Genomic DNA, 91,620 nt, shown 5'->3' with positions numbered 1-91,620 from the left:
CCCCGCCCCCGCCCCCGCCCCCGCTCCCGCTCCCGCTCCCGCTCCCGAGGAGAAGTGACCATGCCGTTCGACCGTGACCAGCTCGCCGCCCGCGCCGCCCGGGAGTTGCGCGACGGCGAGTACGTCAACCTCGGCATCGGTCTGCCGACCCTCATCCCCAACCACCTGCCGGACGGGGTGCACGTGGTGCTGCACTCCGAGAACGGCATCCTCGGCGTGGGCCCCTACCCGTACGACGGCGAGGAGCACCCCGATCTGATCAACGCCGGGAAGGAGACGGTGACCACCGTCGCGGGCACCTCGTACTTCGACTCGGCCTTCTCCTTCGGCATGATCCGGGCCGGTCGGATCGACGTCTCCGTGCTCGGCGCCATGCAGGTGTCCGCCCACGGCGACCTGGCCAACTGGATGATCCCCGGCAGGATGGTCAAGGGCATGGGCGGCGCGATGGACCTGGTGCACGGCGCCCGCCGGCTCCTGGTCGTGATGGAACACGTCGCCAAGGACGGCAGCCCGAAGCTCGTCGAGGAACTCAGCCTTCCTGCCACGGGCCGCCGCGTCGTGGACCGCGTCATCACCGACCTGGCCGTCATCGACGTCACGCCCGAGGGGCTGCGTCTGGTGGAGACCGCCCCGGGCGTCACCGTGCGGGAGGTCATGGCGGCGACGGCTGCGCCCCTCGTCGTCGACGCCGCTCTCGCGCGTCGGTGCCCTCGACATGGCTGATCGCGGGCTCGTCCGTGGCCGCCGGAGGGTTCCTGCGGCGGCCACGGACGTGAGTCACGGGCGGGAGGGCCACATCGCCTTGGCGCCGCGGGGCCGGGCGGCCTGCTGAAGCGCTTCGGTGTCGCTCACCCCTCGGATGGAGACGGCGGGGGGCGCTGGTGTGATCTGCCGGAGGGAATCGCAGCAGGGGTGGTGACACGGCAGGAGGACCACGACGCCGACGAGGCCGGGTTCAGTGCGGTGGCGGGTGGCGCGCAGCAGGGTGCGCGGTGGGGCAGTCGGCTGGTTCTTGTCCGGCAGGGGTGGGCGGGGGCTAAGGTGCATGGAAGGCGTCCCTTTCGTATGGCGTCGTGGTGGGGAGTCCGCCCGGCCGGTGGCCTCGGAACCGGTGGCCGGTACGGGACTCCCCGCCTTCTGTCTTTTCCTCGCGTGCCGGGCCGGTTCAGCGGTCGGCGGCGAACTCCTGCAATCGGTCGACCAGTTGACGGTCGGGCCGGGCGACGATCACGGAGCGGCCGGGAGTGCGTGCGGCGAGCCGGTCGACCTCGTGTTCGAGGCGGCAGGTGGGGGCCAGCGCGGTGGAGCCGTTGGTGCGGACGTAGCGGGCGAACAGCTCCAGTCCTTCGAGGAACGCGGCGTCGGGCGGTGCGGTGTCGGCCATGGAGTGGGTGAGCTGGTGGAACCAGTGCCGGGCCCGCTTGGACTCGCCGAGGGCCAGGTGGTGCAGGTGCAGGCAGTACGCGGCGGCGCGGCTGCCGGCGCCGGCGGCGAGCTGCCACCAGAACTGGGCGGACTCGGGATGGCGGGTCAGGTAGAGCAGGCAGGCGAAGGCGAGGGCACCGTCGACGTCCAGGTGTTCCTCTGTCAGCGGGCCGCGCTCGGGGCCTTCGGCGATCTTGGCGACGTGGTCGGCGACGGCCGGTTCGTTGAGAACCCACCGGCACACCACGCCCAGGCGCTGGCCGGCCTGGGCGGCGCGGGCTATCTCCGTGGCCGGGGTGCGCCGGCCCGCGTCGGCGGCGAGCCGGCGCAGGCCGGCGGCGACGTCGAACCGGCGCGGGGCCGTGGCGGGCAGCCGGACCTCGTTCAGCAGGGCATCGAGTGTGGTGATCACGGTCGCTCCCCCTTCGGGTGGCGCTTCTTGTGTTCGTCGGGCAGGCCGAGCTTGATGCGCAGGCGTTCCTTGCCGCGGCGCAGGTGGTGGCCGACGGTGCGTTCGTCGATGCCGACGTACCAGGCGACCTTGGCGGTGGGGTAGCCGAGGATGTAGCGCAGCACGATCACCTCGAACTGGCGGTTGGGCAGTTCCGAGATGGCCTCGTACAGGCCACTGGTCGACTCCATCTTCTGCAGCTTGTCCCGGGCCGTGGCGAGTGCCGGGGCGAGCGCCTGGGCGATGGGTCCGTTGATGACGAACGCCGGTGCGCGGCCCTCCCGGTCGAGGCGGTCGTGCACGGCCCGCCGCATGATCGCCCAGGCGCCCTGCTCCAGGGAGCCCGAGCTCAGCAGTTCCGTCCAGCCCGCGTGGATCTGGAGGAAGACCTCGTGTATGACCTCTTCGGCCACCTCGCGGGTCCCGAAGTGGACTTCCGCGTAGGCGTGGAACGGTTCCTGGTGCCCGAGATAGAAGGCCTCGAAGTCCAGCGGCAGGTCCAGCGGCAGGAACATGGACTGTGAGAGTGCGGAACGCGGCTCGGCGTCTGGGGTGCCCTCTCGGGCGTCTTCGTGACTCACACAGGCCTCCCGGCGGCACAGCACATGGGCAGGCGTTTCCTCTCCATTGAGGGTCGGCTGGGACCGGCGCCAACTCGTGCGCGCCGACGGCCCGTTGGGCCTGAGACCTACCTAAGTGGTTCATGTGGTCGATCACTCATGCACACCCGGGAAAAATCGCCGGGAGCACCGGCCCAGGGTGTGCTGCAATCTTCAACAAGCACTGCTAGTCACCGTCGGTAGCCTTCTGACCAGGCCCGACCCGGCCGGACAGCAAAGCGAACACCTCTGCGCATCTCGAAAGTGTTCTGCATCACACCAGGCCCGCCACCCCGCGCACGACTCGCGCGCGAAGGGAGGCAGATTCCATGCGCACCCCCGAGCTTCACTAGGAGTGACTACTGTCGAACGGGACCAGCGGCCGCCGCGGCTCATGCGGTGACGTGCGTTCACCCATCCACATCGTTGCTGACGCAAAGAACGGACCGATATCGGCACAGGAGGGACGGTGTGCGCACAGCGGGGCCCGACTCTTCGTGACCTCGGGGACGGTGGGAGGCAGGATGCCGGTCATGACCACACCCGCAGCAGAGATCACGGATGCCGCCGCCTACGCACAGGCCGTCCAGGACGCCGTCGGGGCGGCGGCCGCGTACCTCGTCGTCGCCGGCGAGAACGCCGGTTCCAAGCGTGCCAAGGCGGAAGCCCTCGGCACACGTCTCGCCACTCCCGACGAGGACTGGTCTCAGCCCCGCACCGATCGTGCACAGGTCAGTGCCGGCTCGGATGTGGGCCCGAATCCGCACTGGCCGGACGGAACCTTGTCGGGCTGATTTCTGCCCGCGTAGCGTGTGTTGTGGCCGTCTGATCGCCGGGGGTCGTAGTGGTGACGTTCAGACTTCTCGGGCCCGTCGAGTTGGTGGGCCTTGGCCGCGTCGACGTAGGTCCTCCGCAGCGGCGGTGCGTGATGGCGGCGCTCGCGGTGGACGCCGGGCGGGCGGTACCAGTCGAGACGTTGATGAGGCGGGTGTGGGGTGAGGACCCGCCGGAGGGGGCGCGTCAGGCGCTGTACGCGCATGTCGCCCGTATCCGGCGGGCGTTGGCGGACGACGCCGGCGGAGCGGCCCGCCCGCCGCGCCTGCTCCGGCGGGACGGCGGTTACGTGCTGGACACCGACTCCCAGGACGTGGACCTGCACCGGTTCCGTCGCGTGGTGGCCGGCGCCCGCAGAGCCCGCCGCGGCGGCGCCGAGCAGGTGACGATGCTCCGTGAGGCTCTGGACCTGTGGCGCGGGGAACCGCTCAGCGGGCTGTCCGGGGAGTGGGTGTCGCGGATGCGGGACACCTGGCAGCGGCACCGGCTGGACGCGGTCACGGCGTGGGCCGACGCCGAGACGGCGGTGGGCAACCACGCCGTGGTGATCGGCCGGTTGCCCGAACTGATCGGCGAGAACCCGCTCGTGGAACCGCTGGTGGCCGCGCTGATGCGCGCGCTGTACGAGGCGGGGCGCGGTTCCGAGGCCCTGGAGTGCTTCGCCGAGACCCGGAAGCGGCTGGCCGACGAGCTGGGCGCCGACCCGGGGACCGAGCTACGGCGACTCCACCGGTCGATCCTTCAGGGTGCCGCCGAGCCGGCCGAGGCCGCGGATCCGCCGCCCACGGCACGGCCGCCGCGGTCCGCTCCGGTGCCGGCCCGAATGCCCCTGGACGTACGGGCTTTCACCGGCCGGGAGGAGGAACTGGCCCAGCTCGACGCCATTCTCGCGGAGGGCATCGGCGGCTCCGCGATGCCGGTGGTCTCCGTCCTCTCGGGAAGCGCGGGCGTGGGGAAGACGGCGGTGGCCGTCCACTGGGCGCACCGGGTGGCCGACTGGTTCAAGGACGGCCGGCTCTACCTGAACCTCCATGGTTTCGAGCCCTCACGGCCACCCTTGACCCCGGCGGAAGCACTGCCCCGGCTGCTGGAGGCATTGGGCGTGCTCCCCCAGCACATGCCGGTGGGCCTGGAGGCGCAGGCCGGACTGTACCGCGGCCTGCTGGCGGGGCGACGGATGCTGGTGGTGCTCGACAACGCCCGTGACGCCGAACAGGTACGGGTGTTCCTGCCCGGCAGCTCGGGCTGCTTCACGCTGGTGACCAGCCGAAACCGGCTCGCCGGCCTGATCGCCCAGGAAGGCGCCCGGAGCATCGTCCTGGACGTGCTGCCCGCGGCGGAGTGCCGGCGACTGCTCGTCCGCCGGACAGGGGCCGAGCGCGTGATGTCCGAACCGCTGGCCGTGGACGAGATCGTGAGCCGCTGCGCGCGGCTGCCGCTGGCCCTGGTGATCGTGGCGGCCCGCGCGGCGATCGAGCCGCGGCTCGGACTGGCCCGGCTCGCCGCCGAACTCCGGGACGCCCAGCACTCCCCCGACGGGCTGGACTGCTTCGGCGACGAGGACACCCGGACGGACATCCGGGCCGTGTTCTCCTGGTCGTACGGCACTCTGAGTCCTCCGGCCGCCAGGATGTTCCGGCTGCTCGGCGTGCACCCCGGCCCTGACATCAGCGTGGCCGCCGCCGCGAGCCTGGCCGGGCTCCCGGTCGAGTACGCGGACCGGCTGCTGACGGCGCTGACCGACAGCCACTTGGTCACGGAGTACTCTCGCGGCAGATACGTACTCCACAACCTGCTGCGGATGTACGCGGCCGAGCTCGCCGGCACCGTGCACGCGGCCGACGAGACGCGAGCCGCCGAAGACCGCGTGTTCTGCCACTACCTGCACTCCGCCCACGCCGCCGACCGCATGCTGGATCCGTACCGCGACCCGATCGCCCTGCCACCCGTGGTCCACGGCGTCTCCCCCGAGCACGCCGCGGACCACGGGGCGGCCCTCGCCTGGTACACGGCCGAGCACCCGGCGCTCCTCGCGGTGGTGCACTGGTCGGGCGCCGCCACGCGGGCACCCGGCGCCCCGGTCTGGCAGCTGACCCGCGCCCTGAGCACGTTTCTGCAGCGCCGCGGCCACTGGTCCGACTGGGCGACCGCGCAGGAGGCCGCGCTGGCCGCCGCACTGCGCTCGGCGTCCCCGGCCGGCGAGGCCGACGCCCACCGCGGCCTCGGCCGTGCCTGCACCCGTCTGATGCGAACGGACGACGCACTCACCCACCTCGCCCGCGCCCTGGATCTGCACAAAGCCCTCGGCGACCGTACCGAGCAGGCCCACACCCACCTCGACCTGGCCCGCCTGCACGCCCGGCGGGACGCCTACGCCGAGGCGCTGGCCTGCGCCGAGGAGGCCCTCGACCAGTACACCTCCATGGGCCATCGGACGGGACAGGCCCGCGCCCTGAACTCGGTCGGCTGGTATCACGCGCAGCTCGGCGACCACCGCCGGTGTGTGGCGCTGTGCGGGCAGGCCCTGGAACTCTTCACCGAACTCGGCGTCCCCGACGGGCAGGCGGACACCTGGGACAGCCTCGGCTACGCTCACCAGCACATCGGCGACCACCGTCAGGCCGCGACCTGCTACGGCAACGCGGTCGCGCTGTTCCACGGTCTCGGGGACCGCTACTTCGAGGCCGACGTGCTGGCCCACCTCAGCGAGTGCCGCCGCGCCGCCGGCGAGGCCCGGCCGGCCCGGCGGGCCGCCCGGCGCGCGGCGGACATCCTCGACGAACTCGGTGTGCCGGACGCGGACGGCGTCCGCGCGCGGCTCCGCCGCCTCGCCCCGCCGGGCGACGGGTGGGGCCGGGGTACCACGGGTCAGCAGCCGCAGTAGTGGTCCGGGCCCGCGCCGTTGTCGGGCCGTGCCTCGGCCGGCCGGGCCCCGAGGTTGTCGGACCGGGCCCCCGTACACCGCCGAGCAGGGGGCCCGGGAGCGCGCCGCTTCCCGTATCCCTCGCGTCGGCGGGCGCTCGAACGGGCACATCGGCCCGAACCCTCGCCCTTCATTCCTGCCTGAGCCCGGAAGTGGATGCGTCCTCGCGGACACAGGTGTGCGGGTGGCGCACAGGGGTAGACACACCAACCGGAACAAATGCTTCCGGATCGCCGCACGGAGCCAGGAGGAGAAGAGCATGAGGTTGACGCGACGGATCACTGGTGCGGCCGTTTGTGCCGCGCTCGCCGGGGGCGCCGTACTGGCCGGTGGCGGATCGGCGATGGCGGTCCCTTCCGGGCCGGGCGGGCATCACCCGGTTGCCGGCGCCGCGGCCGGCGCCAGGGGCGGCGGCACCGCGCAGCAGGCCAAGGATCCCTGGATCGCTGACCAGCTGGCCGCCTTCTACCCCTCGGCGGCCCACCGACTGGCGGTGTTCGATCCGTGGGTCAAGGACCAGCTGGCCCAGTCCCAGCCTGACCGATGAGTACGGCGGGCCGGGCGCGTCACCTCGGGCCGGTCAGGGAAGGCGGGTCCGGCGCCTGCGCATCGGCCGTGCCCACCGGGGGAACTCGGTCGGCATGATCCAGACCCTTGTACGCGGCGGCGCGGCAGGTGCCGCCGGAACGACCGTACTGAACACGGTGACCTACGCCGACATGGCATGGCGCGGCAGAGCGTCGAGCCAGGCCCCGGCCCAGGTCGTGGACAAGATCGCCCACGATGCCGGGTACGAGGTTCCCGGCTCCGGCGAGACGCGGGACAACCGTCTGTCCGGCCTCGGGGCGCTGTCGGGAATCCTCGTCGGCTGCGGTACCGGGGCGGCCGTCTCGCTGCTGCACCGCGCGGGCATCCGGCCGCCCTGGTGGCTGGGCGGGGCCGTCACCGGCGCGCTGGCGATGGCAGCGACCGACCTTCCCATGGCGCGGCTCGACGTCAGCGACCCGACGAGCTGGTCGGTGACGGACTGGGTCTCCGACGTCGTACCGCATCTGATGTACGGGCTGGTGACGTACGGGCTGGTCGCGGCCACTGACAACAGCGCGTGACACGACGTTTCACTCGTGAGCCGCGGAGCGGAACAGGTCGACCTGAAACAGGGCGGCCCGCTTCCTCATGGGCGTCGCCGTCCTCGCCCTGGTCCTACTGAGCATCGCCGTCCTCGTCCTGGTCCTCGCCCTCCGCCTGTGACGGCGTGGTCCGGGGTACGTCGGGACGGCCGGTCTGCTCCGGCTCGCCGTCCGTACCGTCGCCTGCGTCGCCCTCTGCCTGTGACGGCGTGGTCTCGCTCATGATCGTCTCCATGCTCCGTGCGCTGTCGTCCAGCTGAAGCACCCCGAACTTCGGTGCCATGGTCGCCGGGTACCCCCGCCGAGTCGCCTCTCTCACTCGTCGCCGAGGGCCACCGTCGTCGTGACCTGGGTCAGCGCGGGTTTCCTCGGCACCGAACCGAAGCCGAAGCGCACGGGGGGTTCGACGGGCGCCGTCACTCCCAGATCGACGCCTTCGAAGGACGCCGACACGAGGCGGATCGGCCGCAGGTCCCGGGCGGCGTACCACTCGCGGCGGCCCGTGCGCGCACTTCCCCGGGTCCGCACTCCGCGCAGCAGAATCCGGGCCGGCCAGTCCGTGAGAGCGCTCCACGCCGGACGCCGGGCGAGCGCGCGGGGCACGGCGCGCAGCAGCAGGCCCAGAGGCCCACGCCGTCCAGTGACGAAGCACAGCTCCAGTGAGCCCGCCGTCACCGTCCAGGCGCGGGCCGAGACATCGACTCGTACGGGCACGACACGGACGGTGTCGAAGACGTACGTGGCGCCGATGAACTCCGCCGTCTCCCTGGTGGGGGCCAGCAGCAGCCGCTCACCGTCGGCCCGCTCCAGCATCACGTCATTGAACGCTCCCAACGGTGACTGTTGCCAGTGGCCGAGCACGACGCGGGTCCCGGAGGAAGTGCCGACGCCTGCGATCCAGCCCTCGAAACGCACCCGGCGGCGCCGCACGGCCGATGCTGAGGCCGCGGTGTCACCTCGGTTCATCGGCCCGGGTCCGCCGGGGTGGACTCGCGCAGGATCCCTCCGTCTCCCAGCCGCACATGCCTGACTCCCTCCCCGCCCCTCTCCGCCCGGAAACGCACATACCTGTCGGCCCGCACGACGGCTTGTTCATCTCTGCTCCGCTTTACTCCAATCGTGGATACCGGGCACCCGAACAGCGGTACAGCGGTCCATCCGGCACCTGACCCGCAGACCAAAGCCGCAAGGATGATCCTTGTGACTGTTCTCAACGATCCGGACCATCCGGCCGCCGACTACTACGAGAGTGAAGTGCCACTCCGTGGCCGACAGCCGGGCAATGTCGTGGTCAAGTGGCTCACCACCACCGACCACAAGACCATCGGAACGCTGTATCTGACGACGTCGTTCGCGTTCTTCCTGATCGGCGGCGTCATGGCGCTGCTCATGCGCGCCGAGCTCGCCCGGCCGGGCCTGCAGATCATCTCGCCGGAGCAGTACAACCAGGCGTTCACGATGCACGGCACGGTCATGCTGCTGATGTTCGCGACGCCGCTGTTCGCCGGCTTCACGAACTGGATCATGCCGCTCCAGATCGGCGCGCCGGACGTCGCCTTCCCGCGGCTGAACATGTTCGCCTACTGGCTCTACCTGTTCGGCTCCACCATCGCCGTCGGCGGCTTCCTCACCCCGCAGGGCGCGGCCGACTTCGGCTGGTTCGCCTACTCCCCGCTGTCGGACGCCATCCGCTCGCCGGGTCTCGGCGCCGACATGTGGATCATGGGTCTGGCCTTCTCCGGCTTCGGCACCATCCTCGGTGCGGTCAACTTCATCACCACGATCATCTGCATGCGTGCGCCGGGCATGACCATGTTCCGCATGCCGATCTTCGTGTGGAACGTGCTGCTGACCGCCGTCCTGGTCCTCTTCGCCTTCCCCGTCCTCGCCGCCGCGCTGTTCGCGCTGGAGGCGGATCGGAAGTTCGGGGCACACGTCTTCGACGCGGCGAACGGCGGAGCGCTGCTCTGGCAACACCTCTTCTGGTTCTTCGGCCACCCAGAGGTGTACATCATCGCGCTGCCGTTCTTCGGCATCGTCACCGAGGTCATCCCGGTCTTCTCCCGCAAGCCGGTCTTCGGCTACATGGGTCTGGTCGCGGCCACCATCTCGATCGCCGGTCTGTCCGTGACGGTGTGGGCCCACCACATGTACGTCACCGGCGGTGTGCTGCTGCCGTTCTTCTCCTTCATGACCTTCCTGATCGCGGTACCGACCGGTGTGAAGTTCTTCAACTGGATCGGCACCATGTGGAAGGGCTCGCTGTCCTTCGAGACACCCATGCTGTGGGCGGCGGGCTTCCTCGTGACGTTCCTCTTCGGTGGTCTGACCGGTGTCATCCTGGCCTCCCCGCCGATGGACTTCCACGTCTCCGACTCGTACTTCGTGGTGGCCCACTTCCACTACGTGGTCTTCGGTACGGTCGTCTTCGCGATGTTCTCCGGCTTCCACTACTGGTGGCCGAAGATGACGGGCAAGATGCTCGACGAGCGGCTCGGCAAGATCACCTTCTGGACGCTGTTCGTCGGCTTCCACGGCACCTTCCTGGTGCAGCACTGGCTGGGCGCCGAGGGCATGCCCCGTCGTTACGCCGACTACCTGGCGGCCGACGGCTTCACCACGCTGAACACCATCTCGTCGATCGCCTCGTTCCTGCTCGGCCTGTCGATCCTGCCGTTCCTCTACAACGTGTGGAAGACCGCCCGCTACGGCAAGCCGGTCGGCGTCGACGACCCGTGGGGTTACGGCCGTTCGCTGGAGTGGGCGACCTCCTGCCCGCCCCCGCGGCACAACTTCGTCACGCTGCCCCGCATCCGCTCCGAGTCCCCGGCGTTCGACCTGCACCACCCGGACATCGCCATCGCCGAGGCCGAAGCGCACAGGCTCCACACATGACCGGCGCGGAGCATCGCGTGCGAGACGAACAGACGCCGGGAGCAGGCGGGGACCTCGCCAACCAGGCCGAGGGATACCTGTTGTGGCAGGCCACGATCGCCGAGGCCGAACAGCGGGCGCGGGAGTTCACGGACCGCATGGACTGGCTGACCACGTCCCAGCGCCACGAGGTCGAACGCCACCACATCGAGGACAGCCTGCGCCGGGCACGGCAGGACCTCGAACGGGTCGCCGCCCGGTGCCGGTCCCTGCGCGGAGAGTACGAGCGGCGCTACCGCTCACTGCGCCTGCGCTGTGCGGGATGGACGCTGGCCGTCTGCGCCGCTGCGGTTCTCACGGCGGCGGTGTCCCTGATCCGCTGACGAGAGCAGCCGCTGCCGCCGGCTCACGGGACCGGCGCCGCGCCGGACGTCGCATCGATCCGGGCGTGCTGTCCGTGCCGGCAGTGCACGAGGCGATCGCGGAGGCCGAGGGCGTCGGCCTCCGCGAGGAAGGCGTCCAGGGGTGATCGCATCACGGTGTAGTCGCCGTAGTGGACGGGCAGCACGGCCCGGGGGCCCAGGCGGCGGGCCAGTTCCGCGCCCTGGGCGCCGTCCATGGTGACGACGAAGCCGCCGGGCAGCCGGGTGCCGCCGAGGTGCAGCACCGCCAGGTCGGCGGCCGGGAAACGGCGGGCGATCTCGTCAAGGCCGTCGTAGACCAGCGTGTCGCCCGAGACGTACAGCCGCAGCCGGGGCGCCCCGCCCACGGGGCCGAACTCCAGCATGCTGCCCATCACCGGGGGCAGCAGGCCGCGCAGCACCGGATGGCCGGCGTGCCGGCCCGGCAGCGCGGTCACCCTGACCTGGTCACGGCCGTGCCGGAGGGTGAACCCCTGCCAGGTGCGCAGCCCCGCCGTCCGGGGAAAGCCGTGCACCACCCGCAGCCGACGGGCCGCATGCGGGGTCGACAGCACCGGAACGGCATGGTCCAGATGCCGACGCGCCCGCCGGTCCCAGTGGTCCCCGTGCAGATGCGACAGGACGATCCCGTCCAGACGCGGAAGGTCCTCTACGTCGACGGCGGGTTCGGTCAGCCGCCGGCTGAGCAGTCCGTACCCGAGGTAGGCGTACTGGCCCCGGTGCAGGAAGTTGGGATCGGTGAGGAGGGTGAGTTCGCCGTACCGCAGCAGGACCGTCGCGTTGCCGACGAAGTGGAGATCGACCACGCCGTCCGCGAGGTCGCCGGTGTTCGGAACCATGAGGCACCTCGCTGGTTCTCGCCTGGGTCTCGCCCAGCCGCCTGTGTCGGGAGACGTCCTCGACTGTCGTCCGGCGGACTCTCGCTGGTTGCGGACGTGGATCGCCGGTCGCCGGTCGCCTGTCGCCGGTCGCGGCACGGGACCGGGTACCCAGACATCGCCATCGGGATTCGGCCCGATTGGACATCGTCTCGGCGACCTCGTAGTGGTCGAGCTCCTCGACTCCGCACCGCGGACAGATCCGGCCGGCATGCGGGGAGGGCCACTCGGACAGGGAAAACGCAACTTCGACATGGCTCGCAGAGGCAGCTACCTTCACCGGGGTCCACACCAGGCACCACCGACCAGGGAGAGACGCATGCCCCGTCTTGCTCTGTACACGTTCGGCGTCCTGAAATCACCTCTCGCCGAACCCGCACCTCTCACGCGCGAGTTCTACGACATCGGTGCGGCCGTCTACCGGAAGATCAGCCGGCAGCCCGGGTATCTCGCGCATGCCGAAGCGGCAGACGGTGACCGGGGCACCCTCTTCGAGGCGGACTGGGGCGCATGGGGAGAGTTCGACGTACCGACTTGGTACGACAAGGGCCGGACGGTGGAAACCACGGCCCTGGCCGCGACCCTCTCGCTCTGGACCGGCCTGCGCCCCGCCTTCGACGCCGTCTACACCGGTCTGCACCGTGAGGCGCTGAACAGGCGTTACGACTGGTTCGAGAGGACAGGGCACGCGAATTACGTGTTCTGGTGGGTCCCCGACGGCGTGATACCCACCTGGCGGGACGGGGTTTCCAGGCTGGAGCACCTCCACGACCACGGCTCCGCGCCGCACGCCTTCACCTTCCACGACTCGTTCACCCCGGAGGGGACTCCGGCCAGAATCAGAGCCATCGGGCCGAAGAGCGACTGACGGGATGGCGCACGACCGAGGTCGGGATGTGCCGACGCGCCCCCGCTTGTCTCTCACACCACGCCGCTAGTCCGGCTGGGCGGCGAACAGTTCCAGGTGTGCGCAGGCGGGGCAACGGTAGGCGTCGATCTGCCAGTGCGGTCGGCCCATCCTCCTGGCACCGCCGAGCGGGCCTCGCTTCAGAGGACCCGCGATCCACCGCGCGAACCCGCGAGCGCCTTGTCCGGAGTCCTCGACGAAGCCTGGCTCCAGCCCCACCGCACCGCATTGGGTGCACCGTATGTTGTTCATCGTGGGAGGGAGTGTAGTGAGCGGCTGCGGGCGTTGGTCATCGGGACCAGTTCCCGTCCGGTACGACACCGCGAGATCATTCAAGTCGTCAGTCAGTCGAAGAGGGCGACGAGTCCGTTCACCCAGATCGCGAGGACACCAAGGGTCGCCACCAGGCAGCCGACGCCCGCCAGCACACCGCCGACGGTCCACGGCTCGAAGGGCGCCTCGTACTCCCCTTCCAGGTCGTCCCGGTAGGAGGCGGGGTCGTCCCAGTCGACCGGGTGCCCCAATTCGTCGGCGCAGGCGGTCCGCACCGCGACCAGCTGCTCCTCCGCGAAAGCGGTGGCAGCCATCGCCTCGGGGCCGCGCCAAGCGAGGGCCTTCATCCGCCACCCGGGAGACCCGTACCGCGCCTCGAAGGCAGCGGTCTCGTCGGCGTTCCGGTCCTCCTCGAGGTACATCCAGCGGCCGGCCTCGGCGGCGTCGCCGTAGAGCCGGTACACCTCGGCCAGACGCCGGCGGAGCGTCAGGTCGTACGGGAACGACGAGACGAGACCGCGCAGGCGCTGGCGCGCGACGGGAACCCGGCCGGCGGCCAGGTCTGCGTCGACTCGGGCAAGGGTCTCTCTCAGGGGCACGAACGCATGATCGGGTACCGCCCTGACTCATGTCGACCTGGTTTCGCCGCGCAACACTCACTCGTTTCCGACGGCCAGTTCGACACCGTCGTCTGCGCCGACGACTCGCTGGCATCTCGGCCAGGGCAGCGTGCACGTCCTGCGGTGTCAGCAGATGAGGCGCGACCGTGAGGAGGGGGCCGGCGGAGTCAACGCTGTCGCGCTGTCATCCGTGGCGGTGTCGCGGCCAGGGCCACTCACATCACCGTGGGTCGGAAGGCGGCTCGCGGGACGGGCGCACGCGCAACGGCTGGTATTACTGGGGCATGCAGGAAGAGACGGCACGCTCCGCGATCGACACGTTCATCTCCGCGTTCAACGCCTCGGACGACAACTATGTGACTTCCCTGCTCTCCCAGGCCCTGACCTCAGACGTGGTCTTCTGGGGGCCGTTGGGTCGCAGCGAAGGAATCGCGGCGGTCGAGCGGTTCGTGCTGGACATCCGGCGCCATCCGGCGGGGACCGGCACGATGGTGCGCTGCTCAGCGGTGGACATGCCTGACGAGTGGGCCCGGTACCAGTGGGTCTTCACCACACCGGATGGAGGCCCCCGCCTGGCGGGAACGGACGTCGTCCATCTGCGGCGAAGCCTCATCGACCAGGTCATCGTCTTTGCGGGGGAGATCGAGCCGATCGCCTCCTGAGTCGCCCTTCTGCCCCTTTCGGCAGTGCCCGGGTACTAGCACCGGTCCGGCCCGCCTCGTGGCAGGTCCGACGGGGCTCTGCCCAGCACGGAGGGCTCAGCGGAATGGCAGGCACACCGGTCACAGTCGGCCGGTTCCGGGGGGAGCTGTTCTTGTGGGGGTGCCGGTGGGAAAAGGCGGTCTTCCAGAATGGGCAGCCCGAACAGCAGAAGCAGCGGGACCATCGAGGCGAGCAGAGCTATCACGATCACGACGTCTCCCCGCGAAGCTGGCGATCACGACGGTCACTTGACGGCAAGCCGACACTTTCACCATGCGACCGAACGGGGGACGCCGCACCCGGGAACGACACCCGTGTAGGCCGATCGGGTGACCTGTTGCCGTGAGGACGTGCGCTCCCCGGTCTTCATGGCTGCTCCCGCCCCGTTTGACCTTGACACGGTGACAAGGTCTTCACTGCCTCCCCAGGAGGTGGTCCCGATGACCATGACGAGACAGAGCACGGATGCGCTACGAGCCCTCCAGGGACTGGAAGACAGCCGTTCGTCTGTACGATTGCGGGCTGCTCTGGCAGTCGGTACGGCGCCCGACCCGTCCTTCGTCGGCAAGCTCGTCGAGCGATGCGCGGTCGAGCCCGAGTTCTTCGTCCGCGATATGTTGACCTGGGCGCTCACCCGCCATCCGGTGTCCCTGACGCTCCCCGAGCTGCTCCGCGAAGTCCGCTCGGAGCGCGCCCAGGCACGCAGCCAGGCGCTGCACACGCTGTCCAAGATCGGGGACCGGCAGGCGTGGCCGGCGATCACGCGGGCGCTGTTGTCGGACGCGGACGCCGAGGTGGCGAGGAGCGCCTGGCGGGCCGCGGTCGTGCTCGTGCCGGAAGGCGAGGTGCCCGGGCTGGCCACGGTCCTGGCGACACAGCTCGGGCGCGGCGACCGGGAGACACAGCTGAGTCTCAGTCAGGCGCTGGTCGCCCTGGGAGAACTGATCACGCCGACTCTGCGGGGCGCGGCGACGAGCTCAGACCCACACGTGCGTGCGCACGCGCTCGCCACGCAACGGCTGCTACGGGACCCGGACACCGGATTCGAATCGGCGATCGAGGAGGCCAAACGGCTTGTGGCCCTCACCGGTGCCCCTCAGGACGGATGATGAGACCTGTGCTGATCGGTGAGGTGTCGAGACGGTCCGGGGTCAGTGCCCGCATGCTCCGGCACTACGAATCGCTCGGCCTGGTGCGGCCCTCGGGCCGTACGGGCTCCGGTTATCGGGAGTACTCCGGCGAGGACATCCGGCGGATCTTCCACATCGAGAGCTTGCGGTCGCTGGGCATGTCGTTGCGTGAGATCGGGCGGGCGCTCGACGATCCCGGTTTCATGCCTTCGGCGCTCGTCACCGACCTCATCCGTCAGGCGCGCGACCGCATCGCGGCCGAGACCGAGCTGCTCACGTGCCTACGCCGGATCGATGCCGCGGAGCCCGCGGGCTGGGAGGACGTCCTCCAGATCGTCGCGCTTCTCCAGGGACTCGGGGCGAAGAGCGCCGGGGTGCGCCAGCGCACGGCCCTGTCCGCCGCCGACGAGGTTCCGGTGCCTGTGGAGGCCCTGGTCGAGGCGGCGCTCAGCGAGACGGAGCCCAACGTCGCCGGTGCCCTGCGCTGGGCGCTGGCTCGATCCGGCGACGAGGGCGGTCCCGCACTGCTCGCGAAAGGCCTCGGCTCACCGGTGGCCGCGGTGCGGGAACGCGCGGTTCGGTCTCTCGCCGAGATGCCCGGTGACGAGGCGACGGCGTGGCTGCGCGACGCCCTCGCCGACCCCGACGTGACGATCCGCGGACATGCGGCTCTGGCGCTCGGGACGCGTGGCGTGTTCGACGCGGTACCGACGCTCATCGACATGATCGTGGAGGGCAGGAACGACACGGATGCGGCCGACGCACTGAGCATGCTGGCGATCGACGCGGCGACGGTGGAGCGGATCGCGGCCGGGCTGGTGGACCGTATCGGCCACGGAGCAACTGAGGCGCCTGCGCGCGGACGGCTGACCCAGGCGCTGGCGGACATCCCCGGGAGCACGGCGTCACGTGCTCTGGTGGCGCTGTCGCATGACGAGGACCGTGCCGTCGCCCTGACTGCCGCGTACCTTCTTCAGCTCCGCGACCTACGGTGACGGTTCCCCTCGGTCGCCGAGGAGCCCCGAAATGGCGTGGCCCGCGGCGGACTTGCCGGGCGGGCCACGTGCCGGGCGTGGGTGGGAAGAGGAGTCACTGCACTGTCACGGTGACGGTGGAGGAGCGGGTCTGCCCGGAAGCGACACGGAACTGCTGGCTGCCCTTCATGTGCACTCGGGTGGCGAGGACGTACGTGTCGCCCTTTTTCACCTTGGAGTTGACGTGGACCGGAATCCACTTGCCGTTTTTGTCCATTTGCAGCCTGACCGACGCTCCGGGCCGGATCCCCGAGGTGTGTCCGGTGAACCGGACGGTCTGGCCTGCCATCACGGTCGTGGGGCTTGCCTTGACCGTGATCGAGGCCTGGTGTGAAGGCGGCGTTGTTGCCGCCACAGCCCCGCCGGCGCCCGCGGTCAGCAGCGCGGCGGCTATTCCTGATGCGGCGAATGCGCGTGCGCGCACGTACATGGCGGCCCTCCTTGGAGGAGAAGGACGCCCCGCAGAGAGATGAGACGTTACGGGGTGCTTCGTGCGAAAACCACGTTAGTCCTCGGATGAGGGCCGCCGGTTCGCCGTATGCCGCTTGGCCGGCGGCAACGTAAAAGGTCGGTATGAAAAACGGATCACCTCGCGGCATGAATCACCCTGCATAGCAATATCGTCCACAATGCGGACAAAACTATTGCCTGCCGGTTACCTGGCGGTGCCGGTTCCGGAGCGGGGCCGCGGCGGACGCCGATGAGCGCGACGTCATCGCCGAGACGCCCGCCGGTGTGGGCGATCAGGTCGCGTGTGACGTGCCGGAGCAGCGCGTCGGGTTCGCTGCCGGCCCACTGTGCGGCCCGGTCCGCGAGTGGATAGAAGGTGCCGTCGCGGTCGCGGGCTTCGATGACGCCGTCCGTGTAGAGGAGCAGCGTGTCCTCAGCGGCGAAGGACATCGTGTCGAGGGGGTGGTCCTCGGCATCGGTCAGGGCGATCCCGAGGGGTGGCGCGGGACGCAGGTGCGGGACGGTCACATTGCCGTCCGCGGCGAGCAGGAGGGGTGCCAGGTGGCCGCAACTGGTCAGTCGAACCGCCGGTTCGTCATCGGGAACCTCCAGCAGCAGGACCGTGACGAAGCGCTCCCCGGCCTCGTGCTCCGGCTCGAAGTCGACGAGGTAGCGGGCGACGCTCCGGTCCAGCGCGGCGGCCAATTCGGGCAGACCGGCATGCTGATGGGCTGCTTCCCGGAACGCACCGAGCACGACGGCGGCCTCGCCGATGGCGGGCAGACCCTTGCCGCGCACATCGCCGATCAGCAAACGGACCGCGTTTCCGGTGCGCGCGGCGGCATAGAGGTCCCCGCCGATCTGGGCCTCGTCCTCGGCGGCCAGATAGACGGAGGCGAGGCGCAGACCACCCAGCCGGTTCGGCAGCGGCCACAACAGCACACGCTGGGCAGCCCCGGCGACCGAGCGCACCTGCGCCAACTGGCGGCCACGACGGTCCCGTACCGCACACATGACCACGATCAGGCCGGTGAGCACCGTCAGCGCGACGAGCTGGACGATCACACCCCTTGACGCCAGAAGGCCGGACCGCCAGCCGATGAACATCTGGGCCGCCACTGCCAGGACTCCCACGCCACCCGTCGCCCAGGGGCCCTCGAACCAGGCGGCGAGAGCGGGCGCGATCACCAGTAGAGGGCCGAGAACGATGTCGGCAGGCGTCACGGTGTCCGCGACCGTGATCAGGACGACGAGCACGACCGGAATCAGCAACCCCATGTGACGCGGCTGCTGTATCCGCCCGGGGCCGGAAGAACGTAGCTGCCAGGAACCCACAACTTCCACAGTGGACCGTCAGGCGGCGATCAGCGAGCGAACGCGAGCGCGCCGACGCACACCCGGGCCCACACCCGGGCCCGCCGTTCCTGCGAGCAGTAGTGCTACGGAGCCTCGACAGTGTGGAAGGAAGGCAACGTGCGGGCACACCGGAACGGCGGTCTGAGTCGGTTCCGGTCTCGGGGCTTTGACGTCTGACGAGCCCTTATGCTCCGCCCTTTCGGCGGCGAGGTGCGGCCGAGCGAGGCGGCGTCGAGCGCATGTGGTCGCGCACCGGTGCCAGCAAGCCGGCGAGCGCCTGGACGTCGTCAGGCGAAAGCGGCTCGAACAACAGGCCGCTGACCACCTCGACATGCCCCGGCAGCACCTTGGCGAGCAGCTTCCGTCCGGCATCGGTGATGGTGACGGTGATGCTCCGCTCGTCGGCCGGCGAGGGAGCCCGGACGACCAGGCCCTCCTTTTCCAGCAGGCCCACCTGGTAGGTCAGGCCGCTGCGGCTGTAGACGACGCCGTCGGCCAGGTCGGTCATGCGATGGCTGCCGGTCGGCGAGTCACCGAGCCGGGCCAGCAGCTGGAACTGCACATAGCTGAGATCACCGGTCTCGCGCAGCTGCTGCTCGACCGCATGCCGCAGCAGGCTGGTCACCTCGATGAGGTCGAAGTAGGCGCCGAGCTGCACGGGGTCGAGCGACGGCGATGGATCAGGCATGCCCGGAGTCTACTGCTTCGAATTCGAAGAGTGCGGCCGCCTCACCGCGCCCACCCGAAGCCAGGACTTGCTTCGAATTCGAAGCAGGACTACAGTCCATGCATGTGCTTCGAATTCGAAGCACCTACGACACCGATGAAGGCGAGACCCGACATGAAGGCAGTGCGCTTCCACGAGTACGGCGACCCCGACGTCCTGCGCTACGAGGACGTGGCGCAGCCCGCACCCGGAGCCGGCCAGGTCCGCATCCGCGTCGCCGCGACCTCGTTCAACCCCGTCGACGGCAACATCCGCGGCGGTTTCATGCGCGGCCCCATCCCGGTGACCCTGCCGCACACCCCCGGCATCGACGTCGCCGGCACCGTCGACGCACTCGGCGAGGGCGTCGACGGCCTCACCGTCGGCGACGACGTCATCGGCTTCCTTCCGATGAACGGCACCGGAGCCGCCGCCGAGTACGTCCTCGCACCGGCCGAGGTCCTGACCCCGGCACCCAGGAGCGTTCCCCTGGCCGACGCCGCCGCGCTGCCGCTGGTGGGCCTGACCGCCTATCAGGCACTGTTCGACCACGCCAAACTGACGGCAGGCCAGCGCGTGCTGGTCAACGGCGCGGGCGGCGCGGTCGGCGGCTACGCCGTGCAACTGGCCAAGAACGCCGGCGCCCACGTCATCGCCACCGCCGGCCCCCGCAGCACTGCCGCGGTCGTCTCCGCCGGCGCCGACGACGTCATCGACCACACCACCACCAGCGTCACCACGGCGGTGACCGAACCGGTCGACGCCGTCCTCAACCTCGCACCCGTCGACCCGGCCGAGCTGGACGCGCTGGTCGCCCTCGTCCGCCCGGGCGGGGTCCTGGTCAACACGACCGTGTGGATGCCCGCACCCTCCGACCAGGAACGAGACGTACGGGGCATCGACCTGTTCGTCCGCAGCGACGCCGAACAGCTCGCGCAGCTCGTGACGTCGATCGAGGCGGGCGAACTGGGCATCGCCGTCGCCGAGCGGGTACCGCTGGCCGAACTGCCCGCTCTGCACGCCCGCGCCGCCCAGGGCGCCGTGCACGGCAAGGTCATCGTCCTCCCGGTCACCGGCTGACGCAGCACCACCCCCAAGGTGCAGGGGCGCTCATCCCGCCGCCTGTTCGGGCGGCACCGGCGTGGCATCGTCTGCCCCTGCCCGGGCTAAAAGGTGCTCTCCGCCGGTTCCCAGACCGAGCAGTCGTGAGCGAAGAGCACGCGTCGGGGGTCGAAGTCGGCGAGCCGCTCCAGCCAGTGCCGGTAGGCGGGCAGCGGCTGCTCCGCGCCGTGAAGCGCCGCCCGGCGGGCCAGTTGGTCGGACGCGAAGCCGGAGGCGAAGTCGTGGGCCTGGCCGGCGAGGACCACTGTGCCGTCGGCCCGCCGGAGGACCAGCGACTGATGTCCCTCTGTGTGCCCCGGTGTCGGAACGATCCAGACACCCGGCCAGATCTCGGCCTCGCCGTCGAGTTCCTCGTAGGACGCGCCGGGGAAATCGATCAGTTCGTCGAAGGTGTGGCCGCCGCGGCGGGCAGCGGCCAGCTCGACGTCCTGGACCAGGACGGGTCTGCCGCCCAGCAGAGGGTTCCCGCCGCAGTGGTCGAAGTGGAGGTGACAGTTCGCCACCAGGGAGACGTCGTCCAGGGCGACCCCGGCCGTGGACAGGGCATCGGCCAGGTCCCGGCGGTGCGGCCGGTAGTGGGCCTCGGTGCCGGGGTCCGCGCCGCCGATGCCGGTGTCGAAGAGAATCAGGCCCCGCTCGTGTTCCACAAGGTAGGCGAGAACCGGTTCGACCCGCGGCCGCGGCCCGCCGGTCTCCGACGCCGGCCGGATGAAATACCCCAGATCGAGGCGACGCACCGCCATGTTCCTTCCCATCCGTCCAGCCTGGCAGGAGACGGCGTCGCGGTCAGCCAGTCACCTGACAGCGGAAACACCATCGCCGTAGCCGCCGGGGGTGAGCACGGTCTCCAACGCTCGTGACCTGTCCAGCACTCGATCCGCGCCCGTGACGACACGGCCCTCGAACGTCAGCTCACAGCCACACAACAGAGAACAACACGGCTGCCGTCCGTACTATCGCTACAACCGACATGTGCGTCGTAACGGCTGCCACTCCCCCGGCGGCAGGCACAGCACCCGGAAAGAGTGTGAGCCCTATGTCCGAAATCACCGCTCAGACCAGCGAGTTGACCTCGCAGTACAGTGCCCAGGTCGCCGGCGACCTGGAAAACAACCGCAAGGAACAGCAACGCATCACCGCGGAGATCGAAGCCTTGCAGGAACAACTGGCCGCCGTACGGCACGATCACACCGTCCTGGTGAACCTCCAGGAGGCCCTCGGCGTGCCGGGCGCCCCGTCCGAGCCGGCTGCGGCCGAGCCTGTCACGTCCGTGCCCGCGCCCCGCAAGAAGACCGCGTCGACCAAGGCGGCCAGGGCGGCCAAGCAGACGACGAGCGACAAGCCCGCCGCGGTGAAGAAGAAGCAGACCGGCAGGAAGGCCGCTGCCGCGAAGCCGGAACCGCGGCCGGCCGGGACCAAGTTGGTGGATCTGGTACGCGAACACCTCGCCGCCCAGATCGAACCCCGCTCCGCCGCCGAGATCACCACCGCCCTGGCACAGCAGCACCCCGAACGCGCGGCGAAGACCACCGTCGTACGCAACGCCCTCGAAGGACTCGTGGCCAAGAACCAGGCCCAGCGCACCAAGCAGGGCACCTCCGTCTTCTACACCGCCGCCGAGACGGCCGCTCCCGCAGCCGGAGAGCAGACTCCACAGCAGCCGGCCTGACGGCCGGCGCCTCCCCCGCCGCCTTCGATGGTGGTACGGGTGCCCACTGTCCCTCGCTGACCGGGCCCGGGGCCCGCCCCCTCGCCCGCACCGGTCACCCGCGGCGCAGCAGCTCCGCCAGGACGGCTTCCCAGTCCAGGTACGAGCCTTCCGTGCCCGCGGGCACCGCCCGGAACGTCTCGGTCAGCCATTCCTCGAACGGGCCGGCCGGTACGTACAGCACGGCCGCCTCGCCCATCCCGCGCAGCAGGACGCGCATCGTGGTGGGCCCGTGGCAGGGGCACGGCGGCCAGACCCGTACGCAGCCCTCGCCCACCGGATCGCCCAGGCCCGTCCGGAGCAGGTCGCGGGAGAACAGCCAGGGCGCGGCGGCCTCAGGGCCACCGGGCCAGTCCAGGCGTACGGCGAACGGGTCGGCCGAGTCGTAGCTGAACCGGACCTGGAGCCGGAGGGCTTCCCCGTCGCTGACGACCAGGTCGATGGTCAGGTCCGTGTGCAGACGCTTGGTCCGGTCGGTGGAGTGCATGGCGCTTCCCGGATGGGCTGGGTTCGTGGGCTCCGCCCTGCGCGAAGCCCCGCATTCCCCACTTCGGGGCGGGGGCGGCCGATGGATGCGCCCGGCCGGCCCGGATCGCGGCGCGGAACCCTGCCACCGGGCTTCCGGTTACCGGGCTCCCGGTTACCAGGGTCCCTGCCACCGGGGTCCCTGCCACACACCCGCGGCCGGGCGGCTGAGCCGCGGGCCGGGCCGGCGGGGCGTTCCGGCAGCGGCAGGGCGGCGTCCGGGGGAAGTCACGGCTCCCGTGGCTCCCGGACGCCGCCGTCCGCCAGGGCCGCCGCTCGGCGCAGGACCCCGAGGCGGCCCCGGCCGGGGACGGTCCACAGGTCGTGGCCGCGCAGGCCCCAGCGGCCCAGCAGTTCGTTGGCGGCGAGGAAGCCGCTGGTGGCGGCGCGTTCCATCAGGGCCACCGGCAGACCGGTGCGGACCGTGTCGCCCGCGACGACCAGGCCGGGCGTCGGGGTGGTGACCGTGGGCCGGTCCGCGTGGCCGCCCACCGCGAACAGGGGGCAGTCGGCCCGCCACTCGTGACGGGCGTCGACCACGCGCGCCCGGGCCGTCTCCGGGTAGAGCCGGTGCAACTGGCCGAGCAGTTCCTTCTCCGTGGTCTCCCGGCCGGTGTCCTCCGGCACGGCGTAGGCGTGCAGTTCGACGACCGAGCCGCCTGTACGGGCCGCCCACCGGGCCGCCTCGCCCTCCCAGGCGCTGAGCACGCTGACGTTGTCCAGGGCCCCGTGGCCGCTGGTGCCGAGGAAACCCGGCCGGTCCGCGCGCACGGGCCGGTCCAGCCATAGGCGGGACACCAGGAACGGCGGGGCGGTGCGCAGCCGCGCCACGCGCTCGCGCCACTCGGCGTCCCCGAGGTCACCGCACCGGCCCACCAGGGCGCGCAGCCCCGCCGGGTCCAGGGCGAGCACGACCCCGTCGTACGGTTCCTCGCCGCTCGCGGTGGTCACGCCGTAGCCGCCGGACGGCAGGAGGCTGACGCCCTCCACCGCCGTGTTCGTGCGCACGCGGGCGCCGAGCCGTTCCAGGCGGGCGGCGAGCGGGTCCCACAGCGCCTGCGGGAACGGTTCGCGGGGCACGTCGAACAGCAGGCCCTCGGCCGAGCCGAGGAAGTAGATGTGGAACATCAGCGCCATCTCCGCCGCCGACAGCGTCCGGGGATCGGCGAAGAAGCTGCGGGAGAACACCTCGAAGGCCAGGTGCCGGGCCGCCGGCGGGAAGCGGATGTCCTCCAGGAAGTCGTACGCGCTGACGTGGTCGAGTCGCTCGTACACCTCCGGCACCCGCACGTCGAGCAGCGGCAGCGCCGCACGCGGGCGCATCCGGACCAGGTCGCGCACGGAGAACGACTCGCTCAGCGCCACGAACCCGAGCGCGCTCAGCGGAGGTGTCCGCGGCACGTTGCGGAAGCTGTCCTGGCGGCCGCTGCCGTGCCGCAGCGGGTAGTCGGGCAGCCTGGTGAGGCGGGCCAGGACCGGATCGGTGCGGCGCAGCAGGGCCCGCAGGTTGTAGTACTGCCGGAAGAACGCGTGGAAGCCCCGGCTCATCGTCACCGTCGTGCCGTCGGCCAGCCGCGTGGACCAACCGGCCAGCCTGCCGCCGAGCTGCGCGTCGCGCTCCAGGATGGTGACCCGCACGCCGCGCTCCGCCAGCGCGGTGGCCGCCGTGAGCCCGGCGATGCCACCGCCCACGACCGCCACGCGCGGCGCGGCGGACTCCGGCGCGCGGGCCGCGCCGGGCGGTCCGGGCAACAGCCGGGCCAGCCGGTCCCGACCGGGACGGGGGTCGCGGCCGGGGGGCGTGGAGGGACGGCGCGGTTCGGTCATCGTCCCGACTCCTCGTCGGCGCGCCCGGTTGTCGTCCCGGCTCCCCCGTCGGCGGTGGTCGTCCCGGCTCCCCCGTCGGCGGTGAACGGGCGGCGGGCGACGACCGTGTGGGTGATGCCGGTCTGCCAGCCGGGCAGCGGCAGCACCCGCACCCGTTCGAAGCCCGCCCGCTCCACCCGCCGCGCGAGCTGTCCGACTGTGTCGAAGGCGACGACACTGTGCCGCAGATGCCGGTAGAGCGCGCCGTCGCCGAGCAGCGTGGCCACCGGCAGGACGAACCCGCCGCACACCGTGTTCCACACGGCCCGGTGCGCCGCCCGCCCGCTCAGCGCGTACTCGTGCACCGCCAGCCGCCCGCCCGGCGCCAGCAGCCGGTGGGCCTGGGCGAGCACCGCGTCCGGGTCGGCGGTGTTGCGCAGCAGGTACGCGGCGAACACCGCGTCGAACGGACCGTGCACCCCCGCCGCGGCCAGCCGCTCCACCGGCGACCGCACGAAGCGCACCGGCGTCGGCCAGGGCCGCAGGGCCGCCCGTCGCAGCATGCCTGCCGAGGCGTCGACGGCGGTGATGTCGGCGCCGGGCAGGACGGCGGCCAGGGCCGCCGTCGAGGCACCGGTGCCGCAGCCGAGGTCGAGCACCCTCGGGGCCGGGCCGCCGCCGGACAGTCCGAGACGCCGCGCGGAGCGGCGCAGGTGGGCGTGGTAACCGGGATTCGCCGCCACGAGCGCGTCGTAACTCCGGGCGGCGTGGTCGAAAGCGGTCGCCAGCTCGGCGTCGCGCAGCACGGACATGCCATCTCCGTAAGAGGTCGTCAGGGGAAAGGCGGTCGAGGGAAAGGCGGGGCAGGAGGTAGGGGCGGGAGGTAGGGGCGGGAGGACAAGGCAGGGGAACGGGTGGTGTCGGAGGCCCGGGGGGGGTCAGGCCGTGGAGGGCGGCGGGGCGGCGGGAGGGGTGCGGCGCGGGGCGAACGGCAGGGCCAGCGCCGAGACGAGCATCGCGGGGACGGGCACGTGCAGCCCGATGGACAGGTCCTCCACCAGCCCGGTGCGCCCGTCCAGGAAACGCAGCAGGCGCGGCGCGGGCACGTGGGTGAACAGTCGTGTGAAGAAGGCCGGCCCGTCCACCCGGCCGTGGTCCAGGGCGTGCAGCAGCACCGCGTCCATGTACCGGGAGCGGGCCGAGTGGACGCGCGGCGGGACGGGGCGGCGCCTCGCGTGCAGGGCTGCGGCCACCGCGCGTGTCTGCCGCTGCACGGCGCTGAAGGTGTATCCGGTCGCCGGACGGGTGGCCCCGGCCGCGGCCCCGATCCGGAACACCGACGCGGCGGTCCGCCGCGGGAAGTCCGCGTCCGTCATCGGGATGACCCCCTGTTCGCACTCCAGCACCTCGTGGTCGCCGGCGCCCAGGACACCGTGCAGGTAGTGGCGCAGCGCGCGGTCGTAGGCGTCCCGGCCTAGCGGGCCGCGGGAGAACTCGGTGTACTCCACCAGCGCCTCGCGCGGACCCTTCGGCAGCACGTAACCGAAGGACAGACCGTGCGCGGGCTGCGGGGTGCGGAAGTCCATCAGCTCCACGGCACCGGGATCGAACACCGGGTGGCGGGTGCGTACGAACCAGCCGCGGAAGTGCTGGAGCAGCGTCGTGCGCGCCGGGGGCAGCCGCTCGGGGGGCCGTGAGTCGAACACCCAGCGGGCGCGCACCGTCACCCGGCTCCCGTCGGCCCGGCGGGCGTGCACCACCGCCCCGCCCGCCGCGGACTCCACCCGCTCGGCGACGGCCTCCACGGTCGTCACCCAGGGACTGCCCGCGAGCACCTGCTCGGCCAGATCCTCCAGCGCGTCAGAGCGCAGCATCTTGTAGCGCAGCGGCTCGATCCCGGCGTCCACCGTCCGCCCGTCGCGGGAACGCACCCGCAGCCGCCCCCAGGACGCCGTCAGGGCACTGTCGTACGGTCCCGCGCCCGTCTCCCAGTAGCACCAGGTGCGGCGCGCGGCGCGGAACGGCCCCGGTGGCGCCGCCAGCAGCACCGCCGTCACCCGGCGCCCGCCGGCGGGCGGGCGGGCCAGCCGAAGCGCGAGCGACAGGCCGGCGGCCCCGGCGCCCACGACGGCGACGTCCGACTCCACCTGCACCTCCACCTCCGACTTCACCTCCATCTCCGACTCCACCTCCACGGCGGCCCCACCTCCGCGGCGGCTCCCTGCACGGCGGCTCCCTCTTCCTCTTCCGGACCTTTTCCGGGGCTCCTGGCCCCTTCCGGACCAGGGGCTCGGCCAGTCTTCCCTCGCATCGGCCCCGGCGGATGCACCCGGGAGCGTGTCGTGCGGGTGGGCGCTCATCGCGTCGGCATGTCCACCGAACAGCGCATCCGTCGGAGCCGTCCACGCGGAATGTGTCACGACGGTGCGGGCGGTGGCCCGTACCGACAGACATCGGTCGCGGCCGGCACGCCGCACCGACAGCGCGACCGATCCGGCCTGCCGGCAGGCAGTCCGGATCTCCGACCAGCGAGAGGATCCGCGATGCGTTCCACCCAGGCGATCGGCCGTCTCACGGCAGATCCGCCGCGCAGGCCGCCCGCTGTGCCCGGCCCACCCGCCGTGTCCGGCCCGCCCGTTGAGCCCGACCCCCATGGCACCGGTGAACCGGCGTCCTGCGGCGATGCGCGCTCCGTGGACCAGGACGTGCCGGAAGCCGTGGGCCGGGAGCTGCGCGAACTGCTCGCGGACCGTCTGGCCGGCTGCCGCGGCCTGGACGCGGTGTTCGCGCGGGACGTCGCCGAGCGGACCGCCCGCTTCACCCGGCACGGCGGCCGCCGTATCCGGCCCCGGCTGCTGTGGTGGTCGATGCGGGCCTGCGGCGGCGGGGACCGGGCCCAGGTGCGCGTGGCGCTGCGGACGGCTGCGGCGCTGGAACTGCTCCAGACGTGTGCTCTCGTCCACGACGACCTGATGGACCAGGCGCCCACCCGCCGCGGCGCGCCGGCGCTGCACGCCGACGTCACCGCGCAGTACGCCGGCACCGCCCCGGGGCCCGCCGCGCAACGGCTCGGCGCGTCCACCGCGGTGCTCGCCGGCGACCTCGCCCTGGCCTGGGCGGACGACGCCCTGGCCGGACTGCTGCTGGAGCCCGGGCTGCCCCGCGACATCGCGCACCGGCTGCACGAGGTGTGGCGGGTGATGCGCACCGAGATGGTGGCGGGCCAGTACCTCGACGTACGCGGCCAGGCCGTGTCCTCCGGCACCCCGGCCAGGTCGATCCGGGCCGCCCGCCTCAAGAGCGCCCTGTACACGGTGGAACGGCCGCTGCAACTGGGCGCGGTGCTCGCCGGGGCCGACGTCGTCACCACCGGGACACTGCGTCGCGCGGGACGCTGCGCGGGTCTCGCCTTCCAGCTCAGGGACGACCTCGACGACCTGTTCGCCGATCCCCGGGCCACCGGCAAGCCGTCCGGCGGCGACGTGCGCGAGGGCACCCCGACCTACCCGTTGGCCGTGGCCCGGGCGCTCGCCATCGCCGCAGGCGACCGCCACGCGCTCGGTGTGCTCGACCACGCGATGGGCCGGGCCGATCTCACCGACGGCGAACTGGCCGGGGTACGGGCGGTCGTCACCGGCACCGGAGCCCGTCACCACGTGGAGGCGCGCATCGCCCGGCTCAACCGGCGCTGCCTGCGCCACCTCGGCGAAGCCGCCCTGGAACCGGACGCGGCCGGCCGGCTGCGCCATCTGCTGGCCGAGATCACCGGCGCGGCGGGCCAGGTGCCCGAGCCGGCCGCCGATCCGCGCGCCGCCGCCCTCGCCGCCGCGGGAACGGAGGCGGGCCGGTGACCCGGACCATCGCGGGACCAACCGACCACGTGGTGGTGGTCGGCGCCGGCCTGGCCGGTCTGTCCGCCGCCCTGCACCTGCTCGGCGCGGGCCGTCGCGTCACGGTCGTCGAACGCGACGCCCTGCCCGGCGGGCGCGCCGGCCGCATGGAGCTCGGCGGCTATCGGATCGACACCGGGCCCACCGTGCTCACCATGCCGGAGATCGCCGACGAGGCGTTCGCCGCCGTCGGCACCTCGCTGCGCGACCGCGTCGAGCTGATCGAGCTGCATCCCGCCTACCGGGCGCGCTTCGCCGACGGCAGCACCCTCGACGTGCACACCGACGGCGCGGCCATGGAGGCGGAGATCGAACGGTTCGCCGGGGGCGCCGAAGCGGCCGGCTACCGCAGGCTGCGCCACTGGCTGGGGCAGCTCTACCAGGCCGAGCGCGGCCGTTTCCTCGACGCCGACTTCGACTCGCCGCTGCAACTGCTCGGCCCCGGCCTGGTCCGGCTCGCCGCGCTCGGCGGCTTCGGCCGCTGGGAGGCGCGGGTCGCCCGGCACCTGCGTGACGAGCGGCTGCGCCGCGTCTTCTCCTTCCAGGCCCTGTACGCAGGAGTCCCGCCCGAGCGGGCGATGGCCGCCTACGCGGTGATCGCCTACATGGACACCGTCGCCGGGGTGTACTTCCCGCGCGGCGGCATGCACGCCCTGCCGCGGGCCATGGCCGACGCGGCGGCGGAGGCGGGGGCGGTGTTCCACCACGGGCAGCGGGTGACCCGTCTGGAACGCGCCGGTGAACGCGTCACCGCCGTGGTGACCGACGACCTGCGCATCCCCTGCGACGCGGTCGTCCTGACCCCTGATCTGCCGGTCGCCTACCGGCTGTTGGGCCGCGTCCCGCGCCGCCCGGCACGGCTCAGGCACGCCCCGTCGGCGGTCGTCCTGCACGCCGGCTGCGACCGCACCTGGCCCGAACTGGCCCACCACACACTGTCCTTCGGTGGTGCCTGGCGGCGGACCTTCCACGAACTCACGTACACCGGCGAGCTGATGAGCGACCCCTCTCTGCTGATCACCCGGCCCACCGCGACCGACCCCGGTCTCGCCCCGCCGGGCCGCCACCTGCACTACGTCCTCGCCCCGTGCCCCAACACCGAGATCGGGCCGGGCAGCGCCGACTGGGCCGGGCTCGGCGGCCGTTACCGCGACGGCCTGCTGCGCGAACTCGACCGCCGCGGCCTCGCGGGCATCGCGTCCGCCATCGAGGAGGAGTGCCTGGTGACCCCGGCCGACTGGAGCGCGCAGGGGCATGCCGCGGGTACGCCCTTCTCCGCCGCCCACACCTTCGCCCAGACCGGCCCGTTCCGCCCGCGCAACCTGGTACGCGGCACCGCCAACGCCGTACTCGCCGGCTGCGGCACCACGCCCGGGGTGGGCGTACCGCCCGTCCTGCTGTCGGGGAAGCTGGCCGCGGCCCGCGTCACCGGCGGCACCCGTGCCCGTACCGCTGCCCGCCGGGCCGCCCGGCCGACCGCCGAAGGAGTACGTCCATGACCGCCCGCGAGCTGGACGCCGCTCGCATCACCGACCCGGGTCTGCGCGCCGCCTACACCCACTGCCGTGAACTGAACGCCCGGCACGGCAGGACCTACTTCCTCGCCACCCGCCTGCTGCCACCGGAACGGCGCCCCGCCGTGCACGCCCTGTACGGCTTCGCCCGGTGGGCCGACGACATCGTCGACTCGCTCCAGGACGGCCCCGGCGCCCCCACCGGCGACGAGGCCGCACGGCGCGCTGCCGCCCTCGACCGCCTGACCGACGACCTGACCCGCGGCCTGACGGTCAGCCGGGACGGCGGCGGCCTGCCGTACGACCCTCCGGACACCCGGACCAGCGCCCTCGCGGACGGCCGGACGGGCGGCCGGACGGGCGGCCGGACGGGCGGCCTGGCGCGCGGCCTGCCGAGGGCGCGGACGGGCGCGCCGGTGGTCGCCGCTCTCGCCGACACCAGCAGCCGCTACGCCATCGACCGGCGCCACTTCACCGACTTCCTCGCCTCCATGCGCAGCGACCTGACGGTCACCGAGTACGCCGACTACGCGGCGCTGCGCCGGTACATGCACGGCTCGGCGGCGGTGATCGGCCTGCAGATGCTGCCCGTCCTCGGCACCGTGGTGCCCCGTGAGGAGGCCGCACCGTACGCGGCCGAACTGGGCGTCGCCTTTCAACTCACCAACTTCCTACGGGACGTCGGCGAGGACCTCGACCGCGGCCGCGTCTACCTCCCGCAGGACCTGCTCGCCGCGCACCGCGTCGACACCGGACTGCTGCGCCGCTGCCGGCAGGACGGCCGCACCGACCGCCGGGTCACCGAGGCCCTGCGCGCCTTCGCCGACCTCACCCGCGCCGCCTACCGGCGTGCCGCCCCCGGCGTGCCGATGCTCGACCCGGTCGCCCGGCCCTGCATCCGGACGGCGTTCGTGCTCTACGGCGGCATCCTGGACGCCGTCGCCGCCGACGGCTGGGCGGTACTGACCCGCCGGGCCGCGGTCCCCCGCAGACGCCGCGCTCTGGTCGCCGCCGACGGCCTGCTCCGGGTCGCCGCGGCCCGGCTCGCCGCCCGCCGCGAACCCGCTGCCCCGCCCACCCCCCGCGAGGAGGCCGCGTGACGTCCGACCGTCCGCCCCGGCGAGCCCGACTGCCCCTGCGACTGCGCCGAGACCCGGTCGCCTGGGAACGCCAGCGCCCGACCTGGCGGGAGGCCCGGCCCGCGCTGATCGCCGACGCCCTCAAACGGGCGCAGCAGCGGCCGAGCGGCAACTGGTACGTCGTCGGGGCGACCGGCGACCTCCCCCGGGACCGCCCGCTGGGCCGCACCGTCGCGGGCCAGGAGGTGGTGCTGTGGCGCGACGGCGAGGGCCGTCTCGTCGCCGGCCCCGGCATCTGCCCGCACCTCGGGGCGCCGCTGCGGGACAGCCCGGTGCGGTGCGGCACCCTCGTCTGCCACTGGCACGGACTCGCCCTGGACGGCGGCCCGTTCGGCGGCTGGGAACCCTGGCCCGCGTACGACGACGGGGTGCTGCTGTGGGTGCGGCTGGACGACGCCGGGGGCGAGGAGCCCACCGCCCGGCCGCCGGTGCCCGAACGGCCCGCGAGGGCCGGCGCGTTGACCGCCGTGTACACCGGGCAGGGCGTCTGCGAACCCGCCGACGTGGTCGCCAACCGCCTCGACCCCTGGCACGGGGCCTGGTTCCACCCGTACTCCTTCGTCGACCTCACCGTCGTGGACTCTCCGGGACGGGACGACGGCGAGGACGCGTTCACGGTCGACGTCTCCTTCAAGCTCGCCGGCCGGCTCGTCGTACCGGTCCGTGCGGTGTTCACCGCCCCGGGCCCGCGCACGGTCGTCATGCGGATCACCGGCGGCGAGGGGGAGGGCTCCGTCGTGGAGACCCATGCCACCCCGCTCGGCCCGGACAGCCTGGGCAGGCCGCGCACCGCGGTGGTGGAGGCGGTCATCGCCACTTCCGGGCGTCGGGGCTTCGCCGTCGCCCGCCGGAGCGCTCCCCTGCTCCGCCCCGTCATGCGCGGTGCGGCGGGCCGGCTGTGGCGCGACGACCTGGCCTACGCCGAACGACGCTGGGCGCTGCGTTCGACAGGCCGTTTCCCCGGGTGAGCGTCCGGCACGGCCCGGCAGGACCGGGCGCCGGCCTCGCCTGCGACAATGCGCCCATGACTGACGCCTCTGGTCCGCAGACCTTCGTTTCGCCGCTGAAGCCCGTCGACCTGCGCACCGTCGCGCCCGAACGCGAGGCCCTGGCCGGCTGGCTCGACTACCAGCGCGCCGAATTGCTGGCAAAACTCGACGGGTTGACCGAGGAACAGGCTGCCCAGCGTGTCGTCCCGTCCCTCACCACCCTGCACGGACTGGTGCGCCACCTCACGAAGGTCGAGCTCATCTGGTTCGTCAACGTCATCGAGCAGAGTGAGGAACCCGCGCCCTTCGGTTGGCCGCAGCGCAAGGACGGCGACTTCCTGTTGGACGACGGCGCGACGCTGCACGAGGACGTCACGCGCTACCTGGCCGCGTGCGAGCGCAGCCGCCGGATCTTCGCCGGGGTGTCCCTGGACGACGTGCGCACGCATCACCGCTTCGGGGAGCTCGACGTGCGGTGCATCATGATGCACCTGATCAGGGAGTACGCCCAGCACAACGGCCACGCGGACGTCGTCCGCGAACTCATCGACGGCAGTACGTCCAGCTGAGTGCCCACACACGTCCGGGCGCGGCCCGTCGCGCGTGCCGCCGGTGTCAGTCGGCCCGGGTGACGAAGTCGGTCAGCGCGGCGGCGACGGCATCGGGCTGTTCGTCGGGGATGAAGTGTCCTGCGTCCGGCACGACGATCCCGGTCGCGTGGTCGGCCCACGGCTTGATGGAGGCCGCCATGTCGGGGATGGAGCCGTGGCTGCTGGAGATCCCGAGAACCGGGAGCGTCAGGCGCTGTCGTGCCAGCGCTTCGTGGTTCTTCCGCGCCGACTCGGCGGCGTCCCGGTAGTAGGCCAGGGACGCACGGAGACCGCCGTCGGCGGCCACGGCCGCGGCGTACCGCTCGATTTCGGCGTCGGCGAAGGTGTCGGAGGAGAGGGCCTTCACCTTCAGGAACCAGCCGACGTAGTCCCGTTCGCGGCCGGCGAGCAGTGTCTCGGGCAGGCCCGGCACGAGGTGGAAGGCGAAGTGCCAGGTCTTCCAGGCCTGTTCGGGGTCGGTCGGAACGGCGTCAGGGAGTGTGATGCCCGGGATGCCGGCGTCGAGCAGTGCCAGGCCACGCAACTGGCCCTGGTACTTCAGGGCGAGGGAGAAGGCGACCCACGCGCCGATGTCGTGGGCGACCAGCCAGTACGTCGGGACTCCGAGCGCCTTGACCGCGGCATGGACGTGCGCCGCGACCGTGTGCGTGTCGTAGCTGGTGTCCGGGCGTTCGGAGTGGCCCTGGCCCGGCAGGTCGATCGCGACGACGTGGAACCGGTCGGCCAGCGCCGGCATCACCTTGTGCCATGCCCACCAGGTCTGCGGGAACCCGGCGAGCAGCACGACGGCTGGTCGGTCCGGCTGACCGCCCTCGACGGCGTGCAGCCGGACGCCGTCCGCGTCGACCCAGCGGTGGGTGAAACCGGCCAGGTCGGGCAGCGGCAGGCCGCGGACCGGGTTGCCGGAGACGCGGGCGGCGCTCGCGAGGTCACTCATGGTTCTCCTCCACTGGTGTCAGGTGTGCCGGTTGCTTCGGTGCGCCCGTCGTCGACGCCCGAGGAGGCCGTGATCACGCCTTCACCCTAACCCATCTTGAACTGAGTGGTTCAAGATGGGTTAGGGATGGGAGGATGGTCTTCACCGAGAGGGCAGAGCAAGAGGGAAGTGCGGCGTGGCAGGCAAGAAGCAGTTCGACATCGCCACGGCGCTCGATGCCGCGATGATCCAGTTCTGGCGGGCCGGCTACGCCAACACGTCGGTGGACGACCTGTCCCGGGCGACGGGGCTCAACCGCAGCTCCATCTACTCCTCCCTCGGCGACAAGGACACCCTCTTCCTCCGCTGCCTGGAGCGCTACACCACGCGCTACGGAGACAAGTACGACGCGGCGTTGTCCTGCGCCGCCGACCGGCCGCTGGCAGCCGCGCGGGCGTTCTTCGACGTCACGCTGGAACGCATCGCGGACCCCGGTGTGCCCGACGGATGCCTGGTGGCCCAGACCGTCATGGCGACCCCGGTGCTGAGCGCGAGCGTCGCGGCGCGAGCACGGGAGGCGATCGGCTTCCAGCACACCCGGCTGCGCACAGCCCTGAAGGCCGTCCGACTGCCCGACGAGACAGCCGAGTCCCACGCGACCCACCTTGCGGCCGTGAACCAGTCCCTCGCCGTCATGAGCAGAGCCGGAACGAGTGCGGAGCAGCTGCGCGCCATCGTCGACGTGACCCTCGACGCGCTCGCGCGAACGCTCGACGCCGGAGGCTAGGCGACAAGTGCTCTGACCCTGCCGCACGGTCGGCTTCCGGGCTCGGTCGGAGAAACCCGATGCACCTGCCGACAGCCCTGCCTGCCCGCGCCGGGCGTCGGTTCACCCGCGGCCGGCGGAGGGTCGTAGCCTTGCGGCAGCCCGTGCCCGCCCGGGTCGGCGGGGATTCCTTACCCTGGTCGCATGCGCATGCGCCCCACCCTGAGCTGGACCCCCGCCGCGGACCTGCCGCCGGGCACCACCGACCTGGAGCCGGTCGTCGACGCGCTGAACGCCGGCGGGGTGCTGGTGCTCAGCGGGGCGGGCATCTCCACGGAGTCGGGCATCCCCGACTACCGGGGCGAGGGCGGCAGCCTGAGCCGGCACACGCCGATGACCTACCAGGACTTCACCGGGAGCGCCCACGCGCGCCGCCGGTACTGGGCGCGCAGCCACCTCGGGTGGCGCACCTTCGGGCGGGCCCGTCCCAACGCGGGTCACCTGGCGGTGGCCGCCTTCGCCCGGGACGCCCGGGTCTCGGGTGTGATCACCCAGAACGTCGACGGTCTGCACCAGGCCGCGGGCAGCGACGGGGTCGTGGAACTCCACGGGAGCCTGGACCGGGTCGTCTGCCTCTCCTGTCGCAGCTTCAGCCCGCGCCGCGAGCTGGCCCGGCGCCTGGAGGCGGAGAACCCGGGCTTCGACCCGGTGGCGGCCGGCATCAACCCCGACGGTGACGCCGACCTCACCGACGCGCAGGTCGGCGACTTCCGCGTGGTGCCGTGCGCCGACTGCGGGGGTGTCCTCAAACCGGACGTGGTGTTCTTCGGCGAGGCGGTGCCGCCGCAGCGCGTCGAGCACTGCCGGCGCCTGGTCCGCGAGGCGACCTCGCTGCTGGTCCTCGGCTCGTCGCTGACGGTGATGTCCGGGCTGCGGTTCGTCCGGCAGGCGTCACAGGAGGGCAAGCCGGTGCTGATCGTCAACCGGGACCCGACCCGGGGCGACCCGCACGCCCTCACCCGGGTCGCCCTCCCGCTGGGAGCGGCCCTGACCACCGTCGCCGACCGGCTCGGCGTCCCGGTCGCCGGGCCGGCGGACTGAGCCACCGTCCGGCGGGTATCCGCAACCCTGAGTGAAGGGAGACGTGGTACATGGCAGCCGATGTGAACTCCGCCAGGATCACGGGGAAGGTCCAGGGCCGGGACATCGTCCTGTCCGCGGGCCTGTCGAAGGAGGAGATCCGGGACACGGTGTGGTGGTGGCAGGACGACGGCCACGAGTACGACGACTCCCGCACCGATGTGATCGCCACCCTCGGCGGCTACTACCAGGTCCCCCGGGACTCGCGGACCCCGGAGGCCGACGATCTGGTGGACCTGGTGCACACCGAGCTGAGCCCCGACGACTGAGGGACGCGGGCGCCGCCCCGGCCGGAAGCGCGCGCATCGGAGTGCACGCGCCGGCGTGTGCACCTCGGAGTGCGCGCCTCGGAGTGCGCGCGTCGTCATCGACGGCCTTCGATGCTGCGGTGCCGGGCGGCGCCGTGCGCGAAGTCGGGTACGCCTGACGTGCCCTCGCGGAGGTCGTCCAGGAACTGCCGGTAGGCATGAGCGACCGCGTAGGCCGGCGCGTCTGCTCGGGGGTCCAGTCGCGGGACTCGCACGTATGCGTCCGGCACCGTCAGGGGAGCGACTTCGGTGGACGTGGCTCGCCCGCCTTCGAGGGTGACCGGGCTGAGCTGGGGATGGCCGACCGGGGCGGTGAGGACGAGGTCGCCCTCGGTGCCGTTGATCTCCCAGCGGAAGTTGGTGCCCCGAGTCGTGCCCCCGCGGTAGTGGAAGGTGGCCACCGCGCCGCCCGGCAGCCGCCCCGAGGCCACCACCTGGTCCGCGGCGGTCATCGGCACCGGCTGTCCGCTCTCGGTGTCCACGGCCGACGTGCGCCGCGAGGCCAGTTCGATCCGCAGTTCCTCGGGCTCTCCCAGGACGGACGCCAGCCCGTCGAGGGTGTGGCTGAAGGGAATGGTCAGCAGCGTCGCGCCGTTGGCGGCGTCGAGCACGTAGTGATCGCCGGGGCCGACGGTACCTCCCCACGCACCACCGGAGCCGACGACCGTCGTGGACAGCACTTCCCCCACGTAGCCGTCGGCCACGAGGTCCCGTGCGTAGGCGAGGGCCGGATGCGACCGCGCCTGGAGTCCGACCGCGGTCGGCACGGCGCGGTCGCTCGCTCGCCGCGCCATGTCCTCGGCTTCCGCGAGCCCGTTGCCCAACGGCCACTCGCACAGCACGCTCTTGCCGGCGCTCAGCGCCACCTCCACCAGTTCCCGGTGGTACGGCACCTTGACCGCCACGACCACGAGGTCCACCTCGTCGCAGGCGACCAGTTCGGCCGCGGACCCGAAGGCGCGGGACACACCGTGCTGCTGTCCGGAGCGCTCCGCCGACTGTTTCGAGCTCGTACTCAGGGCCCTGAGCTCGAAACCCGGCACAGCGCGCAGGGCCGGAAGGTGCGAGCGCTCGGCCCAGCTCCCGTGCGCCCCGAGTCCGATGACCCCTACTCCGATCCGCTTCCCGGACCGGGCCAGCTCGACGATCCGTGACTCAGCTGTGTTCATGATGCGCCGCCTGTCCTGTCCAGGGTCAGTTCCATGTACCCGCCGGCCGGCTTCGGGCCGCGTTCGCTGTCCGCGGGGACGAGTGAGGTGGGTGCGCACGACAAGGGCCGCCCAAACCACGGCCACCTGCTAGCGTTGACATTTCAACACTAGGAAGAGGCGCGTTGATATGTCAACAGCGGGAAGTGGTGCCATCGACCCGGACGAGCTCCAGGACGACACCCTGCCCGAGCCCGTCGACCTCTGGTCGGCCTTCAAGCGGGCCCACGAGATCGTCCGAGCCCGCGTGATCGCGGACACCGCCGAGGCGGCGGGCCTGTCCGAGCCGGACCTGACGATCCTCGTCAACCTCGACAAGGCGGGGGGCGCCCTGCGACAGAGCGAACTCGCCGCGTCGCTCGGCTGGGACCGCACACGCATCTCCCACCAGGTCACCCGCATGGGCAAGCGTGGACTCGTCACCCGCGAACGCGCCGACGGTGTCACCGTCACCCTCACCGACGCCGGCCGCCAGGCCGTCACCGCCGTGGGCCCCGGCCTGGACGCCGCGGTACGCCGCCACTTCACCGACAAGCTCTCCGCGCCGGAGATCGAGACGCTCAGCTCCGTGCTCCGCCGGCTGTAGCCTCCGGCACGCCAAGCCCTTCGCGGCCTTTCCCGGCCCGGCACCGAGGTGCCCTAGAGTCGCCGTATGCGGCGAGGAACCGGCGTGGTGATGGCGGGAGTTGCAGCCCTGGCCTGGGGCGAGTGGCTGAACTGGCGTTGGTCTCGGGTACTCGTGGGCAACCGCGAGGGCACCTCCGAGGCCGTGGTCGTGCTGGGCTTCCGGAACCCTCAAGCGACGGCGAACCTCATCAATAGGTGGCGAGTCCGTGTCGGCATTCGCTCCGTCAGCGTTGACGGTACGCACCGGACCGTCGTGGTCTTCAGCGGCGGCGCGATCGGCAGCAGCGTGGCGGAGGCCGAGCTGATGGCCGACTACGCGGTCTCGGTGCGGGAGTTCGACGGCACGGTGCTCCTCGAGGACCGGAGCGCGACGACGTGGGAGAACATCACGAACGTGATCCCGCTGATCGAGGACGTGGACCGCATCAAGATCGCCTCGCAACCGGCTCATGCGCTCAAGGCCCGGGCGTACCTGCGACGACAGCGCCCCGATCTCGCGGAGAAGCTGGTGCGCGCGGACGACTACCGCCCCGGCGAGTGGACGGTCGTCAAGCCGTTGTTGGCGCTGTACGGGCTCTGGACACTCCGCGGCCTCAAGGCCGACGAACGAAGGCCCTTGCGGTAGCCGCCCGCTGCCGTGACGCCCGCTGCCGTGATGCGACCGGCGGCACCGTTCAGGGGCGGTCGCCTCGGGCGGTGAGTTCCGTCTCCACCAGGCGGTTCAGGTGGCGGCGGGCGTCCTCGGTGCTGAGCGGGGGCGACTGGCGCAGCCGCTGGAGAGCGAGACCGTCGGCGAGGGCGGCGAACCGGACGGTGAAACCGTCGAGGTCGTCGCCGCTGAACTCGCCTTCCGCGACGCCCCGTTCTGCCAGCGCGCGGATCTGCCGGTGCCAGGCCGCGTACCGCTCGGCCTGGCCGCGCGCGAAGGCCTCGTCGGTGGCCGGTTCACCCGCGTGCCAGTAGTCGAACCACATCCGCCAGTGCCGGTCGGTGTCCTCGGTGAAGAGGGCCTCGACGAGCAGCCGTAGTGCCTCGGCGCCACTGCCCGCCTGCTCGGCGGCCTCACTGAGCTCCCCGTAATAGCGCTCGATGTGCAGCACCATCGCCTCGGACAGGATCTCCTGCACGCTGCCGAAGTGGTAGGTCACCGTACCGACCGACACCCCGGCCGCGGCGGCGACGTCCCGTACGCCCACCGAGGCGTAGCCGCGCTCCGCGATCAGCGGGACGGCCGCTTCGACGATCAGCCGCCGGCGCACCTCGGTGGGCTGGCGGGTGCGCTCGGCGGCGGCGACGGCCCGGCGCGGTGGCTTCGCGGAGCGCTGCGGCTTGGCGGCGGTCATCCCGACGTCCTCGCGCTGGTGTGGTGCCAGGACCGCTTGACCACTGTCTCTCCGTTCGCCCGTGCCTCGATACGGCTGTCCATGACGAAGTCCGCCGCCGTGGCGCGCAACTCCGTACGCGCCATGATCTCAGCGTCGTGGTCGTCGCCGCGCCGCAGCCGGATCCGCCACTGTGACACGGCGCTCGCGGACAGCGGGTCGCCGGCGCGGATCCGGTACGTCTCCCGTGCGCACTCCTCGTAGCGCAGCCCGTCCGGGTACGTCCGTGATCCCCCGTAGTCGGGGTCGACCTCCAGGGTCCACTCCCCCGCCGCCACGTCGTGCGTGACCAGCCGGGCGGGCCGGACATCGGCGGGCGCGTCGTGGGTGACCGGCAGCGGCGGGGCCTGCTCCGGCTCCTGGAAGGCGATCGGCGGTTCCTCCCCGGCCGCCCGCACCGGCAGCAGCACGGCGCTGTCGGCGGGTACGACCCGCAGTTCGCCGCGCTCGCCGTGCGGCCACACCCAGGGCCAGTAGACGTCGGAGACGGCGACCCGGATGCGGTGTCCGGGCGGGAAGGCGTAGCCGTTTCCGGTGAGTTCGACCTCGACGTCCTCGTAGGTCCCCGGGGTCCACTCCACCACCCTGTCCCGGCCGTGCCGGCTGAGCAGGTTGAGCACTCCGCGGGTGACGAGCGTCGAGGAGCCGTCGGGTGCGACGTCGCAGAGCCGGACGATCACGTGGGCCCGTGCGGTGGCGCTGTCCAGACGGAGCCGGACGCGGGGCCTGCCGAGGATCTCGACGCGCTCGGCGAGGGGCTCGGAGTCGAAGCAGACCGAGCGGCCGTCCTCCTCACGCTGGTCGGGCGGCAGGTCACCGGCGTTGCCGAAGGGGAAGAACCGCCCGGCGTCCACTCCGGTGTGGAGCGGGGAGCGGACGAGGACCGGGGTGCGGCCGCCGGGTGCCAGGGCACGCTCGCTCCAGGTCACCCTCGGGGACGGCCAGTTGTCGTCCCCCACCCAGCGTCCGGGCATCACGTCGTACGAAGTGGCGGGCGGGACGGGGTCGTTGATCCAGGCGCGCAGGAGCGGTTCCCGCATGACGCCCGTGTCCCGGTCCTTGAGGTGCTGGTCCCACCAGCGCAGGGTCTCCTGGAGGAAGCCGATGGCCGGGCCGGGCGGCAGTCCGCGGTCGGGGTACTGGTGGGACCAGGGGCCGAGCAGCCCGCGCACCCGGTCGGCCGGAAGGTGCTCGACGAGGCGGAACACCGTGTCGCGGTACGGGTCGTGCCAGCCGCCGACGGCGAGGACGGCGGCGTCGATGGCCGTGTAGTCCTCGCAGACGCTGCCGTGCTTCCAGTAGGCGTCGCGCTGCTGGTGGTCGAGCCAGGTGTGCAGGAAGGGTTGGAGGGCGTCGAGGCGCTCGCGCCACATGGGGAGCCAGCGGTCGGTGCCGACGTTCGCCGGGTCCGGCGGCCGGGAGGCGAAGGCCAGCATGGTGCCGGCCCAGGCGAGCATGTCGATGCCGAGGACGGCGCCGCCGGTGTAGTGGACGTCGTTGTCGTAGCGGTCGTCGGTGGAGCAGACGGTGACGACCGCCTTGAGCGGTTCGGGCGCGAGTGCGGCTATCTGGAGGGAGTTGAAGCCGCCCCAGGAGATGCCGAACATGCCGACCTTGCCGGTGCACCAAGGTTGGGCGGCGAGCCAGTTGACCACGTCGACGCCGTCGGCGAGTTCCTGGGCGTCGTACTCGTCGCCGGGGGTGCCCTCGCTGTCGCCGTGGCCGCGGATGTCGACGCGGACGGAGGCGTAGCCGTGCCCCGCGTACCAGGGGTGCCGCTGGGCGTCACGGGGCGCGGTCCAGTCACTCTTGCGGTACGGGAGGTATTCGAGCAGTGCCGGTACGGGGTCGGCCTCGGCGTCCGCGGGCCGCCAGATCCGCGCGTGCAGCCGGGTCTCGCCGTCCCGGGTGGGAATCCAGACGTCCTCGCGGACGACCTGGCGCTCGAACTGTTCGCGGTACTTCACGAAACTCCTTCGGCCACGGGGGTGTTGGCGGGCTGCCAGCGGCGGACGCGGTGGCCGTCGCCGAGGTCGGCCCAGATGCCGTCGGTGCCGGCCGCGTCCACCCACTCGGGGGTGTCCTCGGGCAGCGCGGAGGCGTCGGGGTCGGGTTCGAGGGCGGCCGCCATCAGCCGCCGGGTGTACGGGTGGCCGGGCGCGCCGAACACGGCTTCGGTGGGTCCTTCCTCGACCACGACCCCGTGCCGCAGGACGACGACGCGGTCCGCGATGCCGCGCACCACGGCGAGGTCGTGGCTGATGAACAGGCAGGCCAGGTCGCGCTCCCGGCGCAGGTCGTCCAAGAGCCGCAGTACCTCGGCCTGGACGGAGACGTCCAGCGCGGTGGTGATCTCGTCCGCGATCAGGACGTCCGGTTCGCCGGCCAACGCGCGGGCGATGCCGATGCGTTGGCGCTGCCCGCCGGACAGCTGGGCGGGCAGCCGGTCGGCGAGGGCCGGGTCCAGGCGTACGTCGGCGATGAGCCGGCGGGCCTGGTCGGCGGCCTCGGTGCGGCCGGTCGCGGTACCGAAGAACCGGAGCGGGCGGCGGACGGCGTCGCCCACGGAGCGGCGGGGGTTCAGGGAGGTGTCGGCGTTCTGGAAGACGAGCTGGACCCGGCGCCGAAGGGAGAGCGGGCGCTTCGGGGCGGGGCGGGATAGGTCCCCCGCCTCGTGGGTCATGGTGCCGCCGGACGGGCTGCGCAGCCCCGCCAGGGTCCAGGCCAGCGTGGACTTCCCGCTGCCCGACTCGCCGACGAGGGCGAGGACTTCGCCCCGGCGGACGTCGAAGGACACCCCGTGCACGGCACGTGTGCTGCCGTAGTCGATGGTCACGTCGTTCGCGGCGACGGCGACCGGCGAGCCGTCGGGGATGACGGCCCTGGCGCGGACCGTCCGCTCCCCCGCGTCGTTCACGACCGCGAGTCCGGCGTCGTCCAGGCGCGGCACGCTCGCCAACAGCCGTTTGGTGTACGGGTCCTGGGGGGCGGCGAACAGTCGGCGGGTGGCCGCCGCCTCCACCACCCGGCCGGCGTTCAGTACGCACACCTCGTCGGCCATGTGCGCGACCACGCCGAGGTCGTGACTCACCAGCACGGCGGCCAGGCCGAGTTCGTCGCGCAGGGCGGCGATCAGGTCAAGGACGCTGCGCTGGGTGATGACGTCGAGGCCGGTGGTGGGTTCGTCGAGGACCAGGACTTTGGGGCGGGCGGCGATGGCCATGGCGATGGCGACGCGCTGCTGCTGGCCGCCGGACAGTTCGTGCGGGTAGCGGCGGGCGAGTTCGGCGGGGCGCGGCAGGCGGACCTGGTCGAGCAGGTCGACGACCGGCACCTCGCCGCCCGCCTCCTCGATCTGCCGGCCGACGCGCATGGTCGGGGTCAGCGCCTGTCCGGCGTTCTGGCCCACCATGGCGACGGTCCCGCCGCGCAGCCGGCGCAACTCCCGTGCGGGCAGCGCGAACACGTCCGCCCGTCCACGTGCACCCGGCCGCCGGTGATCCGGGAGCCGTGCCGCAGGTGGCCCAGCAGGGTGGCGGCGACGGTCGACTTGCCGCTGCCGGACTCGCCGACGAGGGCTAGGGTCCGGGCCGGCGCCACCTCCAGGGACACCTCGTGGACGACCGGCACCTCGCGGCCTCCCGAACGGTAGGCGACGCGGAGGGAGTCGACGGAAACGACAGAGGTCATCAGGAACCCTCCCTGATCCGGTCCACGCCCCACGCCTTGGCGAGGCCGTCGGCCGCGAGGTTGAGCCCGACCACGAGGGTGGCCAGGGCGATGATCGGGGCCAGGCTCGCCATCGGGACGACGGTGATGGCGGTGCGGTTCTCGGCGACCATCAGCCCCCAGTCGGGGGTCGGCGGGTCGGCGCCGAAGCCGAGGAAGGACAGCGAGGAGATCAGCAGCACCACCCAGGAGGCGCGCATCGCGAACTCGACGCAGACCACGTCGGTGATGTTCGGCAGCACCTCCCGGCGCAGGATCGCCCAGGTGCTCTCGCCGCGGGCGCGGGCGGCGGTCACGTAGTCCATCGGGACGACGGCGAGGGCGGCGCCGCGCACCACGCGGACGACTTGGGGGACGTAGACGACGGCGATGGCGAGGACGATCACCGCGGGTCCGGTGCCGAGGGCGGTGACGACGACCAGCAGGGCCAGGATCGACGGTACGGACAGGATGGCGTCCAGGACCCGGCCGAGCAGGTCGTCGAACCAGCCGCCGCGCAGGGCGGCGGCGCAGCCGACGACCGTGCCGAGAGCGACGGTGACCAGGGTGGCGGCGACGGACACGCCGAGCGCGTACCGGCCGCCGTACAGGACCCGGGCGAGGACGTCACGGCCGTACTGGTCGGTGCCGGCCCAGTGCTGCGGGCTCGGGCCGAGCAGGGCGTGCGAGGCGTCGCCGGTGATCGGGTCGTAGGAGGTGAGCAGCGGGGCCAGCAGCGCGACGAGGACGTGCACGGCGACGACGGCCAGGCCCACCAGGGCGGGGCGGGAGGAGCGCAGGCCACGCCAGGCGCGGGCGACGGCGTGCGGGCCCGCCGGAGTGGCGGCCGTGGTCGCCGGGGTGGTGTCGAGTGCGGTCACCGGGTCCTCCCTCGGGTGCGGAGCCTGGGGTTGAGGGCCATGGCGCCGAGATCGGCAGCGAGGTTGCAGACGACGTAGATCACGGCGCTGACGAGGGCGCTGGCCTGGATGACGGGCAGGTCGCGGTTCTGCACGGAGGAGAGCATCAGCTTTCCGATGCCGGGGTAGTTGAAGACGTTCTCGACGACCGCGACCCCGCCCGCGAGCCAGGCGACGTTGAGAGCGATCACGTGCAGGGTGGGCAGCAGCGCACTGGGCAGCGCGTGCCGGGTGACGATCCGCCAGGTGGACAGGCCCTTGAGGCGGGCGGTGGTGACGAACTCGCCGGCCATCACGTCGATGACGGAGGTACGGGCCATGCGCACGATGTAGGCGGCCATGACCACGGCGAGGGCGAGCGCGGGCAGCCATACGGCGGGGAGGAGTTGGCCGACGCCCGCCTCGGGGCCGTAGAGGACGACGGCGGGGAACCAGGGCAGTGCGACGGAGAAGCACAGCACCAGGACGGTGGCGACGACGAACTCGGGGACGCTCATGCCGACGAGGCCGGCGGTGGAGATGACGTGGTCGGGCCAGCGGTCCCGGTAGAGGCCGGCGAGGACCCCGAGGAACAGGGAACCGGTCACCGCGAACAGGACGGTGACGACGGCGATGAGCGCCGAGTTGCCGAGATACTGGGCGACTTCGCCGCCGACGCCCTTGCCGGAGACGAGGGAGGTGCCGAAGTCCCCGTGCAGGGCGCCCCTGATCCAGTCGAGGTAGCGTTCCCAGGCGGGCCGGTCGAGGCCCAGCTGTGCGCGCAGGGCCGCCACGGCGTCGGGAGTGGCGTCCTTGCCGAGGATCTGGGTGGCCACGTCACCGGGCAGGGCCTGGACGGCGAGGAAGACGAGGACGGAGGAGAGGAACAGGGTGCCGACGGCCGAGGCCAGCCTGCGCAGGGTGAACGACAGCATGCTCAGGCCCCCTTCACGCCGATGTTGAGGTAGTCGAACTCGAAGCCGTGCTCGGCGTAGCCGCGGACGTCGCGGGAGATGCCGACGAGCCGGTCGGCGAACATCGGGGTCATCGCCCCGCCCCGTTCGATCACCAACGTCTGTGCCTCGCCGTAGAGTTCACGGCGTCTCGTGTCGTCGGTCTCGGCGCGGGCCCGGTCCAGGACGGCGTCGAACTCCTTGTCGGACCAGGCGGTCTCGTTGTAGGAGGAGCCGCCGCGGAAGATCTGGGTGAAGAGCTGGTCGACGGGCCGCCCGGTGAACCAGTAGGTGGCCATCAGCGGTTTCTTCATCCAGATCTGCGTGTAGTACGAGTCGGCGGCGGCCGTCTTCACCCGGATCCGGATGCCGGCGCGCTTGGCGGAGTCCTGGTAGGCGAGCGCCATCGGCGTGAACAGCGGGTCGTACGACGAGGTGTAGAGGTCGACGCTCAGGCCGTCGTGCCCGGCCTGCTTGAGGAGGTGGCGGGCCTGGTCGGGGTCGTGCGCGGGGTGGGCGGCGATGTGTGCGGGGTCGGTCGGCGGTACGGGGTTGTCCCAGCCGGCGGTGCCCGCGCCCTGGAGGGCGGCCTTCACGACGTGCTCGGGGTCGTAGGCGAGCTTCATCGCCTGGCGGACGCGGACGTCGGTGAAGGGCTTCTCGGTGGTGAGCATCGGCAGCACGTACCACTGCGCGTCCTTCACCCGGGTGACGGTGGCCCGTTCGGAGGCGGCGACGACGCGGGCGGTGGCGAAGTCGAGGTTGGTCTGGGAGAGCAGGTCCACCTGGCCGGCGAGCAGGGCGTTGGCGCGGGCGGACATGTCGGCGACCGAGTAGAAGGCGATGGCGTCGAGGACCGGGCGGCCGGCCCAGTGGTCCTTGTTCGCGGTGACCCGGCCGGGACCCGCCGGGGCGAAGGACTCCAGCTTGAAGGGGCCGGTGCCGATGCCGGTGCGGCCGATGCCCTTCGCGCTGCCGTCCGGGACGACGTAGCAGTTGTAGTGCGTCAGCAGGCTCGGGAATTCGGCGTTGGGAGTCTTCAGGGGGACGACGAGGGTGTGGGCGTCGGGGGTGCGCAGGGTGGCCGGGTCGACCAGCGGGGCGAGGACGGCGGCCTGGGGTGAGGCGGTCGCCTTGTCGAGGATGTGGCGGAGCGTGTAGGCGGCGTCGGCGGAGGTGAAGGCACGGCCGTCGTGGAAGGTGACGCCCTTGCGCAGCCGGAAGGTCCAGGTGCGGGCCTTGGCGTCGGACTCCCAGGACTCGGCCAGGTCGGGGGCGAGTTCGCCGTCCGCGCCGACGCGAACCAGCCGGTTGTAGAGGGCGCCGAGGTACTCGTACGCCGACAGGGAGCTCGCCGGGTCGAGGGTCTCGGCGTCGGAGGCCGGGGGCCGGGCGATGCGCAGGGTGCCGCCGGGGTCGGGGGTGCCTGTCAGGGCGGCAGCCGTCAGGCCGGGGGCGGCGGCTGCCCCCGTACAGCCGGTGAGCAGCCAGGACGCGCCGAGCGAGGCCGCAGCGGCCGCGCCCGCGGCGAGCACCGAGCGGCGCCCCGGGAGGTGGGTGTCGGGCATGGACCGACCGTCTCTCTCGCTATTCGTTCAGCGGAACGATTGAGTGAAGTCCGTGAACGATAACCAGCGGACGACGTCCGGCCAACCCGTCGGACAGGGAAATTAACCTCGGGACACACACCGGTAACGCACCCCGCCGGACCGTCCCGCAGCCCGGAAGCGAGCGAGACCGGAAGGCACGCCTCCACCAGGGCCGTCGTGCAAGAGTCCGCCCGCTGTTCACGCCGGCTCGCCTTAGGATGCCCGCTGTGAGAACGACTGCCCTGGCGGTGAATCCGTGCCCTCGCGTGTAGCGCTCATCGGCGTCGGCCGTATGGGAACACCTCTGTGCGGACGCTTCGTCGCCGCGGGCCACACGGTGACCGCCTTCGATACGCGTCCCGAACGAGCGGAAGCGGTGCGCTCGTCGGGCGCGGACTGGGCGCCTTCCGGCACGGCGGCCGCGGCCGGAGCGGACGTACTGGTCACCGTGGTGCCGGGGCCCAGCGAGGCCCGGGCGGCACTTCCGGACGCCGTGTTCTCCGCTCTGGCCCCCGGGGCGGTGTGGATCGACATGACGAGCAACGCCCCAGCGGTGGCGGAGGTGTTGCGCGAACGAGCGGAAGCCCATGGCGTCGATGTCCTCGAAGCACCCCTCGGCGGCGGCCCGGCCGACGCCGAACACGGGCGCCTCAAGCTGTTCGTGGGCGGCTCTCCCGAAGTCCTCGACCGGTGCAGGCCGCTGTTGTCGGCCGTGACGACCACGGACCGGATCAGCCACATGGGCGGCCCGGGAACCGGCTACACGACGAAACTCCTCATCAACCTGCTGTGGTTCGGGCAGGCCGCGGCGACCGGCGAGGCCCTGCTGCTGGGACAGCGGGCGGGCGTCGACCTCACGGTCCTGCGTGACACGCTGGCCGGCAGCGCGGCCGGGAGCGACTTCGTCCGCAGGGACCTGTCGGCCCTGTTCGCCGGGGACTACCTCCCTTCCTACGGACTCGACCGCATCCACGACCAGCTCGAGGTCATCACGGGTCAGGCCCGCGACCTCGGCACCCCGCACGAACTGGCCGACGCGGTGCTGCGGCTCCACCGGCGGGCCCTGGAGCGCTTCGGACCTGTGGACGGCGAACTTCTCGCCGTGGCCCTCTTGGAGGAAGTCGCCGGCACACTGCTGCGTCCCTGACCGGGGCATGAGTGAGTGTCAGGTCCATCATGCCTGCTCGGAGGGTGCTTTCGGTAGGACGGAGCACACGTCCGTTCAGGCTTGTCCGGGGTGCCGGCCTGCCCGCAGACTCGTCGTCATCCACTCTCCGACGTCCGTGTCGGCATCCGCTCCCGGGTGTCGGCGCGTTCGTCGTGCTGTCCCGTCGCGGGACGGGTGCGGGCGGGGGTGGGGACCGGAGGGGGATCGATGGATCAGGACATCGTCATGCGGGCGAGGGTCCAGTTGCTGAGTGCCAACCAGCGGGTGGTGCGAGGCACCGAGGGGTTGCGGATCTACCGTCTGCTGACGCGGGTCGAGCCGGAGGTGTACGGGTCGAAGCTGGCGTACGTCCTGGTGGAGGCCAGCTTCTCGGAGCTGGTGCGCAACCTGCCCGAGCAGCGGCTGGCGCTGTTGGAGGAGGCGGTGACGGTGGCATCGGCCCTGGATGCGGGGAACCCCTATCGGGCCAGGGTCCTGGCCAAGGCACTTGCCGCCAGGCGGGAACTCGCAGTGCGGCAGGCACAGGAGATGTGAGACGGACGGTGCGGTTCTGAACGGGCCGCCGCCGCGTCGAAGGGCCGCACGGGTGAGGTGCGGCCCTTCGAGGTCCCCGACGTCAGTTCACGCCAGGTCCGGACAGGGGCTTCCTCCGGCGGTCGTGATCCCCTGTCACGCCAGGGCGAATTTCTGGGCCGCGGCGCTGTTGCAGTCCCAGATCTGGAGGCGTGTGCCGTTCGCGGTGGCACCCGACGGCGAGTCGATGCACCGGCCGGTGGTCGGGTTGGATATCGAACCGTCGGCGTTGGCCACCCAGTTCTGGTAACCGCCGCCGTTGCAGTTGGCCAGCTGGAGCTTGGTGCCGGCCGCGTTCACCCCGCCCGCGATGTCCAGGCACTTGCCCAGGGTGCGCAGGGTCTGGCCGCTCCAGGTCCACTTCTGGTCGAGGGAGGTGGCCTGCTGGCAGTCCCACAGCTGGACCGCGGTGCCGTCGCCGCCGGTGTCGTCACCCGCCACGTCCACGCATTTGCCGCCCGGTCCGTAGATCGGGGTTCCGATGGCGAACTGCTGGGCGCCGGAGCCGTTGCAGTCCCAGATCTGGAGGCGTGTGCCGTTCGCGGTGGCTCCCGACGGCGAGTCGACGCACCGGCCGCTCGTCGGGTTCCGCAGCGTGCCGTCGGACTGCCGCACCCATGACTGGTACCCGCCGCTGTTGCACGTGGCGAGCTGCAACTTGGTACCCGCGGCGCTGTTGCCGCCGGCGATGTCCAGGCATTTGCCGAGGGTCTGCAGGGTCTGGCCGCTCCAGGTCCAGTGCTGGTCCTTGGCCGCCGACTGGCAGTCCCACAGCTGCACCGCGGTCCCGTCGCCGCCGGTGTCGTCACCGGCCACATCGACACACTTGCCGCCCGGTCCGGTGATCGTCTGGCCGGTCACCGAACCGCCGCCGCCTCCGGAGCCGGGTGCCTTGTTGTAGACGGCCACCGAGTCGATGACCAGTTTGCCTCCGGAGACCGTGGACGCGTTCGGGCCGCCGCCGAAGGCGTCCGGGAAGCCGCCGCCGATCGCCAGGTCGTAGATGATGAAGAAGGGGTGGTCGACCGCGTCGGACCAGGTCGTCGCGTCCACCTGGTTGGCGTTGACGGTGAAGAAGTTGTTCCCGTCGAGGTAGAACCGGATCTGCTCCGGCGACACCGAGCGGTCGATCTCCGCCGCGTAGTCGTGGAAGCCGGTCTGGCAACCCGAACAGGCCCGTTCGCCCGAGCCGATGCCGGTCGACTCGTTGCACGGGCCGCCCGGGTTCACGCCGCAGTGCAGGGTGCTGAAGACGGAGCTGCGGCCGTTGATGTCCTCCATGATGTCGACCTCGCCGGACTTCGGCCAGGTCACACCGTCGCGCAGCGGTGCGCCGAGCATCCAGAACGCCGGCCAGTAGCCCGCGCCGTTGGCGGTGGTGACGTTGGGCTGCTGGAGGACGGATTCGATGCGTACGACGCCGCCGGCCGGGGCGCCGAAGCCCGCCGACTGCGTCTCGACGCGTCCGGAGGTCCATCCGCTGCGGGCGTCGGAACCCGAGTGCAGGGCCTGGAGCACCAGATGACCCTGGCCGTCGTAGTAGACGTTCGAGGTGCTGTTGGTCATGGTCTCGATCTCACCGGTGCCGAAGTTGCTGCCCGGTCCGGTGTCGTACTTCCACAGGCTCTGGTCGATGCCGGTCCCGGACGCGCCGTTGAAGTCGTCGCTCCACGTGAGCGTGAAGCCCGACGGCGTCGGGGGCACCGCCGCCTGGGCGTTCGGCGTCAGGGTGAGGGTGGTCGCCACGGTCACGACAGCGACGGGAACCAGAGTCAGCGCTCTCTTCCACTTGCCGCGCCGTGACCTTGCAAAGGGAAGTTGCATTCGTCCGACCTCCGAAGAACAGACAGGCCCAGGGCAAGCGGCCGGCCTCGTCAACACACGTGATGGTTGGTGGTGTTGAGCTGTGTGAGGTTCTGCGCGGGGCAGACGCTATTGGACCAGACCAATACCGTCAAGGGTGGAGCCGAAGAGCTTCGGCCCGAACGTCGGCGTCGACTTGTGCCACCGTCCTGTCGCCGTACGCGAGGACGTCGTACTCGTCGTCCAGGCTGGCGAGTTGTTCGGTCAGGGGCAGTTCGTGACCGAAGCGCTGATGGATTCGGAAAGCCAGCTCGCGCGGCGTCATCTCGCCTGCCAGCATCCGGGCGGCAAGCGCCCGTGCGACTGCCTCCTGTCCGGCAAGACTGCCCACCGGGTGGAAGGTGAGGCCCAGTTCGTCGAGTACCTGGGGCAGGAGATCAGGGACGTCGTAGTCCGCTTCTGCGCGTGTGCACGCGGCCAGCATCCGCAGGGCGGGACTGTCGAGACCGGCGACGAGCGCATCGCAGGCACAGGTGACGACATCGGCTGCACGGACCTCGCCCATGCTCCAGAGCGCGGCATGGTCCTGCAGGGCCAGTGCCGCTGCTTGGGTCGTCATCACCCGTCCATGATCTTGCATGTGCCTCGCCATGGCGAACGGGGCACCCACACGCGGGGCCGACCGGCCCGGGTTCCTGCGCGCCTGCGGCCCGCCCCTGTGCATCCGGGGCGGGCCGCTGACGTGTGCGTGGTCGTGGAGGGGTGGTCGCCTTCGCGGCGAAAGGCTCCATGAGGCTTCAGCCGAACGATCGTCCTCATGGGCAATAGGTGAGGCCCGGGGACACTGTCCCCTCCACGACCACACCCTCCACAACACGGGCAGGCGGTCGGGCATTCCCGGTAGGCGACAACAGCCCCGCCTACCGCAGGGGGCGTCCGTCAAACAGTGCGGGTCCGCCCGCATCATGCGGACGGACCCGTGATCGAGCGCCGGGCAGGCCTTGCACCTGCATTTCCCCGCAGGAAGCGGGGCGTCTTTCCTTGGACCACCAACGCGTGGCCGGCACACCGGAGTTCGGTGACCAGCTCAAGATCCATCATAGCCCATCGCCCGAGTGACGTCCGCTGCGCCTACCGCGCGGGGCGGTTCAGGCGGAAGCGGGGGTGGGGTGCGGTACGGCCGGTGGCCAGGTCCGCCGCCAGTGCGCCGATGAGCGGGGTGAACTTGGCGCCGTGACCGGAGCACGGGGAGACGACGACGAACGGCCCGTGCCGGTCCAGGACGAAGTCCTCGTCGGGCGTGCTGGTGTAGAGACAGGTGGCCTCGGCCACCGGGTCCGGGTCGAGGCCGGGCAGCCAATCGCCGACGAAGCCGCTCACCCTGCTCCGGGACGACGCGTCGACGATCCCGCTGCGGGTACGGGCGGTGGTGGGCGTGCCCCGGTCGTGCTCGGCGACCTTCACCGCGGGAAACAGACCTCCGTCGATCCCGGACGGCAGCCCGTAGAGCTGTAGCTCCCCGTCCCAGACCAGGGTGGGCCACTGGACCTCGGGATCGCGCTGGCGGAAGTGGAAGACCTGCTGCTGGGTCACCCGCAACGAGGGCAGGGGGACGGGTAGTCGGAGCTCGGGCAGCCAGGCTCCGGCGGCGATCACCACCGTGTCGGCGACGATCTCCCGGTCCTCGCCCACCCGTAGCAGCACCCGCCCGTCGGCCTGGGTGTCGATGCCGGTGACCCGGGCGCCGAGAACCACCTCAGCGCCGTGCTCCGCCACCCTCCGCACGCACGCCCGGACGGTGGCGTCCGCGTCGACCACACCGGCGTCCGGGTGGTACAGCACCGGTCCCGTGACACGGATGTGCGGCCAGCGTTCCGCCGCGGCTTGCGCGCCGAGGAGTTCATGGGGGACCCCGGCCGCGTCGAGCAGCGCGGCCATCGCCTGCGGGTCCCGGCGCTCGCCCATGTCCAGGCCCCCGGTCTTGCGCAGCAGGCCGGTGGAACTGTCGTCCTCCAGTACCCGCCACTCCTCCTCGGCCTGCCCGGTCAGCTGGATGTAGAAGGGGTCGCCGTACGCCCGTCGGAAGATCCGTGAGCTGCCGTGCGAGCTGCCGTGCCGGTGCCCGATGTCGTACGCCTCGACCAGGGTGACCTCATGGCCACGGCGCGCCAACTGCCAGGCGGTGGCCGCACCCATGAGGCCGGCGCCGACGACGGTGATCACAGTCCCTCCCCAGGAACCCGGTTGGTACCCGCTAGCGGGACGCGGACCATGGCCGCGGACTCGATGGTAGATGCAACCGGATCTTCCGGTTGCAGGGGCGTCGGCAGCCGACAACCACCCCGCCGTCGAGTTCGGCGTCCCCGTCGTGAGGGCTCCAAGCCACCCCTCCTCGTTGAGGCTTCACATTTCGTTACGGTTTCATCACCTCGACTTCATGAGTCTTACATCTTTCTCACCTTCCCCGTTACGGTCATGCCTCCACGAACGTCTCAGGGGGACGCATGTCGTACAACCAACCGCCGCCGCCGGACTCTTCGGGCTGGGGCCAGGTGCCGCCACCGCCTCCGTTCCCGCCCCAGCCGGCCGGCGGCCCGAAGTGGGCGCGCAAGAGGGTCGTCATTCCCGCGGCCGTGCTCATCCTCTTCCTGGGTGTGGGGATCGGTTCCTCCGGCAGTGACCAGAAGACGGCCGCTGACGCCAAGCCGGCACCGCGCGTCACCGTCACCGAAACCGCCAAGGGCGAGGCCGAGCCGGCTCCGACAGTGACCGTCACGAAGACCGCGAAGGCCAAGGTGGCCAAGGCGACACCGAAGAAGACGAAGGACACGACGGCGACGGCGGCCGACCAGGTGGTGTTCAAGGTGTGGGGCAGCGCCCCGGCCGGCACGGACATCACCTACGGCAGTGACACCGACAACCTGCAGGGTTCCGGCCTGCCGATGACGAAGACCCTGAAGCTCACCGACGACGCCATGTACTTCCAGGTGACCGCGCAGCTTCAGGGCGGCGGCGACATCCACTGCTCCGTGACCGTGGAGGGGCAGACGAAGAAGGGGCACGCGGCCGGCGGATACAACATCTGCTCCGCACAGCTCAGCAGCGACTTCCTCGGCGGCTGGAACTAGACGCAGGCAGAACGAGCCCTCACTCGCGCCGCCGGAGCGGCGCGAAGCGGCGCGGTGAGCGCTCGTTCGTGTGACGACCCGGCGGCACGGCCTCACGTTTTTCCACGTGTGCTCTACCGTGTCCGCCTGAACAGGTACTACTCAGGGGGAATCAGTGCAATCCCGCGCAATCAGTGCCACCTTGCTGTGTGTGGCAGCCATCAGTGTCACCGCCTGCGAACCGGCCGACACCAACAGCTCGGGAAAGAACCCCGTCGCGACGACCGCACCGGCCAGGACGACCAGCAGTCCCGCCAACGACCCCAGCGACCCCAGCGACCCCAAGGACGCCGGTGTCGTCAGCAAGGCGGTGCTGAACTTCGTCGGCATGGGGCTCCAGTCGGCGCAGGACACCGCCCAGCAGAACGGCTTCTACGTCCTCAAGTCCCATGACGCGCTCGGCCGGGACCGGATGCAGGCGTTCGACCGCAACTGGAAGGTGTGTTCCCAGAACATCGCCGCGGGCAGGACCGTGCCTACGGACACCACCCTGGATTTCGGGACGGTGAAGCTTGAAGAGACCTGCCCGGCGAAGGACGAGAAGCCCCCGTCCGCGGAGGGCGGAAAGCTTCCCGACTTCAAGGGGAAGTCGGTGAAGGCCGCGCGCGCAGCCCTCGATCCGAGCACGTCCTTCAGCGTGAAGGACGCCTCGCCAGAGGCGCGATGGGTGCTCGTCGAGTCCAACTGGGAGGTCTGCACCCAGTCCCCCCAGGCAGGCACCGCGATCAACGGGCAGCCGGTGTCGGTCACCGCGGTGAAGTTCGGCGAGACCTGCCCTTAGCCGCCCCGAAGCGCCCCGCGCGCCGCGGCGGGCGGGGCGCTGATGGTCAGGCTGCCGGTGCGAAGGCCTTGATGGCGTCGACGAGGTCGGCCGGGACTTCCAGCGGGATCAGGTGACCGGTGTGCGGGATCACCACGAAGTCGGCCTGGGGAAGATACGGCACCAGGTTGCGACGGAGCACATCGGCCGGCTCGACCTGGTCGCTCTCTCCGGCGATCACGAGGGCGGGAACGCTGACCATGCGCGTGTGCTCGGTGATGTCCTGCGCGATGCCGCGCAGCGGCCACTCGGTGCGGGCGGCCTCGGCGACGGTCCGCGAGTCGGCCACGATCTGCGCCTTGACCGACGCGGGCAGCTCGGTCGCGGTGAGGATGTGGTCCCGGGCCCCGGCGACGGACTCGGGAGAGTCGTAGGCGTGGGAAAGAGCTTCCCGGTACTCGTCGGTGATCTGTGCGGCGGGCTTCGCCGGACCGGAGCCGACCAGGACGATGCCGCGCAGGCCGGCGGGCCTGGTGGCCGCGACCAGCTGCGCGACCTTGCCGCCCATCGAGTGCCCCACCAGGACTTATTGGGTGACCCCCGCGTCGGCCAGCACGGCAAGCGTGTCGTCGGCGAGCTGACCGAGCGTGTAGGGGCCGGGCAGACCGCTCGACCGGCTCCACCCACGGAAGTCGACCGTGAGCGTGTCACGGTCCGCGAGGCGGTCGACGACGAGGTCCCAGGTCCGGGCGGAACCACCCCAGTAGTGCAGGAACACCAGGGTCGGGCCGGCCCCGGGCCGGTGGTCGTAAGCGGGCAGCTGCGTCTGCTGCGTCGTGTTCACGGTGAGCTCTTCCGGTCGTGTGCTGGGCGATCGCCCCTTGTCTCCAGTGAACTCGCCGGGCCCGTTCGAGGCATCGGCGCGACTGGTCGCCGGATGGTGAAAAATGGACTCGTGCGTGTGATCCGGCAGATGACCTACCAGCCCCCGGGGCACCGCGCCGCCGCGGTCGAGACGATGACGTTCGAGCGCCTCCGTGAGCTGAACGACGGCGGGACGCAGCGCGCCGACTTCCATGTCCTCGCCGTCGTCGACGCCGGGCGCGGCACGGTCACGGTGGACTTCCTCCGCCACCCGCTCGAGGAGCGGTCCGCGGTGTGGATTCCACCCGGCGCCGTTCACCGGTGGGACGACATCGCCGGTGTGGCCGGCCACCTGGTGCTGTTCGTGCCGACCGCGCCGGTCACGCACGCCACCCGTGAGCTCGTCGCGTCCCCGGACCTCGTCGCGCACTGGAGCGTCCCCGACACCGACTGGCCCTTCGTTCGAACGGCGCGCGACCATCTGGTCCTGGAGGCGTCCGCCCCGCCCGGGAACGCCCCGGCGGAGCTGCCCCGGATCCTGCTCTCCGCGCTCATCGCCCGGCTGCGGCCACCGCACGCCCAGGCAGGGTTCACACACCCGGTGTTCCCGTTGTTCCGCGCCAGTGTCGAGGCGCACTTCCGGGAGCATCATGCGGCCGGCTACTACGCCCGTACCTTGGGATACGCGCCCCGCACCCTGTCACGAGCGGTGCAGCAGGTCACCGGCCGCACCGCGAAGGCGTACATCGTCGACCGGATCGTCCTGGAGGCCAAACGGCTCCTTGCCCACGACGGCCTCACCGCGGCTCGCTGCGCCACCGCGCTCGGCTTCCCCGACGCCTCGAACTTCTCGGTGTTCTTCCGCAAGGCGACAGGCATGCGCCCGGGTGCGTGGCAGGCGGCGGTGACGGTAGCGTGATCGGCGTGACGGCTGACGGGGCGGCGGCGGCGGGTGAGGCCCTGGTCGGTGGCATGGTGAACGTGGGCGCGGTCTTCCGCCACGGTGCCCTGGTGGAACGCCCCGCGCCGCCCACCGCACGCGCCCTCCATGCCCATCTCCTCGCGCTCGCCGAGCACGGGTTCGACGGGGCTCCGAGGCCGGTCCGTCTGACGGCGGACGGCCGGGAGCAGCTGACCTTCGTACCGGGCGACGTCGCTCTCCCGCCGTTTCCGCGCTGGGTGATGTCCGAGAGCGCGCTGCGATCGGTGGGAGGACTGCTGCGGCGCCTGCACGATGCCGGCAGGGCTGTCGGCGTCGACCCGTCGGCCGAGTGGCCCCGAGCCCTCGCCGACCCGGAGGGCGGGACGATGCTGTGCCACAACGACGTGTGCCCGGAGAACGTCGTCTTCCGCGACGGCCGTGCCGTGGCGCTGATCGATTTCGATCTGGCGGCTCCCGGCCGCGCGGTGTGGGACGTCGCCATGACCGCCCGCTACTGGGTTCCCATGCTCGATCCCACGTCCGCGGCGGTTCGCCATCCAGCGGGGCTGGATGCCCGGGCACGGCTGCGGATCCTCGCCGACGGTTACGGCCTTTCCCCGCGGGAGCGCGCTGAACTGCCCGGCGTCGTCGAACAGGCCACCGCGTCCTGCCGGGCCTTCGTAGCCGACCGGGTGGCCGAGGGTGACCCCGGCTACGTCCGGGCGCTGTCCGAGGGCGGTGGCTGGCAGCGCTGGGACCGTATCCAGGAGTGGCTGGCGGTCCATCGCGGGTCGTTCACGGCTGCCCTGTTGAGCTGAGGGGCTACGTCAAAGGCGCCTCGTCGGCCGAGGGGTCGGGCTTCTCCTCGGGGGTGGGCTCGGTGCCGGTGACGATGTGGTGGATCGTGTCCAGCGGGAGCTTCGGCGAACCGTCGGGGTAGAGGAGGCCGTTGGTCTCCTGGGCGGTGTCCATGAACTGCGTGTAGCAGAAACCCGCGACGATCGGGCTGGTGTGCAGGACCTTGAAGATGTCGCCGAGCAGGGCGGCGTACTGGGTGTCGGAGCTGGTGCGGGTGTAGGAGAACTCGTCCTCCTCGGCGCCCACGGACAGCCCGCCGAACTCGGTGACCATGAGCGGGGCTTCACCGGCACGGTAGCGCTCCGTCTGCCGTGCGGTGAGGGCGACGACGCGTCCGGCCGGGCCCGGTGAGGCGAGCAACGCCTCGAACCCGTCGGTGTCTCCGTAGCGGCGGGTGAGCAGTTCGGGGTCGGAGGAGTAGTCGTGCACACCCATGATGTCGCTGTCGGTGTGCTCCCAGCCCTCGTTGGACATGACCGGACGGGTCGGGTCCAGCGCGCGGGTCAGGTTGGCGAGGGCGACCGTGTAGGCCTGCTGCGCGGGGGAGTTGGCGATGTCGGAGCAGCCCCAGCTCTCGTTGACCGGCACCCAGGTGACGATCGAGGGGTGGCTGCGGTCGCGCCGGACCAGGTCCAGCCATTCGCGGGTGAGCAGTTCGACGGCCTCGGTGCCGTACTCGTACGCGGCGCCGGTCTCGCCCCACACCAGCAGGCCCAGCCGGTCGGCCCAGTACAGGAAGCGGGGGTCCTCGGCCTTCTGGTGGATGCGGACCGCGTTGAAGCCCATCGCCTTGATCAGCTCGACCTCGCGGCGCAGTTCGGCGGTGCCGGAGTTCGCGATCAGGGTGTCGGGCCGGTAGCCCTGGTTGAGTACCGAACGTACGTAGTAGGGGCGGTCGTTGAGGAGGAAGGCGCCACGGCCGACGCCGGCGCTGCGCAGGCCGACGTAGCTGTCGACGGTGTCGAGCACCTCGGAGGTGGCCGCGTCGCGGACGGTCACCCGCGCGTCGATCAGGGTGGGCCGCTCGGGGCTCCACAGCAGGTCCTCGCGGTCGATGCCGTTGCGCAGGGCGGGGACGACGAGGTCGACGCGGCTGCGCGGGGTGCGGACCGAGGTGACGGACTCGGCGAGGGTCTTGCCGTCGTGGGTCAGGACGATCTCCACGGTCACCGGGGCGGCCGGCACCGAGGCCAGGGTGATCTCGGCCTCGACGCCCCGCGCCGGGTCGGGGATCCAGGCCAGGTCGGTGAGGTGCTGGGCGGCGACGGTCTCGGTCCACACGGTCTGCCAGATGCCGGTGGTCCGCTCGTACCAGACCGCGTGCGGCCGGTCCTGCCAGTCCTGCTTGCCGCGCGGCTGTGCCAGGTCGGCCGGGTCGTCCTCGGCGCGTACGACGAGCACGTGCTCGTCGGCGCCGGGGCGCAGCGCGTCGGTCACGTCGGCGGTGAACGGCGTCTGGCCGCCGACGTGTTCGGCGACCAGCCGGCCGTCCAGCCAGACCCTGGCCCGGTGGTCGACGGCTCCGAAGTGCACCAGTGCCCGCTCGCCGCCGCTGACGGCGAGGACCTCGTGGGGTATCCGGCGGCGGTACCAGACCACCGCGTGCGCGGCGGTCTCGCCGATGCCGGAGGCGGGGGCCTCGGGTGGGAACGGGACGGTGATCTCCCGGTCGAACGGGCCCGTCGTCCCCTCGGAGAACCACTGCTCGCGCTCGCCCTCGCGGGCGTCGTCGTAGCCGAACTCCCAGACGCCGTCGAGGCTGTGCCACCGTTCCCGGCGCAGGATCGGCCTCGGATACGTCCCGTCCTGCTCGCTCGCCCTCACGGATCCTCCTCCTGCCCTTTTCCGGAATTCCCGGCATGGGCGTTTACGGGTTCGAAGCCCTGCCATCATGAGTGATCTTTTGCATCGATGCAAGACTCGGGTGAGGTACGAGGATGAGGTCGCCGCTCACCGGTGCGGCAGACTCTGAGGGCCGTCGGGCGCCCGACGGAGGTCACCCGGCGGGCGCCGGTGGCGGCAGGACGGGAAGGAGGCCCCCAGTGGCCAGAGTGCGGATGCGGGACGTGGCCGAGCACGCCGGGGTGTCGGTGCGGACGGTGTCGAACGTGGTCAGCGGCTATCCGCACGTCAGCCCGGACACCCGCGCCAGGGTGCAGCGCTCGCTCGACGAGTTGGGCTACCGCATGGACTACCTGGCCCGCGGCCTGCGTTCGGGCCGCACCGGTTTCATCGCGCTGGCGGTGCCGTTCGTCGCCGAGCCCTACTTCGCCGAACTGGCCCAGGCCGTCATCCGGGCCGCGGGACGGCGCGGCATCACGGTGCTCGTCGAGTCGACCGCGGGCGACAGCGAGGTGGAGCGGCGGATCATCGAGGGCGGTCTGACCAACGTCGCCGACGGCGTGCTGCTGAGCGCCCTGACCCTGCCGGCGGCCGACGTCGCCGCCAAGAAGCCGGACTTTCCGCTGGTCATGCTGGGCGAGCACAGTGTCGGTGACCAGTTCCCGCGGGTCGGCATCGACAACGTCGCGGCCGCCCGCACCGCCGTCGAGCACCTGCTGGAGCAGGGCTGCCGCCGGATCGTCGCGCTCGGCCGCAACGGCAGCGAGAACGGCCGCCAGCGCACCGAGGGGTACGAGCAGGCGATGTCGGCGGCCCGGGTGCGGCGGGTGAACTGGCTGGTCGTACCGGTCGAGGACTGGACCAGGGACCAGGGCCACGAGGCCGTGCGGGAGCTCCTGGAGGGCGACGGCCCGCTGCCGGACGCCGTCTTCGCCTTCAACGACGCGCTCGCCGTCGGTGCGCTCCGGGCCCTGGACGCCTCAGGGGTGCGGGTGCCCGAGGACGTGGCCGTCGTCGGCATCGACGCCATCCAGGAGTCCGCCTACACCCATCCGCCGCTCACCTCGGTCGCCCCCGACCTCGACGCGATCGCCGAGCGCTCACTGGCCCTGCTGGAGGAGCAGATGCAGGCTCCGGGAGACACCGGCAGGACCGCGCCCGGAGAGGACACGCAGGCGGGAGTGGTCCTGGCGGCACCCCAGGAGGCCACGCCGTACCGGCTGATCGTCCGGGAGTCCTCGCGCCGCGGGCCCGCCCAGGAGTGACCGGGGGGCCCGGCAGCACCCCGGGGACTTCTTCCGAACGATCTATTGCATCGTTGCAAAACGTGTGCGAGGGTCTGCGCCATCGAGTTCACATCGAATTAACGAGGTGAATAACCCCATGAGCGGAGCGATGGCGCGCCGGCGGTTTCTTGCCCTCAGCGGTGGCCTTGCCCTGACCGGAGGGCTCGCGGCGTGCTCCTCCCCGCTCGCGTCCGGCCTGACGGGCTCACAGCCGGACACGGCGGATGTCATCTTCTGGAACCTCTTCACCGGCGGTGACGGCGCCAACATGGTGCTGATGGAGAAGGCGTTCCAGAAGGCCGACCCGGGAACGACCGTCGAGGCGACCGTCCTCGGCTGGGGCAATCCGTACTACACGAAGCTGGCACTGGCCACGGCGAGCGGCACCCCGCCGGACGTCGGTATCACCCACCTCTCCCGGCTCCCGCTGCTGGCCGCCTCCGGCCTGCTCCAGCCGGTGAAGGGCACTCCCCTCGGGGAACTGGGTGTCACCGAGGACAAGTTCACCCCGGCGGCCTGGAAGAAGGCCACCGTGGACGGCACGGTGTACGCGGTCCCGCTGGACACCCACCCCTTCGTCCTCTATTACAACGTGGACATCGCCCGCAAGGCGGGCCTGCTGAACTCCGCCGGCGACGGACTCGTGCCCCTCAAGGGCAAGGAGGACTTCGTCACCGCGGTGAAGACGATGAAGGACGCGGGCGGCGCCCAGTACGGCGCGGTCATGTCCATCACCGCCGACCCGTCCACCGCCTGGCGCTTCTTCAGCATGGTCTACTCCGGCCTGGCCGGACCGATCGTCACCGACTCCGGCACGAAGATCGTCATCGATGACGAGGCGATGCGGGAGACGGTCGCCTTCATGCAGAGCCTCACCGGTCCGGACCTGATGCCGAAGAACCTCACCGGCGCCGGCGCCAACGCCCTCTTCAGCACGGGCAAGGCCGGCTTCCTCTTCGACGGCGAGTGGCAGATCCCGTCGTACCGCGGGGTCAAGGGCCTGAAGTTCGACGTCGTGCCGTTCCCGGCGCTGCTCGGTCCGAAGCCCGTCGCGTACGCCGACTCGCACGCGCTGATCCTGCCGCGCAACGACCGCGGCGACGAGACCCGTACACGCAACGCCTCGAAGTTCGTCAAGAGCCTCCTCGACAGCAGCGCGGTGTGGGCCGAGGGCGGGCACATCCCGGCCTGGCTGCCGACCCAGAGGAGCAAGGCGTTCCTCGACCTGTCGCCGCAGCGCAACTACGTCGACGCCGCCTTCAACGCCCAGTACGACCCGGTCGCCTGGTACACCGGCGCCGGCTCGGACTTCCAGGGCGTCATCGGCGGCACGGTCATCGAGGCCCTCGCCGGGCGGATCACGCCCAAGGGCATGGCGGGCGCGATGCGCTCCGCGCTGAAGCGGTACACCACGTCCCGACCGCCGGTCACGATGAAGTAGGAGACAGACACCATGACGACCGTCGTCTCGACGCGACCGGCACCCGCCGCATCCCCCACGGCCCACGCCGCCGACCGGCCCGCCCCTTCCGAACGCCGGGCGGGCAGGCTGCTCACCGCCCCCTTCCTCGTCGTCTACCTGCTGTTCCTGGCCGGCCCGCTGCTCGTCGGCGTGGTGCTGAGCTTCTTCAACACCACCACCGTCAAAAGCGGCCTCGGGGACTTCGTCGGCCTGTCGAACTACCAGGAGGTGCTCGGCGACTCGCTCTTCTGGCAGAGCATGTGGCACTCGGTGCTCTTCACCCTGCTGACCACGCCCCCGCTGGTGGTCCTCGCGCTGGGCGTCGCCATCCTCGCCTCGCGCATCCGCCGCGGCCGGCTCTTCTACCGCATCGCCTTCTTCGTACCGTACGTCGTGCCGTCCTCCGTGGTCACCCTGGTGTTCCTGTGGATGTACACCCCTCAGATCGGCCTCCTGCCGAAGGTGTTCGACGCCGTCGGACTGCCGGTCCCCGACTTCATCGGCAGCACCTCCGGGGGCTGGACCGCCGTCGTGCTGATGACCGTGTGGTGGACGTTCGGCTTCAACTTCGTCCTCTACACCGCGGCGATCCAGGACGTGCCCGCGGACGTGTACGAAGCGGCGGCGATCGACGGGGCGAGCCCCTGGCAGCAGATCCGCCACATCACGGTGCCGCTGCTCGGCCGGACCACCAGCCTGGTGCTGATCCTCCAGATCCTCGCCTCCCTGAAGGTGTTCGACCAGATCTACCAGCTGCTCGGCGGCGGACCCAACCAGTCCACCCGCCCGGTCATCGAGTACATCTACGACACCGGCTTCACCGCCTACCGAGGTGGCTACGGCGCTGCCGCCACCATGGTGTATTTCGTCATCATCGTCGCGATCTCGGCGGCCTGGTACGGGCTGCGGCGCCGCCGCGCGACCGGCAGCGCGGCCTGAGCGGAGGACCCATGACCACCATCACCCAGCCGCGGCCCGCCGAAGCGAAGGGCGCGGTCAACGGCGCCACGCTCTTCAACCGGCTCTGCGCCGTGTGCCTGACCCTGTTCGCACTGATCTGGCTGGTGCCCTTCGTCTGGGCACTGATCACCTCGCTGCGCGACGACGCCGCCATCACCCAGAGCCCCACGTCGGTCTTCGACGGCGGCTGGTCGCTGAAGGCGTACTCGACCGCTTGGGACAACCACCCGATCGGCACCTGGTACCTCAACAGCCTGGTGATCTCGGTACTCGCCGTGATCTTCACGGTGGCCTTCTGCTCGATGGCCGGATTCGCGCTGGCCTTCCTGCGCTTCCGCGGCCGGGGCCTGGTCATGGCCGTCGTCACGGCCGGCCTGATGCTGCCTACCGAGGCGCTGGTGCTGCCCCAGTTCATCGAGTACCGGTCCTTCCACCTGCTCGGCACGTTCTGGGCGCTGGTCCTGCCGTCGGTCGCGGCGCCGATCTCGGTGTTCGTCTTCCTCTCCTTCTTCCGCGGCATCCCCACGGCGCTGATCGAGGCGGCCCGTATCGACGGCGCGAGCTGGTGGCGGGTGTACGCCACCGTCTGCATGCCGATCTGCCGGCCGGCCGTGTCCACGGTCGCGATCCTCACCTTCATCAGCTCCTGGAACTCGTTCCTGTGGCCGCTGCTCGTCCTCAGCCAGACCAAGTCCCAGACCATCCCCGTGGGTCTCGCCTCCCTGGTGGACCCCACCAGCCCGCAGTACGCCGAGATCATGGCCTCCTCGGTGCTCGGCTTCATCCCGCTCATCGCGGTCTTCCTGGTCTTCCAGCGTCAGATCGTCCAGGGCATCGCCACCACCGGCATCAAGTAACGGCCCCGCCCCACGGCGGTGTCACGCCCCGAGCGCCGGGAGATCCGGCCGGGACGTGGCACCGCCGTGCCGGCGTTCGGCGGTGAGCCGCACGCCGGCCCGCCGACCGCCGGCCGCGTGAAAAACGTTTGTCGTTGTGCAAGCGGCCGGTAGGTGGGTACCTGCGTGCCACGGCCGCAGGCGGCGGGCGTCCGGCCGGTGCCGGAGCGTGGAAGGGGGCGAACGAGATGACGGTGGGCCAGGTGCAGGGTCCGCGGGCCTGTCGAGGCTTCGCCAGAATACTGGGGGGCCGTTACCGCCTCGACGCGCTGATCGGATCGGGCGGGGCGGCGAACGTCCACCGCGGATTCGACCTCCGGCTGCGCCGGGCCGTGGCGGTGAAGCTCTTCCGCGCCGGTACCGGTCTCGGCACCGAGGAGGACTTCCGCAGCGAGGCGACGATCCTGGCCCGGCTGGCGCATCCCGGACTGGTGACCGCCTACGACGCCGGGACCCATGACGGCGATGCCTACCTCGTCATGGAACTGATCGACGGCCCCACCCTGAGGACCCGGATCGCCGAGGGCCCCATGCCGTGCGAGGCCGTCGCCGCGCTCGGGGCGCACCTGGGCGACGCCCTGGCACACGCCCACGAGGCAGGCATCGTCCACCGGGACGTCAAACCGTCGAACATCATCCTCGACGCCTCCGGGCGGCCCCATCTGACGGACTTCGGGATCTCCCGCCTGCTGGACGCGACCACGCGTACCGCCACCGGCACCCTGACCGGCACGGCGGCCTATCTCTCCCCCGAACAGGTGCTGGGCCAGCCGGTCGGCCGCCCCGCCGACGTCTTCGCCCTCGGCCTGGTGCTCCTCGAAAGCCTCACCGGTCGCCTCGAATACGAGGGCGGCCCCCTCGAGTCCGCGATAGCGCGCCTGCACCGGCCACCGACCCTGCCCGATTTCCTGCCCGCCTCCTTCGCCGCCCTGCTGCGGGACATGACCGCCCAGGACCAGCAGACACGACCCACGGCACGCGACTGCGCCGAGGCCCTGAGGCAGCTCGCCGGTACGAGCACGGAGCCTGCCGCCTTCGTTCCCCGGCCCGTATCCGAGCCCCGGCCCATATTCGTTCCCCAGCCCGCGTCCGTCACCCAGCCCGCGTCCGTCACCCAGCCTGTCTCAGTCCCCCGGCCCGCGCCCAGTGTCCAGCCTGCCCCAGTGGCCCAGCCCGCGTCCGTTTCCCGGCCCGTGTCCGCCCGCGGCCGGCTGCGGGCACGGGGGTCGGCGGCCGTGCTGGTCGCGCTCGCCGCCGCCGGGCTCGTCGTCGGCGACGGCTTTCCGCACCACGAGACCACGACTGAAGCCGCCCCGTCCGTCACCGAGCCCACCACGTCGTCCAAGTCCGATGACACCGCCGCGCGTCACGACGGGGCCACGTCGCCCTCCCACAGCCCTTCCGCCGCCGCACACGCAGCCGGGAACTCCGTCCGGGCGCCCGGAGCGCGCACGCCCGCCGGCTCCGCCGAGCCCGCCCGTGACGACGTCTCTCCTCCCGGCGCCGGCGCGCAGAGCACGGCCGGCGAGGCCGGCAAGGGCAAGTCGGCGGCACACGGCGAACCGCCGGGTCAGGCGCGGAAGAACCGTCACGGCAAGAAGGCGGCGCACGCCAAGTAGGCGGCGCGTACCAAGTAGGCGCTCGTAACACGGGCGTGCGAACCTGTGCCGGTCGGGGCTCACGGTACGTCCGTGTGGTGTGAACAGCGGGGCCACTCCTACCCTCGATTGTCATGGACACCGCATATCATGATGGATCGTCATGAGCACCGCTCTCGACTCCCCCGCCGCCTCCTTACCCGAGCCCCCCTCCCCTTCCCCGGCCGCCGTCCGGCGTGGCTGGGAAGTGTGGAAGTCCCCCGCCGACCAGCCGCGCTGGGCGCGCCCGGCGCTCCTGGCCGTCGCCGCCCTGGCGGCCCTGCTCTACTCCTGGAACATCACCACCAGCGGGTACGCACCGTTCTACGCCGTCGCCGCCCGCAGCATGTCGCAGAGCTGGAAGGCGTTCTTCTACGGCGCGCTCGACCCGGGCGCCACCCTCACCATCGACAAGCTCGCCGGGTTCCTGTGGCCGCAGGCGCTCTCCGCCCGGCTCTTCGGCTTCCACGCCTGGGCGCTGACGCTCCCCCAGGTCGTCGAGGGCGTGGTCACGGTCCTCGTCACCTACCGGGTGGTTCGTCGCTGGTCGGGTCCCGTACCGGGCATCCTCGCGGCCGGCATCATGACGATCACCCCCGTGCTGGCGTCCATGTTCGGGCACTCGATGGAGGACGGCGCCCTCACCATGTGCCTGGTCCTGGCCGCCGACGCCGGTCAGCGGGCCGTGCTCGGCGCCCGGTTGCGGCCGCTGCTGGCCGCGGGCGCCTGGATCGGCCTGGGCTTCCAGGCCAAGATGCTGCAGGCCTGGGTGGTCCTGCCGGCTCTCGCCCTCGCCTACCTGCTCCTGGCCGCGGGCCCCCTGCGCCGCAGGACGGCCCACGTCCTGGCCGCCGGCGCCGTCACCCTCGCGGTCTCGCTCTCCTCGGTGCTGCTCCTGACCGTCACCCCTGCCTCCGACCGGCCGTACGTGGACGGCACCACCGACAACAGCGCCGTCACCATGGTGTTCGGCTACAACGGCTTCAACCGCTTCTCCGACGACCTGGTGGAGGGCTCGGTCGACCAGATGACCGGGATGGTGGGCACCGCGGGCTCCCCGCCGAACGCCGGCGACCCGGCGGTGGGGCAACCGGACGGGACCACACCGGTCGACGGTCCTGTCGGCAACGGCCCCTCCGGTGGCGGGCCCACGCCGGGCAAGCTGCTCGGCAGCCGCTTCGCACCCGAGGTGGGCTGGCTGTACCCGCTCGCGTTGCTGAGCCTGGTGCTCGGCCTGCGGTGGCGGCGCACCACCCCGCGCACCGACCGGATCCGCGGCGGATTCGTGCTGTGGGGGCTGTGGCTGACCTGTAGCGCCCTGGTGCTCAGCGCCATCGAGGTGCCGCACACCGCCTATGTGGCGATGCTGGCGCCGGCGCTGGCCGCCCTGTCCGCCACCGGGCTCGTGATGTTCTGGCGGGCGTACCGGGACGGCCGCAGGACCTGGGCACTGCCCGCCGCGGTGGGGGCGGAACTGGTGTGGAGCGCGTTCCTCTGCTTCCTCTACCCCGACTTCCTGCCCTGGCTGCCCTGGCTGCTCATCGCGCTGGGCGCAGGCGCGATCGCGGCTCTGACCATCGCCCACCGCGGACGCCTCCACCACGGGAGACTCGCCACCGTCGGCCTGGTGGCCGCGCTGGTCACCGTCCTGGCGGCGCCCACGGCCTGGTCGCTGTCGGTGCTCGACCCGCGGTACGCCGGAACCGCGATGGACGCCTCGGCCGGCCCGTTCGCCACGGGCGGCAGCGCGGTGCACAGGGCGGCGAACGTGGTGCACGGCGGCAACGCACCGCAGGGCACGGCCGCGGCCCGCGCCTCCCTCAACGACTCCGACACGCTCACGGCCTCCCAGCACCGTCTGCTCCGCTACACGCAACAGCACGGCGGGAAGGCGACGTTCGCCTTCGCCACCGACTCCGCCGTCATGTCCTGGAACTACATCCTGGCGTCCGGCGCGAAGATCCTGCCGATGGGCGGCTTCAGCGGTGGCGCACCCACTCCCACCGTGGCAGACGTCGAACGGCTCGTCGCCGAGGGGCGGTTGCGCTACGTGGTCCTCGCCGCCGACGGCTGGCAGGGGTTCGCGCAGACCCAGGGGACGGGGAACGCGGCCATCACCGGGGTGCGCTCCTGGGTGCGGACCGCCTGCACCGTCGTACCGGCCTTTGTATACGGCGGGAACAGCACGGACGCACAGGGCACCCTCTACCGGTGCGGCGGCTGACAGCAGGTGCGCGTCAGGCGTGCGGGCCGGATCGGCCGCACGCCTGAGGGCCCTGGGGTCCGGTCACTCGTCGTCCGGCTTGCGGCCTTCGATCTGCACACGTTCGTCCAGCAGCTGTGCGAAATCCGTCCAGATCTCGGCGTAGTGGCGGGCGAGACCCACCACCAGCGCTCCGCAGTGGCTCGGTACGGCGTCCATCAGTTCGTCCCACTCCCCCGCGGCGATCGCGTTCTGCCGCAGCAGCCGCAGCAATTGGCGCCCTCCCTCTTTGTGACGCAAGGAAGGATCTCGAAGTAACTTTTCGAGCACGTTTGCGGGATCCGCCGAAACGATGGGCGGGCGGCGGTCGGCCCGCGGTTTGGCGGTGGGTGCCGTCTCCTCCGAACTCTCGCTCGGGGAAGGGGATTTGACGCGTTCAGTGACCGGCGGCTGGCCGGTTTCCAGTCGTTTGCGGACGTCGCTGACCGTCGCGGGTGAGATACCGGCGAGCCGGGCCACTTCGCGCAGGGAGGCTTCCGGTCGTTCCGCGATGAGTTCGGCGGCCCGGCGTCTGCCGGCCACGCTGTTGAGCGGACGCACCTTGCCGTCCCTGCCGATCCGGGCACTCAGGTGCGGCACGCCCCCGGAACAGCGGCGGCGGATGGCCGCCACCGTCTTGGCTCCCAGCCCGGCCGCCCGGGCGATGGCCCGGTCCGACAGCTGCGGGTGCGAGGCGATGATCCGGGTCGCCGCGGCCCGGCGGTCGGCCAGGGAGAGCGGGAGACCGTGGGAGATGTTTGCTTCCACCGCGTACAGGAACGCATCCTCGGGAGTTCCGTCGAAGAACTCGACCTCGATCGTCTTCTGGCCCTTCACTCGTGCGGCCAGTAGTCGGTGCATTCCGTCGATCACCCGCATGGTGAGCCGGTGAACAAGAATCGGAGGCAGCGCGGTTTCTATTTCCGCGAGCCGGGCCACGTGTTCCTCGTCCTGTCCCAGTGCCCTAAGGGAATCGCCCGGGAGGAGCGAGACGACAGGAACAGCGAAAGCGCTTTTCCTGGGATTTATAGAATGTCTTGCCGGACCGATCAGCCCAGCCCTTTCATCGGACGTTGATTCCAGCGCACGAACCGACTGAACCAAAATAGCCACCCCGTTGGTTTTCTACCTGCACATACCTTTCGATCCGCGCAAGCGGACATGCTCCCGTTCTCACGCCAGAGCCCACCGGCCCCCGTCGCGCCGAAGATCACACGCGGGAACCGGTTGACCGAGGAGCGCGGGCCCCCTACACGCCTCACACCCCTCCTGGCACACCGTACGGTCGCCATCGTCGCTGTTCCACTTCGCACCTGTCGACCGGTAGAACAGGGAAAATCCATCTCGCCCAGGGCTTGACGAGGACCGGACCCTCACTCCACCGGCCGTTCGCCCCGAAATCCCCTGACCATATTCCGAAGCAGAATTTAGTGGAATTTCATATTCCCTTTCCTGATGGCCCGGCACGGCCCTCGACAGGCCAGAAGTCGCTCATACGGTGACGCGATGACTACGATCCGACGCAGGTTCTCCGGGCAAGGAGCCCGGATCTGTTGGGGGTCGGCGTGATCACTCGTCGTGCGGTGCGCTTCGACGGCTCGCGAGATTATGCATTCGTCCCGCCGGACGCGGGCGGTGTCTATCCAGGGGTGAATGGGATCCGGATATCGGACTCTTATGCGCGACCCGGTCTCCCGACGGAGTTCGAGGTCGCGAACGGTGAACGGGAGCCGGGCGCGTGAAGACCGTCGCGGTCGTCGGAACCGGCGCCATCGGCACGTCCGTGGCGCTCGCCCTGAGCCGACGGGGCCTGACCGTCCACCTCGAGGACGTGAGTGCCACGGCCGTCAGGACCGCGGAGGCCATGGGGGCGGGCTCGGTCGGCGCCCCGGCCGAACGCGTCGACCTCGCCGTGGTCGCCGTCCCGCCGGCGCACACCGGTCCGGTACTCGGAGAGCTGCAGCGCCGTGGGGTCGCCCACGCCTACACGGACGTGGCCGGCGTCAAGACGAGGCCGTACGACGACCTGCGGCAGGCGGGCGCCGATCCGTCCAGCTTCATCGGCGGCCACCCGCTCGCGGGCACCGAGCGCCTGGGCCCGCTCGCCGCACGGGCCGACGTGTTCGAGGACCGGCCGTGGATCCTGACCCCCACGGCACGCACCGAACAGTCGGTGCTGAACCGCGCGCTGGAACTCGTCTCCCTGTGCTCCGCGGTGCCCGTGATCATGGATCCGCTGGTGCACGACCGCACCGTGGCCCGCACCTCCCACGCGCCGCAGCTGATCTCCACGCTGATGGCCGCCACGCTGGTGGACGCCACGGAGTCCGACATCCGGGTCGCGGGGCAGGGGCTCAGGAACGTCACCGGCCCGGCGGGCGGCGACCCGGGGCTGTGGCGGGACGTCTTCACCGCCAACGCGGACGCCCTGGCCGACGTCCTCGACACCTACGCCGCCGGCCTCGGCCGGGCCGTCGGGGCGCTGCGGGCCCTCGGTCACACCGACGGCACGGTGCGCGAACGGGCGGAAGCGGAGCTGGACGGCCTGCTCCGGCTCGGCCACCGGGGGCGCGCCCGGGTGGCGGGAGCGGCATCGGGGGCGCCGGCCGAGGTCCGGCTCAGCGTCGCCGTGTCCGGTCGACCGGGCACCCTGGCCCGGCTGTTCGGCGCCGTCGGCGAACTGGGCGGCCGTGTCGAGGAGGTCCGGCTTGAGAGCGTCCAGGGCCCGCCGCACGGGAGCGTGTCGCTGTCCGTGCCACAGACCTCGGTGGCGGATCTCTCCCGGCTGCTGCGCGCCGGCGGCTGGGCCACGGAGGTGGTGACCCGGCCGGACGCGCCGCACCGCGCGACGCGTCCGGCGGGGCCCGGTGACCCCGTTGCCGTCGAGGTCTCCGCCGACGAGGCGGGATGACCCCGTCGGCGGGGTGTTCCAAGGTGTTCAGATGGCGCGCGGCGTCAGTTGAACACCGTTGTGTGCGACGTCAGTTGAACACCGGCCTGCGGGCGGTGAAGCGCCCCGCCTTGGCGATGACGTCGGGGCTGTAGAGCCGTAGCGCCTGGTGCAGCGCGAACTCCGCCATGTAGCCGCGGAAGGCGTCGGGCGACTCCTCCGCGAGGTTGAGCATCCGCCGGTTGGCGGTCACGGCCGGCCCCCGCAGCCGTTCGGCGCTGCGCTCCACCGCCGCGTCCAGGTCCTCGCTCTCGTGGACCTCGTCGAACACCAGCCGCCCCTCGGGCCCGGCCGCCCGGATGCGGCGTCCGTCCAGGATCACCTGGCGGGCCAGGCGCGGGCCCACGGCCCGGGTCAGCCGGAAGTTCGCGGCGCCTGGCACGATCCCTTCCTCCGCGGCGGGCAGGCTGAAGTAGGCGTCCGCGGCGGCGAGCACGTGGTCGAACATCAGCAGGATCTGGGCGCCGCCGCCGATCGCGAACGTGTCGACGGCGGCGATCCAGGGCTTTTCGACCGTACGCGACCAGGGGTTCGGCGGGTCCTCGGCGAGGACGCCCCGGAAGATCTTGTGGATGTAGCCGAGTTCGCGCCGGAGCAGGAAGTCCACCAGGGAGATCCCGCCCCCGTGCAGCGCCTTGAGGTTGATGCCGGCGCTGAAGACCCGCCGGCCCCGGTAGCGGGGGTGGGTCATCTCGCCGCCCCGCAGCACGCAGACCTCGACCCGCTCGTCCAGCAGGGCGAGATCGACGGCGGTCTCCATGTCGTCGATCTGCCGGTCGTCCTCCGCGTTCAGGCAGTCGACGCGGCACATGGTGAGGTGCGCCGCGCCGCCGACGCGTTCCAGGCGCACCGAGCCGAGGTCGGCCGTGCCCGTCCGGGCGTACTCAGGCAGCAGGCCCAGGGCGCGCGGGGTGGGGCGGAGCATGGCGTCGAGGAGGTGGGGTCCGGCGCCGGGAGCACGCAGGAGCGCGCGGAAGAAGACGCCCTGGTCGATCTCGTCGCCCTCCTTCTCCGCCTGGGGCCGGCCGCGCTCGGTCTCCAGACGCGCGGTGGTGGGCACCAGGCCGGGGAACACGGTCGCCGCGCTCGCGGCCAGTTCGGCCACCCTCAGGTGGCGGGTGCGGCCCCCGGTGAGCTCGTCGTGCACGGCGTCGGCGTGCGCGTCGAGGAAGGCGGCGCGCAGGATCCGGGTGGCGTTCTTCTGCCCCGCGGCGGCGTCCCGCTGTTCCGGTGACCGCTGCGACGGCTCAGGAAGGGACGCCAGGAGGTCCTCGGTGCGGGCGGCCGCCCCGGCGAGCGCGGTCCTCGCGGCCCCGAGGCCGGCGCGTACGGCGTCGAGGTCGTGGCCGGCGAGGGCACCGGCGTCGGTGACGGTCATGCCTCGGCACCGACGGCGGAGCGGCGCAGGACCCGGTCGCAGGCCGCGAGATGGACGCCGAGCGCCTCCTCGAAGCTCGTGGTGGACGCATCCAGCAGCAGCTGCCTCCGGATGGCGAGCTCGCTGCCGCCGACGGCGCCGGCCCGCTGCCGTGCGACGGCTTCGGCGGCCTCGGCGTCGTCCACGACCTCGTCGACGAGTTGCAGGGCCAGGGCGTCGGCCGCCTCGATGGGTGTGCCGAAGAGCACCGCCCGGCGGATCGCCGCGGTGCTCGCGCCGTGCCGGGCGAGCCGGAAGAGGGCCATGCCCGGCCAGGTCGCGCCGTCGTCCACGGGTACCACCAGGCGCGCCGACCGCGTCAGGACCCGGTAGTCGGTGGCCAGCAGGGTGTCCAGGGCGGCTCCCCCGCAGGCGCCGTCGGCCACCGCGACCGTGGCCGCGGGAAGCCGCTCCAGGCGGCGCAGCGCCTGCTCCCACTTGTTGACCAGCGCCACCGTCAGTCCCCGTGCCCACGGGCCGTCGGGCAGCCCGGAGACCCGGACGATCACCTTGGCGTGACCGGCCAGGTCCTCGGCCCGGTCGCAGGCCGCTGACACGGCGGCGATCGTCTCGGCCGACAGGGGCCGGCGTCCGTCGATTCCCAGGACGTGGTCCAGGGTCTCCGCGTCGGCGTCGCGCGTGCTCGCGCCCCCACTCATCTGATCCTCCGTCACCACTGCACCAGGGCAGTCTCGATGGTCGAACCGGGCCCCATGGTCATGAGAACGCCGTGGTCGCCGGGCCGGGCCGCCCGTTCCGTCAGCAGCCGCTCGTAGGAGAACAGGAACGAGCCGCTCGACAGGTTGCCGTAGTCCCGCAGCACGCCGATGGTGTGCCGTACGTCGTGGCGGGTCAGGCCCAGGTTGATCCGTACCGCGTCGATGACCTTCTTGCCGCCCGAGTGCACCAGCCAGTGCCGGACGTCGCTGCGGCGCAGGCCGGCGGCCCCGAGCAGGCGGTCGACGACCTGTTCGGCGTTGGCTCCGACGACGTAGGGCACGTTCGGGTCGAGGTAGAAGCTGAACTTGCCCTGGCTGTCGTCCCAGTCGTAGCGCATCGCGTCGATCGCGTCGCTGATGAGGTGACTGGCGAAGCCCAGGATGCGGGGGCTGCCGGGGTCGGGCGTGCCGGCGGGCGGGCCGTAGGCGGCGTCCGGCGGGTCGGCGACCAGCGCGATGGCGGCCGCGCCGTCGCCGAAGAGGCTGTTGACCACGGCGGTGCGCAGGGTGGAGTCGATGACGTACGCGGCCGAGCAGGCTTCGGCGCACAGCATCACGGCGACCTTGCCGGGGTTGGCGACGGCCCAGCTCGCCGTGGCGTTGAGGGCGTTGAGCCCGGCGTTGCAGCCCATGCCGACGACGTCGACGCGGCTGGCGCCGGAGCGGATGCCCATCTCGCGCATGAGGTGGGCGCTCAGGCCCGGGGTGAGGAAGCCGGTGGTGGTGACGCAGCACAGGTAGTCGATGTCCGCCAGCTCCAGGCCCGAGTCGGCCAGGCACGCCCGGACGGCCCTGGCGCCCATGTCGAGGGCGAGCCGCTTGTGCTTGGCGAGCAGTTGGCCCTGGGCCTCGGCCCGCGGTGTGCCGTCGGCGCCCCGGGGCGGCGTGGCGAGGAAGCGGCGCTCGATCGCGCTGTTGAGGAAGACGGAGCGGACCTTGGGGTCGGTGATGGCGAAGAGGTCGAGGAGTTCGGCCTGTGAGTACGACTGCTCACCGGTCGCGGTTCCGACGCCCGCGATCCTGGCGGCGCCGGAGGTGTTCTTCCCCGCCGGCGCGGGCGGTTCCAGGGTCGCTGTACCCGGAGAACTGGCGGCTCGGGTCATCGGAAGGTCCACCCCCACATTCGGGTCTTGCTGCGTCGGAGAAACTTCGGTACGAACACTTTTCGTCCTTCCAGGAGTCGGCCGGAGAGCCGGTCCGACAACAGTGGCGAGGGCCCACTATGACGCGGCGAAGGCAAAGCCATCAACCGGTCGCGGCCCGTGCGGACTTTCCCACGGAACGGCGCCATGGGACCTTGGGTGGATGCAGATGGACACCCCGCGCCTTCGGCTCCGTCATTTCACCCCCGCCGACGTCGAGGCTTTCGTCGCCTATCGTTCGGATCCGGAGGTGGCCCGTTATCAGGACTGGGAATTCCCGTTGTCCCTTGAATCGGCGCGCCGGCTGGTCCGCGCTTACTCCCGCAGCGATCCTGGCGCGCCGGGCTGGTTCCCGTACGCGATCGAGGTGAAGGCGGACGGCTGTGTGGTGGGCGACGTCGCGGTGCACCGCCGCCGGTCGGGCGAGGAGGCCGAGCTGGGCTTCAGCCTGGCCCGTGACCGGCAGGGACAGGGGTACGCGACCGAGGCGGTCCGCGGTGTCCTTGACACCCTGTTCGCCGGGGGGCTGCGCACGGCGGCGGCCGAATGCGACGTACGCAACGAGCGGTCCGTACGTCTGCTGGAGCGACTCGGATTCACGTGCACGGGGCAGCGCACGGTGTTCGCCCGGGCCGGCAGGGAACGCATCGGAATGCTGGTGTTCGCACTGCCCGCCGAACGCTGGAAGGCGCCCGAAGGGCAGTGAGAGAACCGGGGTGGTAAGCCGTGTGGGCAGCAGGCCGGTTAAGCCGTCTGCGCTTTCACGAAGTGGGTCAGCCGCTCGATTCCGTCGGCTATTTCCTGATGGGTGAGATAGCTGACGGAAAGCCGGATCTCGCGATCCCCGCCACCCTGTGGATAGAAGTACGACATGGGCGTCCAGATGACGCCGAACTCCTCCGCCGAGCGGGCGAGCGCCGCATTGTCGGCGCGGAACGGCACCTGGGCCGAGAGGAAGAAACCGCCGGCGGGTTCGTTCCAGCGCACGCCCAGCCGGGCGCGTTCGTCCTCCGGGAAGCCGCGCTCGAGTTCCCGGAGCGTGACCCGCATCGCGTCCCCGTAGTAGGCGGCGGCCCGGGTGTTGAGTTCGGAGGTGCGTCCGTCGGCGGACAGCAGCATGCCCGCCGCGACGGCCTGGCTCACCGGGGAGGTGTTCACGGTCACCATGCTCTTGATCTTGGTGAGTTCGTCGGCGAGCAGCCCGGTGCGTCCCGCGTCGTCGACGACGCTCTGGTCCGCGACGGCGAACCCGACCCGGGCCCCCGGGAACAGCGTCTTGGAGTAGGAGCCCAGGTGCACGACCCTGCGGTCCCGGTCCAGGGACTTGAGGGTCGGGAGCTGCCGGCCGGGGCTGACCATCCGGTACGGGGTGTCCTCCAGGATCAGCAGGTCCTCGCGGCGCGCGAGGTCGAGGAGTTCCCGCCGGACTCTCAGCGGCATGGTCCGGCCGGAGGGGTTGGAGTGGTCGGGGATGACGTAGAAGGCGCGGGGCCGCCGTCCGCGGGCCCGTTCGGTGCGCAGGGCCGCCTCCAGACGCGCAGGGTCGAATCCGTCGTCGTCCTCCTCCACCGCGGTCACCTCGACGTCCAGCAGCCGGGCGGCGCCGGTGATGCCGACGTAGCAGGGGCTGGAGACCAGCAGCGCGTCGTCGGGGCCCGAGATCAGGGCGCGGACCGCCAGGAACATCGCCTCCTGGCAGCCGACGGTGACCACGACCGCCTCCGGCCCCACGTCGATGTTCTCGTCCTTGCGCAGCGAGTCGGCGATCAGCTCGCGGATCTGTCCGCTCGTCGGGCCGTACTGGAAGAGCGCGGAGCGCACCTGCTCCGGTGAGGCGCCGCCCTCCTCGAGGTGGTCGAGGTAGCGGCGCAGGTACGTGAAGATGTCCTCGGTGCGGAAGAAGCCGTCGTAGGGGCGGCCCGGGGCGAAGGAGATCGCGTCGGGGTAGCGGTGGGTGATCTCGTTCAGGAAGTTCATGGTGTCCAGGACCGGGTCCCGCAGACTGCCGTGCAGTTCCGCCTTGCGCAGTCCGGAGCTCTCCGCACCGCTCCGTGCCGTGCGGAGCCGCACCTCGGCCGGGGAGGCCGCCGGGGTGGCCGCCGGAGTGGCGGCGCCCACCAGGCGGGGGCCCGCCTGGGCGACGGAGGCCGTCCCGGTGAGCGTCATCGCCTCGGTGAGTTCCTCGGCGAGGGTGTCCAGCACCCGCCCCACACCTGTCTCCCCGTGGACCGCCAGCCCGTGCAGGACGGGCCGTCCGAGGAGGGCCGCGTCGGCGCCCAGCGCCAGCGCGGCCAGCACGTCGTGGCCCCGGCGGACCCCGCCGTCGACGAGCACCGGGCAGGCGTGGTCCACAGCCGCGGCGACCTCGGGCAGGACGTCCAGGGTGGCGGGCGCTCCGTCCAGTTGGCGGCCGCCGTGGTTGGACACGACGATCCCGTCGACCCCCGCGGCCAGGGCCCGGCGCGCGTCGTCCGCGGTCAGGATGCCCTTGACCAGCACGGGGAGGGAGCTGACGGAACGCAGCCAGTCGACGGACGACCAGTCGAGGCCGTCGTCGAACGCGGTCAGCGCGTGGTCGGCGGGGGACGAGACGCGCTCGCCGGGCAGGTTGGCGGGCACGACGCCGGCCGGGAGTCGGAAGCCGTTGCGCAGGTCGCGCAGCCGCCGGCCGAGGCGAGGCGCGTCCACCGTGAGCACCAGCGCCTCGAAGCCCGCCCGTTCGGCGCGCTCCACCAGGGCCCGGGTCACCGCCCGGTCCCGGAAGCAGTACACCTGGAGCCACAGAGGTGCGGACGCGGTCTCGGCGATGTCCTCGAAGGTGCGCCCGGCGAAGGTGCTCACGACCAGGGGGACGCCGGCCCGGCCTGTCGCCCGGGCGGTGGCCACCTCCCCGGCCTCGTGGACCAGCGTGTGATAGGCGACGGGCGCGACGGCGAACGGCGCCGCCCAGTCGCGGCCCAGGATCCGCGCGCCGAGGTCCGGCCGGCCCGCGCCGGTCAGGACGCGGGGCCGGAGCCGCACCCGGTCGAACGCCTCGACGTTGGCCGCGAGGGTCCGTTCCTGTCCCGCGCCGCCCTCGATGAAGTCCCACGTCCCGGGGCTCAGCACGGCGCGGGCCAGCTCGGCGTACTCGGCCGGCGTGTAGGGACCCCCGCCGGAGCCCACGGCGTCCGGGGCGGCCACGGCGTCCGGGGTGTCGGCGGCTTCGGTGGCCTTAGCGACTCCGGTGGCGTTCGCGGCGTTCACCCGGCGGCCAGCCGATCGCGTTCCACGGCCTCGTACAGGGCACGGATGTTGGCGCTGCCGAATCCGCGCGAGCCCTGACGCTGTATCAACTCGTAGAAGAGGGTGTTGCGTTCGTAGGGGGAACGGCTGAACAGCTGCAGCAGGTATCCCCATTCGTCGCGGTCGGCGAGGATCTGCCCGGCGCGCAGCTCGGAGATCTCCTCCCGCATGTCCGCGAACCGCTCGGCCAGCAGGTCGTAGTACGTGCCGGGGGTGCTGAGGAACTCCACGCCCCGGTCGCGGAACTCGCCGACCGCCGGGATGATCTCGTCGACGAGGAAGGCCAGGTGCTGGACGCCGGGGCCGCCGTTGCGGTCCAGGAAGGCGTCGAGCTGTCCGGGGTCCTTGCCGGGGTCGGACGCGACGAGGGTGAAGGTGACGCGTCCGGTGCCGCTGCGCACGACGACGGAGTCCATCGCCTGTCCGCCGACGGCGACGTACTCCGAGGAGTAGCGCTCCATGCCGAACGCGGCACCGTAGAAGTCGGCGTACCGGCTGAGGCTGCCGCCCTCCACGCACACCGCGACGTGGTCGAGCAGGCGGATCCGCCCCGCGGGGCCGGGCGGCGCCTGCGGTGCGGGGACCCAGCGGCGTCCGGCGGGCCACCGGGCTCCGGCGGCGTCCGGGGCGTGGGCCACCAGGGTGTGGGTGACGTCCCCGAAGCCCGACACGACCGGGCTGCCGTACACCGGGTCCAGCGGTTCGGCCCCGGCGGCGACGGCGTCGGCGTAGGTGGCGTCCACGTCGTCGCAGGCCAGGGCGAGGTCGGCGATGCCGTCCCCGTGCTGGTCGAGGAACTTCCACGTTCCCCGGCCCGACGTGATGACGAGGTGGGTCTCACCCTGGCGCAGCAGGATGGAGCTCCGGTCGGCCTGCACGCAATCCGCGACGCGCGTGAAGTCCATGCCCTCGACGAAGTAGTCGACGGTGGACGGTGCGTCTTTCGTGTACAGCTCGACGTGCGCTATGTCGTGCGCCGTCATGGACGTACCTCCTGAGGGACCGGTGATCCGGGCTGTCGATCGGCTACCAGCGCCATTCCTGCTGGCCGTAGAGGTGGCCGGACTTGATGCCGCGGTCCTTGCACCAGCTCATGAACTCGTCGATCTGCTTGATCTGGTACGTGTCCTCGGTGTACGTCGTCGCCATGACGTGGCCCAGCCAGGGCTCCTCGCCCATGGCGTAGACGTACGCCTCCTTGGCGCCGAGTTCGACCATGATGTCGCCGGCCTGCGCGGCATTGGAACCGGACAGTTTGCGGGAGCTGCTCATCTTCTTGGTCACGGGCTTGGTCAGCAGCGCCTGGTAGAGCCAGGTGAGCGGGGCGCCGTCGCACTCCATGCCGAGGAAGGCGATGTCGGCGGTGCCGAGGTGCGCCTTCACGTGCCGGTACAGCAGCGGGTCGATACCGGAGGAGTCGGCGCCGACGAACACCTTCTTGCCGGCGAACTCGGCCCAGTACGTGGACTTTCCGCGGATGTCGAGGTCGCAGTGCTCGCCGAGGAAGGGGGTGGCGGTGACCTTGCCGCCCGGGAAGGCGACCTCGTCGAAGTCGTCGACCTCGATGACGGGGAAGCCCTGGTACTTCAGCATCAGCGCCATCGAGGGGTCGGCCAGGTTGCCGCGCGAGGCACGCGGCAGGACGACCGCGCCGACCCGGCCGCGCAGCTGGAGCAGCGTCTCCAGGACGATGTGGTCCTGATGGCCGTGGGTGATGAGTACCAGGTCGATGAAGTCGGGCAGGTCGTCGAGGGTGTAGCGGTCGCCGGCCGTGTTGTCGGCGCTGATGAACGGGTCGGTGACGATCGCCGCTTCGGGGGTCTGCAGGACCAGACAGGCGTGTCCGAAGTAGCGGATCCGGCCGCCGCTGTCGATGTGCCGGTCCGGGGAGAGGGCGGGCTGCTCGCTGAGCATCCCGGACAGCTGCTTCGTCTGGTCCTCGTCCAGCTCCAGGGCCTCGCGCAGGTGGGCCAGGGTGGTGGGGCGCACGCGGGTCCTGAACAGCTCCTCGAGGCCGGCGTGCCGGAACGGGATCGGCAGCTCCAGGACGTCCGGGGAGGGCAGCCGCGGGGTGCTGAGGATGAACGGACGCTCGATGCCGGTCTCGAAGGACAGCTGCACCGACTGGCGTGCCTCCTGGTAGACGCTGCTGCGGTAGGCCAGCGGCTCCAGGAACCGGATCTGCGCCTGGTTGTCGGTGTCGTAGGCCAGCTCGACCAGGCCGCCGAGCTCCGGGGGCAGCTTCGGGTAGAGCGGGGTGAGGTCGAAGCCGGTGGCGTTCGCCCGCAGCAGTTCCTGGCCCTCGGCGATCGCCTCGGCGAACCGCAGCATCTCCGCCCGTTCGCGCTTGATGGTGGCGAGCAGGTCGCGTACCTCGTCGGCGCGTTCCTCGGGGATGTTGATGAAGTAGCCGCCGCGCAGTTCGGGGTTGTGGCTGGCCGCGACGTGGACCTTCGGTGACTGCAGGTAGGACTCCAGCAGCGGGACCTGGAGGAAGGCCAGGTTCATCGCGGCCTGTACGGGGGCCAGGGTGTGCGGCCAGACGTAGAACCGGTCCACGAGCGGCTCGACGATGACCTTGGACCGCAGATACAGCTGCTCTTCAGCCATGTGCTTGCCGCCTCCAGGAGAAACCGATCGGACTTCGAGGAAATCAAGGAATCGAGGAATCGAGGAATCGAGGAAAACGTGATGTGGAACGACCACTGCAGAGAATCAGCAGATTCCCCGGAAAGACAACCGGGACTGACTCTGTTCAACTGCGGCGCCGGGCGGTGCGCGTGCGGAGAGCGGTCAGGCGCGATCCGTGCCGGCGATGACTTCTTCGAGGACCGCCATGGCGCTGGTGAGTTTCATACGGGCCTGTTTCCAGGCGATCGAGCGGGGTCCTTCGAGGACGGCTGCCGAGACCTCCTCGCCGCGGTGGGCCGGCAGGTCGTGCATGAACTTCGCGTCGGGCCAGCGGGCCATCAGCCGCTCGTCGACATGGAACGGCTGGAAGACCCGGCGCCAGTCGGGGTCCGGTTTGACCGTGCCGGTGGTCTGCCAGCGGGTGGTGTAGACGATGTGCACCTGGTCGGGGAGTTCGTCGAGGTCGTGGACCTGCCGGACGGTTCCGCCGGCCGTGGCCGCCTGCTTCGCGGCGTCGTCGAGGACCTGCGGGTCGAGTCCGTAGCCGGGTGGCGTGGCGAACGTGACGTCGCAGCCCGGCAGTCGGGAGAGCCCGTACGCGAGTGCGGACGCGGTGTTGTTCCCCTCCCCCACGTACAGCACCGTCAGACTTTCCAGGGTTCCGAATTCCACGAGCATGGTGCCCAGGTCGCAGATGCCCTGTGTCGGGTGTTCCTCGGTGGCCATCGCGTTGATGACGGGAAGGTCGCCGGCGCGGGATATCTCCCGCAGTTCCCGCAGCGGTCCGGCCGTGCGCGCGACGAGTCCGTCGAGCATGGATCCAAAGACACGTCCGGTGTCCTCGAGGGTTTCCCCAGTGGCCGTCTGGAGATCCTGGGGGCCGTACAGCAGGGGAAATCCGCCGAGTTTGACGGTGCCGGCGCTGAAGGCGGTTCTGGTGCGCGTCGACGTCTTGGTGAACAGCACCCCGACGACCTTGTCGCGGAGCGGACGCCCGTGCGCCGTCTCGTCGTGGAACAGTTCCCGGGACCGGGCGGCGAGGCGTTCCAGGTCCTGCCTGGTCAGGTCGGACAGCGTGAGCAGCCCGCGTTCCCTTGCGACCATGATTCTCCGCTCTCGAGGGGCTTCACCCGAACGGTTCGGCCGGGTCTCCCCCGGCGGGGGTGCCGGCGCCGCCGATCCGGGCCGCCGTGATGCCGTGGGCGGCCCGCCAGCCGGGGTGGTAGAGGGTGCTCAGGTACCGGTCCGCGCCGTCGGGGCACAGACAGACCAGTTCGTGCGTCTCCGGTTCCTCGCCGAACAGCCGCAGTGCGGCGGCGACGGTGGCTCCGGAGCTGCCGCCGACGCCGATGCCGGCGTGCTCGGACAGCCAGAGGCAGGCCGCGATCGCGTCGCTGACGTCGACGTACAGGGCCTGCGCCCGGTCGGCGGGCAGGAAGTACGACGGACAGCTCGCCCCGATCCCGGACAGCAGCCGCCTGCCGGGCGGTGCCCCGCCGAGGGCGGCGGAGCCGTGCACGTCGACACCGACCAGCTTCCAGGGGACGTCCGTCTCGTCGACGTACCGGGCCAGGCCCGCCAGGGTGCCGCCTGTCGAGACGGGCACCAGCAGGGTCGCGGGGCCGGGCACCTGCCGTCTGAGTTCGGGCGCCGTGGTCACGAAGTGGGCGCGGGGATTTGCTTCGCTGCGGTACTGGTTGGTCCACACGAGTCCGGGACGGGTGCGCAGTTGTTCCCGGACGTGCCGGATGCGGTTGAGAAGATAACCACCGGAGGAATCCGGTTCGTCGACGACCGTGACGCGCGCGCCCAGTTCACGCATGCGGTCCACGAAGAACGAGCTGGTGCGGGGATCGACGACGGCGTTGAAGGGAATTCCGCGCCCCTGGCATTCGGCCGCCATCGCGACGCCGAGATTCCCCGACGTCGATTCGATGATGCCGATTTCCTTGTCGATTCGGTCGGCCACGTGCTCGATGAGAAAGACGGCGATGCGGTCCTTCAACGAGCCGTGGGGATTGTGCGATTCGAGTTTCAGCCGGAGCCGGCGCTCGAGTCCGTGCACAGTCACGGCGACATCCACGATCGGAGTGGTCCCGACCGGGGGAAGTGCCGGATGCGGAGAGCTCACCGCCCTCATGATGGAAACCTGTCAGCCGGCGGCCTCGGACATTTCCACGATGACGAGGCGACCGGTTCCCTTGAGTGTCGCCAGGTCGATGTCGGCGATGCAGCGCACCGGGTCGTCGTTGAGGATCAGGGTGCCCTCGACGTGGACGGTGCCGGTGCCCTGCCCGAAGTCGGCCGCGCCGAGTTCGGTCGCGGCCTGGTCCAGGCGTATCCCGAGGTCGGTGCCGCCGCGGGTCTCGGTGAACTTCACGAACACGGTGCCGATGTCGGTGAGCCGGGTGTGCAGCTCCTCCAGGGTGGGCTTGGGTCCGCCCACCTCCACCGGCTGTACGTCGCTCAGGCGTTGCGTCAGCTCATCCATGGCAGCCTCTCGTGGGCTCAGTTCTGCTCGGAGTCGGCGTAGGCGAAGGCGAGGTCCTCGGGAATGCGGAACTTCAGCGTGGTCTCGCAGAATTCGCGCCACTCGGGGGTGTCCTCGGTGAAGAGTCTCTTGTCCTTGTCGACGCCGACCGGGCTGATCAGCACGGTCAGTTCGTCGCAGAGGAACACCGTGGTGTCGTCGGTCAGCTCGCGCTCTTCCGGCTGTGCGCCGGCCGCCCAGCCCGGAAATCGACGCAGTTCACCCAGCAGGTAGGACTTGCAGTACTTCCTCACCGGAACCTCCGAAAGCGAGCCGACGGCGAACACGGGCACGCGCAGCACCCGGAAAAGGAATCCGTCGGAATGCCGCGAAACGTGTTGTCGCGTGATTAGGCGCTCTCAGCGTACGGCAATGGTGCCTGCTCATCCATAAGTGCCCGTGCGGGACGGCTCGTTCGCGTGTTCAACCGCTTCCTGTGCGGCGGTTGAACACGCGAACCGGGTGGTGCGGTGCGGAGGTTCCGTCACGCGTCCCGCGAGCGCAGCAGCCAGCCGCCCGCCAGCAGCGCGCCGGTGGCCCACAGCGCCAGCACACCCAGGCCCTTCCAGGGTCCGATGGGCAGCTTGTCCAGGTCGATGGTGCTCTGGACGGCAAGGCCGGCGGTCATCGGGGAGATCTGCTGGAGGTGGCGCTGCCAGTCCGGGTCGGCGACCACCTGGGCGAGGATCGGGAAGACGAACAGCAGCGCGAGCACGATGCCGATGGCGGTCGCCGAGTTCCGTACGACCAGCGCGATCCCGAGGCTGAGGAGACCGATCAGGACGAGGTAGAGCACGGAGCCGACGGCGGCCCGGAGCGTGGACCCGTCGGCCAGCGACAGGGTGCCGTAGCCGTGCGCCTTGGTGAATCCGCGGTCCGGCTGGACGATCCGCCCGGTCAGCAGGGACGCCAGCACCGCTACCGTACCGGCGACCAGCATGACCGCGGTGAGGACGGATGCCTTGGCGCCCAGCACGGTGAGGCGGCGCGGCACCGCCGCGAGGGTCGTCTTCATCATGCCGCTGCTGTACTCGTTGCCCACCATGAGCACCGCCACGATGGCGACGACGACCTGCCCGACCATCACCCCGGTGAGGCTCAGCCGGGCCGGGTCCTGCCCGCAGCCCGCGGTGTCGCAGCGGGAGGTCATGGCCACCGCGGCGCCGACCGCCACGGTCAGGGCGACCACACCCAGCACCAGCCAGCCGTTGCCGGCCTCGGTGCGCAGCTTGGTCCACTCGGCGTGTCCGGCCCTTCTCATACGTCCCTCCGGCGCAGCAGGACCACGGCGGCGGCGAACGCCACGGCCGCGTAGACGCACAGCACGGCGAAGCCGGACCAGGGTGCCAGCGGGAAGTAGCCCGAGCCGGGTGCGTAGACGGTGACGACCTGGTCGTACCGCGCGACGCTCTGCAGGATGGCGAAGCCGGCGGCGGGGGTGACCCGCAGCAGCCACTCGGAGGCGCCGTCCGGCAGTACCGAGGCGGTGGCGAGGAGGTAGGGCAGCACCATGCCGACGACGACCACGGTGATGGCGACGGCGCTGCGCCGCAGGACGGTGCCGACGGCGAGGGCGAGGACACCCGCGACGGCGAGCAGCAGGCCCGTGCCGACGACGACCCGCAGTTCGGTGCCGGTGGGCACGGTGAGCACGGGGAAGCCGTTCGCCTTCGAGCGCTCTCCGCCGAGGGGCACCATGACGGCCGCGGAGACCAGCCCCACGAGGAACCCGACGGTGCCCACCACGAGTGCCTTGGCCACCAGGACGCGGCCGCGGCGCGGGCTCGCCGCCAGGGTGACGCCGATCAGGCCCCGCCGGTACTCGACGGTGATGTAGCCCGCGCCGACGACGACCATGATGATCAGCCCGGCGAACGCGCCGACGAGGAAGTTCTCGATGGTCCGCACGCCGCTGGTGGCGGGCCCGCCCACGACCGGCGCGATGTCTCCGGCGCCGGTGACGGCGAAGCCGCTGCCGGACGGGACGGCCTGGCCCTTAGTGTTCTGGCTGTAGCTACCGGAGGTGCCCGCCCCGTCACCGACCTGAACCTGCTGCCAGCTGCCCGCGGTCCACTGGCCGCCGAGGTCCACCTGGTCGAAGGTGCCGGTGGCCACGGCGGGCGCGAAGCCGGTCCCTGTGCCGGTCTTCTCCTCCACCGAAGGCGAGGTCACGAACAGCCCGACCTGCGCGGTCGCCGACAGCCCTGGCAGCCGTGCGCTGCCGGTCTCGGTCCACTTGGTGCCGTCGGCCGACTGGTAGCCGGTGACGGTGTCGCCGGAGCGCTGCAGGCGCAGCCAGACCGGCTGCTCCCGGCCGGCCCGTCCGGACGGGCCGGCGATGTCGTGCGTGTAGTCGTACTGCATGCGCACGCCGTGCGCGCCGGTCAGCATCATCGCCGCGTACGCCGAGCCCTGGTCCAGGCCGTCCTTGACGATGATCCCGGCCTTCGCCCAGGGCGCGAGTCCTGTGCGGTTGTGTGCCGGGTCGGTGGCGACCACACCGGTGAGCGACGACACGGAGACGGTGATGGTGCCGTCGCCCTGGAGCGGCTGGTGCACGAAGTAGAAGCTGTCGTTGACCGCTTCGCCGCCGGGACCGACGGGCAGCGCGCCGCTGCCGTCCGAGCCCGACTGGTTGCCCGCGGCGGTGGCGAGCAGTCCGACCAGGCAGATGACGAGGACGGCGCCGATACTGCTCGCGGTCCAGCCGCGCACGGTGCGGAACTTGGTCCATTCCGCGTGCAGCAGGCGTCCGAAGCCGCCGCGGTCCGGCCGTGGTTTAGCGCGGGCCGGGGTGAGGGTGGAGGTCATCGGCCGGCCTCCTCGGGCATCGTCCCGCGGTACTGCACGGCGTCCCGGGTGAGTTCCATGTAGGCCTCCTCCAGCGACGCGCGGTGCGAGGAGACCTCGGAGAACGGCACCGCGTGGGCGCCGAGCAGGGAGACGACGTTCTCGGCCGGCATGCCGGTGACGCTGATGGTGTCGGTGCCGCTGGAGCTGACGGTGGCGCCGGCGCGGGCCAGTACCGTCATGGCGTCGTTGCGGGCGGAGGTGCGCAGGGTGACGCGTCCCTCGGACATGGACTCCAGCAGCTGACGCACGCTCATGTCGGCGAGGACCCTGCCCCGTCCGACGACGACCACGTGGTCCGCGGTGTCCTGGAGCTCGCTCATCAGGTGGCTGGAGACGAGCACCGCCCGCCCTTGGGCCGCGAGCGAGGCGAGGAAGCCCCGCATCCACATGAAGCCCTCGGGGTCGAGGCCGTTGAACGGCTCGTCCAGCATGACGACCGGCGGGTCACCGAGGAGGGCCGCCGCGATGCCGAGCCGCTGTCGCATGCCGAGCGAGAAACCGCCCGCCTTGCGCTGTGCCACTTCCTGAAGGCCGGCCTGGCGGAGCACCGCGTCGACCCGGGCGGCGTTCAGTCCCTGTGAGTGGGCCAGCCACAGCAGGTGGTGGCGGGCGGACCGGCTGGGCTGCACGGCGGCGGCGTCCAGCAGCGCCCCGACGTGCTTCAGCGGTGTGCGCAGATCCCGGTAGGGGCGTCCGCCGACCAGGGCGCTGCCCGCGTCCGGTTTGTCGAGGCCGAGGATCACCCGCATCGTGGTGGACTTCCCGGCGCCGTTCGGACCGACGAAGCCGGTGACCTGACCGGGCCTGACGGTGAACGTCATCCCGTCCAGCGCCTGGGTGCTCCCGAAGCGCTTGCGCACGTCCCTGACCTCGATCGTCGCATCCGACTCATCGATCGTCTTCTCCATGGTGAAAACCCTAGGGAGAACGGGGTCCGCGGTCGTCACGGCACAGAGCCAGCTTTCACGGCGCCCCTGTGAGGGAGGAAAAACGCCGCCCGTCCCCCACGTGAGGGACGGGCGGTGTGCGGGGTGTCCTCCCTGAGGAGGACGCCTACAGGTCGAACTCCTCGTACTCTGCCCCGTCCTCGGTCTCGCCGTCCGGGCCCACGATCGCGGCGATCGCCGCGATCGTGGGCTGTTCGAAGACCTCGGCGAGGGTCAGGCCGACGTCGAACACCTCCCGGATGCGCGAGACCAGCTGGGTGGCCAGCAGGGAGTGTCCGCCCAGGTCGAAGAAGTTGTCCTGCACGCCGACCCGTTCGGCCCCCAGGAGCTCCGCCCAGATCCCGGCGAGCACGTCCTCGGTGCCGGTACGGGGCGCCACGTACGCCTGCGCCGAGCCCGTACGGGCCGCACCGGCCGGCTCGGGCAGGGCGGCGCGGTCGACCTTCCCGTTGGTGGTGAGCGGCAGCTCGGTGAGCTCGACGAGGACCGCGGGGACCATGAACGCCGGGAGCCGGCCAGCCGCGAAGGCCCGCAACTCGGCGGTGGGGGGCAGGCCCTCACGCTGGTCGGCGGGGACCAGGTAGGCGACCAGGCGACGGTCGGTGTCGTCGCCGTGGGCGGTGACCACGGCCGTGCGGACCGCCGGGTGGGCGCCGAGGACCGCCTCGATCTCCCCCGGCTCGATCCGGTAGCCGCGCACCTTCACCTGGTCGTCGGCCCGGCCCAGGAACTCCAGCCGTCCGTCCGCCAGCCGGCGCACCCGGTCCCCCGACCGGTACATGCGCTGCCCGTCACCCGTGAACGGGTCGGCGAGGAAGCGCTCGCCCGTCAGCGCCGGCCGCCCGAGGTACCCGCGTGCCACCTGGGCCCCCGCGATGAACAGCTCACCGGCCACTCCGGGGGGTACCGGCCGCAGCGCGGCGTCCAGGACGTACACCCGGGTGCGGGGAACCGCTCCGCCGATCGACGGCGCCCGCGTGCCGGCCGTGTCGCACGCGCCGACCGTGGCACAGACCGTCGTCTCGGTCGGGCCGTAGGCGTTGAAGAGCCGGCGCCCGGCGGCCCAGCGCCGCGCGAGGTGCCCCTCCAGCCGTTCCCCGGCCGTGAACAGGGTGCCCACGGTGCTCCACTCCTGCGGCCGCAGCACGTCGAGCAGCGACGGCGGCACGGTCGCCACCTCCACCCCGCCGCGCGCGACGAGCGTGGCCAGCCGGTCCGGTTCGGCCCGCTCCACGGCACCGGCCATGACCAGGGTGCCGCCGCCGGCCAGGGCCATCAGGACCTCCCAGACGGACGCGTCGAACCCGAACGGCGCGAACTGCAGCACGCGTGTACCCGCGTCCGGGCCGAGCACCGACCGCTGTGCCGCGGCCAGGCTCACGGCGCCCGCGTGGGTGACCTGGACGCCCTTCGGACGCCCGGTCGACCCCGAGGTGTAGATGACGTACGCCGACTGGTCGCCGTGCACGGTCACGTCGAGCGGCCGTGCGGGCCGGCCGGTGAGGGCCGCCGCCACGGCCGGGTCGTCCAGGACGACCGTGCGCAGCCGGCCGACCGGCAGGTCGTCCACCAGGTCCTCGGTGCCCACGAGCACCGACGCTCCGCTGTCGACCAGCACGAACCCGAGCCGTTCCGCCGGGTACTCCGGGTCCAGCGGCAGGTACACACCGCCCGCCAGCCACACCGCCAGCAGTGTCACCACCATTTCCGGCCCCCGGGGCAGGCACACGGCGACGACCGACTCGGCGCCCACCCCGGTGTCCCGCAGGTAGTGCGCCAGCCGTCCGGCCCGGTCCAGCAGCCCCGCGTACGTCAGCGTCCGCCCGCCCGCGACGAGCGCGACCGCGTCCGGTGTCGCCGCCGCCCGCGCGACGATCAGGTCGTGCGCACCGCCCACGGACGGCACCGGCGCGCAGGTGTCGTCCGCGTCGCGCACCAGCCGTCCGGCCTCGTCGTCGGCCAGCAGCGGCAGCTCGCCCACGGACCGGTCGGCGTCCACGGCCACGCCCGCGAGCAGGGTCACGAGGTGCCGTGCCATCCGCTCGACCGTGCTCGCGTCGAACAGCGCGGTGCTGTACTCGAACTCCCCGGCCAGCGCGCCGCCTTCCTCCACGAGCACCAGCCGCAGGTCGAAGCGGGTGGTCAGGGTGTCACCACCGGCATCGAGGAACGCCTGGTCGTCGTCCACGACCTCGCCGCCGTCGCCCTGCGAGAAGTAGTTGAACAGCACTTGGAAGAGCGGGCTGCGGGACCGGTCGCGCTCGACGACCAGGTCGTCCACCACCTGCTCGAACGGCAGGTCCTGGTGGGCATAGGCGTCGAGGGCCAGCGCGCGGACGCGGCCCAGCAGTTCGGTGAAGGCCGGGTCACCGGACAGGTCGGTGCGCAGGACGAGGGTGTTGACGAAGAACCCGATCAGGTCCTCGGTCTCGGCCCGGTTGCGGTTGGCGACGGGCGTGCCGACCACCACGTCGTCCGTGCCGGCGTAGCGGCCCAGCAGGACGTCGAAGGCGGCCAGCAGCGTCATGAACATCGTCGTGCCGTGCTCGCGGGACAGTCCCCGCAGCGCGGCCACCGTCTCCTCCGGGACGGTGAAGCGGGCCCGGGCACCCGCCGGGGACCACACCGCGGGACGGGGCCGGTCCGTGGGCAGCTCCAGCACCGGCGCCCCGCGCAGCCGGTCGCGCCAGTGGGCGAGTTGCGCGTCGAGGACGTCACCGGTCAGCCACTGCCGCTGCCACACTGCGAAGTCGGCGTACTGCACGGCCAGCGCGGGCAGTTCGGGCGCCCGGCCCGCGCGGAACGCGTCGTAGAGGTGGGTGAGTTCACGCTGGAAGATCCGCGTCGACCACTCGTCGGAGACCACGTGGTGCAGGGACAGCGCGAGCACGTGGTCGTCGGCGGCGAGCCGGACGAGGGTGGCGCGGATCAGCGGCCCGGCCGCCAGGTCGAACGGCGTCGCCTCGTCCGTCGCGACCAGCCGTCCGGCGGCCCCGAGCGGGTCGCCCGCGCCGGAGACGTCGACCAGCGGCAGCGGGAACTCCGCCGGCGGGTCGATCACCTGGTACGCCACCCCGTCCGCGCCGGTCACCAGCCGCGTCCGCAGGACCTCGTGCCGTGCGACGAGCGCCCCGAGCGCCGACCGCAGCGCCCTGATGTCGAGGTCCCGGCCCATCCGCACCCGCATGGGCAGGTTGTACTCGGTGGAACCGGGCTCCAACTGGTCCAGGAACCACAGCCGTTGCTGGGCGAAAGACAGCGGAAGCAGCCGGTCCCGGCCGGCCGGGGTCACCGGCCTCACCGTGGTCCGCTCCGAGTCCGCCACCAGCGCGGCCAGTGCACGGACGGTGGGCCGGTCGAAGAGCGCGGCGAGCGGCACCTCGGCGCCCAGCACGTCCCGGATCCGGGAGACCACCTGGGTGGCCAGCAGTGAGTGCCCGCCCAGCTCGAAGAAGTCGTCCTGGGCGCCGACCCGGTCCACGCCCAGGACCCGCCCCCAGATTCCCGCCAGCAGTTCCTCGGCCGTACCGGACGGCGCCACGAAGGCGTCCGTGTCCGACCGGGTCACGCGGGGCGCCGGAAGAGCGGCCCGGTCCAGCTTTCCGTTCGGCGTCAGCGGCAGCGCGGCCAGTTCGGTGAAGACGGCCGGAACCATGAACTCGGGCACACTGTGCCGCAGATGCTCCCGCAGCCCGGAGGCGGCGGGCATGCCGTCGGCCGGTTCGGCCGGGACCAGATAGGCCACCAGGGCACGGGCGGCGCCCTCCCCCCAGGTCGTCACGACGGCGGACCGCACGCCGGGATGCGCCGTGAGGACCGATTCGATCTCACCGGGCTCGACGCGGAAGCCCCGTACCTTCACCTGCTGGTCCATGCGGCCCAGGAACTCCAGCCGCCCGTCGGCCCGCCACCGCACCCGGTCGCCGGACCGGTAGGCACGGGAGCCGTCCCCCGCGTACGGGTCGGCCACGAACCGTTCCGCGGTCAGCGCCGGCCGGTCCCCGTACGCCCGGGCCAGCGACTCACCCGCGATGTACAGCTCGCCCGCGACACCCAACGGCACCGGCTGCAGCCGCTCGTCCAACACCAGCAGCCGCACGTTGGTGAGCGGTGCACCGATGGGCACCAGCCCGCCCGGTGACCAGTCCGTCGTGCCGTGCGGCCGCGGGCACACCGTACTGGCCGCGTCGATGGTGTTCTCGGTGGGGCCGTAGAGGTTCGCGACGACGGCCGTGGCGTTGCGGGCGTAGAAGCGCGCCACGTCGTCCACGGGCAACGCCTCACCCCCGCAGAACACCGCGCGCAGCGACGGCAGGGCGGACGGCCACGGATGGGCCACGAACAGTTTGAACAGCGAGGGCACGAACTGCACCACCGTGATCCGCCGGGACTCCAGCAGCGCCACGACGTAGTCCAGGTCCCCGTGCCGCCCCGGCGCCGCCAGGACGAGTTCCGCACCCGTGGAAAGCGGCCAGAGCAGTTCCCACACCGAGGCGTCGAAGGTCAGCGGCGTCTTCTGCAACACCCGTTCGGAGTCGGCCAGTCGGTGGCGGTCCTGCATCCACGACACCCGGTTCAGGACACCCCGGTGGGTGATCTGCACACCCTTGGGACGGCCGGTCGAACCCGAGGTGTAGATGAGGTACGCGAGTTGCAGCGGCAGGACGGGCACCCGCGGCGGCGTGTCCGGCAGGGCCGTGAGGGCGGCGCGGGTGGCCGGGTCGTCCAGCCACACGACCGTCTCCGGTCCGCCGGCGCCGACCAGGCCCGCGGCCACCTCCCGGTGCCCGACGAGTACCGACGTGCCGCTGTCGGCGAGCATGTACTCCAGACGGTCCGCCGGGTACGAGGGGTCCAGCGGCAGGTAGGCGGCGCCGGCCTGCCACACCGCCAGCACGGCGGCCACCATGTCCGGCCCGCGTTCCAGGCACAGGCCCACCACGGACTCCGGGCCCACGCCCGCACCGCGCAGGAGGTGCGCGAGCCGGTTCGCCCGGGCGAGCAACGTCCCGTAGGTCAGGGTCCGTTCACCCGACACCACGGCGACCGCGTCCGGCCGTGCGGCCGCGCGTTCGGCGATCAGCTCGTGGATGCCGCTCACCTCCGGCAGGGCCGCGGCGGTGTCGGTCCAGGTGTGCAGCAGGTCGTCGCGCTCCGGTCCGGTCAGCAGCGGCAGCGCGCCGACGGGCCGGCCGGGGTCGGCGGCGACGGCCTCCAGGAGCGCGGTCAGGTGCCCGGTCATCCGCTCGATCGTCGCGGCGTCGAAGAGGGCGGTGCTGAACTGGATCTCCCCCGTCAGGGCGCCGGCGTCCGTGCCCTCCGTGCCGAGCGTCACCATCAGGTCGAACTTGACGGGGAGGTTCACCGGGAGGGCCTGGGTGCCGGGCTCGCCGCCGCGTTCCCCGGAGCCGGAGCCGCGTTCCTCGGAGTCGTAGCTGAACAGGACCTGGAAGAGGGGGGTTCGGGAGCGGTCGCGGTCGACGACCAGCTCGTCCACCACCTGCTCGAACGGCAGGTCCTGGTGGGCGTAGGCGCCGAGGGCCGTCTCCCGGACCCGCGCCAGGAGTTCGGTGAAGGTGGGGTCACCGGACAGGTCGGTGCGCAGCACGAGGGTGTTCACGAAGAACCCGATCAGGTCCTCCGTCTCGGCCCGGTTCCGGTTCGCCACCGGGGTGCCGACCGCGATGTCCTCAGCGCCGCCGTAGCGGCTCATCAGCACGTCGAAGGCGGCCAGGAGCGTCATGAACATCGTCGTGCCGTGCTCACGCGACAGCGCCCGCAGGGCGTCCGCCGTCTCCGCCGGAACGGCGAACCGGCGCACCGAACCGTCAGTGGACCGCACCGGCGGACGCGGCCGGTCGGTGGGCAGCTCCAGCACCGGCACACCGGTCAGCTTCTCCCGCCAGTACCCGAGCTGGGCGTCCACGATCTCGCCGCTCAGCCACTGCCGCTGCCACACCGCAAAGTCGGCGTACTGGATCGCCAACGGTGGAAGCGGATCCGGCAGGCCCGCACGGAACGCCTCGTACAGGGCGAGCAGTTCCCCTTGGAAAGCTCGGTCGGACCACTCGTCGAAGACGACGTGGTGGAACGTCAGGGCGAGCACGTGGTCGCCGTCGGCGATCCTCAGGAGGCCGGCCCGCACGAGGGGGCCGGTCGCCAGGTCGAAGGGAGCGAGGCCCTGTCGAGCCGTCACCGCATCCGCCTCGCGCGCCGGGTGCGTGGCCCCGGAGAGATCGACGACGGGCAGGGGCAGGGAGATGGGCGGGTCGATGATCTGGTGGGGTACGCCGTCGGCATCGGCGACCAGGCGGGTGCGCAGCACTTCGTGGCGGGCCACGATCGCGTCCAGGGCCGCGCCCAGGGCCCGGAGGTCCAGCTCGCCGGGCAGGTGCAGCCGGGTCGACATGTTGTACTCGGTCGCCCCGGGCTCCAACTGGTGCAGGAACCAGAGTCGTTGCTGCGCGAACGACAGCGGCAGCGGGCGGTCGCGGTCCGCCGGTGTGACCGGTGGCAGGACACTCCCCCGGCCCGCGCCGTCGATCACGGCGGCCAGACCGCGGACAGTGGGCTGGTCGAAGAGCGCGGCCAGCGGAATCTCCGCCGCGAACACCTCACGCACCCGCGAGACGATCTGCGTCGCGAGCAGGGAGTGCCCGCCCAGGTCGAAGAAGCTGTCCCGGGTGCCGATCCGGTCGACGTCCAGTACCTGAGCCCAGATACCGGCCAGCAGTTCCTCGGTCGCGGTCGCCGGGGGCGTGTAGGAGGAGCCGGCGTGCGGGGCCTGCGGCTCGGGCAGCGCGGCACGGTCGATCTTCCCGTTCGGGGTCAGCGGCAGCACCGCCAGCTCGACGAACAGGGAGGGCACCATGTACTCCGGCAGCACCTCACGTACATACTCGCGCAGTTCGGACACCGGTGGCATGCCGTTGGCCGGGTCGGCCGGGACCACATAGGCGACCAGACGCCGGTCACTGTCCACGCCGTGAGCGGTCACGACGGTGGCATGGACCGCCGGGTGCGCGCTCAGGACCGTCTCGATCTCGCCGGGCTCGATACGGAACCCGCGGACCTTGACCTGATGGTCGGCCCGGCCCAAGTACTCCAGACGGCCCTCAGAAAGCCAGCGCACACGGTCGCCGGTGCGATACAGCCGGGAGCCGTCGGCGGAGAAGTGGTCGGGGACGTA

General features: G+C 71.7%; 76 protein-coding genes and 3 pseudogenes. 37 read left to right on the top strand and 42 right to left on the bottom strand.

Annotated elements, in window-relative coordinates; genetic code table 11:
- Positions 1-60 precede the first annotated feature (60 nt).
- Positions 61-726, top strand: coding sequence for a CoA transferase subunit B (locus MB828_RS02590; protein ID WP_301646764.1), 666 nt, complete (start codon positions 61-63; stop codon positions 724-726).
- A gap of 442 nt (positions 727-1,168) precedes the next feature.
- Here the strand turns inward: MB828_RS02590 and MB828_RS02585 are convergent, their stop codons facing one another.
- Together MB828_RS02585 and MB828_RS02580 are read right to left on the bottom strand one after the other, a co-directional pair.
- Positions 1,169-1,840, bottom strand: a complete 672-nt coding sequence (locus MB828_RS02585; protein ID WP_206306379.1) for a hypothetical protein — start codon at positions 1,838-1,840, stop codon at positions 1,169-1,171.
- On the bottom strand, positions 1,837-2,460 hold the full coding sequence (locus MB828_RS02580; protein ID WP_301646763.1) for an RNA polymerase sigma factor: 624 nt from the start codon (positions 2,458-2,460) through the stop codon (positions 1,837-1,839). The genes MB828_RS02585 and MB828_RS02580 overlap by 4 nt, the downstream gene beginning before the upstream one ends.
- Positions 2,461-3,092: 632 nt before the next feature.
- On the opposite strand from MB828_RS02580, the pseudogene MB828_RS02575 reads away from it, so the two are divergent.
- The 4 genes and pseudogenes from MB828_RS02575 to MB828_RS02560 form a co-directional block, all read left to right on the top strand.
- A pseudogene (locus tag MB828_RS02575) lies at positions 3,093-3,272 on the top strand (hypothetical protein); the annotation flags it as partial.
- 53 nt (positions 3,273-3,325) lie between these two features.
- Complete coding sequence (locus MB828_RS02570; protein ID WP_301646761.1) at positions 3,326-6,196, top strand: AfsR/SARP family transcriptional regulator; 2,871 nt, start codon at positions 3,326-3,328, stop codon at positions 6,194-6,196.
- Between the two features lie 298 nt (positions 6,197-6,494).
- Entirely contained in the window at positions 6,495-6,782 is a 288-nt protein-coding gene (locus MB828_RS02565; RefSeq protein ID WP_301646760.1) for a hypothetical protein, read from the top strand.
- Between the two features lie 94 nt (positions 6,783-6,876).
- Positions 6,877-7,344: a hypothetical protein gene (locus MB828_RS02560; protein WP_301646759.1), complete on the top strand. Its 468-nt coding sequence runs from the start codon at positions 6,877-6,879 to the stop codon at positions 7,342-7,344.
- A 94-nt stretch (positions 7,345-7,438) separates the two neighbouring features.
- Here MB828_RS02560 and MB828_RS02555 read toward each other — a convergent pair whose 3' ends face one another.
- Together MB828_RS02555 and MB828_RS02550 are read right to left on the bottom strand one after the other, a co-directional pair.
- Positions 7,439-7,648 (bottom strand): hypothetical protein, encoded by a 210-nt coding sequence (locus MB828_RS02555; RefSeq protein WP_301646770.1) that lies wholly within the window; start codon positions 7,646-7,648, stop codon positions 7,439-7,441.
- 32 nt (positions 7,649-7,680) lie between these two features.
- The gene (locus tag MB828_RS02550; protein WP_301646758.1) at positions 7,681-8,331 is read right to left on the bottom strand and encodes a hypothetical protein; all 651 of its coding nucleotides are present in this window, start codon (positions 8,329-8,331) and stop codon (positions 7,681-7,683) included.
- 234 nt (positions 8,332-8,565) lie between these two features.
- On the opposite strand from MB828_RS02550, the gene ctaD reads away from it, so the two are divergent.
- Together ctaD and MB828_RS02540 are read left to right on the top strand one after the other, a co-directional pair.
- Complete coding sequence (gene ctaD, locus MB828_RS02545) at positions 8,566-10,260, top strand: aa3-type cytochrome oxidase subunit I (protein ID WP_301646757.1); 1,695 nt, start codon at positions 8,566-8,568, stop codon at positions 10,258-10,260.
- Between the two features lie 17 nt (positions 10,261-10,277).
- Positions 10,278-10,622 (top strand): cytochrome C oxidase subunit I, encoded by a 345-nt coding sequence (locus MB828_RS02540; RefSeq protein ID WP_301646756.1) that lies wholly within the window; start codon positions 10,278-10,280, stop codon positions 10,620-10,622.
- Between the two features lie 23 nt (positions 10,623-10,645).
- Here the strand turns inward: MB828_RS02540 and MB828_RS02535 are convergent, their stop codons facing one another.
- Positions 10,646-11,500, bottom strand: a complete 855-nt coding sequence (locus MB828_RS02535) for an MBL fold metallo-hydrolase (protein ID WP_301646755.1) — start codon at positions 11,498-11,500, stop codon at positions 10,646-10,648.
- A gap of 358 nt (positions 11,501-11,858) precedes the next feature.
- Here MB828_RS02535 and MB828_RS02530 point away from each other — a divergent pair, with 358 nt between their 5' ends.
- Complete coding sequence (locus MB828_RS02530) at positions 11,859-12,407, top strand: DUF3291 domain-containing protein (RefSeq protein ID WP_301646754.1); 549 nt, start codon at positions 11,859-11,861, stop codon at positions 12,405-12,407.
- A gap of 383 nt (positions 12,408-12,790) precedes the next feature.
- On the opposite strand, the gene MB828_RS02520 is transcribed toward MB828_RS02530, so the two are convergent.
- Entirely contained in the window at positions 12,791-13,318 is a 528-nt protein-coding gene (locus MB828_RS02520) for a DUF6584 family protein (RefSeq protein WP_301646752.1), read from the bottom strand.
- Between the two features lie 305 nt (positions 13,319-13,623).
- Here MB828_RS02520 and MB828_RS02515 point away from each other — a divergent pair, with 305 nt between their 5' ends.
- The 3 genes from MB828_RS02515 (at position 13,624) to MB828_RS02505 (ending at position 16,166) form a co-directional block, all read left to right on the top strand.
- A complete protein-coding gene (locus MB828_RS02515; RefSeq protein ID WP_301646751.1) occupies positions 13,624-14,001 on the top strand; it encodes a nuclear transport factor 2 family protein in 378 nt (125 codons plus the stop codon).
- 480 nt (positions 14,002-14,481) lie between these two features.
- The gene (locus MB828_RS02510; RefSeq protein WP_301646750.1) at positions 14,482-15,150 is read left to right on the top strand and encodes a HEAT repeat domain-containing protein; all 669 of its coding nucleotides are present in this window, start codon (positions 14,482-14,484) and stop codon (positions 15,148-15,150) included.
- An 8-nt stretch (positions 15,151-15,158) separates the two neighbouring features.
- The gene (locus MB828_RS02505; RefSeq protein ID WP_301646769.1) at positions 15,159-16,166 is read left to right on the top strand and encodes a MerR family transcriptional regulator; all 1,008 of its coding nucleotides are present in this window, start codon (positions 15,159-15,161) and stop codon (positions 16,164-16,166) included.
- 94 nt (positions 16,167-16,260) lie between these two features.
- Here the strand turns inward: MB828_RS02505 and MB828_RS02500 are convergent, their stop codons facing one another.
- From MB828_RS02500 to MB828_RS02490, 3 genes are all read right to left on the bottom strand, one after another.
- The gene (locus MB828_RS02500) at positions 16,261-16,635 is read right to left on the bottom strand and encodes a hypothetical protein (RefSeq protein WP_301646749.1); all 375 of its coding nucleotides are present in this window, start codon (positions 16,633-16,635) and stop codon (positions 16,261-16,263) included.
- Between the two features lie 155 nt (positions 16,636-16,790).
- A complete protein-coding gene (locus MB828_RS02495; protein ID WP_301646768.1) occupies positions 16,791-17,933 on the bottom strand; it encodes a PP2C family protein-serine/threonine phosphatase in 1,143 nt (380 codons plus the stop codon).
- Positions 17,934-18,195: 262 nt separating this feature from the next.
- On the bottom strand, positions 18,196-18,699 hold the full coding sequence (locus tag MB828_RS02490) for a MarR family winged helix-turn-helix transcriptional regulator (protein ID WP_301646748.1): 504 nt from the start codon (positions 18,697-18,699) through the stop codon (positions 18,196-18,198).
- A gap of 153 nt (positions 18,700-18,852) precedes the next feature.
- Here MB828_RS02490 and MB828_RS02485 point away from each other — a divergent pair, with 153 nt between their 5' ends.
- Positions 18,853-19,797 carry an NADP-dependent oxidoreductase gene (locus MB828_RS02485; RefSeq protein ID WP_301646747.1) on the top strand — a complete coding sequence of 315 codons (945 nt, stop codon included), beginning with the start codon at positions 18,853-18,855 and terminating at the stop codon, positions 19,795-19,797.
- Between the two features lie 86 nt (positions 19,798-19,883).
- On the opposite strand, the gene MB828_RS02480 is transcribed toward MB828_RS02485, so the two are convergent.
- Positions 19,884-20,594, bottom strand: coding sequence for an N-acyl homoserine lactonase family protein (locus MB828_RS02480; protein WP_301646746.1), 711 nt, complete (start codon positions 20,592-20,594; stop codon positions 19,884-19,886).
- A 281-nt stretch (positions 20,595-20,875) separates the two neighbouring features.
- Here MB828_RS02480 and MB828_RS02475 point away from each other — a divergent pair, with 281 nt between their 5' ends.
- Entirely contained in the window at positions 20,876-21,508 is a 633-nt protein-coding gene (locus MB828_RS02475) for a hypothetical protein (protein WP_301646745.1), read from the top strand.
- 94 nt (positions 21,509-21,602) lie between these two features.
- On the opposite strand, the gene MB828_RS02470 is transcribed toward MB828_RS02475, so the two are convergent.
- The 4 genes from MB828_RS02470 to MB828_RS02455 all read right to left on the bottom strand — a co-directional run bounded on the left by MB828_RS02470 (position 21,603) and on the right by MB828_RS02455 (position 26,055).
- The gene (locus MB828_RS02470) at positions 21,603-22,034 is read right to left on the bottom strand and encodes an SsgA family sporulation/cell division regulator (protein ID WP_301646744.1); all 432 of its coding nucleotides are present in this window, start codon (positions 22,032-22,034) and stop codon (positions 21,603-21,605) included.
- A gap of 266 nt (positions 22,035-22,300) precedes the next feature.
- On the bottom strand, positions 22,301-23,899 hold the full coding sequence (locus MB828_RS02465; RefSeq protein ID WP_301646743.1) for an FAD-dependent oxidoreductase: 1,599 nt from the start codon (positions 23,897-23,899) through the stop codon (positions 22,301-22,303).
- Positions 23,896-24,690 (bottom strand): methyltransferase domain-containing protein, encoded by a 795-nt coding sequence (locus MB828_RS02460; RefSeq protein ID WP_301646742.1) that lies wholly within the window; start codon positions 24,688-24,690, stop codon positions 23,896-23,898. Before MB828_RS02460 ends, MB828_RS02465 begins: the two co-directional genes overlap by 4 nt.
- Positions 24,691-24,816: 126 nt before the next feature.
- Entirely contained in the window at positions 24,817-26,055 is a 1,239-nt protein-coding gene (locus MB828_RS02455) for a lycopene cyclase family protein (protein ID WP_301646767.1), read from the bottom strand.
- Between the two features lie 366 nt (positions 26,056-26,421).
- Here MB828_RS02455 and MB828_RS02450 point away from each other — a divergent pair, with 366 nt between their 5' ends.
- From MB828_RS02450 to MB828_RS02430, 5 genes are read left to right on the top strand one after another with little or no spacing between them, the layout of a single operon-like run.
- Entirely contained in the window at positions 26,422-27,729 is a 1,308-nt protein-coding gene (locus MB828_RS02450) for a polyprenyl synthetase family protein (protein ID WP_301646741.1), read from the top strand.
- Complete coding sequence (crtI, locus tag MB828_RS02445) at positions 27,726-29,267, top strand: phytoene desaturase family protein (protein WP_301646740.1); 1,542 nt, start codon at positions 27,726-27,728, stop codon at positions 29,265-29,267. The genes MB828_RS02450 and crtI overlap by 4 nt, the downstream gene beginning before the upstream one ends.
- Positions 29,264-30,382, top strand: coding sequence for a phytoene/squalene synthase family protein (locus MB828_RS02440; RefSeq protein WP_301646739.1), 1,119 nt, complete (start codon positions 29,264-29,266; stop codon positions 30,380-30,382). Before crtI ends, MB828_RS02440 begins: the two co-directional genes overlap by 4 nt.
- A complete protein-coding gene (locus tag MB828_RS02435) occupies positions 30,379-31,389 on the top strand; it encodes a DUF5914 domain-containing protein (protein WP_301646738.1) in 1,011 nt (336 codons plus the stop codon). Before MB828_RS02440 ends, MB828_RS02435 begins: the two co-directional genes overlap by 4 nt.
- Before the next feature lie 56 nt (positions 31,390-31,445).
- Positions 31,446-31,979: a DinB family protein gene (locus MB828_RS02430; protein ID WP_133029033.1), complete on the top strand. Its 534-nt coding sequence runs from the start codon at positions 31,446-31,448 to the stop codon at positions 31,977-31,979.
- A 46-nt stretch (positions 31,980-32,025) separates the two neighbouring features.
- On the opposite strand, the gene MB828_RS02425 is transcribed toward MB828_RS02430, so the two are convergent.
- Complete coding sequence (locus MB828_RS02425) at positions 32,026-32,958, bottom strand: alpha/beta fold hydrolase (protein WP_301646737.1); 933 nt, start codon at positions 32,956-32,958, stop codon at positions 32,026-32,028.
- A gap of 175 nt (positions 32,959-33,133) precedes the next feature.
- Between MB828_RS02425 and MB828_RS02420 the strand changes: the two genes are divergently transcribed.
- From MB828_RS02420 to MB828_RS02410, 3 genes are all read left to right on the top strand, one after another.
- Complete coding sequence (locus tag MB828_RS02420) at positions 33,134-33,724, top strand: TetR/AcrR family transcriptional regulator (protein ID WP_301646736.1); 591 nt, start codon at positions 33,134-33,136, stop codon at positions 33,722-33,724.
- Between the two features lie 183 nt (positions 33,725-33,907).
- The gene (locus MB828_RS02415; RefSeq protein ID WP_301646735.1) at positions 33,908-34,804 is read left to right on the top strand and encodes an NAD-dependent protein deacetylase; all 897 of its coding nucleotides are present in this window, start codon (positions 33,908-33,910) and stop codon (positions 34,802-34,804) included.
- A 50-nt stretch (positions 34,805-34,854) separates the two neighbouring features.
- A complete protein-coding gene (locus MB828_RS02410; RefSeq protein WP_133029037.1) occupies positions 34,855-35,112 on the top strand; it encodes a hypothetical protein in 258 nt (85 codons plus the stop codon).
- Positions 35,113-35,207: 95 nt separating this feature from the next.
- Here the strand turns inward: MB828_RS02410 and MB828_RS02405 are convergent, their stop codons facing one another.
- Complete coding sequence (locus MB828_RS02405; RefSeq protein ID WP_301646734.1) at positions 35,208-36,320, bottom strand: Gfo/Idh/MocA family protein; 1,113 nt, start codon at positions 36,318-36,320, stop codon at positions 35,208-35,210.
- 169 nt (positions 36,321-36,489) lie between these two features.
- Between MB828_RS02405 and MB828_RS02400 the strand changes: the two genes are divergently transcribed.
- Positions 36,490-36,945, top strand: a complete 456-nt coding sequence (locus MB828_RS02400; protein ID WP_301646733.1) for a MarR family winged helix-turn-helix transcriptional regulator — start codon at positions 36,490-36,492, stop codon at positions 36,943-36,945.
- A 66-nt stretch (positions 36,946-37,011) separates the two neighbouring features.
- The gene (locus MB828_RS02395; RefSeq protein WP_301646732.1) at positions 37,012-37,611 is read left to right on the top strand and encodes a YdcF family protein; all 600 of its coding nucleotides are present in this window, start codon (positions 37,012-37,014) and stop codon (positions 37,609-37,611) included.
- A gap of 49 nt (positions 37,612-37,660) precedes the next feature.
- Here MB828_RS02395 and MB828_RS02390 read toward each other — a convergent pair whose 3' ends face one another.
- The 6 genes and pseudogenes from MB828_RS02390 to MB828_RS02360 all read right to left on the bottom strand — a co-directional run bounded on the left by MB828_RS02390 (position 37,661) and on the right by MB828_RS02360 (position 45,496).
- A complete protein-coding gene (locus MB828_RS02390) occupies positions 37,661-38,329 on the bottom strand; it encodes a TetR/AcrR family transcriptional regulator (RefSeq protein WP_301646731.1) in 669 nt (222 codons plus the stop codon).
- On the bottom strand, positions 38,326-40,335 hold the full coding sequence (locus tag MB828_RS02385) for a CocE/NonD family hydrolase (protein WP_301646730.1): 2,010 nt from the start codon (positions 40,333-40,335) through the stop codon (positions 38,326-38,328). Before MB828_RS02385 ends, MB828_RS02390 begins: the two co-directional genes overlap by 4 nt.
- Positions 40,332-42,058 (bottom strand): annotated as a pseudogene (locus MB828_RS02380) (dipeptide ABC transporter ATP-binding protein). Before MB828_RS02380 ends, MB828_RS02385 begins: the two are co-directional and overlap by 4 nt.
- Positions 42,058-42,957, bottom strand: a complete 900-nt coding sequence (locus MB828_RS02370) for an ABC transporter permease (protein WP_301646727.1) — start codon at positions 42,955-42,957, stop codon at positions 42,058-42,060. The pseudogene MB828_RS02380 and the gene MB828_RS02370 overlap by 1 nt, the downstream one beginning before the upstream one ends.
- On the bottom strand, positions 42,954-43,910 hold the full coding sequence (locus tag MB828_RS02365) for an ABC transporter permease (protein ID WP_301646726.1): 957 nt from the start codon (positions 43,908-43,910) through the stop codon (positions 42,954-42,956). Before MB828_RS02365 ends, MB828_RS02370 begins: the two co-directional genes overlap by 4 nt.
- Positions 43,911-43,912: 2 nt before the next feature.
- Entirely contained in the window at positions 43,913-45,496 is a 1,584-nt protein-coding gene (locus tag MB828_RS02360; RefSeq protein ID WP_301646725.1) for an ABC transporter substrate-binding protein, read from the bottom strand.
- Between the two features lie 277 nt (positions 45,497-45,773).
- On the opposite strand from MB828_RS02360, the gene MB828_RS02355 reads away from it, so the two are divergent.
- Complete coding sequence (locus MB828_RS02355; RefSeq protein ID WP_301646724.1) at positions 45,774-46,664, top strand: NAD(P)-dependent oxidoreductase; 891 nt, start codon at positions 45,774-45,776, stop codon at positions 46,662-46,664.
- 228 nt (positions 46,665-46,892) lie between these two features.
- Complete coding sequence (locus tag MB828_RS02350) at positions 46,893-47,219, top strand: hypothetical protein (protein WP_301646723.1); 327 nt, start codon at positions 46,893-46,895, stop codon at positions 47,217-47,219.
- 135 nt (positions 47,220-47,354) lie between these two features.
- Here the strand turns inward: MB828_RS02350 and MB828_RS02345 are convergent, their stop codons facing one another.
- The 3 genes from MB828_RS02345 to MB828_RS02335 form a co-directional block, all read right to left on the bottom strand.
- On the bottom strand, positions 47,355-49,010 hold the full coding sequence (locus MB828_RS02345) for a ricin-type beta-trefoil lectin domain protein (RefSeq protein WP_301646722.1): 1,656 nt from the start codon (positions 49,008-49,010) through the stop codon (positions 47,355-47,357).
- Between the two features lie 202 nt (positions 49,011-49,212).
- Positions 49,213-49,680, bottom strand: coding sequence for a hypothetical protein (locus tag MB828_RS02340; RefSeq protein WP_301646721.1), 468 nt, complete (start codon positions 49,678-49,680; stop codon positions 49,213-49,215).
- A 512-nt stretch (positions 49,681-50,192) separates the two neighbouring features.
- Positions 50,193-51,284, bottom strand: coding sequence for an FAD-dependent oxidoreductase (locus MB828_RS02335; RefSeq protein ID WP_301646720.1), 1,092 nt, complete (start codon positions 51,282-51,284; stop codon positions 50,193-50,195).
- 281 nt (positions 51,285-51,565) lie between these two features.
- On the opposite strand from MB828_RS02335, the gene MB828_RS02330 reads away from it, so the two are divergent.
- A complete protein-coding gene (locus MB828_RS02330; RefSeq protein ID WP_301646719.1) occupies positions 51,566-52,189 on the top strand; it encodes an MmpS family transport accessory protein in 624 nt (207 codons plus the stop codon).
- Between the two features lie 190 nt (positions 52,190-52,379).
- Positions 52,380-53,009: a hypothetical protein gene (locus MB828_RS02325; protein ID WP_343236143.1), complete on the top strand. Its 630-nt coding sequence runs from the start codon at positions 52,380-52,382 to the stop codon at positions 53,007-53,009.
- Between the two features lie 46 nt (positions 53,010-53,055).
- Here MB828_RS02325 and MB828_RS02320 read toward each other — a convergent pair.
- A pseudogene (locus MB828_RS02320) lies at positions 53,056-53,832 on the bottom strand (alpha/beta fold hydrolase).
- A gap of 93 nt (positions 53,833-53,925) precedes the next feature.
- Here MB828_RS02320 and MB828_RS02315 point away from each other — a divergent pair.
- The gene (locus MB828_RS02315) at positions 53,926-54,771 is read left to right on the top strand and encodes a helix-turn-helix domain-containing protein (RefSeq protein ID WP_301646717.1); all 846 of its coding nucleotides are present in this window, start codon (positions 53,926-53,928) and stop codon (positions 54,769-54,771) included.
- A 53-nt stretch (positions 54,772-54,824) separates the two neighbouring features.
- Positions 54,825-55,592, top strand: coding sequence for a phosphotransferase (locus MB828_RS02310; protein ID WP_301646766.1), 768 nt, complete (start codon positions 54,825-54,827; stop codon positions 55,590-55,592).
- Positions 55,593-55,596: 4 nt separating this feature from the next.
- Here MB828_RS02310 and MB828_RS02305 read toward each other — a convergent pair whose 3' ends face one another.
- A complete protein-coding gene (locus tag MB828_RS02305; protein ID WP_301646716.1) occupies positions 55,597-57,456 on the bottom strand; it encodes a glycoside hydrolase family 2 protein in 1,860 nt (619 codons plus the stop codon).
- 233 nt (positions 57,457-57,689) lie between these two features.
- Between MB828_RS02305 and MB828_RS02300 the strand changes: the two genes are divergently transcribed.
- The 6 genes from MB828_RS02300 (at position 57,690) to MB828_RS02275 (ending at position 65,939) form a co-directional block, all read left to right on the top strand.
- Positions 57,690-58,739, top strand: a complete 1,050-nt coding sequence (locus tag MB828_RS02300; protein WP_430381318.1) for a LacI family DNA-binding transcriptional regulator — start codon at positions 57,690-57,692, stop codon at positions 58,737-58,739.
- A gap of 118 nt (positions 58,740-58,857) precedes the next feature.
- A complete protein-coding gene (locus tag MB828_RS02295) occupies positions 58,858-60,201 on the top strand; it encodes an extracellular solute-binding protein (RefSeq protein ID WP_301646714.1) in 1,344 nt (447 codons plus the stop codon).
- A 12-nt stretch (positions 60,202-60,213) separates the two neighbouring features.
- Complete coding sequence (locus MB828_RS02290; RefSeq protein WP_301646713.1) at positions 60,214-61,161, top strand: carbohydrate ABC transporter permease; 948 nt, start codon at positions 60,214-60,216, stop codon at positions 61,159-61,161.
- A gap of 11 nt (positions 61,162-61,172) precedes the next feature.
- The gene (locus MB828_RS02285) at positions 61,173-62,039 is read left to right on the top strand and encodes a carbohydrate ABC transporter permease (protein WP_133029056.1); all 867 of its coding nucleotides are present in this window, start codon (positions 61,173-61,175) and stop codon (positions 62,037-62,039) included.
- Positions 62,040-62,266: 227 nt separating this feature from the next.
- Positions 62,267-63,697, top strand: a complete 1,431-nt coding sequence (locus MB828_RS02280) for a protein kinase domain-containing protein (protein ID WP_301646712.1) — start codon at positions 62,267-62,269, stop codon at positions 63,695-63,697.
- A gap of 142 nt (positions 63,698-63,839) precedes the next feature.
- Positions 63,840-65,939, top strand: coding sequence for an ArnT family glycosyltransferase (locus MB828_RS02275; protein WP_301646711.1), 2,100 nt, complete (start codon positions 63,840-63,842; stop codon positions 65,937-65,939).
- 63 nt (positions 65,940-66,002) lie between these two features.
- On the opposite strand, the gene MB828_RS02270 is transcribed toward MB828_RS02275, so the two are convergent.
- Entirely contained in the window at positions 66,003-66,896 is an 894-nt protein-coding gene (locus tag MB828_RS02270; protein WP_301646710.1) for a transcriptional regulator, read from the bottom strand.
- Positions 66,897-67,695: 799 nt separating this feature from the next.
- On the opposite strand from MB828_RS02270, the gene MB828_RS02265 reads away from it, so the two are divergent.
- Entirely contained in the window at positions 67,696-68,868 is a 1,173-nt protein-coding gene (locus MB828_RS02265) for a prephenate dehydrogenase (RefSeq protein WP_301646709.1), read from the top strand.
- A gap of 70 nt (positions 68,869-68,938) precedes the next feature.
- Here the strand turns inward: MB828_RS02265 and dpgC are convergent, their stop codons facing one another.
- The 3 genes from dpgC to dpgA are packed head-to-tail and all read right to left on the bottom strand — an operon-like array spanning position 68,939 to position 72,146.
- Positions 68,939-70,285, bottom strand: coding sequence for a (3,5-dihydroxyphenyl)acetyl-CoA 1,2-dioxygenase DpgC (gene dpgC, locus MB828_RS02260; RefSeq protein ID WP_301646708.1), 1,347 nt, complete (start codon positions 70,283-70,285; stop codon positions 68,939-68,941).
- The gene (dpgB, locus tag MB828_RS02255) at positions 70,282-70,983 is read right to left on the bottom strand and encodes an enoyl-CoA-hydratase DpgB (RefSeq protein WP_301646707.1); all 702 of its coding nucleotides are present in this window, start codon (positions 70,981-70,983) and stop codon (positions 70,282-70,284) included. The genes dpgC and dpgB overlap by 4 nt, the downstream gene beginning before the upstream one ends.
- A gap of 11 nt (positions 70,984-70,994) precedes the next feature.
- On the bottom strand, positions 70,995-72,146 hold the full coding sequence (dpgA, locus tag MB828_RS02250) for a 3,5-dihydroxyphenylacetyl-CoA synthase DpgA (RefSeq protein ID WP_301646706.1): 1,152 nt from the start codon (positions 72,144-72,146) through the stop codon (positions 70,995-70,997).
- Positions 72,147-72,348: 202 nt separating this feature from the next.
- Between dpgA and MB828_RS02245 the strand changes: the two genes are divergently transcribed.
- The gene (locus MB828_RS02245; RefSeq protein ID WP_301646705.1) at positions 72,349-72,891 is read left to right on the top strand and encodes a GNAT family N-acetyltransferase; all 543 of its coding nucleotides are present in this window, start codon (positions 72,349-72,351) and stop codon (positions 72,889-72,891) included.
- 38 nt (positions 72,892-72,929) lie between these two features.
- On the opposite strand, the gene MB828_RS02240 is transcribed toward MB828_RS02245, so the two are convergent.
- The 11 genes from MB828_RS02240 to MB828_RS02190 form a co-directional block, all read right to left on the bottom strand.
- Entirely contained in the window at positions 72,930-75,431 is a 2,502-nt protein-coding gene (locus MB828_RS02240; RefSeq protein WP_343236142.1) for an aminotransferase class I/II-fold pyridoxal phosphate-dependent enzyme, read from the bottom strand.
- Complete coding sequence (hppD, locus tag MB828_RS02235; RefSeq protein ID WP_301646704.1) at positions 75,428-76,453, bottom strand: 4-hydroxyphenylpyruvate dioxygenase; 1,026 nt, start codon at positions 76,451-76,453, stop codon at positions 75,428-75,430. Before hppD ends, MB828_RS02240 begins: the two co-directional genes overlap by 4 nt.
- 43 nt (positions 76,454-76,496) lie before the next feature.
- Entirely contained in the window at positions 76,497-78,080 is a 1,584-nt protein-coding gene (locus MB828_RS02230) for an MBL fold metallo-hydrolase (RefSeq protein ID WP_133029064.1), read from the bottom strand.
- A gap of 183 nt (positions 78,081-78,263) precedes the next feature.
- Positions 78,264-79,208 carry an ornithine carbamoyltransferase gene (locus MB828_RS02225; protein ID WP_430381317.1) on the bottom strand — a complete coding sequence of 315 codons (945 nt, stop codon included), beginning with the start codon at positions 79,206-79,208 and terminating at the stop codon, positions 78,264-78,266.
- A gap of 19 nt (positions 79,209-79,227) precedes the next feature.
- Entirely contained in the window at positions 79,228-80,241 is a 1,014-nt protein-coding gene (locus tag MB828_RS02220) for a pyridoxal-phosphate dependent enzyme (protein WP_133029066.1), read from the bottom strand.
- 12 nt (positions 80,242-80,253) lie between these two features.
- On the bottom strand, positions 80,254-80,592 hold the full coding sequence (locus tag MB828_RS02215; protein WP_301646703.1) for a hypothetical protein: 339 nt from the start codon (positions 80,590-80,592) through the stop codon (positions 80,254-80,256).
- 17 nt (positions 80,593-80,609) lie between these two features.
- Positions 80,610-80,885 carry a hypothetical protein gene (locus tag MB828_RS02210; RefSeq protein ID WP_301646702.1) on the bottom strand — a complete coding sequence of 92 codons (276 nt, stop codon included), beginning with the start codon at positions 80,883-80,885 and terminating at the stop codon, positions 80,610-80,612.
- 230 nt (positions 80,886-81,115) lie between these two features.
- On the bottom strand, positions 81,116-81,892 hold the full coding sequence (locus tag MB828_RS02205; RefSeq protein ID WP_133029068.1) for an ABC transporter permease: 777 nt from the start codon (positions 81,890-81,892) through the stop codon (positions 81,116-81,118).
- Positions 81,889-83,442: an ABC transporter permease subunit gene (locus MB828_RS02200; protein WP_301646701.1), complete on the bottom strand. Its 1,554-nt coding sequence runs from the start codon at positions 83,440-83,442 to the stop codon at positions 81,889-81,891. The genes MB828_RS02205 and MB828_RS02200 overlap by 4 nt, the downstream gene beginning before the upstream one ends.
- The gene (locus MB828_RS02195; protein ID WP_133029070.1) at positions 83,439-84,392 is read right to left on the bottom strand and encodes an ATP-binding cassette domain-containing protein; all 954 of its coding nucleotides are present in this window, start codon (positions 84,390-84,392) and stop codon (positions 83,439-83,441) included. Before MB828_RS02195 ends, MB828_RS02200 begins: the two co-directional genes overlap by 4 nt.
- Positions 84,393-84,537: 145 nt before the next feature.
- Positions 84,538-91,620: non-ribosomal peptide synthetase (locus tag MB828_RS02190; RefSeq protein ID WP_301646700.1), on the bottom strand; the 7,083-nt coding region annotated here is incomplete at its 5' end.

The organism is Streptomyces arenae (genome assembly GCF_022343545.1).
Classification (GTDB): Bacteria; Actinomycetota; Actinomycetes; order Streptomycetales; family Streptomycetaceae; genus Streptomyces; species Streptomyces humi.
Note: the sequence above shows the minus strand (reverse complement) of the source record. Positions and strands in the feature narration are given on the sequence as shown.

Bases quoted from the DNA above. Each gene is read 5' to 3' on its own strand.
- MB828_RS02290 (WP_301646713.1), top strand. From the start codon at position 60,214: ATGACGACCGTCGTCTCGACGCGACCGGCACCCGCCGCATCCCCCACG.
- MB828_RS02195 (WP_133029070.1), bottom strand. From the start codon at position 84,392: ATGGAGAAGACGATCGATGAGTCGGATGCGACGATCGAGGTCAGGGAC.
- MB828_RS02340 (WP_301646721.1), bottom strand. From the start codon at position 49,680: ATGACGACCCAAGCAGCGGCACTGGCCCTGCAGGACCATGCCGCGCTC.
- dpgB (WP_301646707.1), bottom strand. From the start codon at position 70,983: ATGAGTGGGGGCGCGAGCACGCGCGACGCCGACGCGGAGACCCTGGAC.
- MB828_RS02470 (WP_301646744.1), bottom strand. From the start codon at position 22,034: ATGCACTCCACCGACCGGACCAAGCGTCTGCACACGGACCTGACCATC.
- MB828_RS02590 (WP_301646764.1), top strand. From the start codon at position 61: ATGCCGTTCGACCGTGACCAGCTCGCCGCCCGCGCCGCCCGGGAGTTG.
- MB828_RS02550 (WP_301646758.1), bottom strand. From the start codon at position 8,331: ATGAACCGAGGTGACACCGCGGCCTCAGCATCGGCCGTGCGGCGCCGC.
- MB828_RS02555 (WP_301646770.1), bottom strand. From the start codon at position 7,648: ATGGCACCGAAGTTCGGGGTGCTTCAGCTGGACGACAGCGCACGGAGC.
- MB828_RS02450 (WP_301646741.1), top strand. From the start codon at position 26,422: ATGCGTTCCACCCAGGCGATCGGCCGTCTCACGGCAGATCCGCCGCGC.
- hppD (WP_301646704.1), bottom strand. From the start codon at position 76,453: ATGACGGCGCACGACATAGCGCACGTCGAGCTGTACACGAAAGACGCA.
- MB828_RS02315 (WP_301646717.1), top strand. From the start codon at position 53,926: ATGGTGAAAAATGGACTCGTGCGTGTGATCCGGCAGATGACCTACCAG.
- MB828_RS02430 (WP_133029033.1), top strand. From the start codon at position 31,446: ATGACTGACGCCTCTGGTCCGCAGACCTTCGTTTCGCCGCTGAAGCCC.
- MB828_RS02410 (WP_133029037.1), top strand. From the start codon at position 34,855: ATGGCAGCCGATGTGAACTCCGCCAGGATCACGGGGAAGGTCCAGGGC.
- MB828_RS02230 (WP_133029064.1), bottom strand. From the start codon at position 78,080: ATGGCTGAAGAGCAGCTGTATCTGCGGTCCAAGGTCATCGTCGAGCCG.
- MB828_RS02425 (WP_301646737.1), bottom strand. From the start codon at position 32,958: ATGAGTGACCTCGCGAGCGCCGCCCGCGTCTCCGGCAACCCGGTCCGC.
- MB828_RS02360 (WP_301646725.1), bottom strand. From the start codon at position 45,496: ATGCCCGACACCCACCTCCCGGGGCGCCGCTCGGTGCTCGCCGCGGGC.
- MB828_RS02285 (WP_133029056.1), top strand. From the start codon at position 61,173: ATGACCACCATCACCCAGCCGCGGCCCGCCGAAGCGAAGGGCGCGGTC.
- MB828_RS02200 (WP_301646701.1), bottom strand. From the start codon at position 83,442: ATGACCTCCACCCTCACCCCGGCCCGCGCTAAACCACGGCCGGACCGC.
- MB828_RS02405 (WP_301646734.1), bottom strand. From the start codon at position 36,320: ATGAACACAGCTGAGTCACGGATCGTCGAGCTGGCCCGGTCCGGGAAG.
- MB828_RS02495 (WP_301646768.1), bottom strand. From the start codon at position 17,933: ATGGGGTTGCTGATTCCGGTCGTGCTCGTCGTCCTGATCACGGTCGCG.
- dpgA (WP_301646706.1), bottom strand. From the start codon at position 72,146: ATGACCCGAGCCGCCAGTTCTCCGGGTACAGCGACCCTGGAACCGCCC.
- MB828_RS02535 (WP_301646755.1), bottom strand. From the start codon at position 11,500: ATGGTTCCGAACACCGGCGACCTCGCGGACGGCGTGGTCGATCTCCAC.
- MB828_RS02330 (WP_301646719.1), top strand. From the start codon at position 51,566: ATGTCGTACAACCAACCGCCGCCGCCGGACTCTTCGGGCTGGGGCCAG.
- MB828_RS02205 (WP_133029068.1), bottom strand. From the start codon at position 81,892: ATGAGAAGGGCCGGACACGCCGAGTGGACCAAGCTGCGCACCGAGGCC.
- MB828_RS02440 (WP_301646739.1), top strand. From the start codon at position 29,264: ATGACCGCCCGCGAGCTGGACGCCGCTCGCATCACCGACCCGGGTCTG.
- MB828_RS02455 (WP_301646767.1), bottom strand. From the start codon at position 26,055: ATGGAGGTGAAGTCGGAGGTGGAGGTGCAGGTGGAGTCGGACGTCGCC.
- MB828_RS02280 (WP_301646712.1), top strand. From the start codon at position 62,267: ATGACGGTGGGCCAGGTGCAGGGTCCGCGGGCCTGTCGAGGCTTCGCC.
- MB828_RS02565 (WP_301646760.1), top strand. From the start codon at position 6,495: ATGAGGTTGACGCGACGGATCACTGGTGCGGCCGTTTGTGCCGCGCTC.
- MB828_RS02510 (WP_301646750.1), top strand. From the start codon at position 14,482: ATGACCATGACGAGACAGAGCACGGATGCGCTACGAGCCCTCCAGGGA.
- MB828_RS02415 (WP_301646735.1), top strand. From the start codon at position 33,908: ATGCGCATGCGCCCCACCCTGAGCTGGACCCCCGCCGCGGACCTGCCG.
- MB828_RS02390 (WP_301646731.1), bottom strand. From the start codon at position 38,329: ATGACCGCCGCCAAGCCGCAGCGCTCCGCGAAGCCACCGCGCCGGGCC.
- MB828_RS02465 (WP_301646743.1), bottom strand. From the start codon at position 23,899: ATGACCGAACCGCGCCGTCCCTCCACGCCCCCCGGCCGCGACCCCCGT.
- MB828_RS02530 (WP_301646754.1), top strand. From the start codon at position 11,859: ATGCCCCGTCTTGCTCTGTACACGTTCGGCGTCCTGAAATCACCTCTC.
- MB828_RS02350 (WP_301646723.1), top strand. From the start codon at position 46,893: ATGGATCAGGACATCGTCATGCGGGCGAGGGTCCAGTTGCTGAGTGCC.
- MB828_RS02310 (WP_301646766.1), top strand. From the start codon at position 54,825: ATGGTGAACGTGGGCGCGGTCTTCCGCCACGGTGCCCTGGTGGAACGC.
- MB828_RS02490 (WP_301646748.1), bottom strand. From the start codon at position 18,699: ATGCCTGATCCATCGCCGTCGCTCGACCCCGTGCAGCTCGGCGCCTAC.
- MB828_RS02295 (WP_301646714.1), top strand. From the start codon at position 58,858: ATGAGCGGAGCGATGGCGCGCCGGCGGTTTCTTGCCCTCAGCGGTGGC.
- MB828_RS02215 (WP_301646703.1), bottom strand. From the start codon at position 80,592: ATGGATGAGCTGACGCAACGCCTGAGCGACGTACAGCCGGTGGAGGTG.
- MB828_RS02300 (WP_430381318.1), top strand. From the start codon at position 57,690: ATGCGGGACGTGGCCGAGCACGCCGGGGTGTCGGTGCGGACGGTGTCG.
- MB828_RS02500 (WP_301646749.1), bottom strand. From the start codon at position 16,635: ATGTACGTGCGCGCACGCGCATTCGCCGCATCAGGAATAGCCGCCGCG.
- MB828_RS02515 (WP_301646751.1), top strand. From the start codon at position 13,624: ATGCAGGAAGAGACGGCACGCTCCGCGATCGACACGTTCATCTCCGCG.
- MB828_RS02245 (WP_301646705.1), top strand. From the start codon at position 72,349: ATGCAGATGGACACCCCGCGCCTTCGGCTCCGTCATTTCACCCCCGCC.
- MB828_RS02400 (WP_301646733.1), top strand. From the start codon at position 36,490: ATGTCAACAGCGGGAAGTGGTGCCATCGACCCGGACGAGCTCCAGGAC.
- MB828_RS02560 (WP_301646759.1), top strand. From the start codon at position 6,877: ATGATCCAGACCCTTGTACGCGGCGGCGCGGCAGGTGCCGCCGGAACG.
- MB828_RS02220 (WP_133029066.1), bottom strand. From the start codon at position 80,241: ATGAGGGCGGTGAGCTCTCCGCATCCGGCACTTCCCCCGGTCGGGACC.
- dpgC (WP_301646708.1), bottom strand. From the start codon at position 70,285: ATGACCGTCACCGACGCCGGTGCCCTCGCCGGCCACGACCTCGACGCC.
- MB828_RS02275 (WP_301646711.1), top strand. From the start codon at position 63,840: ATGAGCACCGCTCTCGACTCCCCCGCCGCCTCCTTACCCGAGCCCCCC.
- MB828_RS02395 (WP_301646732.1), top strand. From the start codon at position 37,012: ATGCGGCGAGGAACCGGCGTGGTGATGGCGGGAGTTGCAGCCCTGGCC.
- MB828_RS02480 (WP_301646746.1), bottom strand. From the start codon at position 20,594: ATGGGAAGGAACATGGCGGTGCGTCGCCTCGATCTGGGGTATTTCATC.
- MB828_RS02485 (WP_301646747.1), top strand. From the start codon at position 18,853: ATGAAGGCAGTGCGCTTCCACGAGTACGGCGACCCCGACGTCCTGCGC.
- MB828_RS02460 (WP_301646742.1), bottom strand. From the start codon at position 24,690: ATGTCCGTGCTGCGCGACGCCGAGCTGGCGACCGCTTTCGACCACGCC.
- MB828_RS02475 (WP_301646745.1), top strand. From the start codon at position 20,876: ATGTCCGAAATCACCGCTCAGACCAGCGAGTTGACCTCGCAGTACAGT.
- MB828_RS02365 (WP_301646726.1), bottom strand. From the start codon at position 43,910: ATGCTGTCGTTCACCCTGCGCAGGCTGGCCTCGGCCGTCGGCACCCTG.